Raw genomic sequence first — 110868 nt, 5'->3', positions numbered from 1 at the left:
GTCCAGCCCGCCGGGCCGCAGGGTCTGGACCGGGTGACGGGCCTGCCGCAGGGCCCCGCCGACAAGGTCGGGAAGATGGAGTCGGTACGGATCGTGGGGCGCCGCAGCGGCGCGATCAACCCGGCGTTCGTCTATCTGCCGCCGCAGTACTTCCAGCCGCAGTTCCGCCGTCAGCGGTTCCCCGTGATGGTCGTGATCAGCGGTTACCCCGGCGGCATCATGAACCTCGCGCAGCATCTCCAGATCCCGCAGAACGCCGGGCGGCTGATCGCCAAGGGCGCCATGCAGCCGACGGTGATGGTGATGGTGCGGCCGACGATCGCGCCGCCGCGGGACACCGAGTGCGTGGATGTGCCGGGTGGCCCGCAGGCCGAGACGTTCTTCACCAAGGACCTGCCGGACGCGATGCGGTCCGCGTACCGGGTGGGCCACGACGCGAGTGCGTGGGGCGCGTTCGGGTACTCGTCGGGCGGCACCTGCTCGCTCCAGCTGGCGATGCGGAACCCGAAGATCTACACGTCCGCCGTCTCGCTCTCCGGCGACTACGCGATCAAGGACGATCTGACGACCGGCAGCCTCTTCGGCACCGGTCCTGAGGGTGCGAAGCGCGAGCGGGAGCACGATCTGCTGTGGCGGATGGAGCATCTGCCGGTGCCGCAGATCTCCGCGCTGGTGGCCAGCAGCCGCAAGGGTGAGCCGGACTACGGCGCGACGATGGACTTCCTGCACGCGGCGAAGGCACCGATGACGGTCGACTCGATCATCCTGCCCCGCGGCAGCCACCAGTTCGGCACCTGGCGGCGTGAGGTGGTTCCGGCGCTGGAGTGGCAGAGCAGGCAGCTGACGTTCCCGCAGGACGTCGTGGCGGCGCCGCACAAGCCCGCCGCCCCGCACGGCGCCCAGGCACCGCACGACGGCAAACCGACCGAGCACCCCACGGGTCAGCAGTCCGGTGCCCCGGCCACCCAGGCGGAGCGCCGCCGGGACCCGGTGGAGTCCGCCGCGCAGGACTGACGGCGTACGGGAGCGGGCCGGGCACGGGGTGAGGAGTCACCCGGTGCCCGGCCCGTCGTATGTCCGGGAACGGGCGCGGCCCCACGCGCCGCCGCGCTCAGGGCCGGTACACCATCCCCGGCTCCGGCTTCGCGGGCGACAGCAGCTGGGAGACGGTGACGATCGTGAAGCCGCGGTGCTTCAGCTCCTTGAGGATGCCGGGGACGGCCGGGACGGTGCCCGGGTAGATGTCGTGGAGCAGGATGATGCCGTCCTGCTCGGTCTGGTCGAGGACCCGCTTGGTGATCAGCTTCGAGTCGTTGGTCAGGTAGTCCTTCGCCGTCACGCTCCACAGGACCTCGGCGAGCCCCAGCTCCTTGCTGACCTTGGCGACCTTCTCGTCGGTACGGCCCTGGGGCGGGCGCATCAGCGTCGGCGTCTTGCCGGTGAGGTCGTGGACCGCCTTCTGGACGCGGGAGAGCTGGCTCGTGATCTCCGCCGGGGTGGCGCCGGTGAGGATCTGGTGCGACCAGGTGTGGTTGGCGAGTTCGTGGCCCTCGCGGTCGATGCGCTTCACCTCGGCGGGGCGCTCGGCGATGTGGTTCTTGCCGAGCATGAAGAAGGTCGCGTGGACCTGCTCCTTCTTGAGGATGTCCAGCAGGTGGTCGGTGTTCTCGCTGGGGCCCGCGTCGAAGGTGAGCGCCACGCATTTGACCTCGCGGCAGTCGACGTCCGAGCCGTCCGCCGCGTCCTTGCCGTTCTTGGCGTCCTTGCTGTCCTTGGTGCCCTTGCCGTCCGCCGCTAGCTGGGCGTCGCGGGCCTTGACGTCGGCCGCCGGGGCGTCGTCCCGGGCGTCGGCCGGGGCGATCTCGTTGGCGGGGGTGCAGCCGCTGAGCGCCAGGGCCAGGGAGGCGGCGGTCAGCAGCCCGGCTATGACGGGGCGGCGGGCGGTCTTCGGCATGGAACTCTCCGGGCGGCGCGGGGGTACGGCGACAGCCGGCCGGACGGCTGCCCGGCAGCTCCGGGGAACTATACATAGCGTGTAGACATGCAGTGTCTACGCCCTGCGTAGAGGTGCGGTGCATAGAGGAGGGCGGGGCGTCCGCCCATGAGGAGTGGTCCGGGGTGGGGCGCCGGCCCGTTCGGACGCGCCCCGCGCGACAGCCCGCCCCGCCCCGGGGTGGACTCGTACCGTGACCGCACCGCCGGACGACTGCCTGGCCCGCAACGACTGGATCTGCGGCGACTACCTCAGCAGCCGCCGGCACATCCTGCTCGGTGCGGTGGCCGAGCACGTCCAGCTGACGGTGGTCTCCGTCGCCCTCGGGCTGGTCGTCGCGGTGCCGTTGGCGCTGCTGGCCCGGCGGCACCGGTGGACGGCGGGGCCCGTGCTGGCGCTGACGACGGTGCTCTACACGATCCCGTCGCTGGCGATGTTCTCCCTGCTGCTGCCGGTCTACGGCCTCTCGTCCGCCCTGGTCGTGGCGGGTCTCGCGCTGTACTCGCTGACCCTGCTGGTACGGAATCTGCTGGCCGGTCTTGACGGCGTACCGGCCGAGGCGAAGGACGCCGCCCGGGGCATGGGGTACGGGCCGACGCGTCAACTGCTGACCGTGGAGCTGCCGTTGGCGCTGCCCGCGGCGATGGCGGGACTGCGGATCGCCACCGTCTCCGCCGTCGCGCTCACCACCGTCGGCGCGATCGTCGGCCACGGCGGGCTCGGCAACCTCATCTACGCCGGGATGAACTCCTACTTCAAGGCGCAGGTGCTGACCGCGTCGGTGCTCTGCGTGCTGCTCGCCGTCGCCTTCGACCTGCTGCTCCTGGGCGCGGAGCGGCTGCTGATGCCCTGGCGGCGGCGGGCGCGCACCGCACGGCGGGGGCGCGCGCGGATGGCCGTGCGCCGTCCCGTCGCGGCCGGGCGGCAGCCGTGAACGCGGTCTCCGGCGCCGTCGCCTGGCTCACCACCGCGGCCCACTGGTCCGGCGAGAACGGCATCGGGCACCGGCTCGCCCAGCACGCCGCGCTCACCGTCGGCTGCCTGCTGCTGAGCTGTCTGATCGCGCTGCCGGTCGCCGTCGTCCTCGGGCATCTGGGGCGCGGCGGGGCGCTCGCCGTCAACCTCGCCAACGTCGGCCGCGCGGTCCCCACCTTCGCCGTCCTGGTCCTGCTGCTGCTCACGCCCCTCGGGCGGCACGGGGAGTGGCCGACCGTCATCGCCCTGGTGCTGTTCGCCGTGCCGCCGCTGCTGACCAACGCGTACGTGGGGATGCGTGAGGTCGACCGGGACGTGGTCCGGGCCGCGCGCGGCATGGGGATGACCGGCGGTCAGCTGGTGTGGCGGGTCGAACTGCCGCTGGCGCTGCCGCTGGTGCTGACCGGGGTGCGCATCGCCGCCGTCCAGCTCGTCGCGACCGCCACCCTCGCCGCACTGGTGGGCGGCGGCGGCCTCGGCCGGATCATCACCGCCGGGTTCAGCCTCGCCTCCACCCCGCAGGTCGTCGCCGGTGCGGTCGTCGTCGCGGTGTTCGCGCTGGTCATGGAGGGGGCGTTCGAGCTCGGGCTGCGGTGCGGGCCCTGCCGGTTGCGGGGACGGGGGGCGCGGTGAGGGGGCGCGGGCGGGTGTCCGGCCCGGCGCGTGGCCTGGCCCCGCGCGCTCCCTGCCCCCGCGCCGTACGCGGCCCCCGCCGCACCGGCCGCGCGGTCACCCTCGCCCTCACCGCCGCTCTCCTGACGTCCTGCGCGGGCGGCCCCGCCCTGGAGGACCGGGGGGCCGTCACCGCCGCGCCCGGGGACCGGCACCATCTGACCGTCGGGTCGGCCGGTTTCACCGAGAGCGAGCTGCTGGCGCAGATGTACGCGGCGCTGCTCCGGCACGCCGGATACCGGGCCGATCTCGTCACCGTCGGCAACCGCGAACTGTACGAACCGGCCCTGGAGAGCGGCCAGGTCGACGTCGTCCCCGAGTACGCCGCGACCTTCGCCGACTGGCTCCAGGCCAAGGCGCACGGGGCGGGCGCCCGGCCCGTCGCCTCCCCCGACCTCGGCGCCACCATGACCGCGCTGCGTGCCCTCGCCGCCCCGCGCGGGCTGGCGGTGCTCGCCCCGGGGCGCGCCGTCGACCGCAACGCCTTCGCCGTCAGCGCCTCCTACGCCGCCCGCCACCATCTGCGCACCCTCGGCGACCTGGGCCGCGCGAAGCTGCCGGTGCGTCTCGCCGCGGGCGATGAGTGCGTACGCCGTCCGTTCTGCGCGCCGGGGCTGAGGAAGGCGTACGGGATCGACATCACGGCCGTCGACCCCAAGGGCGTCGGCACCACCCCGGCCAAACAGGCGGTGCAGAACGGGCAGGACCAGATGGTGCTGACCACGACCACCGACGCGACCCTGGACCAGTTCGGGCTGGTGGTCCTCGCCGACGACCGCACGCTCCAGAACGCCGACCACGTCGTGCCCGTCGTCAACCGCTCCCGGGCCGGGGGCGCCCGCGCCGCCGCCGCGCTCGGCCGCCTCAACACCGTCCTGACCACCGCCGACCTGGCCCGCCTCAACGAACGCGTCGACAGCTGGCGCCGCCTCCCGGAGGATGTCGCACACGGCTATCTGAGAGAGAAGGGGCTGCTGCCGAGGTAGCCCACGCGGCTCCCGCGGCCCATGTGGCTGAAGGGGCGAAGGACGCGGGCGGCCCGGCCGTACCGACCCGTTCACCGCGTCGGTACGGAGGCCACCTCCCCAGCGGCGCGGGGGCCGCCGCGCTCCCCGGGGACGATCGTGCGGCGCAGCGCCTCATGGAGCCGGGCCGGGGTCAGGACGCCGAGGAAGCGTGCGCCGTCCAGGACCGCGACCCAGCCCGCGTCGTGTTGCAGCATCTCGCCGAACGCCCGCTTGAGGGTGGCGCCGACCGGGACCCACGCCTCCATCCGGCGGGCGTGCCCGGACACCGGCCCCGCCGCGTCCGCCAGCTCCGTGGCGCCGACCCAGCCGTGCAGCACGCCGGAGTCGTCCAGCACCACCGCCCACCGGGCGCCGTGGGCCCGCAGCCGGGCCGCCGCCTCCGTGGCCGGTTCGCCGAGCCGGGCGAGCGGCGGGCGCTCCAGGTCGGCCCGGTCGATCCCGGTGACCGACAGCTGTTTGAGCGCCCGGTCGCTGCCGACGAACTCGGCGACGTACGGGGTCGCGGGCGCGCCGAGCACCCGGGCGGGCGTGTCGAACTGCTCGATGCGGCCCTGCCCGTAGACGGCGATGCGGTCGCCGAGGCGGACGGCCTCCTCGATGTCGTGCGTCACGAACAGCACCGTCTTGTGGAGCTGCTGCTGGAGGTGGCGGAACTCGTTCTGGAGGTGTTCGCGGATGACGGGGTCGACGGCGCCGAAGGGTTCGTCCATGAGGAGGACGGGCGGGTCGGCGGCGAGCGCGCGGGCGACGCCGACGCGCTGCCGCTGGCCTCCGGAGAGCTGGTCTGGGTAGCGGTGTCCGTAGACGGTGGGGTCGAGGCCGACGAGGTCGAGGAGTTCCGCCGCCCGCGCCCGCGCCTTCGGCCGTTTCCAGCCGGTGAGCACCGGCACCGTCGCGGTGTTGTCGAGGACCGTACGGTGCGGGAAGAGGCCGGTCTGCTGGATGACGTAGCCGATCCGGCGGCGCAGCCGGACCGGGTCGACGCGGGAGATGTCCTCGCCGTCGACGTGGATCGTGCCCGCGGTCGGGTCGATGAGCCGGTTGACCATCATCATCGTGGTGGTCTTGCCGCAGCCCGACGGGCCGACGAGGGTGACGAGTTCCCCCTCCGCGACCTCGAAGGAGAGACCGTCGACGGCGGTCGTCCCGTCCGGGTAGCGCTTGGTCACGGAGTCGAAGCGGATCATGCGCCCATTCCATCCCGCCCGGCCGCGCCGGTCCCCTCATCCGGGCAATCGGGTGGGACGGCCGTCGGGGCACCCGGGAGGGGCGGCCTTCCGGGCCGTCAGGAGGGCCGCCCGCCCCGGCAATCGGGTGCGGCGGCCGGATGGGGCGCGGCGCGGGGGCCGTACGAGTTGCTTCGGCGGCGCCGCCTTTCCTCCTGCCGCGCCGGGCCCGTCCGGCGTGCTTACGATCGCGCCCGGCCTCCGGTCGGACGGGTGGAAGGGAACGCCACGATGAGAGCCGTAGCAGTCAGCGCATTCGGTGCCGAGCCACAGCTCATGGAGCTGCCGCAGCCCGAGCCAGGGCCGGGGGAGGTCCTGGTGCGGCTGTCCGCCGCCGGGGTCAACCCCATCGACTGGAAGATCGCGGACGGGATGTTCGGGGACCCCGACACCACGTCGTTCCCGCTCGTCATGGGCGCGGACGGGGCGGGCGAGGTGCTGGCCGTCGGGACCGGCGTGCGGCGCTTCACGGCCGGGGACGCGGTGTTCGGCACGTTCCAGCGGCTGCGGCACGGCGGCGGTTCGTACGCGGAACTGGCCCTCGCCGACGAGCAGTCCCTCGCCCACGCGGCCCGCAGCGTCACCTACGCGACGTCGGCGGCGGTGCCGACGGCCGGGATGACGGCGTACAACCTGGTGGAGGAGACCCGCATCGGGGAGGGCAGCCGGGTGCTGATCGTCGGGGCGACCGGCGGCGTCGGCACCTTCGTGACGCAGCTGGCGCACGGGCGCGGCGCCGAGGTCATCGCCACCGCGCGGCCGGTCATGGCGGATCTGATGCTGACGCTGGGCGCCGCCGAGACCGTGGATCACGGGGCGGGCCCCGTCGCCGACCAGGTGCTGGCCGTCCACCCGGACGGCGTCGACGTCCTGATCGACCTGGCCAGCGACGCGGAGGCGTTCACCACGATGATGCGGACGGTGCGGGACGGCGGGACGGCGGTGTCGACGATCGGCGCGGCCGATGCGGATGTCCTCACCGACCACAACCTCCGCGGCTTCAACTTCGTCAACCGGCCGTCCCCGCAGCTGCTGGAGATCCTCGCCGGACACGTCGACGGGGGCCGCCTGACGGTCCTGGTCGGCAGGGAGGTCCCGCTGGAGGAGGCCCCGGCAGCGGTGGCGGAACAGCGCGCGGGGCGGGCGCAGGGGAAGACGGTGCTGGTGATGTAGCGGCCTGTTGTCCGGGCTCGGCCCGGTGCGGACGGTCCGGTGCGGACGGTCCGGCGCGGCCCCGTGGGAGCTTCCTGCGGGGCCGCGTGGCGTGGGGGTGAGGGCGGGGAGGGGTGGCTTCCGCTTCGGCCGCCCTGGGGCCGTGCGGCCTGCGGGGCCGCCCGGTGCCGCCCGCCGCTCAGCCCCCGTGCCGCTTCCGCAGGACGCCCCGTACCGCCCGCACCACCGGCCCGCTCCCCGCGGCCAGCGCGGCGGTCACCAAGGCCCCGCAGACCAGCCCCGTGGTGCCCGTGTGCAGCGATGCCGTGAGCGCGTCCGTATACGCGGCCGCCGCCGGGCGCGGGACCGCGTGCGGGAGCGCGTCCAGGGCCTGGGAGCGGACCGGTACGAGGGCCACGGCGAGCAGCGCGGTGGCGGCGGCGCAGAGCAGGGCCGCGGCGGTCAGGGCACGGCGTCGGCGGCGGGCGAACAGGAGTCCGGCGGCGAGGCAGAGCGCCGCGGCCGGGGGCGCCAGCCGGGCCGTGGCCCGTACGGCCTGGTAGGCGGCGCGGGCCCGGGGCACGTCGGCGGCGGGCAGCAGCACGATCTCGGTGCCGGTGTGCGGCACCCGGCGGGCGATGTCGATGCCCAGTCCGTTGGCGGACAGCTGGTGTTTGACGCGCTCGATGATCGGGGCGACGTCGAGGCGGACGGGGGCGTCGCCCGAGGCGCCGAGGGTGGCGTCGAGGGTGCGGTGGGCGGTGCGGTGCACCTGCCGCCACACGGCGGGGAACGACGGCCCGGTGACGACCTGCCGGACCTGTTTGTCGACGAATTCGCGGATGCCGCGGGTGAACCGCTCGCGCAGCGCGGGGCGTTGCGGCCGGGGGATCGCCGACAGCAGCCCGTCGAGGCGGACGTGGTCCATCACGCCGTCGGTGACATCGTCGACGATGGCGTTCTGGATGGTGTGGTCGCGGGCGAGCGGTGCGACGGCGGTGACGTACCGCCCGGTGTCGGTGAGCTGGTCGCGGGCCCAGACGCCGGCCAGGGAGACCGGTGCCAGCAGCGCGGCGACGAGCAGCAGCACGATGGTGGCGCCCGCCCGGCCGGGCCGCCGAGGGGCGCGGGGCGTTCCCTCGCGCGCCGTGCGGCGGTCGCTCGCGCGCGGGGGTGCGCTCGCGGTCACGTTCGTGCGCTCCTTCCGTACGGCGGCGGGCGGGGCCGTCTCTCAGGCAAGCGGGGGTCGCGGGTGGCCGCGACCGGGGCCGGGGCAAGCGGGTGAGGCGGTGCGCCCCCGGCGGCGCGTCGACCGGGCGTCGGCGGCGCCTCGGGTACGGGCGGGCGCGAGGCACCGCACCCGGCCGCACCCGAGGCACCGGGCCCCGGCCGTGCCTCACCCGCCCGTCAGGTGCGGGCCGTGGTGGGCCCGGCCGCAGGCGCGGCGGACGTGGTCGCCGCCGCGGCGGTACGGCGTCGCCCCCGTAGCAACAGCCCGGCGCCCGCGAGCAGCCCCGTGCCGAGCAGCCACGGCGTCCAGGAGGTCGAGGACGTCCAGGAGTGGCCGGCGGCGTCGCCGTGGGTTTCGGGGAGGTCGTCGATGTCGCCGGTGCAGGCGGCGGGGGCGGCGACGCCGGGGGCGTGGACGCAGACGGTGGTGGCGGCGCGGAGCGTGCCGGGCGCGGCGGTGGGGCCGTCGGCGCGGTCGCCGAGGGTGGCGCTGGCGGTCAGCACGCGGAGGGCGCCCGGGGCGAGGTCGGTGTGCCAGACGGCGGTGTGGTCGGCGGTGACGCGGCCCTCGGGCGCGTCGGCGGACTCGGTGGTGGCGGGCAGCCGGGCCTCGACGCGGGCGCCGCGCAGCGGGACGTCGCCGAGGTTGCGCATCGTGACGCGGTAGTCGAGCCGGTCGCCCGCCTCCGCCGTGTCGGTGTCGTCGCTCACCTCGATCGCCACCTGCGGCGGTGCGGGTTCCGCCGGGGGCCCGGCGGCCACGGCGCGTCCGGGGAGGGCGGCGGTGGTGCACAGCAGGGCGCTCAGGAGGAGGGTACGCATCCGCCCATCCGAGCACCGCCCACCGCGCCCGGTGCCCCGCCTCCACCGGGGCACGACCGCGGTTCACCCGCGCGGTGGGCGGTGACGGGGCCGGATGCGGGCCCCGCCTCCCCGGTGGCGGGCACCGCGCCACGCGCCCCGGGCACGGCCGGACCCCGCCCCGGGCACGGCCGGACCCCGCCCCGGGTGCGACCGGACTCCCGTACGGGCAGGGGCGCGCCCGCCCCACGGACGGGCCCCTATACTAGGTAGACCTACCTACCTACGCACGTATCTGATTCGGGAGTTGTGGTGAGCCAAGTGGATGCGGCTTCGGCCGACGGCAGGCGGCGGCCTGCGCGGGCACGCCTGCTGGCTGCGGCGGCGCGCCGCTTCTACGCCGACGGTGTGGCGGCGACCGGGATCGACACGATCACCGCCGAGGCCGGGGTGGCGAAGATGAGCCTTTACAACAACTTCGCGTCCAAGGCCGACCTGGTCCGGGCCTACCTCGACGCCCGGCACGAGGAGTGGCTCGGCCTCTACCGGGCGCGCCTGGAGAAGGCCGAGGGGCCGCGCGAAGGGGTGCTCGCGGTCTTCGACGCGTACGCCGACCATGCGGCCTTCGCGTACGAGCACGGGTTCCGCGGCTGCGGACTGCTCAACGCCGCCGCCGAGCTGCCGTCCGGGCACGAGGGCCGGTCCGTGGTGCGCGCCCACAAGGAGGAGGTCGAGCAGCTGATCGCCGGGCACCTGGCGGAGCTGCTGCCCGACCGCCCCGGCGAGGTGCGCGCGATGGCCGAGCACCTGGCGTTCCTCCTGGAGGGCGCGGTGGCCCGCGCCGGTCTGGAGGGCGACGGCGACCGCCTCCGGCACGCCCGCACCCTGGCCGCCGGTCTGCTGGACCGGCTGTGAGGCGGCCCGCCGACGCCGCCCGGTCCGTGGCGACGGGCGCGCTGTGCGTGCTGACCGCCTCCGTGCTGTGGGGGACGACGGGCACGGCCGCCACCTTCGCCCCGACCGTGGGGCCGCTCGCGATCGGCGCCGTCGCCATGGGCCTCGGGGGACTGCTCCAGGCCTTTGTCGCCGCCCCGCAGATCCGCCGTCACGCGTCCCGGCTGCGCGAGCACCGTGGCACGGTGCTGCTCGGGGCCGTCTCCGTGGCGGCCTACCCGCTCGCGTTCTACACCTCCATGCACCTGGCCGGGGTCGCCGTGGGCACCGTGGTGTCGATCGGCACCGCTCCGCTCGCCTCGGCCCTGATCGAACGGGTCGTGGACGGCCGCCGCCTCACGCGCCGCTGGATGCTCGCGGCCGCCCTCGGCCTGCTCGGCACCGTCCTGCTGTGCCTCGCCGAAGCTGCCCACGCCTCCCGCGGCGCGGGGCAGGCGTCCGTGGCCGCCACCCTGCTCGGGGTGGGCCTCGGGCTCGTCGCCGCCGCGGCCTACGCCCTGTACGCCTGGGCCGCCCACCGGCTCATCATCCGTGAGATCCCCTCCCGCGCGGCGATGGGCACGGTCTTCGGGCTCGGCGGCGTGCTCCTGCTGCCCGTCCTCGTGCTCACCGGCGCCCCGCTCGTCGGCTCCTGGACCAATGCGGGCATCGGCATCTACATGGCGCTGGTGCCCATGTTCACCGGCTACGTCCTCTTCGGCCGGGGGCTCACCCATGTGCCCGCCAGCACCGCGACCACGCTGTCCCTGCTCGAACCGGCCGTCGCGGCCGTCCTCGCCGTCGTGGTCGTCGGGGAACGCCTCCCCGCCCTCGGCTGGATCGGCATCGCGTTCATCCTCGCCTGTCTCGCCGCCGTCACCGCCCCGTCCCCCGCGCCCTCCCGCCCACGGCGGCGACCCGGCGGACCCGCCCCGGGCGACGGGCCCGCCGCGGCGGAGCAGGACGACCCGGCGCGCCCCGCACCCGTGTAGCGCGTCGGCCACCCCACCGGCCCGCCCCCGATTGATGGGCACCTGGCCGCCGCTTACGGTGCATACCGTCGGGGCACGGCCGTGGGCGGTGTCGCGGTGCCGGGCGGGCCACCCGGCGGCGCATCCTCGACGGCTCAGGTCCCGGAACCGGAGGGCACTCCATGAGAATCCACCTGACCAGCGTCTTCGTCGATGATCAGGCGAAGGCCCGGCACTTCTACACCGAGATGCTGGGGTTCGAGACGAAGCATGACGTCCCGCTGGGCGAGGGCGCGGACGCGGTCCGCTGGCTGACCGTGGTCTCCCCGGAGGACCCCGACGGCACCGAACTGCTCCTGGAACCCTCGGGCCACTCCGCCGTGCCGCCGTACAAGGCGGCGCTGTTCCTGGACGGCATCCCCGCCGTCTCGTTCGCCGTGGACGACGTGCCCGCCGAACACGACCGGCTGCGCGCCCTCGGCGTCCACTTCACCCAGGAGCCGGTGACGACGGGATCGATCACCACCGCGGTCCTGGACGACACCTGCGGCAATCTGATCCAGCTCGTGCACAGCGCGTAGGACGCGCCCCGGGCCGACCGGGCGGCGCCTCCAGGATCAGGCTCGTCCGGGAGAAGAACTGGAGAAAGAGGCGGGGCAGCAGCAGGGACAGTTCGCGGGCCTGGTCCGGGGTGCGGGAGTCGCCCCACCAGTGCCGTACGCGGTGGACGAGCGCGGGGTGGTCGGTGACGCGGGCCGGACGCAGTGCGAGCATGGCGTTCCCCTCCGCGAGCTGGCTGTCAGCGCTGGTCTGCTCAGTGGTGGTGCGGCCCCCGGCGGTGGACCGGGCCGTGGGCGTCCTCGCAGTGGCCGGGGGCGGGCTCGGGCGCGGGCCCGGAGCCGACGTGCAGCACGGTGTCGGCGTCCTGCTCCCCGACGTGGTCGACCTGGAGCGTGGCGTGGGTGATCCCGTACTCGGTGCTCAGCAGCGTCTGGAGGCGGCGGCGGACCTTGTGGCAGTCGCCGGACGGCGCCACCAGGATGTGCGCGGAGAGCGCGGGTTCCCCGGAGGTGATCTGCCACAGGTGCAGATCGTGGACCTCCGCGACCTCGTCCGCCGCGACGAGATGATCGCCGAGCGCGTCCGGGTCGACCCCGGCGGGCGCCGCCTCCAGGAAGATCCGCCCGGACTCGCGCACCAGCCCGTACCCGGCGCGCAGCATCAGCGCGACGACGACGAGCGTGGCCAGCGCGTCGGCCCGCGCGAAGCCGGTGGTCCACACGATCAGCCCGGCGACGGCGGTGGCCACGAACCCGAACAGGTCGGTGAGGAGGTGCTGGTACGCGCCCTCGACGTTGAGGCTGGAGCGGTTGGCGCGGGAGAGGAACCACGTCGCGATCAGGTTCACCACCACGCCCGCCAGCGCCGTGACCAGCACCAGCCTGCCGGTGACCTCGGGCGGTTCGATCAGCCGCCGCACCGCCTCGTACGCCAGCCAGACCGACAGCACCAGCAGCGTGATGCCGTTGGCCTGCGCGGAGAGGATTTCGGCGCGCTTGAGGCCGTAGGTGTAGCCGCCGCGCGCGGGCCGGGCGGCGAGCCGCATGGCGACCAGCGCGAGCACGATCGACGCCGCGTCGGTGAGCATGTGCGCCGCGTCGGAGAGCAGCGCCAGGGAGTGGGCGAAGAGGCCGATGACCACCTCGACCGCCATGAACGCGCAGATCAGCGCGAGCGCGGCGCGCAGCCAGCGGCGGTCGGCGTCCGGCGAGACGGTGTGCGCGTGGCTGTGCCCGCCCTGGCCGTGGCCGTGGGCGTGGGAGTGATCCGGACGGTGGCCGTGCGACCGACCCTCTCCGGGGTGGTGCCCGTGGGCGTGCTCGCTCAAGGCGCGTTCCCTCCTGGGTCGTCCTCCTGGGGCCTTCATGCGCAGCAAAGCGCACTTTTTCCGGTCTTTCAAAGGCTGCATCGGTGACCGTTGTCATTCCCATCGAACGGCGCAAAGGTGCAGGTCAGAGCGGTGGTTCCACTGACCTCCGGCCGGAGTGAAGCACTCCGTTTCCGCCCGCGCCGCCGCCCCGCTCCGCGCGCCCCCGCACGGTCGTTCCGGTACGCCTGCGCGGCCCCGGACCGCCAACTACATTGCGTCGCACTGTTGTTACGCCACGAGACGAGGAGGGGTGCGGATGCCGCCGAGGAGAGCTATCAGTGGGCTCAGTCAGGACCCGGGGCAGCGGTTCGCCGAGGAGTGCCGCCGACTGCGGCTGAAGAAGGGGCTCAGCTTCCGCGAGCTGGGGGAGGTGATGGGCTGGGACGCCTCGCTGTTCGGGAAGATCGAATCCGGTGCCACGATCGGCAGCCCGGACGTCGTGCAGGCGCTGGACCAGTACTACGAAACCGGCGTCCTGCTGCTGACGCTCTGGGAGCTGGCGGCGGGCGACCCCCGGAAGTTCCGCGAGCGCTACCGCCGCTACATGAAGTTCGAGGAGGAGGCGATCAGTCTCTGGCACCACGCGGTGAGCGTCCTGCCGGGTCTGTTGCAGACGGAGGGCTACGCGCGGGAACTGCTGGCGGCGGGCGGCCTCACGGGCGATGAGCTGGAGAGCCAGGTCGGTGCGCGGATAGGGCGACGGGAACGGCTGGAGGGGGAGATGGCGCCGCGCTTCCGCACGATCCTCTCCGAAGCCGTGCTGCGGACACCGCTCCGGGACACCGCCGCCTGGCGGGAGCAGCTGGAGTACCTGCTGGAGCTGGCCGACCGCCCGAACGTGATGATCCAGGTGCTGCCGTTCAGCGTCGGACTGCACGGGCTGAACAGCACCAGCATGATGTTTCTGCGGATGCAGGACGGGAGCACGGTGGCGTACACGGAGAACGCCTACCGAGGTGAACTCATCGAGGAATCCAGCCCTGTTGAGCGTCTTCAGCTCGCGTACGATGCGGTGCGTGACCTGGCGCTCACACCGCCCGAGTCGCGGAAGTTCATCATGCGGATGTTGGAGGAGTTGCCGTGCGATCCATCGACCTGAGCGCCGCGACCTGGCGCAAGAGCAGCTACAGCAATTCTGACGGCGGCGAGTGCATCGAGGTCTCCGACGACTTCCTGGCGTCGGCCTCCTGGCGGAAGTCCAGCTACAGCAATCCGGACGGCGGCCAGTGCATCGAGATCGCCGACGGCCACCCGTGCCTCGTCCCCGTCCGGGACAGCAAGGACCCGCAGGGTCCGGCGCTGGTCTTCGAGGCGCCGGCGTGGGCGGCGTTCGTCGGTGCGGTGCGCGGCGGAGCGCTCGGCGCCTGAGGCGGGCGGACCACCGCTGAACGGGACGGCGGGGCGGCGACGGGAGAACCGTCGCCGCCCCGCCGCCGTCGTCTACGCGGGCCCGCCAAGGTGGCCGCAGGCCAGGCAGATCTTCTGGCCCGCCTGTATCGAGTAGGTCGCACCACACTTAGGACAGTTCATGCGCTGTCTCCCGTTGTTTCGGCCGCTTGCACGGCGCGGTGGTATTCGTTGTTCAGCGCGTCCGCCTTGGCTTCCGCCTCGGCTTCCGTGGCGATGTTGATGGCCGCGCGCGCCCTGCCGTCCGCGCCGGAGAGGTGGGCGAGATGCCCATCAGGGGTGTGCACGATGTACCACGTGCCGTCCTTGCTGCTGCGCGCCTCGAACATGCCCATCACCACTCCTCGTACGCGGACCGGCTACCTACCGTAGTGGCGCCCGGGGGCAGGCCCGCAACCCCGCCGCGAGCGTCGTCGAGGGGGTGGCCCAGAGTTCGGCGGAAGATCCAAAAGCGGGGGGCGAGGAGCTTCCGCTTCCTTCAGGGATCGGTAAAATTGCAGGTCAGGTGCGTAATGGGGCGGTGTGGCCACGTCGCGTGAGGGGAGTGGGGCGGTCCGTTTCCGGGCAGGGCGGGGCCGTGAACCTCTTGATAAGTGGCCGGTCCGAGACGATCTTTGGTGTGCCTGTGGCCCCGTGCGGGGGTACGGGGGTGACCGCGGGACGCGCGGGAACCCCCGCATCCCATTACGTGTCGTATACATCTACCGAGGAGTGTGCCGTGCCCGTGAGCCGAGCAGTGCCGCCGGACATCCTGTCGCCCGAATTCCACGCGGACCCGCACCGCGCCTACCGCGTGCTGCGCGACGACTTCCCGCTGATCCACCACGAGGCCACCGACAGTTACGTCCTCTCCCGCTACGAGGACGTCGAACGCGCCTTCAAGGACCCGGTGTTCACCACCGACAACTACGACTGGCAGCTGGAGCCGGTGCACGGCCGCACCATCCTCCAGATGAGCGGCCGTGAGCACGCCGTCCGCCGCGCGCTGGTCGCCCCCGCGTTCCGCGGCCGGACCCTGGAGACCGCGTTCCTGCCGGTCATCGAGCGCAACGCCCGCGAACTGATCGACGCGTTCCGCGACACCGGCAGTGCCGACCTCGTCGCGCAGTTCGCGACCCGCTTCCCGATCAACGTCATCGTCGACATGCTCGGCCTCGACCGCGCCGACCACGACCGCTTCCACCGCTGGTACACCGCGATCGTGGGCTTCCTCGGCAACCTCGCCCAGGACCCGGACGTCGCCGCCGCCGGACTGCGCACCCGCGACGAGTTCGCCGCGTACCTGCTCCCGGTCATCCGCGACCGCCGCGAGAACCCGGGCGACGACCTGCTCTCCACGCTCTGCGCCGCGGAGATCGACGGGGCGCGGATGAGCGACGAGGACATCAAGGCGTTCTGCAGTCTGCTGCTCACCGCCGGGGGCGAGACCACCGACAAGGCGCTCTCCGCCCTGATGTACAACCTGCTGTGCCACCCCGAGCAGCTGGCCGCGGTGCGCGCCGACCGGTCGCTGATCGCGCCCGCCTTCGCGGAGACCCTGCGGTACACCCCGCCGGTCCACATGATCATGCGGCAGCCGTCCGAGGACGTCGACATCGCCGGGGGCACGATCCCCGCGGGCGCCACCGTGACCTGCCTGATCGGCGCCGCCGGACGCGACGAACGCCGCTACGCGCACCCCGGCACGTTCGACATCCACCGCGCCGACCTGGCGGCCACCACCGCGTTCTCCGCCGCCGCCGACCATCTGTCGTTCGCGCTCGGGCGGCACTTCTGCGTCGGCGCGCTGCTGGCCAAGGCGGAGGTCGAGACCGGCGTCAACCTGCTCCTCGACGCGCTGCCCGGCCTCGCCCTCGCCCGCGGCGCGGCCCCGCGCGAAGAAGGCATCTTCACCCGGGGCCTGGACACCCTCCCGGTGCGCTTCACCTCGGCGCGTACGCGGGGGTGAACTCCACCGGCAGCGCCGTCAGCCCGCGCATCCACAGCGACGGATGCCACACCAGCGCCTCCGGGGGAACCGACAGCATCACGTCCGGCAGCCGGTCGAGCAGCACCTCGACCGCCGCCTGCGCGATGACCTCGGCGATCTCGGGCGCCGGGTAGGGGCAGGAGTGCTCGCCGTGGCTGAACGACATATGGGCCTGGTTGCTGTCCGTACCGGCCGTGGTGAAGTCCGGGCTGACCTGCGGATCGTTGTTGGCGGCGGCCAGGCCCATGACCACCAGGTCACCGGCGCGGATCCGCCGCCCGCCGAGCTGGGTGTCGCGGGACGCCCAACGGCCGATGTAGTTCTGCGTCGGGGTGTCCTGCCACAGCACCTCGTTGAGCGCCTGGCCGACGCTGCGCCGCCCGCCGGAGAGCGACACCGCGAAGCGGTCGTCGGTCAGCATCAGCCGCAGGGTGTTGCCGATCCAGTTGGCGGTCGGCTGCTGGGCTGCGGCCATCACCACCAGCAGGTCGATGACCACCTCCTCCTCGGCCAGCTTCGCGTGGTGCGTCAGCAGCCGGGACGGCACGTCGGCGGCGGGCCGCTCCTTCCGCTCGTGCACCAGCCGGGCCATCCGCGCGGCGACCCGCTGATGCGCGTCGATCGCGCCGGGACCCTCGTCCAGCGATCCGGAGATGTCCCGGACCAGCTGCGGCACCTCCGTCGCGGCGATGCCGAACAGCTCGGTGACGACGAGCAGCGGCAGCCGCAGCGCGTAGTCCGCCATCAGGTCCGCCTCGCCGCTCCCGGCGAACGCGTCGATCAGCCCGTCCGCCAGCCGCTCGCAGATGCCCCGCAGCTCGAACTGGTCGATGGCGAGCAGCGCGTCACTGATCGCCCCGGAGCGGCGGCGGTGCTCGGCGCCCTCCGCGAACATCACCGACGGCTGGTAGCCGACGAACGGCATCAGCGACCAGTCGGCGGGGATCGACTCCCAGGCGTGCCAGCGCCGCGAATCGCGGGCGAACAGGTCGGGGTGGGACGTCACCTGGTGCACCTCGCGGTAGCCGAGGACGAACCAGGCGGGGATGTCGCCGTCCAGCAGGACCGGCGCGACCGGCCCGTACTCGCGCCGCAGCTCACGGTAGAGCCGCGCCGGGTCGCCGCTGAGCCCCTCGCCGTAGAGCCGTACGGCGCCTGACGGGTGGACGGAGGGGGCGTGCGCGGGGCAGCCGGGCGGGGGGAACTGCTCGGTCACGGGGCGGCCTTCACGGTCTCGTGAGGGGCGGACAGGGAGTAGAGGTGGTGGGCCAGCGCGATCAGCACCGACTTGCTGGACTGCCGGTCGCGGGCGTCGCAGGCCACCAGCGGGATCTCGGGCGACAGGTCGAGTGCCTCGCGCACCTGCTCCAGGGTGTGCTGCGGCCCGCCGAAGTCGTTGCACGCCACGATGAACGGCATGCCGTGCGACTCCAGCCGGTCGATCGCGTACCAGGAGTCGTCCAGGCGGCGGGTGTCGACCAGCACCACGGCGCCCAGCGTCCCGGTGAACAGCCGGTCCCACAGGAACCAGAAACGTTCCTGGCCGGGGGCGCCGAACAGGTACAGCACGGAGTTGTCGTTGATGCTGATGCGGCCGAAGTCGAAGGCGACCGTCGTCGTGGACTTGGTCTCCACGCCGGACGGGTCGTCGACGCCGACGCCCGCCCGGGTCATGGTCTCCTCGGTGCTCAGCGGGCGGATCTCGCTGACCGACCGGACCATGGTGGTCTTGCCGACGCCGAAGCCGCCGACGATGACGATTTTCAGGCCGTTGTCCGCGGTGGCCCGCAGCGGGGCGTGGGACGGGGCGGCGAGGGCGTCGGGCGCCGGTGCGGCTCCGGAGCCCCCGTCAGAGGCGGTGGAGTGCATCGAGCACCTCCTTCAGCAGGTCGGTGTCGGGAAGGTGGGCCGCGGTGACGGGCCGGGGGTGGCGCGCCGTCACCCTGCCGGAGTCGAGCAGGTCCGACAGGAGGATCCGCACGACGCTCACCGGCATCCGCAGCTCCGCCGAGACCTCCACGACGGCCATCGGGTGGTGGCACATGGACAGGATCCGGACGTGCTCCGACTGCATGCCGGGGGCCGGATCGCATTCGCTGACGATCAGGGTGACCAGGTCGAGGGTGAGGTCGTCGGCGGCCCGGCTGCGGCCCCCGGTGACGATGTAGAGCCGGTCCGGATCGTCGTCGGGACCGAGCCGCATCATGCCTGCTGCCCCGGGCTGAGCGTACGGCCGCCACCCTCGGTGCGCGGCGCGGCCGCGAGGTACTCGCCGATCTGCTCGACCAGTTCGTTCATGTTGAAGCCGATCAGGCCGACATCGGCGTCCTCGACGGCCAGCAGGGCCAGGTGGGCGCCGTGTCCGGCCTCGACTATGAAGAGGATGCCGCCGTGGAACTCCGTCATCGCCTGGCGGACGCCGCCGGTGCCGTCGCCGAACTCGATGGACGCGCCGTGCGACAGGCTCTGGATGCCCGAGGCGATGGCGGCCAGCTGGTCGGCCTGATCGACGGTCAGCCCCGGGGAGTGGCACAGCTTCAGGCCGTCGCGGGAGAGCACCAGGGCGTGGCGGGCACCCGGCGTCTTCTGGAGCAGGTTCTCCAGCATCCAGTCGAGGCTGTGGTCGGTCGTGTTCGTCATCGGATCTCGTCCTCCGGGGAAGCGGGGGTGGGGGTCTGCGAAGGATCGGGGGCACCACCGGGCGCCTCGGGGCCGCGGCCGACGGCGCGGCGGAAGGTGCGGAACCGCTCCCCGGCCTCCTCATGGGAGCGGGCCGGGCGCGGCGCGGCGGGCCGGGGCGCGGGCGTCGGCGCCGCACCGCCGGCCGGCGACGAGGAGGCCAGCGTCTGGCCCCGGCGGCGCTTGGGCAGCCCGCTCTCGCCGAACTCCGGTGCGGGCGCGGCCGGTCGGCGGCTTTGCTGCGGCGGGATCGCGGGGCGCGACGCGGGCGCCTCGGGCGCGGCGGACGGCTGGTGCGGTCGCGATGTCTTGGGCGGCTCCGGGGGGAACGGCGCGAGCGGGGCGACCGGCTCGGCCGGGTCCCGGTGGGAGGCGTGGCGCGGTGCGGACTCCGACGGCGTACGGCGCGACGCGTGGCGCGGCCCGGCGGGGCGGGTCAGCGACTCGGGCACGGTGTCCGGGACGACCGGCCGCTCCGGCTCGCGTACCAGCGGACGGGACTCGGTGACCAGCTGCTGCGGGATGAGCACCACGACGCTGGTGCCGCCGCGCGCCGACGGGCGGAACGACACGTTCAGCCCGTGCTTGCGGGCCAGGCAGCCGACGACGGCGAGTCCGAGGCGGGTGCCGGACAGCGACATCAGGTCCAGGGAGTCGGCGGAGACTGCGGCCTCCGCGCGGCGCAGCGCCGTCTCACCCATCACCAGACCGCTGTCCTCGACGCTGACGACGACACCCGTCTGCGTCTCCTCGACGTAGACGTGGACCGCGGACGACGGCGGAGAGAAGGACGTCGCGTTGTCCATGATCTCGGCGAGCGCGTGCATGATGCCCTCGGCCGCGTGCCCGGCGACCGCGACGGTGCTGCTGTTGTGCAGCTGCACCCGGCGATAGGCGCTGATGCGGCCCATGGCGCCGCGCAGCACGCTCTCCATCGAGATCGGCTTGTTCCAGCGGCGGCCCGAACGGGCGCCGGTCAGCACCGCGATGGAGTCGGCGAGGCGTCCGGCCTGCGCCGTGGAGTGGTCCAGCTTCAGCAGGTCGCCCAGGACCTCCTCACCGTGCCGGTGCTCCATCTCGCGCAGGTCGGCGAGCATGCTCGTGGAGAGCGCCTGGACGCGTCCGGCGGCGTTCGCGCAGGCGGCCATCGCGGCGGCCCGCATCCGCTCCCCGCGGCCGACCTCCTCGGCCAGGCTCCGGACGATGCGCTGGTGGGCGGGGGCGGTGGGCAGCGGCACCCGGCTGAGCGCGGTGTCGGCGGACGAGCCCGCGCGCAGCTGTGCGACGACCGCGGGCAGCGTCTCGTCGGCGAGCCGCTCCGCCTCGGCGCGGACCGCCTCGACGCGGTCGCGGTGCGCGCGGGCCTGCCGCAGCCCGTACACGGCGGCGGACACCGATCCGCTCACCACCACGGCCGCCGCGAAGCCGCCCCAGGCCAGGGCGGTGCGGACGGTCTCCGGGGCGGCGAGGACGGCCCACAGGCACAGGCCGCCGGTGATCACGAGCGTGGCCACCAGGGCGAGCAGCGCGGCACCGAGCGGCGAAGACTCTGCCCGACGGCGGGAGGGTATCTGGGGTGACATCGGACAGGTCCTCGGAGCGATGGCGGCGGTACGGGGGAGGGGCCGGGCAGGAGCGCGGAAACGGTCCTGACGAGCCGTCCGGCCGACCGCACGGGCTCCGGGGCGCGGTGGGGCGCGGGCCGGTGCGCGGCGCGGGCGGAAGCGGAAGATCTTCTGCACTTTATCGGCTCGGATCGATCCGGCAAGCCTTGACCGGGGGTGGGGGGTTGGCCCGTGTCCGGTGCCTGAGACGTCACATTGGAGCGGGCATCGGAACAGTCGGGATATATCGGGTGATGGCCCGTCAGGACATCCCCTTCATCGGGGACATCTGGGGGATGGGGTGAGGGATGAGTCGGGGGTGGTGGGCCGGTGAGGGCGCGTCAGGCGGGGAGGGGTTGGAGTGGGGCCTTCTGCCGGGGGCGTGTGGCGGCAAGCGGCAGCTCCCGGCTCGCCGCCACACGCCCCCGGTCCGCCGGGTCCGCCGGGTCCGCCCCCCCCGCGTCCAGCCCGTCCTGGTTCTGCCTCGGCCCGGCCCGGTCCCGGGCGGTTGCGGGCCGACACCGGGTGGTCCCGGTCCGGCCCCGGGGGGTCGCGGCCTGACCCCGGCGGGTCGTGGGTCGGGCCCGGCGGGTCGTGGGTCGGGCCCCGCCCCACCGCCACCACCGCCCCCGGACCTCAGTAGAGTGCGGAAACGTCCCCGGCCCCCCGGCCGTCCCCTTCCCACCGGCCGCCCGGCGGCTTCCGAGGTTCGAGGTACTCGGCAGTGACCCCCCTGGCATCCCCTTCACCGCTCCCCTCACCCGTCCCGCCCGTGCTCACCGTCGTCGGGATCGGCGCCGATGGCTGGGACGGGCTGGCGCTCGCCTCCCGGGACGCGCTGCGCTCCGCGGGCGTGCTGCTCGGCGGCGCCCGCCAGCTCGACCTGCTGCCCCCGGAGTGCGCCGGTGAACGGCTCACCTGGCCGTCGCCGCTGCGCCCCGCCGTCCCGGGCCTGATCGCCGCCCATGCCGGACGCGGCCTGACCGTGCTGGCCAGCGGCGACCCGATGTTCCACGGCATCGGCCGGACGCTCACCGAGGTGCTGGCCGCCTTCCCGGACGACCCGGCGGCGCCCCGCCCCCGGCTGCGGGTCCTGCCGCACCCCTCGTCCGTCGCGTACGCCTGCGCCCGGCTCGGCTGGCCGGTGGCCGACACCGAGGTTGTCTCGCTGGTCGGGCGGCCGGTCGCGGGCCTGGCGCGGGCGCTGCACGACGGGCGCCGGGTGCTGGTCCTGTCGTCCGGCGCGGACACGCCCGCGCGGATCGCCGGGGCGCTGCGGGAGCGCGGCTTCGGCCCGTCCCGGATGCGCGTCCTGGAGCAGTTGGGCGGCCCTGCCGAGGCGCAGGCCGACGGCACCGCCGCCACCTGGGCGCGCCCGCCCGGCGACCCGCTGAACGTCGTCGCCGTGGAGTGCGTCCGCGAACCGGGCGCGCTACGGCTGCCGGTCGTCCCCGGGCTGCCCGACGACGCGTACGACCACGACGGCCAGCTCACCAAGCGCCACGTACGGGCCGCGACCCTCGCCGCGCTCGCCCCGGAACCCGGCGAACTCCTCTGGGACGTCGGCGGCGGCTCCGGTTCCCTCGCGATCGAGTGGCTGCGTGCCCACCCCGCCTGCCGCGCCGTCACCGTCGAACGGAACGCCGTCCGCGCCGCCCGCATCGCGCGGAACGCGGACACCCTCGGCGTACCGGCGCTGCGGGTGGTGCGGGGCGCCGCCCCCGACGCGCTGGCCGGACTCCCGGTCCCCGACGCGGTCTTCATCGGCGGCGGCCTCACCGCCCCCGGCCTGCTCGACGCCTGCTGGGCGGCGCTGCCCCCGGGCGGCCGCCTCGTCGCCAACACGGTGACCCTGGAGTCCGAGGCCCTCCTGACGGAGTGGTACCGGCGCCACGGCGGTGACCTGGTACGTCTCGCCGTCGCCCATGCGACGCCGGTCGGCGGCTTCACGGGGTGGCGGCAGGCCATGCCGGTGACCCAGTGGGTGGGGGTGAAACCGGTGCCTACCGGGGGCGGTGTCTCCGCGCCCGAGTCCGCTGGGGAGGCCGCCGGGCCTGCCGTCCCTGGGGAGACCGCGTTCGTGCCTGCGTCTGCCGGGGAGGCCACCTCCGGGGCCGTCGCCTCCGGGGAGGCCACCGGGTTCGCCGTCCCCAGGGAGGCCGCCTCCGCGCCCGCCGTCCCCGGGGAGGCCACCTCCGTACCCACTCCCCCCAGCCCCGCTGCCCCCACCCCCACCTCCCCGACGAACGAGGAACGATGACCGTCCACTTCATCGGCGCGGGCCCCGGCGCCGCCGACCTGATCACCGTGCGCGGTGCCCGTACCCTCGCCGCCTGCGGGGTGTGCCTGTACGCGGGCAGCCTGGTGCCGCGTGAACTGCTCGCCGAGTGCCCGCCCGGCGCCCGGCTGATCGACACCGCCCAGCTCGACCTGGACACCATCACCGCGGAGCTGGTCCGCGCCCACGAGGAGGGCCACGACGTGGCCCGGCTGCACTCCGGCGACCCGTCCGTCTTCAGCGCCGTCGCCGAACAGATGCGCCGCCTCGACGCGGCGGGCGTGCCGTACGAAGTGGTGCCCGGGGTCCCGGCGTTCGCCGCCGCGGCCGCCGCCCTCAAGCGCGAGCTGACGGTCCCGACGGTCGGCCAGACCGTGATCCTCACCCGTATCGCCCAGCGCGCCACCGCCATGCCCGAGGGCGAGGACCTCGCCACCCTGGGGCGCAGCGGCGCGCTCCTCGTCCTGCACCTCGCCGCCCGGTACGCCGACCGCGTCGTCGCCGAGCTCCTGCCGCACTACGGCGCCGACTGCCCCGCCGCCGTCGTGGCCCTCGCCTCCCGCCCCGACGAACTCGTCCTGCGCGGCACCCTCGCCGACATCGCCGGCCAGGTGAAGGCCGCGGGCGTGGTCCGCACGGCCGTCATCATCGTCGGCCGCACCCTGGCCGCGGAACAGTTCGGGGACAGCTACCTGTACTCGTCGGATCGCGAACGGCCGCAGGGCGGGGCGGATCTCGCCGGTTGCGATCACCCGCCGACGGGGAACACGCTGGAAAGCGAGACGTGAGGAGTGCGCCACGCGGGCGGGTCGGTGGTTCGACCACGCTCACCAAGCGCTCCGGCGCCCGCTTCACTGCCCCATGGTGCGACGTTCCCTAGTACTCCAGCTGTAGATCGTGATCTTCACGTCTGATTCACGGCTTGTCGGCGGTAATGGCTCGTCCTGGCTCGGGCCTGATGGCGGTGTCGCCAGGTGGACCAGCCGAGCCGGTGGGCCGCGTCATGCATGGGCCGGACGAGCGCCGTGAACAGCCGCTGGATCTCGTTGCAGGTGAGCGGGCCACGATCCGCCGGTGCAGATGTCCGGGCGCAGCGCGCTGGCCGACAGTGACATCGCGGGGACCATCATCCCCCAAGGCGCCGGGGTCCGGCTGATGCTCGCCGCGGGCAACCGCGACCCGCGCCGCTTCCCGGAGCGCCGGGACAACACCCATCTCGGTTTCGGCGGCGGTCTGCGCTACTGCATCGGCGCCACCCTCGCCCGCGCGGAGGCGCAGATCGCGCTCGCCGTGCTGGCCCGCCGGCTGGAGTCGCCGCGCCTGACCGCCGATCCGCCGTTGTGCCGGGAGAACGCCGTCCTGCGCGGCCCGGAGCAACTCACCGGCCTCCTTCGAGCGGCTGTGCCCCGACCCGCGGACCGCCTGAGTGCCGTCAGCGGCCGGATCCCCTGCGACATCCACCTTCTTTCTCGCAAGGAAAGAAGGTGGTACTTTCTCCATGAGCAAGTACCTCGGATGACCAGCATGACCAGGGGGACCCATGACCTCGTACGACGCGCGGACCGCGCTCGACGCGATACACCACCACCAGGAGCAGACCCGTGACGCGTATGTGCGCCACGGCTCCTCGCTCCCCTACATGCTCGTCACCGCGCTGGCCGTGTTCGGCTTCAATGCAGCCTTCGATCTGCCGAACCCCTGGCGCACCCTCATCCTCCTGGCGGCGGGCGGCCTGATGGCGGGCATGCTGTTCGTGCATCACCGGCGAGCCCCGGTCCGCCGGAAGCCATCCGGCGCGGAGTGGGCGTTCTCGCTGTGGTTGGCGGGCGCTGTCATTGTGATCCTCGTGGCGGCGGGGATCGGCGCCCGGCTGCTCAAGCTCCCGGAGCCCGGCATGATCGCCGGGGCGGTCGCGGCCGTGGCGACGCTGGTGGCCGGGTATGCGACCCGCCCGATCATCAAGGCCATCACACGCCGGGACGGCCACGGCTGATGGACCCGGACTTCGACGAGTTCCTGCACGTACCGGCGCGGCTCTCGGTCGTCGCGCTGCTGGCTCCGGCCGACTGGGTGGAGTTCGGCTTCGTACGGGACAAGGTGGGGACCAGCGACTCGGCCCTGTCCAAGCAGGTCGCCTCGCTGGCGGAGGCCGGGTACGTCGAGGTACGCAAGACCCGGAACCGTACGGGGCGGCACACCCACGTCCGGCTCACCGCGCACGGCCTGTGGGCCTTCCAGCAGCACGCCGCGGCGCTGCAGAGGATCGTGGCGGCCGCGCGCGAACCGCAGGAGTGAGGCGCGTGGGGCGGATGGCCAAAGGACTCCCCTGCCAGGCCAGTTGACGGGGCGTCCTCCCCGGGGCGATTCGGGTGCGGGGCGGTGGTGCGCCGTGACCGCGGCCCCCGTCCGGGACTGACAAGGAGACGCTGCAGGGGTGCGGCCACCGTTGATCATCGTGAATTGTGTGGACTTACGAAGAGACGGTGGCCGCAGGTCACAGCATAAATCCCGCCCGTTGGCGGGAGGCGTTCGAAGTAGCACTGGGCCGGATTGCGGGCCGGTTCGCCCGGGTCGAACCCCGGCTGCGGGCGGGGCGGTTGGTGCTGGGGCTGCTGTCAGACCTGCCGCGCAAGAACTGCTGGACGATCGCCGAGTGGGCCGGAGAGGCCACCCCGCACGGCATGCAGCACCTGCTGTGCCGGGCCTCCTGGAACGCCGATGCCGTCCGCGACGACGTCCGCGAGTACGTCGTCGAGCACCTCCACGACGAGGCCGCGGTGCTGGTCGTGGACGAAACCGGGGACGTGAAGAAGGGCATCCACACCGTCGGGGTCCAACGCCAGTACACCGGTACCGCCGGCAGGATCGAGAACTCCCAGGTCGCCGTCTACCTCGTCTACGCCGGCGAGCGCGGGCACGCCGCGGTGGACCGGGAGCTGTACATCCCTCGCTCCTGGACGTGCGACCCAGACCGCTGCCGGGCCGCGGGACTCAGCGAGGACACCGTCTTCTCGACCAAGCCCGAACTGGCCCGGGTGATGATCGAACGGTTCCTGGACGCCGGACACCGCATCGGCTGGGTCACGGGTGACGAGGTCTACGGCGGCAACCCGAAACTGCGGACGGCCCTGGAGGAACGCGGCATCGGCTACGTTCTCGCGGTGGCCTGCTCAGCCGAAGTACCCACCGGCGCAGGCACGTTCCGCGCCGATGCCCTGGTGAAGAAGGCGCCGAAGCGAGCCTGGCAGAAGCTCTCGGCCGGACGCGGTGCGAAGGGACAGCGGTTCTACGACTGGGCTGTCATCGACCTCGCCGAAGCGGCACCGGGCCGCCACCAGCTGCTGATCCGCCGCAACCGCACCACCGGTGAACTCGCCTACTACCGCTGCCACTCCACCACACCGGCATCCCTGGCCACCCTGGTCAAGGTCGCAGGTTCCAGATGGCGGGTGGAGGAGACCTTCCAGAGCGAGAAGGGGCTGGCCGGGCTGGACGAGCACCAGGTCCGCCGCTACCCCTCCTGGGCCCGCTGGGTCACTCTCGCGATGCTGGCCCATGCCTTCCTCGCCGTCGTCCGCGCCGACGAACACGCGCACCACCCCACACCGGACGACCTGATCCCGCTGACCTGCAACGAGATCCAGCGCCTGTTCATCACCGTCGCTGTCCAACCCGATCACGGCCCGGCCCACCGATTCCGTTGGTCCGCCTGGCGACGCCGCCATCAGGCCCGAGCCAGGACAAGCCATTACCGCCGGCAAGCCGCGAATCAGACATGAAGATCACGATCTACAGCTGGAGTACTAGGGGGCGGGGATTGTCCGGGCGCGCGGGATATCCCTCGATCCGGGAAGCAGTGCGCTGAATTGTGAGGCAAAAACCATGAATCCTTCGTGGCAGGCGCGACACAATCTGACTCTTGGTCAGTACCAGCCAGAATTCGATGCGCTCGTCGGTCAGGGGTTCCGCCTCCTCGATCTCAATGGGTACAGCATCAACGGCGTTGACCATTACGCCACTGTATGGGAGCAGTCGCAGGGACCGCCGTGGGTGGCCCGGCACGGGTTGACCAGCCAGGACCACAACAGTCTCTTCCAGACGCTTCCTGCCCAGGGATTCCGTCCCGTATCCGTGAGTGGCTACGACAGAGCCGGTCAGCCCCGCTTCGCCTCTTTGTGGCAGAAGATCCCGGGCCCGGCCTTCGAGGCCCGGCACGGTATGACTCCGGAGCAATACCAAACCGCGATCGACGAGTTCACGGCACGGGGATTTCGTCCTGTCGACCTCTCCTGCTATCTCGACGGCGGTCAAGTGCGGTTCGCCGCGGTCTGGGACCAGTCACTTGTCCCCGGCTGGGTCGCACGCCATGGCCTGACCTCCGCCGATTTCCAGACGGAATTCACGCGTCTGACAGGGCAGGGGTACATGCTGTGGCGCGTCAATGGATACGAGGTGTCGGGCGGCACGCGCTATGCGGCGATCTGGGTCAAAGGGCCCGCGGTGACCTGGCAGGCCCGCCACGGCCTGTCCTCGGCCGACTATCAATCCGCTTTTGACGCTCTCGTGGCGCGCGGATATCGGCTGCAGAAGATCAACGGTCATACCGCAGGCGGTCAGACCTCATACGCCAGCATCTGGAACAAACCGTATCTCTCCGACGACGACGAGAAATTCATCCGGCAGACCGTGACCACGTTTATGGCTGTGCACCGCTTGCCAGGGGTTTCCCTCGCCCTGACCGACTCCGAACGGCTGATCTTCGCCCGGGCGTACGGGGTGGCCGACCCGGCCACCAACGCCCCCGTGACCACCGGCCAGCTGTTCCGCATCGCCAGTGTCTCCAAGCCCCTCACCGCCGTGGCGATCTTCCGGCTGATCGAACAGGGCCGCCTCACCCTGAACGACCGTGTTTTCGGTACGGGCGCCATTCTCGGCACCACCTACGGCACACAGCCCTACGGCACCAATATCGGCCAGATCCGCATCCAGGACCTTCTGGAGCACACCAGCGGCTGGGCGCATGCGCAGGACCCCATGTTCGATCACCTCGAACTGACTCAGCGCCAGTTGATCGACTGGATGCTCGGCCGCGACGCGTCGGGCGCCCTCAACGCGCCGCTGAGCCACACCCCGGGCACCACCTTCGAATACCTCAACTTCGGATACCTCAACTTCGGATACTGCCTGCTCGGACGTGTGATCGAGACCATCACCGGGCTGCTCTACGAGAACGCCGTACGCCAACTCGTCCTGGCGCCCTGCGGTATCACCGACATGCACATCGCCGGTGACACCCTCGCCGACCGGCGGAGCAACGAGGTCGTCTACACCCAGCAAGGGTCGGTGGGCCCGTACGGCATCCGCGTCTCGCGTATGGACGCGCACGGTGGCTGGCTGGCCACGCCGACAGAACTGCTGCGCTTCCTCGTACGGGTGGATGGATTCACTGGCAAGCCGGACATTCTGTCGGCCGGATCCGTCACGACGATGTCCACACCGACCACCGCCCGTACCCCCTCCGGCGACCCGACCGGATACGCCAAGGGATGGATCACCAACACCGCGGGAAACCGCTGGCATGACGGAGACCTTCCCGGAACCGCCGCGATCCTCGTCCGCACGAACGGCCATCAGTGTTGGGCAGTCCTTGTCAATTCCCGGGACGACGCACAGTTGGATGCGATGCGTACCGAAATCGACAACCTCATGTGGACGGTGGTGCGTCACATCACCGACTGGCCCGCGAACGACCTGTTCTAGCCGCACCGCACTTCCATGGAGCATCAATCAGGACCCCTTCAGTGACCAGATTGGCCCGCTGTACGCGGATAGTGAGGCCGTCATCTGGAACAACAGCGCGGGCATACCGCAGCGGTACGGCATCTTCCTCCGTGCGGAGCGCAACTCCGAATTCATCATGAGCATGATCACCCGCCGCTGTCTGGCCGGCCACGCGCCCTTACGCCCCCGGCCCCCGGGGCGCCGACCGCCCCACCACCAGCCCGGCCCGGTCGATACACACCACATCGACGGTGACGGGGGCGCCCCGCAGCACCGCCAGGGCCTCGTCCCGGGCGGCGGCGGCCACCAGATCGCCCAGGGGCACCCCGGCTGCGGCGCACAACTGGAGCGCCGCGAGCCCCGTGTTGGCGCCCGCGACCTCGGCGGCCAGCGCCTCGTCCGCGCCCCCGCGCCGGGCCAGCTCCGCGAGGAACCCCTTGTCCACCTGCGACCGCGCCGAATGCAGATCGAGATGCCCGGCCGCCAGCTTCGACAGCTTCGCGAACCCGCCGCAGACCGTCAGCCGCTCCACCGGATGACGCCGTACGTACTTCAGCACCGCGCCCGCGAAGTCCCCCATGTCCAGCAGCGCGTCCTCGGGCAGCCCGTACAGCGCCACCGCGACCTTCTCCGACGTGGACCCCGTACAGCCCGCCACATGGCGCCGCCCCGCCGCCCGCGCCACGTCCACCCCGCGCCGGATCGAGTCGATCCACGCCGAGCAGGAGTACGGCACGACGACGCCGGTCGTCCCCAGGATCGACAGCCCGCCGAGAATGCCCAGCCGCGGGTTCCAGGTACTGCGCGCGATCTCCTCGCCGTGGTCGACGGAGACCTCGACCTCGACATCGCCGCGCCCGCCGTACCGCGCCGCCACCTCGGCCAGGTGCCCGGAGATCAGCTGCCGCGGCACCGGGTTGATCGCCGGTTCGCCGACCTCCAGGGGTAGCCCCGGGCGGGTCACGGTCCCGACGCCGGGCCCCGCGCGGAACACCACCCCCGAACCGGCCGTCAGCTCCCGCACCGTCACTCGGATCAACGCACCGTGCGTCACATCCGGATCGTCCCCCGCGTCCTTCACCACCGCCGCCCTCGCCCACGACCGGTCCGCGGCCAACTCCTCCTTGGCCAGCGCGAACGACGGCGTGTGCCCCTTGGGCAACGTGATCCGCACCGGATCCGGAAACTCCCCGGTCAGCAGCGCGGTGTACGCCGCGGCACTCGCCGCCGTCGCACATGCCCCGGTCGTCCAGCCGGAACGCAGACCGGTATGCGCCAGCTGGGCGCTACGGCCACCTGTGGGGGGCGGCTGGCCCCCGGGGCCCTGTGGCCCCGCCGGACCCGCGCCGGACGCACCCACCGTCGCCACCTGCCCTTTCGCCACCCGATCCATCGGTACGCGGCACCGTGAGCCGCCCGCCCATGTTCCCTGCCACGTGGTACGGCGCCGTGGCCGGGTCGGGTACGGGACGGCCGCGGCGCCGAACGCCCGGAGTGCCCGGCACCGGGCGGATCCATCGCTCCCTTTCGGCCTGCCATCGGCCGAATCGCATCCTATAAGCGTGCCACCTGCACGCATCACCTAGGGTGAACGGCTGTCTCATACTGCGTGGAAAAACGGGGAAACGGGGGGCTGTTGTGCCGGATACCGATGTGCAGCCGAAGACGCTGCGCACCGCGGCGGGCCAGGGCGAGGAAATGCAGTCCGGGGTGGCCTCCGCCATCAGCGCACTGAATGCGCATCACCAAGGTCTGCCGGGGCAGACCGCGGGATTCTCCTTCGCCCAGCAACTCATGCGGACGCAGCACTCCTGGCAGGCCAGGCTCGGCGACGTCCGGAAGGAATGCGGGGACGTCGCACAATCCCTCCGGAAATCCGCGGACAACTACGAGACGAACGACGACAACACCGCGCGGTCGTTCATTCAGCGCTCCGAAAGCCCGGCCATGGTCCTCCCCGCGGCACAGTCGCGCCACAACAGCCCGTTCGGATGATGCCCGGTGCCCACTCTGCAGGAAATCCAAGACCTCCGCTTTTCCGCCCTGGAAGAGGCCAAGGAGGAATGGGCGGGATCATCGCATCGGTTCGGCGGCTACCAGGACCGTGTGGAAAGCCATATGCGCCGCCCGCTGAAGAGCGATTGGTCCGGTGAGGCGGCCGATGCCGCACAGAAGCGTCTGGACCGCCTCGGACAGAACTTCCAGTTCGGCTCCCAGGAATGCGCACTCATCGAAACCACCATCGACGGCTTCGTCACCGAGATGAAGGAGCAGCAGAAGCGGCTCCGCAAGCTGCTCGACGAGGCGCCCGCGCGGGGCTTCAAGGTCCTCCCCAGCGGAGAAGTGCTCTACAAGGACGAGGGCTCCATTCCGACGGGCGACCCGGATGCGGGGACCCCGGACAAAGAGGTCGAGCGGCGCGATCTTGAGGGGGAAATCCTCGGGATCCGTCGCACCGTCGAGGAGATCGACGGCCGGTACTCCATCGCCATCGCGCGCCTACAGGCCGACCGTGGGCTGAAGGTCGACGGTCTGGAATCCCAGCGGGACGCATCCGACATCTCTCAGATCGCGGGCACGGCGGTCGGTCTCCACACCGCCCCGCCGAAGGGTACGGACCCGAAAAAGGTCAACGACTGGTGGAAGGGCCTGAGCCAGGAGGAGCGGGACGAGCAGCTGGCGCTGAATCCCGACGTGATCGGGAACCTCGACGGAATTCCCTCCGAAACCCGCGACGAGGCGAACCGCGTCAACCTTGACCGGCTGATCGACGCTCACCCGCCCGGTACGCCCATGACCGAAGAGCAGGCAGAGCAGCAGAAGGGCTTCCGTGCCATCAGGGACCGTCTGGACCGGGATGACGGGAAAACGCCCGAGCCGTTGCTTCTGGGTATCGGGACCGAGGGGCAGGGGCGGGCCATCCTGTCGTATGGAAATCCCGACGCTGCAGACAATGTCTCCGCCTATGTTCCGGGCCTCAGTACCACCATGTCGGATGTTGGCGGCGAAGACGGAGATCGGGCCAAGAGTGTCTGGGATTCTGCGAGTCATGCTGACGCAAACCACAAGACCGCCTCGATCGTCTGGCTTGGCTACGACGCGCCTCAGGATGTTGACGCAGTCTCCCATGAGGAGAAAGGTGCGCGCGGAGGTACGGATTTTGGTGCCTTCATGGACGGGGTCCAGGCGACTCACGAAGGGAGCCGACCGCACGTCACGGCAATTGGGCACAGTTATGGCTCATTTACGGTGGGGCAGGCGGCACAGCGTCCGGGGGGAATTCCCGTTGACGACATCGTTCTTGTAGGGAGCCCTGGTACGGGAGCCGAGAAGGCAGAGGATCTCGGGGTCGGAAAGGGACACGTTTGGGTCGGGGCAGCAGAGAATGATCCGGTCACCCATGCATCCTCCAAGAGCGAAGTTGCAGGCACGATCGTCGGTGGCCCCATTGGCGGTGCCATCGCGCACTGGGCGGATCCGCACCGACTCTGGTTCGGGATGGATCCCGCCAGCGAAGAATTTGGCGGAAATCGATTCGGTGTCGCGGATGGCGAACAAGTTCACTCGCATTCGAACTACTTCAAGGATCCGGACGGTGGTGCATCATTGGGGAATATCGGGGTTATCGTTGCCGGCCAGCCGGAGAAGGTTTCTCTTCAGGAGAGGAGGTGAGGTTCATGTTCTCTCGTAGGGTCTGGCGTGGTGCTCTGGCATCTATTTTTTCTTTCACCGTCCTTTCTGGTTGCTCGCTTATCCCGGGCAGCGGAGATGCTGCTTATCCCACGGTGGACAAGGCGCTTCGGCGTGTTGATTCCGTGCTGGACGATACATTGACAGGGATTCGTCCTCGCGTTCGATGGCGTGACGGTCCCGCGCACATGTCGGAGCGTAGAAACTCATTCACCAACGATGCGAATGGTGAAATGGATGTGAGCCGGCAGCGTCATCTGCGCACACAGGTATCGCAGGGGAAGAAAAAGGAGCTCCTCAAGATCGTTTCGCGTCGCTGGGAGGAGAAAGGTTTTGAGGCCAAGGAGCAAAACAATGGCAGGCCATCACTTCTGAGTGAAGCATCGGACGGCTGTATCGCGAAAATTGACGTCGGAGGTTCCGGCGATGTGTATATCAGTGTCGGGGTGAGCGCGGTATCGTCCGGCCCCAGTGGTGATATCGCCGGCGAAGAGGGGGATTCGTTCCCCAAGGCTCCCAGTGGGGCTTCGGACTACACGCCGGACCTCCGCGACCCCTACTGGTCGAATTAGCTGCCCAAGGGGCCCGGCCCGGTACCAGGCACCCGCCCGGGAAACACTGCCCCTCCCGTACCCTTCCAAGACGTTTTCCGGTGCCGAAGAACCCGATGAACCCGACGAACCCGAAGGACCCCGGACCGATGACTGATCCTGCCGTTCTGGGGCCCCGTCACGTCCTGATCCTCGGCGGCACCGCCGAGGCGCGGGAGCTGGCTGACGGGCTGGTCGGGGCGGACGTGGGTGGCGGGGTGCGGGTCACGTCGTCGTTGGCCGGGCGGGTGGCGGCGCCGCGGTTGCCTGTGGGGGAGGTGCGAGTCGGGGGGTTCGGCGGGTCCGAGGGGCTGGTGTGCTGGATGCGGGAGCATGCGGTGGATGTGCTGGTCGATGCCACGCATCCGTTCGCCGAGGCGATGAGCGCGAACGCGGCGCGGGCCGCCGCTGCCGCCGGGGTGCCGCTGCTGGCCCTGCGGCGTCCTGGGTGGGCCCCGCAGACCGGTGACGTTTGGCATCGGGTGGCGTCGTTGGACGAGGCGGCGGATGCGCTGCCCGCGCTCGGCCGCCGGGTGTTCCTCACCACCGGACGCATGGGCCTCGCCCGTTTCGCGCACCTCACCGACCTCTGGTTCCTCGTACGGTCCGTGGACGCGCCCGAGGGGCCCCGTCCGCCGCGGATGGAGACGCTGCTCGACCGCGGCCCGTTCACCCTCGACGGCGAACGGGCTCTGCTGGCGGCGCACCGTATCGACGTCCTCGTCACCAAGGACAGCGGGGCCGCAGCCACCGCCCCCAAGCTCACCGCCGCGCGGGAGGCCGGTGTGCCCGTCGTGCTGGTCACCCGCCCCCCGGCGCCCGTCGGGGTGGAGACGGTGCCGGGGCCGGCGGAGGCCGTGGCGTGGCTGCGGGAGCGGCTGGGCTGACGGGCGGTCCGTTCGCCCGCCCTCGGCCGGTCAGCGTTTGCGGGCGGGGCGGCGCCGTCGCGTACCGCGGCAGGCGCAGGTGAACGCCTCGTCGCGGACCTGACGGTATGTCGGGGTGGCCTCCCGGCCGCACTGCGTACAGCGGCACGGCCAGGGCTCGTACGCGCCGGGGCAGGGCACGAGGGGGAGGAACCCGGCCGCGTGCATGGTGCGTTCGGCGACGGTCGCCGGTTGGCCGACCGGTTGCTGCCCCGCCGCCGGTGGCGCGGCGGGCGGCTGACCGGCCGGCGGCTGCGGCCCGGCGGGTGCCTCGGCGGCCTGCGGTGGTGCGAGGTCGGCCGACGGGGAGCCGAACGACGGGCCACCGACCGGTAGGGGCGCCCCGCCGCCGCCCTCTGCGAGGGGCGCGAGCGGCGGCAGCGGAAGCGAGGTGCTGCCGTTCGCGGAGGGGGCGGGGAGCGGGACGGGGGGCCCGTACGGGGAGTGGGAAAGGGCGGGGAAGGTGGCCCGTTCGGTGGCGGTGGAGGCCCGTTCTGCGCCTGCGGGCCGGTCAGTGCCGACGGGCTGGTCGGCGCCTGCGAGGTGGTCGCCCCCGGTGGGCTGATCGGGCTCCTCGGTGTGGCCGGTCTGCCCGGTGCGGTCGGCCGGTTCGGCGGGGTGGGGCTGCTCCGGCAGCGCGGGGCCCGGTGCCGGTACCGGGGGGTTGGCCATGAAGAGGCGCGCGGACGGGTCCGGCGGGGCGAGGTACGGGCCTGCCGTGGGACGCGGGCCGGCCGGAGACTCCGGGGACGCCGTCGGCCCGGGGAGCGCCGGGGCTCCGGGTGACGCCACGGCTTCCGGTGCCGTGGCGTCCATGAACGCCATGAACGCCATGGGCGCCGTGGACTCCGTGGCCACCGTGGGCTCCGGGGGCGCCATCGGCTCCGGCGAGGCCGGAGGAAGGGCCGGGCGTGCCGCCGGAGCGGGCCTGGAAGCCGCTTCGGAAGCAGGCGGCGCAGCCGAGACGGCCGGTTTCGTAGTGGGCAACTCCCGCGCGGGGCCCGGCAGCGGGACATGAGGAGCGGCCTGGGCCGGAGCGGCCTGGGCCGGAGCGGCCTGGGCCGGAACGAGGTCCGGCGCCGCGACCCGTACGGGGCCAGAGCCCGAACCCTGATCCGGACCCACACCCGGCCCCGGCACCGAAGCCGTACCAAGGGCCGCACGTGGCCCGTCCGCGTACCGGTTCGGGTTCGGGTTCGGCGCCGCCGTGCCCTCCGCATACGGATGGACGCCCGGCGCACCCGGAACCGGCGCCTGGGCCGGGACAGTTGCCCTGCCCGCGTACGGCTCCGGGTGAGCCCCCGCCGCGGCCTCCGCGTACGGGTTGCCCCCCGCCGCATCCTCCCTGTACGGGCTTGCACCGGGCGCCGGCCCCGGAACCCCCGCACCCGGGAGCGTCCCTGGAGCAGGCGCCCCGAGCACCGGCGCCTCTCCGTACGAGCCGGGTACCGATGTCTCGGGCCCCGACACCGGCATGCCAGGACCGGCCCCCGGCCCCTGGCCAGGGGGCATCGGCGCCCCCGCCTGCGCGTAATCGCTTGCATGCCACTGATGGAGGCAGTCGGCGCACCACCACAGGAGTTCGCCGCCGCCGTAGACGCCCTCGTCCTCCCACAGGAGGTCGGTGCCGCCGCAGGAGGGGCAGGGGGTGGCCGGGGTGCGGCGGCGCCGTGTGCGACGGCTCATGAGTGAGACCTGGTCATGGTTCTCCGACTTCATCTGTTCTGCGCCGTGATGGCAAGGGCACACCCCGCCGTCGCCCATGGCGGGCGCGCGGTTTCCCGGGGCGGGGGCGGTGGGCCTCCGCCCCGGGGCGGGAGGCGCACAGCAACAATGTGCCACCCGTCCGTGGACAACAGCCGACAGTTCGGTCAATTTGGCGGACCGGCCTCGCGGGGAGCGTCCCGAGGGGAGCGGGCCCGTACGGATGTCCGGGAGCCGCCCCGCGATGCCGTTCGTCCGTAACGTCCCCCGTATCCACCGGCGTTCACCCCTCACCCGACCCCGAATCCTCCCGGATACGGACCCGGGCTCACCCCTCCGGGTACCGACGTGGCGTCCACACGGTCGCGGCGCCGTCCGTGCGCCGTACCGTACGGGTCTGCGACGAGCCGATCAGCAGGATCGTGCGCATGTCGACCTCGGCGGGGTCGAGATCGGCGAGGCGGACGGTGCGGACGGACTCCTCGGGGCCGCCGACATCGCGGCCCAGGACAACCGGGGTGTCCGGCGAACGGTGCTCCAGCAGCAGGTCACGGGCCTTGCCGACCTGCCAGGTGCGGCTGCGGGAGCCGGGGTTGTAGAGCGCCAGGACGAGGTCGGCGGCGGCCGCGGCGCGCAGCCGTTCGGCGATCACCTCCCACGGCTTGAGGCGGTCGGAGAGGGAGAGCACCGCGTAGTCGTGGCCGAGCGGGGCGCCCGCCTTGGCCGCCGCGGCGTTGGCGGCGGTGACGCCGGGCAGCACGCGGACGGGCACGGCGCGGTACCGCTCCTCGGCGGCGACCTCCAGAACGGCCGTGGCCATCGCGAAGACGCCCGGGTCGCCACCGGAGACGACCGCGACCCGGCGGCCGCGGCGGGCCAGGTCGAGGGCGAGTTCGGCACGTTCGGACTCGACCTTGTTGTCGGAGCCGTGCCGCAGCTGCCCGGGGCGGACCGGGACCCGGTCCAGGTAGGTGGTGTAGCCGACGAGGTCGTCGGCGGCGGCCAGTGCCCCCCGCGACTCCGGCGTCAGCCACAGTGGTCCGGCCGGTCCGGTACCGACGACGACCACGTCGCCGGTGACGGTGCCGGGCGCGTCGCCGGGCGCGTCGCCGGGGGCGTGGGCCGCCTCCCCGGGCGCCCCCGACACGTCCTCCGGGGCGCCCCCGGACACGTCCTCGGGGGCGTGCGCCACCTCCCCGCGCGCCCTGGACACGTCCCCGGACACGTCCCGTTCCGCAACCCGGCTCGGCACCACCGCCACCGAGAAGTACGGCACGGACGCGGGGTCGACGTCCTCCAGCGCCCCGGTCCGTTCGCCCGCCATCGTGGCGCGTTCGACGTAACGGGCCTCCGGCAGCCGGCCCGAGCGTTCCATCGCGCGCCGGACGGCGGGGAAGGTGCGGCCCAGCTTCATGACGACGGCGGAGTCGGTGGCGGCCAGCCGCGCCGTCAGCTCCTCCTCGGGGAGCGTGCCGGGCAGCACCGTCAGCACCTCGTCGGCCTCCACCAGCGGCCTGCCCAGCCGGGCGGCGGCCGCGTTGATCGAGGTCACGCCGGGGACGACCTCGGTCGGGTAACGGTGCGCCAGGCGTTTGTGCATGTGCTGGTACGAGCCGTAGAACAGCGGGTCGCCCTCGGAGAGCACGGCGACGGTGCGGCCCGCGTCGAGGTGCGCGGCGAGCCGGGCCGCGGCCTCCTCGTAGAAGTCGTCGAGCGCACCCCGGTAGCCACCGGGATGGTCGGTCGACTCGGTGGTCACCGGGTAGACCAGCGCCTCCTCGATGTGGTCGGCGCGCAGATGCCCGGCGGCGATGGCGCGCGCGATGGACCGGCCGTGGCGGGCGCTGTGGTACGCCACCACGTCGGCCTCCGCGATGACCTGCACGGCCCGTACGGTCATCAGGGACGGGTCGCCGGGGCCGAGCCCCACGCCGTAGAGGCGGCCCGGGGTCCGGGCGCCGGACTGCTGCTCGGACACGCTCACTCCTCCTCGCTCGCCAGGGCGTTGACGGCGGCCGCGGCCATGGCGCTGCCGCCGCGCCGCCCGCGCACCACCAGGTGCTCAAGACCCGACGGGTGGGCGGCCAGCGCCTCCTTGGACTCGGCGGCGCCGATGAAGCCGACGGGTATGCCGAGCACCGCGGCGGGCCGCGGCGCGCCCTCCTCGATCATCTCCAGAAGGCGGAAGAGCGCGGTCGGGGCGTTGCCGACGGCGACCACCGCGCCGTCCAGCCTGTCCCGCCACAGCTCCAGCGCGGCGGCGCTGCGGGTGGTGCCCATCTCGGCGGCGAGCGCGGGCACCGACGGGTCGGCGAGGGTGCACACCACCTCGTTGTCGGCGGGCAGCCGCTTACGGGTGACGCCGCTGGCGACCATGTTCGCGTCGCACAGGATCGGCGCACCGGCGCGCAGCGCGGCGCGGGCGCTCGCCACCACGCCGGGGGAGTAGGCGAGGTCGCGGACGAGGTCGACCATGCCGCAGGCGTGGATCATCCGGACCGCGACCCGGCTGACGTCGGCGGGCAGCCCCGCGAGGTCCGCCTCGGCGCGGATGGTGGCAAAGGACTGGCGGTAGATCGCCGCCCCGTCCTTCTCGTAGTCGAACACGGTGCCCTCGGTGTGGTGGGTTGGTGATGGGTCGTCGCTGGTGGGGTGCTGCATAGGGGTGGGGTACGCGCTAACGGGGCCGGGGCCCGGGGCGCGGCCCGGTGGCGGTCACGGCGTGGTGCCGGGAGCCGCCGGGGGCATCCCGGGCGCGAGGGCGTCCGCGGCCTGCCGCACGGTGGCGCCCGCCGCGAGCGGCTCGGGTGGCGCCCCCGGCCGGACCACGGTCACGTCGTAGCCGCCGTCGGTCGCCAGGACGTCGATCCAGGTGCCGTGCGGGTGGCCGCAGCGGCGGGCGCAGCCGGACCACTGCACCGGCAGCGCGGTGGCGCGCCCCAGGGCCGCCGCCACGGCGGACGCGTCGGCCCGTACGTCGGTCAGGGACTTGGCGCACCCGGGGCGTCCGGTGCAGGCGCCGAGCCGGTGCCAGGGCGAGTCCGGGTCGGTGACCAGGCCCGCGTCCGCGCACTCCCGCAGCCGGGCGGCGGCCACCGGCGCGGACAGTCCGGGGACGAGAACGCCGCGCCACGGGGTCAGGCGGAGCGTGCCGTCCCCCTCGGTGGCGGTACGGGCCAGGAGGCGCCACTGCGCGCCGGTCAGCCGCCCCAGCGGCGCCGGGACGCTCAGCGCGCGGTGCCCGTCGGGGCCTTCGACGAGGCCGGGTGCCGGGGCGGGCGCGCCGCGCTCCGGCCGGGCCGGGACATCGCCGGGCGGCAGGTACACGGCGGGAATCCCGTCGGCGCGCAGCCGCTCGCCGACGGCGCGCACGGTCGGCGCCGCGCCCCCTGGCAGATCCCGGAACCGCCAGGCGCCGCTGCCGCTCGCGTCGACGGCGTCGAGGAAGACCCGGGCGGCGGCGAGCGCGGCCCGGGGGGCGTGGGCGGCGGGGATCCGCAGGGCCGGCCCGACACCGTCGTTGGGGCTGTCGGGGCTGTCGGGGCTGTCGGGGCTGTTGGAGTTGTCGGGGCCGCCGAGGAAGAGGAGAGCGGGCGCCCCCTGTTCTGCGACTTCTGCGACTTCTCCGTCTGCTGCGTCCACTGCGGCTTCTGCGACCAAGGTCACATCCCCGCCGAGGCCCGCCACATCGCCCCGGCCGTCGTCCAGGACGAAGAGGAAACGGCCCGAAAGCCGCGCCGTCCACTCCTGCCCGCAGAGCAGTTCGTCCAGCTCACGGGCCCACCGCCGCACGTCGGCGGGGGCGCGGCCGTCGATTCCGGCGAGCGGTGAGGCGATGAGGTTGCGGACGCGCTCATGGCGTACGGAGGGCAGTAGTCCGGCGTCGGCCAGCAGGGCGGCCAGGTCGCCGCCGCAGTCGTCGCCGAGGCCGCGCAACTCCACGTTCCCGCGCGAGGTGAGGGAGAGTCCCCCGTCCCCGAACCGCTCCGCCGCGTCCGCCAACGCCATTGCCTGACGTGCCGTCAACTCCCCGGCGGGCACCCGTACGCGGGCCAGCGCACCGTCCGCCGCCGCGTGCAGCCGCAGCGCTCCCGGGCAGGCGTCACCGTGCTCGCGCAGCGGTGGCTGGGCCCCGGGGGGCCGGTTCGAGGGGGAGGGCGGCATGGCCGCGAGCATACCGACGTCGTCCCGGGCGGCGACGGTGAGCCGGACCACGTACGGACTACGTACGGGCCACGTACGGGCCACCGGGCGGGGCGCCCGCGATCCCGTACGGGCACCCCGGAGGGGGCCGCGCGGCAACCCGTACGGCCACCCCGTAGGGACCCTGCGCGAAGCGCCGGCGGGACCCGGTGCGCACCCTGGACGGACCCCGTGAGGGAAACCCGGACGGCCCGTACAAGCCAGATATCGGACCCGTGAGGGAAACCCGGACGGCCCGTACAAGCCAGGTGCCGGACCCCGTACGGGCCTTGCACGCACCCCCGTACGGGCACCCCGTAGGGGGCCAGGGCCCCGGCCCCGCCCGCCACCGCTCCCCGGCCTCCGCCCGCCACCCGCTCTCCCCGACCCCAAGCCCCCCTCCCCCACCAGCGCATCAGCCCTTACCATTCACTCCGGTGGGTCGTCCGGCCCGCCGACGCCGGAGACGGCGACATGGGAGGAAGCCCGGTGAGAGTCCGGCGCGGTCCCGCCACTGTGAGCCCGGCAGCTGCCGGGTGAGTCAGGAACTCCCGCCGTCCAACGAACCACCCGGGGCGCGGATACCCCGAGGAAGGCTCTGCGCTCGCATGCTTCTGCTGCTGTCGACCTCCGACACCGATCTCCTCAGCGCCCGCGCCGCCGGCGGCCCCGTGCCGTTCCGGCTCGCCAACCCAGCCCGGCTCGACCTCGCCGAACTCCCCGCGCTGCTCGACGGCGTCGACCTCGTCGTGGTCCGCCTCCTCGGCGGCATCCGCGCCTGGGAGGAGGGCCTGAACCTCCTCCTCGCCGAGGGCCAGCACCGCCCCGTCGTCGTCCTCACCGGCGAACAGGCCCCCGACGCCCAGCTGATGGAGGCGTCCACCGTCCCGGTCGGCACCGCCGCCGAGGCGCACGCCTACCTCGCGCACGGCGGGCCCGAGAACCTCGGCCGCCTCGCCCGTTTCCTCTCCGACACCGTCCTGCTGACCGGTCACGGCTTCGCACCGCCGCAGCCCGCGCCGACCTGGGGCGAGCTGGAGCGGCCCACGGCCCGTAAGGACATCGACGGCCCGCTCATCCCGGTGCTCTACTACCGCGCCCACCACATGAGCGGCAACACCGGCTTCGTCGACGCGCTGTGCACCAAGATCGAGGAGGCCGGGGGCCGCCCGCTGCCGCTCTTCGTCGCCTCGCTGCGGGCGCCCGAGCCGGAGCTGATCGACGCGCTGCGCCCGGCCGACGCCCTCGTCACCACCGTCCTCGCGGCGGGCGGCACCAAGCCCGCCGAGGCGTCCGCCGGCGGCGACGACGAGTCCTGGGACGCGGGCGCGCTCGCCGCCCTGGACGTGCCGATCCTTCAGGCACTCTGCCTGACAGGTAACCGCGCCGCCTGGGAGGAGAGCGACGAGGGCCTCTCCCCGCTGGACGCCGCCACCCAGATCGCGGTCCCCGAGTTCGACGGCCGCCTGATCACCGTCCCGTTCTCCTTCAAGGAGATCGACGAGGACGGCCTGCCGACGTACGCCGCCGACCCCGAGCGCGCCGCCCGCGTCGCCGGGATCGCCGTCCGCCACGCCCGCCTGCGCCACATCCCGGCCCAGGACAAGAAGCTGGCGCTGGTCCTCTCCGCGTACCCCACCAAGCACTCCCGCATCGGCAACGCCGTCGGCCTCGACACCCCCGCCTCCGCCGTCGCCCTCCTGCGCCGCCTGCGCGAAGAGGGCTACGACTTCGGCGACGAGGACGTACCCGGCCTGGCATCGGGCGACGGCGACGAGCTGATCTACGCCCTCATCGAGGCGGGCGGCCACGACCAGGAGTGGCTGACGGAGGAACAGCTCGCCCGTAACCCCGTCCGCATCCCCGCCGCCGACTACAAGCGCTGGTACGCCACGCTCCCGCAGGTGCTGCGCGACGCCGTCGAGGAGCACTGGGGCCCGCCGCCCGGCGAGATGTTCCTCGACCGCAGCCACGCGGACAAGCTGGGCCGCGACCCGGAGGGCGACATCGTCCTCGCCGCCCTGCGCCGCGGCAATCTGCTGATCCTCATCCAGCCGCCGCGCGGCTTCGGCGAGAACCCGATCGCGATCTACCACGACCCCGATCTGCCGCCGTCCCACCACTACCTGGCCGCCTACCGCTGGATCGCGGCCTCCGCCGACGACGGCGGCTTCGGCGCCGACGCGATGATCCACCTCGGCAAGCACGGCAACCTGGAGTGGCTGCCCGGCAAGAACGCGGGCCTCTCCGCCGCCTGCGGCCCGGACGCCGCCCTCGGCGATCTCCCCCTCATCTACCCGTTCCTCGTCAACGACCCCGGCGAGGGCACCCAGGCCAAGCGCCGCGTCCACGCCACCCTCGTCGACCACCTCGTCCCGCCGATGGCGCGCGCCGACTCGTACGGCGACATCGCCCGCCTGGAACAACTCCTCGACGAGTACGCGCAGATCAGCGCCATGGACCCGGCGAAGCTCCCGGCGATCCGCGCCCAGATCTGGACCCTCATCCAGGCCGCCAGGCTCGACCACGACCTCGGCCTTGCGGACCGCCCCGACGACGACGGCTTCGACGACTTCCTGCTGCACGTCGACGGCTGGCTCTGCGAGGTCAAGGACGCCCAGATCCGCGACGGTCTGCACGTCCTGGGCGCCGCCCCGGCCGGCGAGGCCCGCGTCAACCTCGTCCTCGCGATCCTCCGCGCCCGGCAGATCTGGGGCGGTACGTCCGCGCTGCCCGGTCTGCGGGAGGCGCTGGGCCTGGACGAATCCGCCGCGACCCGCACCGCCGCCGACGATGCGGAGGAGCGCGCCCGCGCCCTCGTCCAGGCGATGGAGGACGCCGACTGGGCGCCGTCCGCCGTGGCCGAGGTGGCCGCCGGGCAGCCGGAGCAGGTTGCCGCGATCCTCGACTTCGCCGCCCGCGAGGTCGTCCCGCGGCTGACCGCCACCACCGCCGAGATCGACCACGCCGTCCACGCCCTGAACGGCGGCTTCGTCCCCGCGGGCCCGTCCGGCTCCCCGCTCCGCGGCCTGGTGAACGTCCTGCCGACCGGCCGCAACTTCTACTCCGTCGACCCGAAGGCCGTCCCGTCCCGCCTCGCCTGGGAGACCGGCCAGGCGCTCGCCGACTCCCTCCTGGAGCGCTACCGCTCCGACAACGGCGAATGGCCCACCTCCGTCGGCCTCTCCCTCTGGGGCACCAGCGCCATGCGCACCTCCGGGGACGATGTCGCCGAGGCCCTCGCGCTGCTCGGCGTCCGCCCCGTCTGGGACGACGCCTCCCGCCGCGTCACCGGCCTGGAGCCGATCGCCCTGGAGGAGCTGGGCCGCCCCCGCATCGACGTCACCCTCCGCATCTCCGGCTTCTTCCGCGACGCGTTCCCGCACGTCATCGGCCTGCTGGACGACGCGGTACGGCTCGCGGCGGGCCTCGACGAGCCCGCGTCCGACAACCACATCCGCGCCCACGCCCAGGCCGACCTCGCCGCCCACGGCGACGAACGCCGCGCCACCACCCGTATCTTCGGCTCCCGCCCCGGTACGTACGGCGCGGGCCTGCTCCAGCTCATCGACTCCCGCGACTGGCGCACCGACGCCGACCTCGCCGAGGTCTACACCGTCTGGGGCGGCTACGCGTACGGCCGCGGCCTGGAGGGCCGCCCGGCCCGCGACGAGATGGAGACCGCGTACAAGCGCATCGCCGTCGCCGCGAAGAACACCGACACCCGCGAACACGACATCGCCGACTCCGACGACTACTTCCAGTACCACGGCGGCATGGTCGCCACCGTCAAGGCACTCAAGGGCACGGCCCCCGAGGCGTACATCGGCGACTCCACCCGCCCCGAGACGGTCCGCACCCGCTCCCTCGTCGAGGAGACGTCCCGCGTCTTCCGCGCCCGCGTCGTCAACCCCCGCTGGATCGAGGCGATGCGCCGCCACGGCTACAAGGGCGCCTTCGAACTGGCCGCGACCGTCGACTACCTCTTCGGCTACGACGCGACCACCGGCGTCGTCGCCGACTGGATGTACGACAAGCTCGCCCAGACCTACGTCCTCGACCCCGAAAACCGCGCCTTCCTCCAGGAAGCCAACCCCTGGGCCCTCCACGGCATCGCCGAACGCCTCCTGGAGGCCGAGTCCCGCGGCATGTGGGAGAAGCCTGATGCGGAGACGCTGGCTGCGCTGCGGGAGGCGTTTTTGGAGACGGAGGGGGAGCTGGAGGGGGAGGAGTGAGGCTCCGCTCCGTTCGGTGAGGGGGAGCGGTCAGGAAGGCTCCCTGTTAGTTTGCTGGCTACGGGGTGGCCTTCAGGAATGCTCCCCGCTGGTTTCGCCGCCACGGCCCGTTCCACCTGCGAGGGGTGGCGCGGGCCGCGGGCTGGCCGAGCGGCTGTTGGTTGAAGTCGCTGCCGTTGGCCACGAGCGATCGTCGGGTCAGCTCTCAGATACTGCTTTGCCCGCGTCGATATTCATCCAAGAGTTCCTGAGCCTCAAGTGTCCAGGGATGCTCTGGCCCCAGAACTCTGGTGCGGCCTTCAACGAGTTTCTCTGCATGGACGATTGCCTTCGCGTGCTGGCCGAGTTCAGCCAAGATCTTGCTCAGGCTGTGTCGTGCACTCAATGTGACCGGATAGTCATGGCCAAAGCGCTGTGCGTATCCCGTGAAGGCCGCTTGGGCGTGAGGAAGCGCATCCATTGCTCTTCCCGCTTTCCGGAGGATGAATGCGTAGTTGAGCACTGTTCCCAGCGTCATCGAGTTATCCCCTCCGAATTTTCGATAATGGTCTGCAACCAGGTTTGAGCCGGCTGCGACATCTTCTGGCCCTGTGAAAATGTGCAGGAGGAATGTTCGTGCGCGGAGTGTGAGGGTGTGGTCGGGCCCGAATACGCGGGCGCGCCCTTCGATCGCCCGGCGGGCAAGTGCGACGGCTTCTCTCTCTTGATTGAGATTGAAAAGCGAATTGGCTAGATGCAAGCAGGCCGCCAGGGTGTCCGGAGCCTCTGGACCCAGGGCATGTTCACAATCGTTGAGCAACTGACGGTGGAGAGCCTCGGAATCCTCGAGCTGTCCAAGTCGGAAAAGGGCACGCCCCACTCGTTGGCGCAGCCTGATGGTGAGGACATTGTCCTTTCCGAGTCTGGGAGTGATGAGTTCCACGGCCTCGGTGCTCAGGGCGAGTGCTGAGTCGTAGTCGGCAGAGCGGTGGATGGCCGTGGCGAGCCGCTGCGGCTTCTATTGTCGATTGGCTGGCTGCCCAGTTGACCGCTCTGTGCAGGAGGGCGATCACGTGCGGCGCGAGCAGGTTCACATGCGGTTCCTGCGCTCCACGGTCGGGTACCTCCGGCAGGGCCGCGAGGAGGAGGCGGGCCGCTATGGCGCTGAGTTGTTCTCGTTTGTCGGCGGGGATGGTGCGGGCGACGCTGTCGAGGAGGACTCCATGGGTGCGCAGGCAGCGAACTTCGCGGTAGACGATCTCGGTGAGGGAGTGGTCGAGGAGCCCGCGCAGCGCTGTTTCCACTCGGGATGCGGGCAGTTCTGGGAGTAGTTCAGCGCCGGAGAGGATCGACAGGGGCAGCGGATCGTTGGCCCAACATGCGAGAAGGCGCAGAAGCTGGCCGACTTCAGGCAGTCCTTGGGCGGTGAGGGCGTCGAGGGAGAGTTGCCAGGTGCTGCTGAGCAGGTGGCGGGCGTCGCCGCCGACGGCGGTGGCACCTTGGTCGATGAGTTCGATGGGGTCGAGACCGGTACCGCTGTCGAGCCGGCGCCGGTAGTCGGCGAGGCTCCAGGGATCGATGACCTGGTGGGCGAGGAATCCGCCGGCGAGGGTGAGCGCAAGAGGCAGACGACCGAGGCGGTCGGCGACCTCTACGGCGTCCTCGATCGAACCCGCATGAGGCGCCAGGTCTCGGAGAACAAGAGCGGCCTCTTCACGCGGGAGTACGCCGAACTGGAGAAGGTCGGCGCCAGGCCACCAATGAGCTGCGGCTTGTCGCGTGGTAACGACGACGGTGCCGTTCGGGCTGGTGCGGAGCCAGCCGCCATCGCGGAGGATGGCGGGGGTGTCGGCGTTGTCGAGGACCAGGAGCCAGGGTTGGTCGGAGCGGTCCAGGTAGTGCCAGACGAGATCCGCGGCTGGACGTAATCCGCTGCGTGCTCCGATCAGTTCGCCGTCGGAGGCTCCTCGATCGGCAGCGACGGCGAGCATGCCGGCGCGTAGCGAGGCGGCATCTGATGCGTTGACCCACAGGCCGATGCGGCCTGCCTGGCTGGTGGCGTGTTGGAAGAGGGTGTAGGCGACGGCGGTCTTGCCGCAGCCGCCCAGACCGTGGAGGACGTAGACGCGGTTGCCGACACCAGGTTCAACGGCGGCGCGCAGGCGGTCCATCTCCCCGGTGCGGTCGCGCAGGACCATCGGCGCGCGGCCGACCGCGGGCCTGCGTACAGAGTCGGGCCCCGCCCAGTCGGGGCCGTGATGGTGGTGCTCGGTGATGTGCTGGTCGCCAGAGGCTTGGTAGATACGACCCTGCCCCTCGGCCCAGCCGTCGTTGCGGTTGCTCATCCCTGCCCCTTCCCCCACCAGCTACAAGTCGGCGAATCCACACTAGCCAGCCAACCTGGTGGTTACGCCAGAACGCGAGGGAGCCCTGGCCCGCTGGCCAGGGCTCCCTCGTGCGGCAGGGCTCAGCCGACCGCGTCGTCGCCCTTGAGGATCCGTACGAACGAGCCCCAGGCGGCTCCGTTGAAGGTGAGCCGGGGCCCGGCGGGTCGCTTGCTGTCGCGTATCGCGTGGCCGCCGGTGGAGGTGCGGGCAACCTCGACGCAGTTGCCCTCCTGGTTGGAGTACGACGACTTCCGAAACGCACTGATGATTTCAGGCTTCACTTGTCACTCCTCTGCGCTGCGCTCTCCGCCCCGAGAAGCTGCTGTATCCGTGAGGCTGACTCATCGGGAGACATCGCGGCCGAGCGTAGCTGATCAAAAACGTTGACGTACTGGGCCAGTTCCTCCGGCCCTTCCACGACATTGACATGCGCTGGGTTGTCCAACGTCACCGCTTCCACGTTGGCCTCCACGCCGAACGAGAAAGCCGTGAAGCTTCCGGACATTCCAGCGGTGAGGGCTGCGGACGTAGGGAGCAGCTGGACGGTGACGTTCTGCCGCTTGCCTACGTCAAGAAGGTGCGTCAGCTGGTTTTCCCGTATGTCGCCCTCATCGGGCAGCCCCATCAGTGCGGGCTCCCAGATGACGGCCGCGAAGCGCACGCCGCCTGCTTCGATCCTGTGCTGCCGTTCCAGCCTGAGCTTCACCAGCTCGGCTACCTGATCGGGCGGGATGACCCTGGGGCCTGTCGTGATCACGGCCTCGATGTACTCGGGAGTCTGCAGAAGGCCAGGGACGAGGACGGGTTCCCAGATGCGGATGTAGGTGGCGTCACTCTCCAGAGTGATGTGGTCCGCATACCCGGACCGAAGGGTCGGCTGATAGTCGATCCACCACCCGCGCTCGTTGCTCCTTCGGGACCACTCCATAAGTCGGTTGCGCTCTTCTGCGTCCTCCACGCCGTAGCGATCCAGCAGGGTGCGGATTTCCAGCGCCGAGGCAGATGTCTGCCCGCTCTCCAATCGGCTGACCTTGGTGACCGACTTCATGATGGCTTCGGCACCGTCGGACTGATCGAGTCCGGCTGCCTCCCGGTGCCGGCGCAAGGCGTATCCGAGTCTGCGGCTTCTGACGGTCGGCTTCCCACCTGCTGGCATGCCTTCTCCTTCCAACTGGTAGGTCAGTCTGCCGGTTTGAGGCATGACGGAGCCAGTTTGCTCGGACGCGGAGGGTAAGCGCAAATTGGCGAACCTGGGCAGTTGCGTCGACAAGGTGTGGCGCCCTACCGTCAGTTGCGTCACGCACCGCGTTGGTCATGTTGCGGTGTGTCGTCAATGGATTGTCGTGCGCTCTCAAGGGACCCCCATGCCCGCATCCGTCAGCCCCGTAGTCGTGCAACTCCCGTTTCTCTCCTGCCAGTTGCCACTGGAACCGCGCAGCGTCAGCCGCGCCAGGCTCGCCCTGCGGCAGCACCTGCGGGCATGGGAGACCGACCGGGACGCAGCCGACGTCGCCGAACTCCTGCTCTCCGAGCTGGTGACCAACGCGGTCAAGGCGCGGGCGCCGGTGATGTCCGTGGTGGGCGTCCGGTGCGGCGTGCAGGGGGACGGCCGGTTGCGGGTGGAGGTGCAGGACGGGAGCGGGGAGCGGCCCGTGATCGAGGAATGTCCAGGGGAGGACGCGGAATGTGGACGTGGCTTGATGCTGGTGGACGCGTTGGCCGATGGCTGGGGCGTCGAGCGGCACGTCATCGGGAAGACGGTGTGGGCGGAGATGGCCGTCCCGATTGCGGAAGGGCCGTCGCTGCGGGCCCTGTGATGCGGCCGGAACGCGTCGCGTACTGGGTGCGGGCCACGGCCCGGCGGCCGGACGGCGAGGAGATTCCGCTCGGCGGGTGGGTGTCGTACTCCCCGGGCGGCGCGGTGGCCTGGATGCGACGGCGGGCCGTGCAGGTCGCGCAGCAGGTGGGCGCGCCGTACGACGGGACGGTGCGGGCGTGGCTGGCGGACCTCGTCGAGCAGGACGGGGCGCGGGAGGCCCTGACGGCAGGGGTCGGCATCACGGTACGGGCCGTGGACGCGTACGGATGTCTCTACACGGTCGCCGCCCGCCCGGAGCGGCCCGCCGCCGGGGACCGGCTCCGCGCGCGGCGGAGGCAGGGGGCGGTGGCGTGGAGCGGCGTGTGACGGAGCGGGGGCTCGTCTCGTCCGGGTACTGGTGTGAGCGGTACGTGTACCGATCGCGGGAGTGCGAGGCCGTCACCTCGTGGACGTTCGCCGCCGTGCACAGCGCCGCCGCGGCGGTCTGCCATATCGCCGACGACGCGCGGCGGTTGAGTGAGGGGTGCGTGCCGTGGGAACGGGACCGCGTACGGCGGGTGCTGGACGGGCCGGAGGCGACCGAGGCGGCGCTCGCGCTGCGCCTGGGGGCGGCGTGCGGGCTGACGCTCGACTGCGGGGCGACGTGGGTGGAGTGGATGGTGCAGCCGGTGCGGTTCCTGCGGCTGGTGAGCCGGACGGGGGCGACGGGCGCGGGGCCCGTTGGTTCGCGGGGGCTTTCAGGAACCCTCCCTGAAAGATCCCCGGCCCCGCCCCGAATCGCACCTTCAGGAACCCTCCCTGTAAGAGGCCACGCAGATAGGCGTGGTGGTGGTACCCCGACGGCAATGCAGGCACAGGTCTTGGCGAACGCGGAGTTGCTACGTTCTGTGATCACCAAGGAGACCCGTGCCTGTCTTGCCATGAGGGATCAGCCGATGACGTTCAGGCCGAGGGCGGTGCAGATTTGGGCGGCTTGGCTGGGCGAGATGACGGCGCCGCTGAACTGTGCGGCGGTTGCGATGGTGAGTTCGCCGAGGTCGGCGCCGCGCAGGTCGGCGCCGGTGAAGTTGGCGGCCCGTAGGTTGGCTTCGGCGAGTCGGCAGTCTTCGAGGGTGGCGTCGCGGAAGTCGGCGCCGCCAAGATCGGCTTCGGTGAAGCGGTTGCCGACGAGGTGGGTGCCGCGCAGGCTCAGGCCGTTGAGGTTGGCGACGGCCAGGTTGCAGCGGGTGAGGTGGAGGCCCAGGCCGCGGTGGCCGGTGAGGCGGGCTCCGATCATGCGGCAGCCGGTGAAGGTGGCGTCGGCGAGCAGGGCGCCGCCCCACTTGGTGTTGGCCAGGTCGGCGCCGTCGCAGGTGAGGTCTCCGCAGTCGGCGTCGGTGAAGTTGGCGTCGGCGGCGCTGCCGCCTTGCCAGTGGGCTTGGTCGAGCAGAGCGCCGGTGAAGTCGGCTGCCGTGGCGGTGCACTCGGTGAAGACGGCTTCGGCCAGGTGGGCGCCGCGCAGGTTGGCCTCGGTGAAGGTGCAGCGCGTAAAGGTCCAGGGGCGCGGATCACGGCGCAGTGCCGGGCGCAGGTCCAGGCCGGTGAAGTCGACTCCGTTCAGGTCGGTTTGGGTTGCGAGCAGCGCCAGGCGGTCTTCGGGCGGGGCGGTCGGGTCGGTGTCGCGGCCGTGGTGGTGGAACGGCAGTGGTACTTCGGTCATGGGTGCGGCCTCGCTCTGGAGTGTCGGGTGAGTGCGCGCCGGGCGCGATCAGGAGGAAGGGGAGGGGACGGGTTCGGCGGTCTGTCGGGGCTGGGCGGCTGTGTCGTTGCGGTGGCTGGCGCGGCTGGCGCGGCTGGTGCGGCGGGCCCTGAGGGAGTCGTAGGCGAGGGTCAGGGCGAGGCCGGCGATCACCCACAGGCCGAGGGCGAGCCAGTAGCGGCCGATGCCGTCGCTGTCGAAGTACATGATCTGGCGCAGGCTGCCGGCGGTGGAGGTCATCGGCAGCAGGTCGTGCAGGGCCCGGATAGGGGCGGGCATGGCCGCGATGGGCAGGGCCGCTCCGGAGGCGGGCATGGCGAGGAACATGAAGATGCCGACGGCGGCCAGTGGGGTCATGCGCCCGCAGAAGCGGGACAGGAACACGGTGGCCAGGCCGACGGCCATCACGGTGAGCCAGCCGGTGACGAGGATGGCGGGGGCGAAGCCGTGCACGGCGCCCAGGATCGGACCGGTGATGAGCCAGACGGTGATCGCGGCGACGGTACCGAAGGCGGCGAGCGCGGCCACCGTGCGCCGGCGGGTGAGGGCGGTGCCGAACACGGTTGAGAGCATGACCGCCGACAGGTAGCCGGCGAGGGTCAGGCCGATCGCCGCGTACATGGTGCTGGTGTCGCTGGCGTCGTCGCCGCTGAGCGGGACCAGGTCGCGGACCTGGAGGAACTGGTGCTGCTGGACGGCCACGTTCTCGAACGGCAGGGCAGCCAGGTTGACCTGGGCGGCACCGGCGCCCGAGGCGACATACAGCAGCGGACCGCTGGGATGCGGCGGTTGAGCGAACGCCGCGCCGGGCGTACCCGCGTCGCGGTCACCGGGCGTCGGCGCGGGGACGTAGGCGGCCGCCACAGCCCGGTGCGCCACCAGCTGCCGTGCCTGTTCGGTGGAGGCCACGGTGCTGACGTCGTACGCGTCGCCCACAGCCTTGCGCAGGGAAGCGGCCGGCGGGCCGGTCTGCGCCGGTGAACCGGCAACCGCGACTTTCAGGTGGTGCGGGGTCGGGGCGTGCATCGCGGCGGTGTAGATACCGACCAGCAGGACGGCCATCGCGAACGGGAACACCAGCACTCGGGCTATCGGCCGGACCATGTCTCCTCCTCGGAATGTCTGGGCGCTGTCATGGGTGCGCCTCCCGGGAATCCATCTCCAAAGATGCATCTCTTATGATGCATTACTGTAGATGTATCATCGGAGATGTTCCAAAGGAGGGTGTGCGCGGTGCCGCCGACAAGTCCCATGAACCTCGCTGAGCTGCATCAACTTGGCAGGCGCCTCACTGCTGCCGCGACCTCGGTGATGAAGGACGCCTCCGACCTGGGGCCGACAGAGCTGCTGGTGCTGGAGTGCCTCTACACCGCTGGTCCGCAGCCGGTGGGGGCCATCGCCCAGCACACAGGCTTCGCCCAAAGCCGGGTATCCACGGTGGTGGCGACACTGCACAAGCGGGGCCTGGTCGAGCTGGGAGCCGACCCGGCCGACCGACGCCGGACCGTCGCCAAGATCGCCGAGCATGCCCGCGCACAAGCCCGGGAAGCCAGGAGCCGGGATGCCGAACCGACTCTGCGGCAGATGCTCCCCGAGCTGTCCGCCGCGCAGGTCGAGGCGGTGATCGCCGCACTAAGAGCACTCAACGGCGCCTTGGTCGAGGCGGCGCCAGGCGCCTTTGGCGGTACCGACCTCCAGTCGAACGGTCAACCTGGGTAATGTCCGCGCGGGCAGGTGCGTGCTCATGGGCGACGGCTCGGCCGTTCGTCCCAGCGGTGGGTCGTCCATGCCCTACGGATCAGGCTGCGCACGGTGATCATGGTGTCGGCGAGGTCGAAGAAGGCGTTGATGACGGCGGCCCGGCGCTCGTAGCACCAGGCGAGGCGGTGGAAGGCGTTCTGCCAGGCGTGGGTCCGTTCGACGTGCCACCTCTGACTTGCCTGGATAGGTGCCGTCTCTCCCTTGTGCGCAATGCGGCCGTGCAGGCCGCGTTCGTCGAGGAGGGCACGGGTCTTGACCGAGTCGTAGCCGGCGTCCAGGTGCACGGTGATGTCGTCGGGCAGCGGTCCGAGGTCCTCCAAGTGGTCCAGGGTTGGGGCGAGCAGCGGAGAGTCGTGACGGTTCGCTCCGGCCAGTACGCGGCCCAGCGGGATTCCATAGCCGTCCGTCATGCCCGAGCGTTTCAAGCCCTGTTTGCCGCGATCGACTGGTGAACGCCCTGCGACCTCACCACCGCCGGGGGCTTTGGTGATGGAGCCGTCGACGGCGATATGGTCGAGTGCGAGGCCGACGATCCGATCGTAGGCATCCAGCGCGATCTGCTTGAGCTTGGCGAAGACGCCGAGCCGGATCCACTCGTCGCGACGGTTGCGGATCGTAGTGGCTGAGCACGTCGTGTCGGCGATCGCCTGGTAGGAGCAGCCGAATCGCAGCAGCTGCAGCATCTTGTCGAAGACGATTCGGTCGCTGATGCGGGGGCGGTGGCAGCCCAGTGGGTGGGTTGGCGCGTAGGTCGATCGTTGAGGTAGTAGGGCGGCGAAATGGCCCCAGAGCGGTTCAGCCAGCCATGCTGGCAGTACAGGCACAGGTCTCCCGGTGATCACAGAGCGTCGCAACTCCATGATCGCCAAGACCTGTGTCTGTCTTACCGTCGGAATACCACAATCGTGCCTATCCGCGCGCCCTCTAAGTTCTCTCAGCTCTCTCCCCGCAGAGCCGCCCACGTCGCCGCCCCGTCCCGCAGGCTCTGCGTGATCGGGTTCGGGTACTCCGTCGCCATGGTGTCCCAGTAGCCGGCGAGGGCGGTGGCGAAGAGGTCGAGGGAGCGCCGGGGGGCGGTGGACCAGGAGGGGACCTTGGCGGCCCACTGTTCGGCCTGGTGGGCGGGGTGGCCGTGGTGGATGAGCCAGACGATCCAGCAGGCCGGGTCGATCCAGGCGGCGCCGCGGGTGGCGTAGGCCCAGTCGACGAGGCGGGCCGGGGCGGCGCCGTCGATCAGGACGTTGGCGGGGTTGAGGTCGGTGTGCAGCAGCGCCGGGCCGGCGAAGGCGGTGCCATCGGCGGGGTCGTCGAGGTGGCGGGCCCAGCGGTCCACCGCGTCCTCGGTCCGTACGTCCGGGCAGCGGATGTCGGCCAGGGTGGCGAGGGCGTCGACGACGAGTGGCAGGTCGGCGGAGTCCGGGGCGTAGTCGGCGCCGCGTCCGGTGAGGTGCTCGAAGCCGAGGAGGTCCCAGCCGTCCGCGTCGATCCGCCAGCGCACGGCGGGGGCGAGCGGTGCGGCATGGGGCGCGATGTCCGCCTCGCGCTGCTGATTCCAGGCGAAGGTGTAGTCGTGGCGCAGGCCTTTGACGAAGACGCGACCGCTTTCGGTGTGCAGGGTGGTGGCGAGTTGGCTGACGTATCCGGCGGCGATGTCGTCGGCGCGGTGGACGGCGCCGGTCTGCGCGAGGACCGCCGCGTGGACGTCGGCGGGGAGGGAGTTCCAGGTCTGTTGGACGGGCATGGTGGGAGAGTGTAGGCCCCGACACCTCTCCCTTACGGGAAGCCAGGTCCCGTAAGGGAGAGGGGAGTTGGGTCTCAGGGGCGCGCGGCATGGCGCGATGCGCCGGAGGGTGTGCGGCGGGTCAGGGGGCGTGCGGCGTCACGCGGTGCGCCGGAGGGCGTGCGGTGTGGCGGGGGCGCGCCGGGCGGTCACCGCACCTCGTGCACCGTGCGCCGGTACGTCGAGCGGCGGTCGTCGATGGCCTCCCAGCCCTCGCCGTAGACGTTCGTGGTGACGACCGGATCGCGCAGGAAGGCGTGCGGGAAGCCGAGCGGGACGGCGCTGACCGCGTCGAGGCGGGCGAGGGCGTCGGCGTCGAGGGTGACGTCGAGGCTGCCGAGGTTGTCGGCGAGCTGGGACTCCTTGGTGGCGGCGATGATCGGGACGATGTTGCCGGGGCGGGAGCGCAGCCAGGCGAGTGCCACCTGGGCGGGGCTCCAGCCGCCCTGCGCGGCGATGTCCAGGACGGCGTCGAGCACGGCGTCCTCGTGGGCGTCGGCCCGGCCCTCCCCGCCGGACAGCCGGCCGCTCTCCCCGCGGCGGTACTTGCCCGTCAGCTTCCCGGCGGCCAGCGGCGCCCACGCCAGCACCGCCTGGTCGAATGCACGGGCCTGCGGCAGGAGTTCGCGCTCCGGGGTGCGCTCCAGGAGGTTGTAGCGCAGCTGCGATCCGGCGAACGACGTCCAGCCGCGCAGTTCCGCGAGGGTGTTGGCCTGCGCGATCTCCCAGGCCGGCCAGTCGGACACCCCGAGGTAGAGGACCTTCCCGGAGCGTACGACGTCGTCCAGTGCCCGCATCACCTCCTCGACGGGGGTGAAGTTGTCGCGGGCGTGCACCCACAGGACGTCGACGTGGTCGGTGCGCAGCCGGGTGAGGCTGTCCTCCAGGGAGCGGACGAGGTTCTTGCGGTGGTTGCCCGCCGCGTTCGGGTCGCCGGGCCGGGTGCCGCAGGTGTACTTCGTGGCGAGGACGAAGCGGTCCCGGCGGCCCTCCAGCAGCTCGCCGAGGAGGGTCTCCGAGCCGCTGCCGGAGTAGTTGTTGGCCGTGTCGATGAAGTTCCCGCCGGCGTCCGCGTACGCGTCGACGAGGCGGGCGGCGGTCTCCCGGGGCGCGCCCCCACTCGCGTCGCCGCCGATGGTCATGGTGCCGAGGCTCAGCTCGCTCACCCGAAGACCGGTCCTGCCGAAAAGCGTGTACCGCACGGTGTTCCTTTCGGTGAGGGCGGCGCCCGTGGCGGCCCGCCGGTGATCAGGGGGCGAGGCTAGGCGCTGGAGCGCACTCCAGGGCAAGGGCACGGGTCGCCGTCCCGGTGCAGGCCGGGCAGGACCCGCCGATGCACCCTAGGGGAGCAAGCCCCGGAAGCGGCGCGCGACCATGGCGAGTCAACCCCCTTACGGGTACGGCGTGTTGGCGGCCCCCTAGGGGCTGGTCTTGATCGTCTTCATCGTCAGGTGCGATTCGAGGCGGCGGACGGCGGGCAGGCCGCTGAGGCGGCCGGTGAGGAAGGCTTCGTAGGCGGCATGGTCGGCGACGGCGACGCGGATGAAGTAGTCGGGGCGGCCGTACATCCGCCGGAACTCCACGACCTCCTCGAAGGCGGCCACGATGGACTCGAACTCCTCGAAGCTCTTGCGGTCCTGCGCGTAGATCTCGACGTCGATCAGGACCTCCAGCCCGCGCCCCACGGCCTCCGGGTCGATGACGGCGCGGTACCCGGCGATGACGCCGGACTCCTCCAGACGCTTGACCCGGCGCAGGCAGGGCGGCGCGGTCAGGCCGACCCGCTTGGCCAGCTCGACGTTGGTCAGCCGCCCGTCCTGGCGCAGGTGAAAGATAATTTCTCGGTCGATCGCATCGAGTGGCGTTTCGTTGCTCATATCGCGAGATTACCGGGGTAATCTCGCAATCATATGAGGGGGAAGTTTTTCTAAAATTGCGCCATGGAAATACGTCCCGCCGTTGCCGAGGGGCCACCTCGGCCCGCGTCCGTCCCGCCGACCCCGATGCCGTCCCCCATACCGTCCCCGGCGCGCGCGGCGTTCAAGGACTCGGCGGGCGCGGGCCTGGGCTTCGTCCCGCTCGGCCTCGCCTTCGGGGCGCTCGTGACGCAGTCGGGGCTGGACTGGTGGTGGGCGGGGCTGTCCGCGGTGCTCGCCTTCGGCGGCTCGTTCGAGTTCCTGCTCATCGGCCTGGTCACCGCCGGCACCCCGCTGGCGGCCATCGCGGTCTCCGCGTTCATGGTGAACGTCCGGCACGTCTTCTACGCGCTGTCCTTCCCCCTGCACCGCGTGACCGGCCGCCTCGGCAAGACCTACAGCACCTTCGCCCTGTGCGACGAGGCGTACGCGCTGACCACCGGGGAACAGGCCCGCTCCTGGCCCGGCCGGCGCATCCTGTGGCTCCAGCTCTACCTGCACCTCTACTGGGCGGGCAGCGCGGTGGCCGGGGCCCTGCTCGGCTCCCTCATCCCGGAGGGCGTCACCGGCCTGGACTTCGCCCTCACCGCGATGTTCACCGTCCTCGCCCTGGACGCGGTCCGGGACCTGCGCGGCGACCTGCCCACGCCCGTCCTCGCCCTGCTCAGCGCGGTGGCCGCCCGGCTCCTCTTCCCGGACGGGATGCTGCCGGCCGCCTTCGCCCTGTTCACCGCCGCCCTCCTGGCCCGCCACGTCACCACCGGCAGGAAGCCGAGCCATGCCTGATACGCGCTACGCCGTCGCCGCCGTCCTCGTCGCCGCGGCCGTCACCTGGGGCCTGCGGGCCCTGCCCTTCGCCGCCCTCACCCCGCTGCGCGCCAGCGGCACCGTCCGGTACCTCAGCACCCGTATGCCCGCCGGGGTCATGGTGATCCTCCTCGCCTACTGCCTGCGCGACGTGCCCGTCACCCATGCGCGCGCCCTCGCCCCGCTGGCCGCGCTGGCCGTCACCGTCGGCCTGCACCTGTGGCGCCGCAACGCGCTGTTGAGCATCCTCGGCGGCACCGCCGTCCATACGCTCCTGGCCAGCTTGGTCTTCGCCCCCTGAGGCCGGCCGGGCGGCCCGCCCCGTACGGTCAGTCCCTTACGGGAACCCGGGAGTCCCGCCCCGTACGGGTTCCGGGCGCCCCGACCCCCGTACGGGTTCCGAGGGGTCCCGGCCCATACGAGTGCAGGCGCCGCCCCGTCCCGTACGGGTTCCGCCTCACCCGTCCCAGTCGGCCGGGAAGTCCGGGCCGACCGTCAACGTGACCTCGCCCGGCACCGCCTCCGCCGCTTCCCGGGGTGTGAGGTCACCGGGAAGCCGCGCGGCCAGGACCTCGGCCTGGTCGCGCAGGCCCGACGGGTGGTCGATGGACGTGGGGTCCGTCGTGGGGGCGTTGCCGGTGGTGGTGACGGTGAAGCCGAGGGTGCGCAGGGCGGCGGCGGCGGTGGCGGCGCGGCCGGGGGTGCCGGTGCCGTTGAGGACGCGGATGCGGACGGAGGCGGCGGTGACGGGGTGGGCGGCGGACGCGGTCAGTTTCCGCTTGGCGGCGGTGTCGATCTCCCGGTCGTGTGCGAGGTCGCGGAAGACGTCACCGGCCTGCGGGTACTGCCAGACGACGTTGGCGCGGTCGGTGGGGACGTCCGCCTCGCGCGGATAGTTCGGCACGGTGAGGAACGTGAGCCGGTCGGCGGGGATGTCCTTGAGGGTGGCGGCGAGGTCGTAGAGCGGTGTGATCCCGGCCAGGTCGCGGTCGGTGGTGAGGGACTTGGTGGCGGAGTCGAGGAAGCCGTAGAGGGCGCCTGGGCTGGTCAGCTGGGAGCGGGCCTTGGTGCCGAGCGCCTTCAGGAACTCCTGCTGGCGGCCGATGCGGCCGAGGTCGGAGCCGTCACCGACGCTGTAACGGGTGCGGACGTAGCCGAGCGCCTGCTCGTCGCGAACGTTCTGGCAGCCTGCCTGAAGGTTGAGGTGGGCCTTGACGTCGTGGAGGGCGTGCTCGGGGCAGACCTCTATGCCGCCCAGGGCGTTGACCATGCCCTTGAAGCCCTGGAAGTCGAGGGACGCGAAGTGGTCGATGTGCAGCCCGGTGGCGGCCTCGACCGTCTTGATCGTGCAGCTGGCGGCCTTGCCGATGTCGCCGGTGTCCCCGCCGAGTGAGAACGCCTCGTTGATCTTGAAGTGGTGCGGTGTGGACCGGCTGCCGTCGCCGCGTACGCAGGAGGGGATGCGCACCCAGGAGTCGCGCGGGAAGGACAGCGCGTTCGCCCAGTGCCGGTCGGCGGAGAGGTGCAGCACCATCAGGGTGTCCGACTGCATGCTGGTCAGGCCCTTGCCGTACCGGGCGTTCGCGCCCGCGCGGCTGTCCGAACCGACGACGAGGATGTTCTTGGAGCCGGGGCTGAGGTTGGCGGGCCGGTCGCCGAGCCCGTGGTCGATGTCGGCGCCGCGGATGTTGGCGTCGAGGTGCTGGTAGACCCAGGCGCCCGCGCCGGTGGTGCCCAGCAGCACCGCGGCGAGGACGGCACCGGCCCAGGCGACGACGCGGCCGCGGCGGGTCATCCGGAGCTTCCCGGTCGGCGCGGCCGGGCGGCGTGGCACCCGGCCCGGGGCGCCCGCGGTGACGGCCGCCGCACGGGGGCGGGCGCCGGGAGCGGCACGGCGCGCGGACGTGGGCGCGCGCCGGGGGCCGGGGGCGCCGGGGGCGTCGCGGCCGGGCGGGGCGTCGCGGCGCGCGGAACCTGGCCGCAGGGGCGCACCGCCCCGGGAACTCTGCCTGTCGTGCACGCCGTTGGCCCCTCTCGCTTTGCGGATGCTACGTCGGGGAACGCGGTGCCGGGGGCCGTCGCGGACGGCGGGGACGGTGGTGGGAGGGCCGGATGCGGCGGGCGCGGCGCCGTGCTCGGCGCGGTGGGAGCGGGCGTGACGGCGCGAACGGGGGCGGGCGCGCGGCCGGACCGCACCCCTGTGGCCATCGGGAGCAGCGGCGCGCGGGGGGCGTGCGGGGAACGGTGCGCACGCCCCGGGGGCAGGGCCGCTCCCCGGTGCCGGTGGGTCAGATTCCGGAGCTGGGGAGGAGGTGGATGGTGTCCGGGTCGTACCGGAACCATCGGGGCGGCTGACCGCCGGGCGTCATGCGCATCCGGCACCACTGGGCGCCGTCCTCGTCCGTCCACCACGCGGTGATCCGGCCCACCGCCCAGCGGCCGTCCGGGTAGTGGACCTCGACGGGCTGGTAAACCCATCGCACCTCTGCTTCCGGTGGCAGGCAGTCCCAGCTCGGGAGTGAGCACCTCGTCGCCATCTCCCCCTCCGAAAACGCCTGTTACCGCCGTGTGGACATTCAGCGTACCGGCAATATCTACAGCTTTGTAGAACTTCCTGGGGTGGGATTGCGGGACCTGACGAGAGTCCTTCGGGCCCGGCTCCGGCCGCCGTCCCTGGGGCGCGCCCCGTACGCGTACCTGTGGGGGCCCGCCCCCGTACGCGCACTGTTAGGGCCCCGCCCCTGACGCGCGCTACTGGGGAGAGACCGAGGCGCGCCCCCCTTAGGGGCCCAAGGCTCAGAGAGGCGTCGCGGCTTTGAGGATGAGGAAGAGGGCGATCGTGGAGTTCAGGGAGGCGAGGGCCGATGTGGCGGTGCCCGCGGCGGCGACGAGGGCGGCGAGACCGGTCGGGGTCAGCGCGTGCGGCCAGCCGCGGGCGGGCGGTACGGGCGCGAGCAGCGCCGCCACCCGGCGCGGCACCGGACCGGTCTCGGCCGCGGCGAAGTGCGCCAGCTCCGGATGGGGGGCGCCCGCCCGGCCCACGAGCGCCGCCTTGCCGACCGCGTGCGCCGTCACCCGGCGGTCGCCGACGGCGCGTGCGGCCTCCTCGTCGGCCCAGCGCTCGGTGGCGTACGCCAGTGCCGAACGGAGCGGCAACAGCAGCGGGTTGAGGCATCCGGCCAGCCGTACGGCGAGCAGATAGCGGTGGTGGTGGCAGTCCAGATGGGCGCGTTCGTGCGCGAAGAGGGCCCGCCGCTCGGCGCCGTCCAGGCTGTCCAGCATCCCCAGCGACACCACGACCCGTCCGGGCCGGGCGGCCCGCCCCGGGCGGCCCGGTGTGCCCGGTACGGCGTACGCGTACGGCGTCGCGTCCGGGAGGACGGCGGGGTCGTGGCCCGGTGGCAGCGCGGCCAGCGCGTCGTGGGCGCGCGCCCGGATGCGGCGGTGGCGGCGCAGCGTTCCCGCGCCCGCCACGGTCGCCGCGGCCAGCGCGGCGATGGCGGCGATCCCGGCGATCTCCGCGCCCGGCACCGCCGCGCGGACCTCCGGGTCGGACCAGCCGTCCGGCAGCGGGTTGCCGGGCAGCTGCGCGGTCCCGACGACCATCAGCAGCCCCAGGCAGAGCGTGCTGCACACCGCGAGGACGGCGGACAGCAGGGTCAGCAGGCGGGTCGAGGCGCGGGGGTGGAGGTGCTGGCCGGCGAGCTTGGCGATCGGCAGCGCGGTGAGCGGCAGGACCAGCGGGAGGAAGACGAAGAAGCCCACCGGTCAGTCCCTGCCGGGCGCCGGGCCACCGGGGTCGGCGCCGTCCAGCAGCGCGCGCAGCACCTGCTCGTCGTGGGCGGACAGCGCCGAGACGAAGCTGGTCAGGACGGCGTCCCGGTCCGGTTCGCCGTCCAGGACCCGGCGCATGCGCAGCGCCGCGAGCCCGGCTTCGTCGGCGGCGGGCGTCCAGAGGTAGGCGCGGCCGGACCGTTCCCGGGTGACGGCCTTCTTGGCGTGCAACCGGGACAGGATGGTCATCACCGTCGTGTAGGCGAGGTCGCCGCCGAGTCGTTCCTGCACCCAGGCGGCGGAAACCGGCTCGGGTGCGTGGTGCAGCGCGGTCAGGACCTGCGCCTCCAACTCGCCCTGGCCACGGCGCCGGGCGCGCTCCGGGCCGCCCGCGCCGTAACCGCTGGAGGCGCCCGCGGAACCGCCGGATCCGCCGCGTCCGGAGGGCGCGCCGAGCGCTCTTCCGAAGGGTTTCCCGCCCATGCCGTCGCCTCCCGCCGTGCCGGGCGTCCCGGGGCCGGGACGCCCGGGCATCTTACGACCGCGACCGCGGTCCGTACCGAGCGGCCGGATTCCGGCGACGGCCCCGGGGCCAGGCCGTAGGGGACTCCCCGCACCGCCCCGTACGGGATGAGCCGTAGGGAAGGATCAGTACGGGATGGGCTGTAGGGAACGCCCCGTACGGGACCGGTGCCGGTTCGCCGCACCAACTTCTACAGTCCTGTAGATTTTAGCTCGGTGCGCCGCATGTGTCCCGCCCGTTCGCCCGGGCGCCGGCGGTGCGGCGCCGTGCCCACCTCATAGCCCTCATAGCTCTGAACCCGATACGCCGGTCCGTGCGCGGCGCGCGTCCGCCCAGGTGCGCGGACCGGCACATCACCTGGAGGTAAACCATGGGAGTCTCGCTGGCCAAGGGCGGCAACGTCTCGCTGTCGAAGGAGGCGCCGGGCCTGAGCGCGGTCACCGTCGGACTCGGCTGGGACGTGCGGACGACGACGGGCGCCGACTACGACCTGGACGCGAGTGCCCTGCTCTGCACCGAGGCGGGCAAGGTCGTCTCGGACCGCCACTTCGTCTTCTACAACAACCTGACCAGCCCGGACGGTTCGGTCCAGCACACCGGCGACAACCTGACCGGTGAGGGCGAGGGCGACGACGAGTCGATCAACGTCGGCCTCGCCGAGGTCCCCGCCGAGGTCGCGAAGATCGTCTTCCCGGTCTCCATCCACGAGGCGGAGAGCCGCGGCCAGAGCTTCGGCCAGGTCCGTAACGCGTTCATCCGCGTGGTCAACCGCCTCGACGGCGCCGAGCTGGCCCGCTACGACCTGAGCGAGGACGCCTCCACCGAGACCGCCATGGTCTTCGGTGAGCTGTACCGGCACGGCGGCGAGTGGAAGTTCCGCGCCGTGGGCCAGGGCTACGCCTCCGGCCTCGCGGGCATCGCCGCCGACTTCGGCGTGAATGTGTGAGGCACCGCCGAGCCGTGTGACCGGGGAGCCGGTCGCCGCACCGCCCGGTCCCGTACGGGGAGTCCGTACGGGACCGGGCGGTGGTGTGTGCGGGGGCAGTCGATCCCTTACGGGTCCGACGCCGAGCCGTTTCCGGAGCGGCCGGTCCCGTACGGGCCTGCCCCTACGCCGTTTCCGGGTCGGACGGACCCTTACGGGCCCGGCCCCGAGCCGTCAGAGGTCGAACTCGGCCGGGTTGATGTCCAGTGCGAAGCATGCCTCGCGCACCACGGCCTGCTCGGTCTTGTCGAAGTCGCCGTCCGCGCCGCCGATGACGATGCCGATCTGGATCACCGCACGCGCCTCGACCGGCTTCTTCTTCACCTTGCCGATCTCCTGCATCACGGCGACCTTGCCGAAGTCGAAGTCGGCGGTCAGCTTGTCCAGGTAGCCGTCGAAACGGCGCTGGAGGTCGTCCGCCGCGAAGTTCTGCAGCACCTCGTTGGAGGCGATCAGCTGCGCCACCCGGCGCCGTTCGGACGGGTCGATCGTGCCGTCGGCCGCCGCCACCAGCGCGCACATCGCCATGCCGGCGTCCCGGAAGGCGCCGCTCTTGAGGTCGTTCTTCTTGGCGACGAGCTGGTTCTGCATCGTCTGGGCGGAATCCTTGATCCGGTCCCACAGGGCCATCGGGATCTCCTTGTCGTCGTCGTCCGTTGTTCCGTGTACCGGACGGGCGGACGGGTGCGGTCCGCCGACGCGGGCACCGTCATGCCCGGCCGGCCGACGGCCGGTTTGGTCATGCGTAGGTAAAATCTACAGGTATGTAGAAGTTTGTGAACAGGGAGGGTCCGGGGAGATCGTTTCCGGTCGACCGAGGTGCCCGTGGCGTCCGCCTCGTGCCGTCGCCCGCCCGCCGTCGTCTCGCGGGTACCGGCCCTCGCTCCGGACATTTCGCCCGATGTTGGGCAAGTTGGGGTTACGGTGGAGTGACCGGGGACGGGCCGCGCGGGCCGAGGTCCACGCGGCTCCGCCGAGGCCCACGGGCCCTGAGCCGCGACCCGGTCCATGAGGCCCGAGTGAGGTGAGCACGATGCAGATCGCGTTGACCGTGGTCGTTCTGCTGGCACTGGTCGCCCTGGGCGTACTGTTCCTCGCCCGGGTCAACGCCCAGCGGGCGGGCCGGATGGCGACGCACAAGTACGCGACGCTGCAGCCGTCCTTCCGCCTCCGGATGCGCAAGTGGCCGCACGGCGGCGGCAGCCGCCCCGGCCCGCACGCCGCCGGGCCCCCGCCGCCCACCCTCGGCAGGCGAGGCGGCGGCCGACCCGCCGGATCCTGACCACGGCGCCCCTCGCACCGCCCCGGACCTCGCCCCGTGCCGTCGCACCCGCCCTGCCGGGCTTCGCCCCGCGGATGCCGCCCGCGGCCGACCGGCCCCGGCGGGGAATCCCGTACGGGCACGTCCCCTACGGGGTCTTCGTGTACGGGCACGTCCCCTACGGGCTCTTCCCGTACGGGCGCATCCCCTATGGCTCTTCCCGTACGGGCACGTCCCCTACGGACCCTTCCCGTACGGGCATGCCCCCTACGGGCGTTCCCCTGTGGGCGTACCCCGCCCACCCGCACCGGGCCACCCGCGCCCTGGAGCACACCATGAACCCCACCGCCACTGGAGCCACCACCGGAATCACCGGCACCGCCCGTCGGCAGCCGCACCTCGCACCGCCGCCCGTCGCCCGGCTCGCCATCGCGCCCGCCACCGGCGTCGCCCGCCGCACCGACGGCGTCTGGTGGCCTCGCTCGGCCGACCTGGAGGCCGAACTCCCCGAACTTCTCCCGGCGTTGCCCTTCGACTGGCCCCGTATCACCCACGCCACCGCGAACGGCGCGCTCTGGGCGCCGCTGCCCACGCTCACCCTCGTCGCCGATCACGTCATCCGCCTGCGCCGCATCCCCGACCGCCCCGGCCCGCCCACCCTCTGTCTGGTCGCCGCGGGTCTCGGCCGCTGGGACCTGCGCGTGCTGCCGCCCCGTACCGCCGAGGCCGACGCCGTACGCGTCCTGGCGGGCGTCGCCACCGGGGCGATCCCGGCCGATGCGCCCGTATCCGATGAGGATCCCGCGCCCGCCGTGCCCCGCCGCCCGGAGCATCCACAGGCCGCCCGGCTACGCGATACCCGCGGGCCCCGCAACCGCTGACGGGCGCCGTGGCCCGGTCCACCGCGGGACACCGGGCGCCGCGGCTACTGCGGTCGAGTGGCGTTCCTCCGAAGAACGGCGCCGCGCGTGCGTCGCTCCTCCGATCCTCCCATTGCGTATTCATCATGAGAAAGCACCACAGAACCGGCGGAACGAAAAGCGGTGGCCCGCCACCGCGTTCCCGGTCCGGTGGCTGTGGCGCATCCCGTACCAACCGAGGTTTCCGGCGGCCGACCGCCGGTACGCGAACGAAAGCGAGGGACCATGGCTGCGACCAAGGTCGTGAAGTTCTGGGCGGTGTGCCTTGCCGTGCTCGGCAAGCTGCTGGCGACGTTCCGCTACGCCGCCCCGGGTGCGGCCGCCTGCCGCCGCGCCGCACGCTACGGCGACTCCCTGTACGGCGCCACCCCGTACACCCCGGCGCTGCGCACCACCGCGTACGTCCCGGTCGCCCCGTACGCACCGGCCCCACGTGCCGCCCTCGGCGCACCGCGCACCGCGGCCACCGCGCCACCGGTAGCGGTGACGGGCGACCCCGGCCCCGCACCCGGCGCCCCCACGACGACCCCCGCAGCGCATACGGCGTCCACCCCGCGGACGGCTCCCGCGTCGACCTCCGCACCGGCCCCCGCACCCACCGCCGTCACCCCCGCAGCCCGCCGCGCACCCGAGGACCACTTCCTCCCGGAGCAGCCGCCGGAGCCGCGTAACCGCCTGCTGCCCGCGGCTCCGTTCCTCCCCTCCCCCCGCATCGCGAGCCCCTACGTACCGGAGATGCGCACGTACGGCGGCCCGCAGTTGCCGCCCACCATCAAGCAGCGGATCCGCGCCGAGGCCCACGGTTCCTCTCCCACCACCCGCAGCCGACTCGCCACCGGTACCGAACCCTCGCGCACCGCCCCGGTGGACGATCCGCACGGCGCCCCGGAGGACGACCGGTCCGCGGCCATCGTCCCGGCGGCCCGCAGCCGCGAACACACCGCCTGTACGACCTGACGGGGGCCCGACGCCACCGGGGCGACCGCCCCGGACCCACGCCACATGCGCGGCGCTCCCGAGCGCCGCGCGGCAGCGTGCCCGGACGGTTCGGTACCGGGTACGGCAGTGATACGCACGGCGGCAGCGCTACGCGGCGACGGACGCGGGGGACGCGTCGGCGCTGCACATAGGCCGTTGCCGACGAGACCGGCGCGTGAACCCGTCCGGGCTGGTCCGGGGAGAAGTAGGGGATGTCCGGCGCGTGAGGTGACCGCGCCGAGGGGATGAGGGGCGGGGGCCCGTGCGTGAGTCGTACGTGCCGAGGGGGCGGAGGGGGAATCAGGGCGAGGGGCCTGGCCGCGCCGGAGCGTGAGCGCGCCGCCTGCCCGCCCGTTGTGGACTCGGGGCCCAGGACGGTGCCCGGCCTCGGGCCCGTGGCCGTACGGCGCCCGGCCTTGTGCTCGCGCCCGTACGAGACCCGTCCTTGTGCCTGTCGCCCGTACGAGACCCGTCCTTGTGCCTGTCGCCCGTACGACACCCGTCCCTGTGCCTGTCGCCCGTACGACACGCGGCTTCGTGCCCGCGCCCGTACGCGCCTCTCTCTGGCCCGCCGCCTTCCTGCCGGGTCCCTGCCACTTTCTGGCGCGCAGACTCCCGTACGCGCCCGTGTCACACCCGCGTCGCGCCCGCCTCTACACCCGGCCCCGGGGCATCGCCACCCGGCCTTCGCCCCCACACCCCGCAACGGCCTCCCGTCGGGACGGGCAGACGAGGCAATTGGGCCCCAACAAGCCGTGAAAACAAACAAGTTGAGGATTTTCGTCAGTCGTTACTCCGATGCGGGCCGCGCGCTCCCAGGAGCACCCGGCGGAGCGCCTCCCGCGCTTCCGCAACAGCGACCACCCGGGTGAAACACGCGCATTTCAGGCTCAGCAGACGTGCCGAAAAGCATATTGCCCGGTTTCTTGGGTCGTGCCCACGGCCGTGGCGGACATCGCGTCACGGCGTCGCCGGAGCATGGAGGAAACCCGTCATGTCGTCAGCTCTTGCCAAACGGTCCGTCGGAACCATCCTGTACATGCTGGTCGTTGTCCTGAGCACGCTCGGCCTCGGCGGCCAGAGCGCCACCGCAGCCGCGGCCCCCGCCGCCCCCGCCGGACCGGTCGTCCCGGCGGGCACCGACTGGAACCGCATCGCCCACTGCGAGAGCAGCGGCAACTGGCACATCAACACCGGCAACGGCTTCCACGGCGGGCTCCAGATCGCCCCCTCCACCTGGCGGGCCTACGGCGGCAAGAGGTACGCCCCGCGCCCCGACCTCGCCACGAAGTCCCAGCAGATCGCCGTCGGCGAACGCATCCGCCGGGACCGCGGTCTCCAGCCCTGGCCCAACTGCGGCCGGCTCGGCGCGAACGGCCCGTCCGACGGCGTCAGCAAGGCCACCCCGGAACGCCCGGTCACCAAGCCCGCCCCCGCCCCGCAGGCCCAGCGGCACTCGCACCACCAGGTACACCGCCAGCACGGCACCACCGTCGACCGCCAGAACGGCACCACCATCCACCGCCAGCAGAGCGCCCTCACCGGCGGCAGCTACGTCGTCCAGCCCGGCGACTGCCTCTCCGTCATCGCGGAACGCGCCCACACCCACGGCGGCACCCAGAAGCTGTACGAACTCAACCGCCACACGCTCGACGAAGGCCCCGACCACATCTACCCGGGCCAGCGTCTGAAGCTGCGCGCATGAGCCGGGGAGAGGTGACCGGGGCCGTGGAGTCGACCGTCCTGGAGCCGGGGGCCGCCGAGGGGATCGGCGTCCAGGGAGCGGATGGCGCCGACCGGATCGGCACCCTGGGGTCAGTGACCGCCGACCGGGTTGACGAAGGTACCGGGGTGCGTGGCGGCGGACTGGTCGAGGAGCGAACCGCCGAAGGGCCACTTCAGCTGGAAGTGCTTGGTCTCGTTCGGGGGCGTGATCATCACCAGGCCGGGGGTGACCTGACGGTCGCTCGCGTCGGTGCTCGGCAGCAGCGAGATGGTGAAGCTGGTGTGCGCACCGGGCTTGAGGGTGACCGTCGGGGCCGACTGGTTGGAGCGGGTCAGGTCCCAGGGGCCGTCCTCGCCACCGCTGATGCTGACGCCCGCGAAGCCCTTGATCGTGCAGGTCGAGCTGCCGATGTTCTTCAGCCAGACCGCCGCGGTCTGCTGGTCGGTGCTCTTCATGTCGGGGACACCGCCACCGTCGGAGCCCCAGCCGGCCTCCAGGCCGTCGGTGTGGCAGCGCTCCGTACCGCGCGAGGCGGCCGCACCGGACTTCGCGGGCTGGCCCGCGGCGGCGGGGGCACCCTCATCGGCGGACTTACCGGCGCCCGCACCGTTCGCCTGGGCCGAGGAGTCCGCACCGGAACCCTGCCCTGCGGGGGACGAGTCCGCCACGGTGGACGCCGACGACGCCTTGTCCGACCCGCCCTCCTGGCAGGCGGTCAGGCTGAGCGCGGCGGCGGCGACCAGGGTGGCGGCGGCGGTCCTGCGGACCAGGCGGAGCGTGGTGTGACGCGACATGGGGTTCCCCTCGTGGTGAGTGCTGGTGCTGCGGCCCGTTCCTTCGTTCCGCATCCACCACATTGCCGACGCCCACTGGTGATCCACTAACAGCGCGCTAACGCCCCGCCACGGCCGGTACCCCCTGTCCACCAGGGTCCGCCACGGCCGGTACCCCCTGTCCACCAGGGTCCGCCACGGCCGGTACCCCCTGTCCACCAGGGTCCGCCACGGCCGGTACCCCCTGTCCACCAGGAAGGATGCGGTATCGCCGCTGAGCGTTCCCATCTGCCGCGATGGATCTGACGAGTGGTCTGACCCACGAGGTGACGAGTGATCTGACGAGCGAGGTGACGAGCGCCCCGCCCCATGGCCTGAGACCCGCCACCCCGCCCCGCCCCGTCCTCCGCTACCGTCCCGCGACCGCCTCCGCCAGGGCCAGGATGCGACGGGCGTCCTCCACATGGAGGTTCTCGATCATGCGGCCGTCCACGGTGACGACGCCGCGGCCCTCCCGCGTCGCCTCGTCGAACGCCTCGATGATCCGCCGCGACCGCTCGATCTGCGCCTCCGACGGCGCGAACACCTCGTTGCACGGCGCGACCTGCGCGGGATGGATCAACGTCTTGCCGTCGAAGCCGAGTTGACGCCCCTGGACGCACTCCGCCTCGAACCCGGCGAGATCCTTCACGTCGTTGAAGACGCCGTCCAGGATGACCTTGCCGCTCTCGCGGGCCGCCAGCAGCGCCAGCGACAGACCGGTCAACAGCGGTGCCCGGCCCGGGACATGCTCGGCGTGCAGCTCCTTCGCCAGGTCGTTGGTGCCCATGACCAGCACCGACAGCCGCTCCCCGGCCGCCGCCACCTCGCGCGCGTCCAGCATCGCCCGCGGCGTTTCGAGCATCGCCCAGACCGCCGTGTGATCCGGCGCCCCGGCCGCCTCCAGCGCCCGCTCCACCTCCCGCACGGTCGCCGCCGATTCGACCTTCGGCACCACGACGGCGTCCGGACCGGCCGCCGCGGCGGCCCGCAGATCGTCGGCGTGCCAGGCCGTACCGGGGCCGTTGACCCGGATCGTCACCTCGCGGTGGCCGTACGCGCCGGAGGCGGCGGCCGCGGCCACCCGCTCACGGGCGTCGGCCTTCGCGTCCGGCGCGACCGCGTCCTCCAGATCGAGGATGAGCGCGTCGGCGGGGATCGACGCGGCCTTCTCCAGGGCGCGGGCGTTGGCGCCCGGCATGTACAGCACGGAGCGGCGGGGCCGCAGCGTCGGACCGGTCACCGTACTCACTCCTCTCCGGCCGCGTCGTACGCGGCGCGCAGCTCGGGATCGCGGGCGGCGAGCGCTTCCGCCAGCTCGACCACCACCTGGCACTGCTTGAAGGTCGCGTCGTCCTGCATCTTGCCGTCGAGCATCACCGCACCGGTGCCGTCGCCCATCGCCTCGATGACCCGGCGGGCCCAGCGGACCTCGTCCGGCGACGGCGAGAAGACCTTCTTCGCGATGCCGATCTGCACCGGGTGCAGGCTCCACGCCCCGACGCAGCCCAGCAGGAACGCGTTACGGAACTGGTCCTCGCAGGCGGTGGTGTCCTTGATGTCGCCGAACGGCCCGTAGTACGGCAGGATCCCGTGCGCCGCGCACGCGTCGACCATCCGCGCGAGGGTGTAATGCCACAGATCCTGCTGGTACGTGGCCCGGGGCGCGTCGGCGTCCTGCGTGTCGGGGTCCTGGCGGACGAGGTAGCCGGGGTGGCCGCCGCCGACGCGGGTGGTCTTCATCCGGCGGCTGGCGGCGAGGTCGGCCGGGCCGAGGGAGATGCCCTGCATCCGGGGGCTGGCCCCGGCGATCTCCTCGACGCCTGCGACGCCGGTGGCGGTCTCCAGGATGGCGTGCACCAGGATCGGCCGCCGCACACCGGCCTTCGCCTCCAACTGCGCCAGCAGCCGGTCGATGTAGTGGATGTCGGCGGCGCCTTCGACCTTCGGCACCATGATGATGTCGAGCTTGTCGCCGATCTCGGTGACCAGCGTCAGCAGATCGTCGAGGACCCACGGCGAATCGAGACTGTTGATCCGTGTCCACAGCTGGGTGTCGCCGAAGTCGGTGGCGCGGGCGATCTTCACCAGCCCGTCCCGCGCCGCCTCCTTGCGGTCGGCCGCGACCGCGTCCTCCAGATTGCCGAGCAGGACGTCGACGGTGGGGGCGATGGCGGGGATCTTCGCGGCCATCTTCTCGTTGCCCGGATCGAAGAAGTGGATCATTCGGGACGGGCGGAACGGCACCTCCCGCACCGGTGTCGGCGCCCCGACAGCCAGCGGGCGGAAGAAGTCCTTCGGAGCGCGCATGCAGTCTCCCTGGTCGGATCGAGGGTTCCGGGGGGCCGCCCGCGCGCACGAACGCCGACGGCGTGCGGCTCACTCTAGAGGCGCGGCCCACGGACGCTACTGATCAGTATGTGTGCCGTTGGTCACCGCCTGCGCATGCCTCGACGGGCGGTATGCGCCGTTGCGGAGCGGGCTCCGGGGGTGGCTTCGGCGTCACGTACGGGTGCCGGCGGTGGGGGCCGGGCGGCCCGGGACCGGTATGAGGCGGTAGGTGTCCCCCTGTGCCCGGACCAGCCCGGCGGTGGGCGGCGGGAAGTGGGTGCCGAGGAGCAGGGTGTCGGTCCCGGCGAGGGAGGCGAGGAGTGTGCGCCGGGTGGCCACGGCCTGCTCCGGGTCGGTGTCCACGCAGCTGCCCAGCGCCGGGTGGCCCAGCTGGACGGGGTGGTGGACGCAGTCGCCGGTGATCACCGCCGTACCCGTACGGCCGCGCAGCTCCACGGCGAGGTGGCCCGGGGTGTGTCCGGGGGTGGGAAGGAGGCGTATGCCCGGTGCGATCTCGGCACCCGCGGAGGGGACGTCGACGAGGTCGAGCTGTCCGGCGTCGCGGACCGGGTGGACGGAGTCGCGGAACATCTGCCGCCGGGCGTCGTCCATCTCCGCGGCGGCCCAGTGGTCCCACTCCCGGCGGGAGGCCACATAGCGGGCGCGGGGGAAGGCGGGCCGCCAATCGCCGCCGTCGGCACGGGTGTTCCAGCCGACGTGGTCGGTGTGGAGATGGGTGAGGAGTACCAGGTCGACGGCGTCCGGCGGGAATCCGGCGGCCTCCAGGCGGGCGAGGTAGTCGGTCCGCAGGCCGTGCCAGGCGGGGTTGGCGCGGGTCTTGCCGTTGCCGATGCCGGTGTCGATCAGTACGCGCAGACCACCGATGGTGCAGGCGAAGGTGTGGCTGCTCAGGCGCAGCACGCCGGACTCGTCGGCGAAGTCGGGCCGCAGCCAAGGGGTTTGGTCGACCACCTCGGGTGTGGCGGACGGCAGCAGCCAGGGGCCCGTCCGTGGCGGCAGTGCCACCTCGTCGATGCGGTGCACGGTGACGCCGCCCAACTCCCACGCGGGCGCGGGGGGAAGGGGCGGACGGCCTGGCGGCCTGGGCTCGGCCGTCACGTCCCTCGCTTCTCTCGTCTTCCTCTCCTCCGGTGCGCGGCGGCCGGGCTCCGGTGGGGTCCGGCGGTACGGCGACGGCTGCTGGTGGGGCGAGATCTGCCGGGGTGTCGGGCTTGCGGGAACCATCTTTCGTGCCTCTCCCGTTCTCCGTAAAAGCTATCTGTTTGCGTTAGTCGACGCTAACGCCTACTCTCGACTAACGCAATCTTTTAGCTTTAGCTCGATCGGGTGGCGGGTGCGGGCCGGTCGAGCGGCTCCAACCGCGCTTGTACGGAGGGATGTTCATGGATCTCGCGGAGAACGCCGCGGCCGCCGCGACGGCCGCGGCCGACCGGGGCGACGGCCCCGGCTTCACCGCCGCGGAGGCCGCGCGGGCGGCGCTCCGGGCCGGGGTGCGGCTGCCGACGGAGCGGCACGCCGCGGTGGCGGCCGTTGCGCACCACCTCCACACCGTGCTCGGTCCGCTGCGGGAGCTCTCCGACGCCTGTGTACGCCTCTGCGCACCCGCCAACATCACCGGAATACCCGCCCTGACCTGCCGGTCGGCCAGGACTCCGCCGGGCTGCCCGTAGGGATGCAGCTGATGGGGCCTCCCCTGGGCGAGCCGGTCGTGCTGCGGGCCGGGCACGCCTACGCCGCTCGGTACGGGGACGGGGTCCCGGCCGTCGCGGCGGCGTGATGCCGGTCTGTGCGGGGCAGGCGGAACGCAATGACGTTGCTTTAAGGTGGCGGCATGAGTCCCAAGGCCAAGGCGCGCCCCGGTGGGCGCAGCGCGCGCGTCCAGGAGGCGGTGCACGCCGCCGTGCGGGAACTCGAAGCCGAGCAGGGCCGCGCCAAGCTGACCGTTCCAGCGGTCGCGGCCCGCGCGGGCGTCACCCCGTCGACGATCTACCGCCGCTGGGGCGACCTCCACGAGCTGCTGTCGGACGTCGCGGTCGAGCGGCTGCGCCCCGAGGAGCCGCCGTCCGACCACGGTGCGCTCCGCGCCGATCTGACCGCCTGGGCGCGGCAGTTCCTCGACGAGATGGCCTCGCCGCCCGGCCGCGCCTACATCCGTGACGCGCTGCTGGGCGACCCCGACGGCTCCAACGCCGGCCAGTGCTCGGCGTATGCCGCCGGGCAGGTCGAGACGATCCTCGCCCGTGCGCTGGACCGCGGCGAGACGGCCCCGCCCGCGGATACGGTCATGGACCTCGTGGTTGCCCCGATGATGTACCGCATCCTCTTCCGTCCGGACCCGCTGACCGCCGAATACGCCGACCACCTCGTCGATACGGCCCTCGCCGCACCGGACGAATCCGCCTGACGGCGACGCGAGTACGCGGTCGGACCTCGGGGGCTGTAGACCCGGAATTACTCCGGAAATACTCGCGCGCCGCACGGGCTGAGGAGCCAGGGGCCCGGGCGTTTCCCGTGCCGCTCGTGCACGGTAAATGTGGACGCGAATCATGAACGGCACATTACCCGCAGTAACGTCGAATCCACTTTGCGTGGCGAAGGGCTTCCTTCCTTACTGGTGAGTATGTGTGAGGTGTAGTCACCTCGCCCGCCGCTGCGCGCCCTCACTTCCGGACGCTCGTCATTCGCGGAAGTTTCGCGAGACGTGAATGCGGCGCCGAAGCCGCGGGATTTGTCAATGTCCACCCTCGGGCCGCCCCGGCCTGGGCGGACCCTGCCCCCGCCCGAACTGGGCTTTCCTCGGGTGGCGCCCCGCGGGTGCCGCCGGAAGTGGGGACGGGTGAACGTCCCTGAAAGAGGGCATGCGGGTTCCGTCATGTCCCTGGAGGGTGGCCGGGCGGGCGTACCAGGAAAGCGGTGGATTAATTCCGCGCAGGGGGGTGGGAAGTCCCTCCGATTCCGTTCCGTGAGTAATTTACGAATCAAATTCGACCGGGCCGCGGCGTCCGGTATTCGCCGCTTTGGACTCCGGGCTCGATAGCGAGACATGACCGGATGCGCGCGGCTGCACCAAGTAAGCAAGGCGTTAACTCTCAGAGAACTGTTGACAGTGCAGATTGGCCGGTCCTACGGTTACGGCGCCCGGTCACCTGGCTGGCAGCGCAGCTCCCGATAAAGGAAATGGGGATTTCCTCCCGCCCCGTGCATTTCCTTATCCGCCGCGCGCACCACTCAATTCCCACGACAGGAGAACTGATATGCCCGCCGCTCTGCTGGAAGACTTCGACCTCGACATCCAGGACCTCTTCGAGGGCGAGGCCGACGACGCGACCGCCGCCAAGGCCGAGAGCTCCGGTTCGACCCTCTGCTGCACCCACTGGGGCTGCTGAACGAACGACAGCCCGGGGCCCGCGGCGTCATGCCGCCCGGCCCCGGGCTCTTCGTGCTGTTCCGGCAGCGGTCCGGCTCCGGGGTCCGCCGACCCCGTGCCCATCAAGTTTTTCCGGCAGCGGTTCCGGTGCCGGTGCCCGGTCCGCGCCCCAGGAGGCGTCTTCCCGGTCTTCGTGGGGCTGTGACGCCGACCGGAAAGACACCCCCTACGTGAGGAGCGCGTCGAGGTGCCCCAGCAGCCCCTGTTCCAGCCCGCCGGTATCGGCTTGCTGCGGGCACCGGTCCACCCGGTGGGAGCCGACCGCCGGGCCGGTTCCGGTCCCGGGGCCGACGAGCACGGTGACCCGGCCGCCGCCCTGCGTGGCCTCGCCGCCGACCCGCTGTTCCGCGAAGCCGTCGAGGTCGCCAGCCCCTCCCTGGCCGGACTGCTCGCCCGGGTCGTCGACGCCGGACAGGACGCCGACCCCGCCCGGATGCGCCGGGCCGTACGCGCCCTCGCCTCCTACCGCCTGCGCATGAGCAGCCGTGCCACCCCGTTCGGGCTGATGGCCGGCGTCGCCCCGGTCCGCTTCGACGCCCCTGCGGGCTCGCCCGCCCCCGCCGTGAGCTCTGTGGCCCGTCTCGGCGCCGCGCACCGCCGTGCCGTGCGGCCCGACCGCGCCTGGCTGACCGGCCTGGTTGCCGACTGGGAACGCCGCCCTGCCGTCCTGCGCCATCTCCATGTCGTGGCCAACGCCCTGTGCCAGGTCCGCGGCGACCGTCTGGTCCTGCCCTATCTGCCACAGACCGGGGAAGAGGAGAACACCGAGCGAGGCTCCCGGAACGTTCAGGGAGCCAGCCTGAAAAATTCGCGGGTGGTGGCCGCCGTACGGGAACTGGCGCATCGCCCGGTCCTCGGTTCCGCGCTGACCGGGCACCTGCTGGAGCGGTTCCCCGGCGCGACCGAGGAGGCCGTCGACGGTCTCCTCGCCCAGCTCGTCGCCAAAGAAGTCCTGGTGACGGACGCCCGGCCGTCGCTGGAGGAGACCGATCCGCTCGCCCATGTCCTCCGCGTCTGCGCGCGCGTGGATTCCGGCGCTCTGCCCGAGTACGGCGAACTCGCCGCCGTACGGAAGGAGATGGCGTACTACGCCGGACGCCCCTTCGGGGAGGGACGCGCCGAACTGCGGGCGGTCACCGACCGGATGCGGCGGCTGCGACCGGGCGTCCACCTGCTCCACGTCGACGTGGCGCTCGACGCCGAAGTGCGGCTGCCCGCCGCCGTCGCGGAGGAGGCCGCTCGTGCCGCCGCGCTGCTGTGGCGACTGTCCCCGGACGACGGCGGCCCCGCCCACCTGCGCGAATACCATCAGGCGTTCCGGACGCGCTACGGCATCGAGCGGGACGTCCCGCTCACCGAACTGCTCGATGAGGGCGCCGGCCTGGGCGCACCCGCCGGATACCGGCGCCCGGCGGGCACCCGTACCGCCCCGCACCGCGAACCGGACCAGGACCGCGACCGGGTGTTCGCGGCGCTCGCCCAGGAAGCGCTGCTGACCGGCGCATCCGAGGTGGTGCTGGACGATGACCACCCCGCCGTACGCCGCCTCGCCCGGGACGGCGGGCGGCCGCCGGAGTCACTGGAACTCCTCGCCGCGGTGATGGCGCCGGACCAGGAAGCCCTGGGGCAGGGGGAATTCCGGCTCGTCCCGGCCAACTTCTCCTCCCCCGCCGGACGCCTGCCCGGCCGGTTCGGCTATCTCTTTGACGGCCCGGACGCCGACGGCCTCGCCATGCCGGCGCGGACCGGTGGCGCGGCTGCGGACACCGGACCCCTGGCCGCGCAGGTCGCCTTCCGGCCCGGCCGCCCGCGGCTCGGCAACGTCGCCCAGTCCCCTCGATGGCTGGACCGCCTCCTGCCGGTCGGCTGCTTCGCCGACCCCGGCGACCCGGCCGTCCTCGACCCGCGCGACCTGGCCGTACGCGCCGACCTCACAGGGCTCCACCTGGTGGAGCGGGCCACCGGCCGACTCGTGCGGCCCACCGTCTTCCACGTCGTCAACCCGGAGTGGGACATGCCCAACATGGCCCGCTTCGTCTGCGAGATCGTCTACAGCGGACGCCGCCGCTGGCAGATGTGGGACTGGGGCGGCGCCGCCGTCCTGCCGCACCTGCCCAGGGTTCGCTACGGCCGCACCGTGCTGTCCCCGGCGCGCTGGCGGCCCGACGAGGCGCTGCGCGAGACGGACCTGCCGTTCGCGCAGTGGTGGGAGCGGTTCCATGCCTGGCGGACGCGGTGGCGGGTGCCCGACCGGGTCCAGGTCGGGCGGGCCGACCGTTTCGTCGGCCTCGACCTCGACCGGCCCGGCCACCGGCGGCTGCTGCGGCATGAACTGGTCCGCGACGAGCACTGCGTCCTGCGCGAGACGCCCGCCGACGCCGCCGGCCTCCCCGACGGCTGGCTGCGCGGCCCGGACGGTCCGCACCACGCGGAAGTCGTCATCCCGCTGCGCGCCGCGCCCGGAGCGGAGGCCCCGGACGGGAACCCCTGGGCCACGCGCCGCCCCACGCCCCGCCGCTCCCCGGGCGCCGTCCACCTCCCCGGCGGCGACTGGCTCCACCTCTCCCTCTACGCCCCGGCCGACCGCCACGAGGAACTGCTGGCCACCCATCTCGCCCCGTTCCTCGGGGAGTTGCCCGACGAGGTGGACCGCTGGTTCTTCCTCCGCTACACCGACGACGGCGGTCCCCACCTGCGGCTGCGCTTCCACGGCCCGGCCACCGCGCTCGCCCGCGATCTGCAACCGCGGCTCCACGAAGCCACCTCCGCACTGCACGCCGCCGCTCTGACCCGGCGGGCGGTCTGGGACACCTACGACCCGGAGCTGGAGCGTTACGGCGGCCCGGAGGTGATGGAAGCCGCCGAGCGGGTCTTCCACGCCGACAGCGTCGCCGCCCTGGAGCATCTGCGCCGCCGTCACGCCCGGCGCGAGCGGACCGAACCGCTGCTGGTCGCCGCCGCGGGCTTCGCCGACCTCGCCCGCGCCTTCCACCTCACGGAGGGAGAGGACCCGGCCGACGCGCAGCCTTCCGCGGGCGCCGACTGGCTGCTGCGGGCGATCCCCAAGGACGAGGGGCGGCAGCGCGGCTTCCGCGACCGGCGCCGCCAGGCCCTGCCGCTGATCGACCCCTACCGGCCGGGCCCGGCCGGTGACGCCGACGACGCACTGCGCACCCTGTGGCAGCGGCGTGCCGAGGCCGCCGCCCGCTACGGCGCCCTCCTCCGGGACCTGGGGGAGCGCAGGTGGTCGGACCCCGACCACGTCCTCCGTTCCCTGCTGCATATGCACCACAACCGCCTCATCGGTATCGACCGTCCCACCGAACTCCTCGCTCACGCCGTCGCCCGCGGCGCCGCCCAGGCCCACACCGACCGCAGGAGGCACGGCCGATGACCCCGCCCCCGCCCGGGACCGCCACCTCGGCGGTGCGTTCCCGCGCCGCCGAGGTGGCATACGAGATCGCCGGAAGGCTCGCCGACCCGGAGCGCACGGCCGAAGCCTTCCCGGACCTGGCCCCGCTGGGCCTGGACCACGGCTACCCGGCCCTCGCCCTGCTCCACTCCGAACTCGCGCACGGAAAACCGGAGTTGCGCGGCGCCGCCCACGCCCACCTCGGTGCGGCCGCCGCCCGCCTCTCCGGCCGGACGGCCCAGGGGCTCTACCACGGCGCACCGGCCCTCGCCCTCGCGGCGCACGCCGCCCGCCGCACCCCGCACGACTACGCCGCCCTGCTCACCCGCCTCGACGCCGCACTCGACCGCCTCGTCGACCGTGCCCTGGAACCGGAGCGCGCCCGCCTGGACGCGGGCCGCCCCGGGGTGTCGTTCCTGCGGTTCGACCTGATCAGCGGCGTCAGCGGGCTGGCCCGCCTGCTGCTGCTCCGGCGCGAGGCCCACGAGGACGCGCTCGCCGAAGCCCTCGGTCACCTCGTGCGCCTCGCCCGGCCTCTGGTGCTGGACGGCACGTCCGTACCGGGGTGGTGGTCGCCCGGCGGCCCGCGCACCCCCGGAGGCGTCGACCCGCAGTACCCCCGAGGCCATGTCAACTTCGGCCTCGCGCACGGCATCAGCGGCCCCCTCGCCGTGCTGTCCGCCGCGCTGCACGACGGCGTCCCCGTCCCCGGGCTGCACGAGGCCGTCACCGGCCTGACCGCCGAACTCCTCGCCCACCGCACCGAGGGCGGCGGCTGGCCGGCGCTGATCCCCCTGGAGCGGTACGGCGCCGAGCCGCCCGAGCCGGGCCGTACCGCCTGGTGCTACGGAACCCCCGGCACCGCCGCCGCCCTCCACCAGGCCGGACGCGCCCTCGGCGACGCGGGCCTGTGCACGCTCGCGGCGGACGCCCTCGCCGACGACCTCGACCGGCCGCGCGGGGTGGCCGACCACGCTTTCTGCCATGGCCACGCCGGTCTGCTGCACCTGTGCCACACGCTCACCGAGGACACCCCGCACCCCCGGCTCGCGGCCCATCGCGATGCACTCGCCGCCCGGCTCGTCGCGGCGTACGACCCTGAACTCCCCTACGGGTTCCCGGGGGCGGCTGCCACGGAGAGCCCCGACCTCCCCTACGGGTCCCGGGGCACGGCCGCCGAGGAGGGGCCGGACGACCCCGACCTCCCCTACGGGTCCCGGGGCACGGCCGACCCGGAGGAGCCGAACGCCCCCGACCTCCCCTACGGGTCCCGGGACGCGGCCACCCCGGACGGCCCGGCCACCCCCCGTCCCGTGGTGGCCCCCTCGGCAGCCCCCGCCGGTCCCGGCCTCCTCACCGGCGCCGCCGGGATCGCCCTGGCCCTCCACGCCTACGCCACCGACGCTCCGCCCCGCACGCCCTGGGACGCGGCCTTTCTGCTGCGCTGAGGTGGACGGGCCGATCGGGCTCACGAGGCCGGGGCCGCGTCCGACGGGTGCCCCGCAACGATCCCGGCGGGCCGGGGCCGGGCCGGGCGGATCGGGGCCTCATCCCTCCTCCGCCGCCCGCCCGAACCGCGCTCCCAACTCCCGTACAAGATCCCGCAGTTCCGGCGGCCCGACGACCTGGAACTCCGCCCCGAGCGTCCCCAGCACCATCGCCGGCCACTCCAGCGCGTCCGCCGCCAGCACCACCCGGCAGCGCCCGCCGTCCGCCTCCTCGACCGTGCCCCACCGGCCGACCCGCGCCCGCACCGTCTCCGCCGGAGCGTCGACCAGCGCCTCGGCGCGGTACGGGCCCGGCCGGTTGCTCAGCCCGGCGCGGACGAACGCGGCGGCGTCCTCGGCGGGCAGCTCACGTGGCCGGAACCGTTCCCCGGTGCTGCGCGGCCCGGCCATCCGGTCGACCCGGAAGCTGCGCCAGTCGTGCCGCATCAGGTCGTACGCGACGAGGTACCAGCGGCGCCCGGGGCAGACCAGCCGGTGCGGCTCGACATGGCGTTCGCTGTGGCGGCCGTCGGCGGCGGTGTACGAGAACCGCAGCGCCTCCGCGTCCCGGCAGGCCAGCGCCACCACGGTGAGGATTTCCGGGTCGACGCCCGCCGCGGCCGGGCCGCCCCAGTCCGCGGGCACCGTCATCGCACGCAACGCCTCCACCCGCCGCCGCAGCCGCCCCGGCATCACCTGCGCCACCTTGGCCAGCACCCGTACCGACGACTCGGCGAGCCCCTCCACCGCGCCCTGCGCCGCCGCCTGGAGCCCGACGGCGAGTGCCACCGCCTCCTCGTCGTCGATCAGCAGCGGCGGCAGCGCCGCCCCCGCCGCGAGCTGGTAGCCGCCGTCGACGCCGCGCCGCGCCTCGACCGGATAGCCGAGCTCCCGCAGCCGGTCGATGTCCCGCCGCAGTGTCCGGGCGGAGACCCCCAGCCGGTCGGCCAGCTCGGCGCCCGGCCAGTACCGGTGGGTCTGGAGGAGGGAGAGCAGCCGCAGGGTCCGGGAGCTGGTGTTCGCCATGCCTGCGATTCTTCCCGGTATTGCGGACGGAAAGTGGCCGCAATACCTCCTAACGTGGTCGACGACCGAGGGAACGAACCGCCCGGCCGCTTCGACCCGACGAACCGGCCGGACGAACGGACCGGACGAACCCACCGACGGAGGGCGCGATCATGACCGCGGAACACCAGGCCACCACCGAGCAGCACGCCACCGAGCCGACCGCCACCGGGGAGCACGCCGACCTCCTGGCCGCCCTCGCCAAGCAGCGTCACTTCCTGCGCTTCACCGCCCGCGACCTCACCGACGAGCAGGCCGGAGAGCGCCCGACCGCGAGCGAACTGTGCGTGGGCGGCCTGATCAAGCACGTCACCTCGGTCGAACGCGCCTGGGCGGGCTTCATCGTCGACGGCCCCTCCGCCATGCCCGACTTCACGAAGATGACCGAGGCCGACTGGGCCCGGCGTGCCGACGATTTCCGCATGCTGCCCGGCGAGACGCTGACCGGCGTCCTCGACGCGTACGCCGAGGTGGCCGACCGCACCGACGAACTGGTCGCCTCCCTGCCGGATCTGAGCGCCGACCAACCGCTCCCGAAGGCGCCGTGGTTCGAGGCCGACGCCCGCTGGTCGGCCCGCCGGGTGGTGCTCCACCTCATCGCCGAGATCGCCCAGCACGCCGGGCACGCGGACATCATCCGCGAGACGCTCGACGGCGCGAAGAGCATGGGCTGAGCGCGGGCCACCACGACAGCGCACCGGGCCCATGCCGTACGTGGCAGGGGCCCGGTGCGCTGTGGGCTCGGTGCGCTGTGTGGCGCGCGTCGTCAGGACGGGCGCCCCTGACCTGCTCCTCGGGGCGCCCCCGATCCGATCTCCGGGGCGCCCCGGAGATCACTTCCCCGCGGCCCGCTCCAGGCGGCCGCGCCACCAGTCGACCGTCGCCCCGATCTGCTCGTCGATGGGTGTGGGCCGGACCGTGAACTCCGCCTCGTAGGCGCTCGCGTCCATGACGAAACCACGGTCGAACTGGTGCCGGACCTCCTTCAGTTCGCGGAGCACCGGGGAGAACAGACCCCCGATGACCAGCGCGAACGGCGGCACCTTCCGCACCTCGACCGGCTCGGTCCCGGCGTGCCCGGTCAGCCGCTCCACCATCTCCCGGGCCGAGCGCGCGGTCGACGTCGGCACGTGCCAGGCCCGGCCCAGGGCCCGTTCCTCGCCCGCCACCTCGACCATCGCCCGCGCCACATCGGGGACGTAGCTCCAGCTGTGCTCCGCATCCGGATCGCCGAGCGCCGAGACCGCCTTGGCGGCCAGCAGCCGCGGCAGCACCCGCCCGGCCAGATGCCCGCCGTCGGTCACCCCCGGCCCGAAGAAGTCCGAGGCCCGCACCTCGACCGCCCGGATCCGCCCGGCGTCGTGCAGCTTCTTCGCCTGCTCCCAACCGGCGGCGCGCACCCGCCCCTTGACGCCGGTCGCCGCCAGCGGCAGATCCTCGGTCAGCGGCCCTTCGACCGGCCCGTACCCGTAGAGGTTCCCCAGCATGACGAGCACCGCGCCGCTGTCCTCGGCCGCCGCACAGACCGACGCGACGAGCCCCGGCCAGTCACGCCCCCAGCGCTGATAGGGCGGCGCGGCGCACTGATGGATCGCCTCGGCGCCCCGCACGGCCTCCTTCAGCCCCTCGGCGTCGGCCGCGTCACACGCGACGTGCTCGATACCGTCTTCCGGACTCCGGCCCGTCCTGGTGACGACCTTTACCGTGTGGCCCTTCTCGACGAGCAGCTGCGCAGTGGCCGCACCGGCGGGCCCGTACCCCATGACGACATGAATGCTCACGCGGGCACAGTAACGCGCGGGGGTACCGGTGGACTCCGATAAGGAAGAGGGAAATCCGCAACGGCCTTTACCGGCAGGCTTATTCGGCCACCTCAGCCGTACCGGCCACCTCATCCGCCCCGGAAGCCCCGTCGGACCATGGGCTCCCGGGCGCCCGCCCGTCGCCAGTAGGGGCGGCCTAGGGGTCATCTAGGGGTCTCCCGAAGGGCCTTGCAGGCGTGAGGAGTTACCTCAGCTGAGCCCGGTCGTGAGGAGCACGTCGTGGGCAGCGCATCATGAGGAGCCCCCATTGAAGAGTGTGCTGGTGACCGGTGCCGGGAGCGGCATCGGGAGCGGCATCGGGTGGGCGTCGTCGCTGCGGCTGGTCCGTGCCGGGTACGAGGTGTTCGCCGCTGTCCGTACGCCGCAGGAGGCCGCGCTTCTCATGCGTGAGGCGGGTGTGGACGGCGTGGCGCGGCTGCGTGCGTTCCCCCTCGATGTGACCGATGCCGAGGCGTGTGCGGTGGCGGTTGCGGAGGTCGGCGAGCGTACCGGCGGCGGGCCGTGGGGCCTGGTCAACGCCGATGCGGCGGTGGTGGCGCGGGCGGTGGAGGAGACGGGTTCGACCTGGTCTGCGTGCACCAGCCGTCCGTGCCCTTCGTCGGCACCTTCGGCGAGTGGATGGACGTCCCGGAGGACCTGATCGTCCCGACCTTCGCCCGCACGGGGAACGTCGCCGCCGCGACCCTCCCCCTGCAACTCGTCCGCGCCCGCGAACTGGGCCGGCTGCACCCGGGGTCGCAGGTGGCGCTCTTCGGCCTGGCCAGCGGCGCGATTACGGGGATCGTGCTCGTCAACTGGTGAGCCACGCCTGCCGGTTCACCCCTGCGGCGCCGCCCGTGCCCGATGGCGCCCCCGGTGGATGCGTGGGCGGGCCGGGACCGGACGAACCCGTCCCGCCCACGTCGCCAAGGTGGCAACTCTCTTTCAGGAAGGGTTACTTCAGGAAGGGTTACTTCATGTAACCCACCACCGTCATCATCCCCGACTCCGCGTGGTACACGTTGTGGCAGTGGAGCATCCACAGGCCGGGGTTGTCGGCGTCGAAGTCGGCGTGGACGGTGCGGCCGGGCAGCACGATCGCGGTGTCCTTACGGGGCCCTCCGGAGCCGAGGGTGAAGGTGTGGCCGTGCAGGTGCATCGGGTGCCACATCGTGGTGTTGTTGACGAAGGACAGCCGGACACGTTCGCCCGCGCGGACGGGGTGGCGCTGCGCCGGGTCGTAGCGCTTGCCGTTGATGGCCCAGTCGTACCTGTCCATCGAACCGGTCAGCATCAGCTGGATCGTCCGGTCCGGCTTGCCGGGCTCGATGCGGACCGCCGCGTCGGCCGTCAGCTGGTCCGCCCGGAGCAGCTTGCCGTCCAGCTCCTTCGGGCGCGCCGACGCCTTCGGCGCCGCGCCCCCACCGGACCGCAGCAGCGCCCGCGCCGTCTGCTTCTTGCCCTCGGCGAGCGCGGTGAGCGGGAAGACGCCGTCCTTGACGGTGACGAGCACGTCGTACCGCTCGCCCATGCCCAGCAGCAGCGCGTCCGTCTCGGCGTGGGTGACGGGGAAGCCGTCGGTGTGGGTGACGGTCATCCGGTGGCCGCCGAGGGCGACGCGGAAGGCGGTGTCGCCCCCGGCGTTGAGGAAACGGATGCGGACCCGGTCGCCGGGCTCGGCGCGGAACGTCTGCGGATTGTCCGCGGTACGCCCGTTGACCAGGTAGTACGGGTAGGCGACGTCACCGGCGTCGCCGCCGAGCAGGTCGCTCGTCGCGCCCATCAGCATCCGGGACGGGCCGGACGAACCGCCGGGGCCCTTCCGCCCGGCGGTGCCGGTGGCCAGCGACGCGGTGGTCACGCGGCCCGCGCCGCCGGAGCGGCCCAGGCCCATGTCCATGCCCTCGTGCTCCATGTCCATACCGCCGTGGTCCATACCGCTGTGGTCCATCCCACCGTGGTCCATGTCCATGTCGCCCATGCCCTTGCGCAGTTCCGCGAGGACCGCGTCGGGCGTGCTGCCGTCCACGCCGTCGACCCAGTCGTCGAGGACGACGACCCACTCCTTGTCGTACTGCAGCGGCTCCTTGGGGTCCTCGACGATCAGCGGGGCGTACAGCCCGCGGTCCTGCTGGGCGCCCGAGTGGGGGTGGAACCAGTACGTACCGGGGTGCACGACGGCGAAGCGGTACGTGAACGACGCGCCCGCCTTGACCGGCGCCTGGGAGAGGCCGGGGGTGCCGTCCATGTCGTTGCGGAGGGCCAGGCCGTGCCAGTGGACGGAGGTGGACTGCGGGAGGTGGTTGGCGAGGGCGACATCGAGGGTGTCGCCCGCCGTCACCCGGACCTCCTTGCCGGGCAGTTCCTCGCCGTACGACCAGCTGCGGACCGTACGGCCGCCCAGGTCCAGGGTGGACGGGGTGGCGGTGAGCTTCACCTCGCGGACGGCGCCGGGCCTGCGCGCGGCCTCGGCGGCGGCGACCTCCTTGCCGTCCGGGGAGACGTAGTCGCGGGCCCCGGCGCCGGAGCCGCCATGGCCCGAGTGGCCCGAACCGGAGCCGGAACAGGCGGCGAGCAGGCCGCCTCCGGCAAGGGCGATGCCGGTGCCGAGGGCGGTACGGCGGGTGGGTGTACGCATGCGGGAATGCACCTCGTATCGGTGTGCTGAGGAAGGGGAGCGGGCACGCGCGCCGACCCCTGGGGCCCGTCGTGACGACAGAGCCCGGGGCGGCGGGGCGCGCTCCTACAGGCGCAGCACCGAGGTACGGGCGAGGAGTCTGCCGTGCGGGGGCGGCGGGATCGGCCGCAGGGCGTGCGGCAGCCGGGCGAGCGCCCCCACCGGCCCGTCGGCCCGGCGCACGAGGGCCGCGCCGAGCGCCAGCAGCGAGACCGCGCCGAGCACCGCCAGACAGACGGCCGCCGGGTCCGTCCCGCTGAGGGGCAGGGGCGCGTGGGCGCGGGGCGCGGGGTCGTCGTCCTGCACCGTGGCCCCGGAGGCCGTACCCGTGCCCATGGTCACGCCGATGGCCATGTCCATGGGCTCGTGGGCGAGGGGCATGCCCCCCGGCTCCCCGCCGTGGTGCGCCGAGGCGGCTCCGGCGGAGGCACCGGCGGCGGGGGACGCGGGGTGCTCGGCGCAGTGGCCGAGGCTGTGCATGGCGACGATGCCGAACAGCAGCGCGGCGAAGAGCAGCAGCCGGCCCCACAGGGCGGTGTCTCTCCGCTGCCCGGCCACTTCGCACCCTCCCGTACGTCCGCCGACCCGTCGCCCCCGGATCGTACCGGGAGGGGGTATCCGCGCGGCGTAACGGGGCGCAGCGTGGGGCAGGCCCCCCGGCCCGCCCCGCCGCAGGACACCGCCAGGGTCAGACCGTCACCGCCCGCCGCTCCGTCGCCTCGAGCCGCCCCGTGCGGGCCAGGGCCGCGACGGCGGCGGCGCAGCCGAGGCCCGTCGCGGTCGGAGCGGCCCAGGTCAGCCACAGGGCGTGGTGGCGGGCCGCCCGGTCCCAGAGGGTGCCGGTGGCGAGGTTCCCCAGGGTGATGCCCGGTCCGGACACCGTGTTGTAGAGGCCGTAGTGGGTGGCGACGTGCGCGGCCACGGTCGCCAAGGCGTACCGCCTGCTTTCCGCGGAGCGGTTCAGCCGTAGGAGAGGCCGGAGCAGAGATCGCGGTTGGCGGGGCGTGCCTGGGCGGTGACGGTGGTGGGGAGCCCGGGTTCGGCGGCGGGCGGCGAGGCCGCGGGTGGTGGTGCCGTTGTAGACGGCGACGGTGATGCCCGCGCCGCTGACCGCGCGGGCGGTGGAGGCCGGATCGGTCTTCTTCTGCTGGGCGCGCTGCCCCGTGGCTTTGCCTTCGAGGGTGCGGTCTTCCTTGAGGGTGCTCCAGAGGTTGTCGGCGTCGGGATGGACGAGGGCTGTGCGGGGCCCGCTGTACTTCCAGGGGACGGTGAGGAACTGGATGTCGGCGAGGTCGACGTTCTTCAGCGACATGGCGAAGGACAGAAGCTTGCTCGCCGAGCCCAACCCGGGGTCAACGGTGAGGGACTTGGTCGCCGCGTTGGCGAGCGGGAGCAACGTGGTGGGGCCGAAACCCTCCTTCTTCACCTGGCTGATGAGGCTGGACACGAATGCCTGCTGGCGTTTGGTGCGTCCGATGTCGGAGCCGTCGCCGAGGCCGTGGCGCAGCCGGACGTAGTCGAGGGCGGCCTTTCCGGAGACCTTCTGTTCGCCCTTGCGGTAGACGGTGCGGCCCTGGGTGAGGCGGTTGGGGTCGAGGTCCTTTTGATGGATGTCCTTGGGCAGGCAGACGGGTACGCCGCCGACCGCTTCGGTCATGGCGGCGAAGCCGGCGAAGTTGACGACGACGGTGTGGTTGATGCGCAGGCCGGTCAGTGCTTCGACGGTGTTCTGGGTGCAGGCGGGGTTGCCGGACGCGGTGCTGCCCAGGGTGAAAGCGGACAGCCGTAGGTACACGGCGCCTCCTGCCACGACGGCCAGCGCGGCGACCGCCGCGGTGGAGACCAGGAGCACCTTCTTACGGCTACGTGGCCTGCGTCGGCGGGATCCGGACGGCTCGTCTGGGCGCTTGCGGCGGCGGCCCCGGCCCTTGGGTGAGGCGTGGCCGGGTGCGGCCGGCCGCTGGGCGGTGTCGTGCATCGGGTGCTCGGCGGGCATGATCACGTATTCGTCCGGGCGCCCGGAGTGGGTGCGAGGGAAGCCCCCGGCGCGGGCAGGGGCGCGGAGGACACAGGGGACGCGAGGTCCAGGAACTCCGCAGCGGCCCTACCGGGCCGCCACGGCACGGAGCGGGTGCGGCCGTCAGGCCAGGAGCGGGATGAGTCCCAGGCCGAAGACGACATAGAAGAGGGCTGCCAGGGCCAGGCGCCCGGGGGTGAGCCTGCGGGCGCGCATCGATGCCAGGAGGTAGACGATCGCGGCCATGGTGATCAGCCCGGACCAGAGCAGGGCGCCGTCGAACTTCCAGCTGGTGAACAGCAGCCCCAGACCGCTGGGGACGGTCGCCTGGATCATCATGGCGCCGGAGATGTTCGCCAGCGCGAGCTTGGTCTTGCCCTGGCGGACCCAGATGACCGCGTTCATGATCTCGGGCAGCTCCGTCGCGATCGGCGAAAGGAGCAGCGCGGTGACGGAGGCCGACAGGCCGAGCATCGGGCCGATCGCGTCGAGCTGCTTCACGAACAGCTGGGACGCGAAGAAGATCACGACCAGCGTGGCCAGGGTCTGGACCACCACCGCCCAGGCGGCCGGGGCGGCGGCCTTGGGCTGAAGCTTCAGCGGCTCCAGCTCCTCGTCCTCCTCGTCGTCATCGCCGCCGCGGATCTCCCGCCAGAAGTAGACGGCGTAGGCGCCGAAGAACAGCAGGCCGAGGACGGGCTTGAAGGCGAAGGCGACCAGGCCGAGGGCGACCTTGACGACGAAGATCGGCAGGAACCACTTCTGGTCCTTCGCCAGCCGCCGTATGTCCTTCTCGTTCCCGACCGCCGCGGCCCCTCCGGAGACCGCGGACGGCGCGCCGGGGGCGACCGCGGCCACGGCGCGCTCCTTGCGGTGCTTGAGGAGCAGCATCGCGCCGGTCACGCCGTAGGCGACCGTGGCCAGCGCCAGCGGACCGCCCATGGCCGCGCCGACGCCGATGTTCTTGGCCTCCTGGGTGGCGCCCGTGGTGACCGCGACCAGCGTCACCACCGATTCGGGCAGTGCCGTGCCGAACGCGGCCAGGATCGTGCCGACCGCCATCTTCCCGACATTGAGGCGTTGGCCCAGCCACTCGACCGCGTTGACGAACCACTCGCACGAGAGGTAGATCGCCACTGCACACACGAGGAGCAAAACGAAATGGATCACACGAACCGCCCGGCTTTCCCGCACCACGGGACCCCGGGCGACACGCGGGAGGAGTTCCGGCGTACGACCTCGGCCCCGCGACGCGTGTACATCGTCGACAAGGAGCCGAAGGTCTCGCCCACCCGACAGATTCTGTACGGGCCCGGCCACCGGGAGCCGCAAGGCTCCAGTATGTCGACGACCGGTTTGCGGGGCTACTCCCCTTCGCAGCCGTTCACTGTACACAGCCGCGACACGCTCCGGAAAGGCCGAGCGCCGAGAATCCGAGGGGCGAAATCTTCCGCCGGCCACTGCCATCGCGGCTGGTCATGACCCACTTGTTGTCCTCGTCACCGCCGATCCCGCCGTGCCGGACGCGGGCGCGGAGGCTCAGAGCGCCAAGGAGACCGCGGCGGCGATTCCGCCCACTCCGAGGGCGAACGCAGCCTCCGGCCAACCGCCCCTGCCCCAGCGGAAGAACCGGTCCACGGCCAGCTTCCCCGGTCCGATGGCGGCGACGGCCAGGGCGACCACCGCGATGCAGATGTTGTACTCCACTCCGCCGTCCGTCTCCCAGAAGCCGTTGGCCGCGGTGACGCTCGCCATGGCGCTGATCATTACGCCGATGAGGGCGGCGGCCGCGAGCGGTGTGAACAGCCCGAGGGCCAGGCCGAGGCCGCCGAGGAATTCGGAAAGACCTCCGATCAGGGCGAAGAGTTTTCCGGGCTGGTAGCCGAGTGAGGCGAAACCCTTTCCGGTTTCCGTCAGGCCATGGCCACCGAGAATCCCGAACAGTTTCTGAGAGCCGTGCCCGGCCATCAGCAGTCCGAAGGTCAGCCTGATCAGCAGAAGTCCACAGTCGGCGGCGGGCATTCGCGCCGTAAAGGCGTTCCGCGTCGCCGGTGCTGCCGTAGCCGAAGGTCGGTGCACGGTGCGGTTGATAGGCATGTCAGTGCTCCGGTCAAGAACGCCGGGCCGGTCCCCGTGGGCGTCGCCCACGCCCACCCCGGCGCCGTGCCGCTGTTCCTGTCAGCCGTGCTCGGTGGTGGCGCCCGGGCGGCGTCGGTGACGTCCTCGGTCGGTAGCTCGACGACGTCGCTGTGGTGAAGGGGGTCGCGCATCACTCCTTGGTGGGGCCCAGCTGAACGCAGCATTCTCCGGGGCGCGGGGCGAGGACCGCCTCGACGCCGCCGACCTCCAGGCCCTGGAGGTATCCGGTGATGAAGGCGTGGTTCATGCCGCACACCAGCTCGGGGGCCTTGGCCGCCAGGGGCTGGAACGGGCAGTTGAGCAGTCGGAGTTGGGTGGGTGTTTCACGGACCGGCTCGAAGCCGTGCCGGCCGAGCATCCGCTCGCAGACGCTCAGTCCACGTTCCGCACCGAGCCGGCCGGGGCGCGTCTGGTCCCGCTCCCGCTCGCCCCATTCCCGGCCGCGCCGACCGGCTGTGCGCACGGCGGCGTGGGTCGCGGATTCGCCGTCGGCCTCGGTCAGGACGGCCTCCAGCAGGAGGTCGGCCAGCAGTTCGTGACGGCGGTCCGGGATGCTGACGTGGAGGTGGCCGTCGGTCGGTTCGTAGACCTTGGGCTGGCGGCCCACCCTCCGGATCCCGCCGGGTGATCCGTAGCGGGCACGCAGCAGACCGGCGTCCACGAGCTTGTCGAGGTGGAAGGCGGCGAGCTTGCGCGAGATGCCCACGCTGGCGGCGGCCTCGTCCCGGGTCACGGGGCGGTGCTGCCGCCGGATGAACGCGAACATCTGCCGCCGGGAGTCCTCGCCGAGGACGCTGAGGGAATCGATCGCGGCGTCACCTGCGGGACTCTGCGGCGTTGTGCCGGAGGTCACCTCTTCACGCTAACGCGTACGTCGGTGGGCGCAACTGGTGAGCGTTTCCCGTAGATGCGCCGCGGTACTGCCTATCTTGACGCCGCCCGCGAATAAGACCAAGATTTATTGGTGGAACTGAAGGTGGTCGGCGCCCACCTTCACCGGCGTGACCACGCCAGATGCGATCGCGACGGGTACGCACTTCACGACGTGGCGCCTCATGAACATCGCCGCACCGATCACTCGGGCAATCACCGCTCTCGGCGTGAGGGGAAGCTGACATGACCCGGCAACCCCACACCGCCCCGCACCTGGCACCCGCCGGCTCCAGCACGCTCACCTCCACTCTCCTGGGCACCCTGCGCAACGACGCGCGCTCCCGCAGCGAATTCCTGGCCCTGGCCGGCCTCACCTGACACCACTGCCCGGGCGCCGCCTCGCCCGGACGGACCCGGTGGAACGGCTCACGGACGCCAACTCGGCCCGGACAGCGGCCCGTTACGGCACGTGAGCTGCAGACGACCCGGAAGCGGATTGGACAACAAACAAGCCCCAGGTCTCTGACCTGGGGCTTCGCTGTGGAGCGGGTGACGGGAATCGAACCCGCGCTCTGAGCTTGGGAATCCCTGATCACTGCGGGGCATAGCCGCGATCACCTGCGCAAATGCTCTGTATGGAGCCCCTGGCGAAGCGCTTCATTTACCGCTATTGACCGCAGGTATCCGTGAGAGGTGGTGCGGAGGTGGTGCGACGTGGTGCGTCCTCTTGATCTTGGTGCTTGCTGCCGCCATCGGAAGGACTGGCTGCCCGTGCGAGGCTTGAAGGAGGTCGATACGAGAGGAGATCAGATGCCCGGAGCAAGTCCGCGCGGCACGTACCTGGTGATCGCCGACGCTTTGCGTAAGGAGATCGCTGAAGGCCGCTTCGAGGAGGGGTTCCCCTCCGAAGCCGAGCTGATGCGCACACATGGGGTCGCGCGCACTACGGTCCGGCGTGCCCTGGACGTACTGGAGTCGGAGGGACTGATTCACTCGGCGCCTGGCGTGGGCCGGGCTGTCGGCAAGGCCAGTGCCCGACGGCCCCTCGTCCAGCGCATTACGGATCTGATCAAGGAGCGTGGATTCGAAGTAGGGGACGCGGTCCCTTCCGAAGCGACGCTCTGTGCCGACCTGGCTGTCTCGCGTACGGCCCTGCGCTCCGCGCTCTCATCGCTGGAGGGGCAGGGCGTTCTTCAGGCTGTTCACGGCAAGGGGAGGTTCATCCGCGCCGTGCCGTCCGCACACGACTCGTAGGACAGGAGATATGGGACTCACGACCGACGCGTTTGCCCTTGCGGAATCCATGCTGGCTGAACCGCTCCCGCGTCGCTGGTCACACTCGCTGGGTGTGGCCAGGCGCGCCGCCGGACTCCGCCCCATCCTCGGTGACGATGCCGACGTACTGGAGGCCGCTGCGGTGCTCCACGACATTGGTTACGCACCGCAGATCGCCCAGACGGGGTTTCACCCTCTTGATGGCGCGAGATTCCTTCGAGGCCGGGAATTCAACGAGCGAGTCACCTCCCTGGTGGCCCACCACTCTTGCGCCCTGCTGGAGGCAGAGGAGCGCGGGCTACGTGACGAGCTGGAGGGTGAGTTCAGCATCGAGGATTCCTCACTCACCGATGCGCTGATCTTCTGCGACATGACCACGACGCCGCACGGCACCCGAACGACTCAGACGGAACGCCTGGACGAGATCGTGTCCAGGTACGGCGCGGACACGATTGTTGGTCGGTTCATTCAGCGTGCTGCGCCTGACATCCATGCCGCCGTAGGCAGAGTCGAGGGTCGCCTGGTGGCTGTTGGCGCGCCTCAGCCGATGTAGGGCGCCGGCCGCGAGTCGTCCAGCCCGTGTGAGATGCGGAGCCGCATTGACGGGTGAATGGTGAGCGAATCGAGGTCCGCTGGGGAGACCCAGCGGACCTCCTTGGACTCTTCGCTCGTACGGAGCGACCCGCCCGTGGGGTGTGCGTGAAAGCAGATCGAGAACTGCTGCCGGACCTCGCCGTCGCTGTACGCCATCACATGGCGAGGGTCTGTGTAGAGGCCGATGACCCCGTCGACTCTGACGTCGATACCGGTTTCCTCGGCAACCTCACGAACCACCGTCTCGGCGATCGATTCGCCGACATCGTGCCCGCCACCAGGGAGCGCCCACAGGTCGTTGTCCACCTTGTGGATTAGGAGCAGCCGCCCCTCAGGGTCGCGCACGACCGCTGTCACCGACGGAACGACGGAATTGGCCGTGGGTGCGGCAGGGTCATTGAAGTAGTCGATGCGGCTCATGCCGTTGCCTCTCATCCCGTGGGTGTGGAGATCGGCCGCGCCTCTTGCCAGACGCGTTCCACGCTCTCCACGTAGGTGTCGAAGAGTTCCCCGCCCGGGACTTTCTGCAAGTGGAGCACGGGCGCAAGATAGGCGCCTACGCCGTAGACGTGGCCGTTCGCCAAAAGCTCATCGTCCGACCGGTAGATCGAGTTGTAGAGCGTCGTGCTGTGAAGCCGAAACTCGATGTTGGGTCGCCCAAACAGAGATCCGTAGTTGAGCAGGGCGTTACGGATTTTGCCGGCCATGGCTGGGCCTATGCCCTCGTCGACCCCTCGCATCGCCACTTCGGTGCTGTCCGGGTCACCAAGCATGAGGCGTACGGGTACACCGTCCGCCGCCTTCTCCTTGATCAGCCTCAGGAATGCGGGGTCCTCGGTCAGCCAGAACCCGGAGTACACCAGCACGTCGAAGTGGCGCCGCGCCTTCTCGTAGATCTGTGGCCACAGTGCGCGCGGTGCCGCTGAACGGTGCGGGTACAACCTCACCAACTCGGCGTTTCCTGCGGCGGCAACATCCGCCATCGTGCGCTCGTCCTGCCAGAGGTAGGACACCTCGTAGCGCAGGAGTGAAGCCATCGCGTACTGGAAACGCCGGTACGGCGTACGGCCCGTGGTGACCCACCGCTCTACCGTCTTGGCTGCCACGCCGAGCTGGTCGGCGCAGTCTTCGAAGGTAAAGCCTCGCTCCGCAATCGCGCCGCGCAGTCGCTCGTTCGCCATCGTCGCCCTCCCCCGGACGTCTTGGGACGCCTTGGACTCTAGTCAGCCGTCCCGGAGCCGTCCATCAGAGCAGTCGTCCGTCTGACCTGCGGTCGGCACTCTGGAGGCAGATCAAGAGAGCACGCCTCAGGGCGGATCGCTTGACAGAGGAAGCGATACAGGTATTACATGTACCTCAAGCCCGGAGGGTCCAGTGAAACGGACCCAAAGGAAGCGCTGTTGCTTGAGAACTCAACAGAGTGCCGTCTCAGCCGCCTGCACACGGGTGGTCGATGGGACTACCTCCGGTCCATTGGTCCAGCACCACTGGGCGTGGGAGGGCGCCTCCACCCCTGGTACGGGTCGGGAGGCCGCCTGGAGCGATCCGGGCCGACAGAAAGGAGGCCCTGATGGGCCGACATCGACATACCTAGGTGGCTGCCGGGAGCTCGACCAGTCCGGCAGTGCAGCACCCTTCGTGTCCCCGCCCGGGGCCGCCTCCGGATACGTCCGTGAGGCGGCTTCGCGCGTTCACCGGACCGCAGATACGAGACAGGAGATCAACCATGGAGCTGGAAGAGCAGCTGCGCCGCGCGGTCGAAGAGCAGGAGCGGGCCTCCAAGCAGCAGGCCGAGGAGCTGGAGCGCCTCGCTCGCGAAGGCCAGTAACAACAGCGGGGCGGCCGTCCACCTTCGCCGCCCTGCTCATCGCCACCATCTGATCCGCCCCATTCCGAAAGGGCTTGAGCATGTCCGAGCGCATCAGCAAGGCCGAAGCGAAGAAGGAATACGACGCCGCCCGGCAAAACCACGTCAAGAACCTTGGGGAGGCCGAGGCGGTCAAGCGCCTGAACCGGGCCGAGGACGTCTACTGCGCCGCGCTGCGCGGAGACAACGACGTACGCGCCAGCCGCCCCGGCGGCGGCTGGTTGCGGTAGAGGGCCACTGCCCTGCTCATCATCACCATTTGATCTACAACGCGGCGCGGCCCGGTGCTAATGACACCGGGCCGCAGTGAGCCGTTCCAGAGAGGACCAACTCATGACCCACATCGTCAAACGCCTCACGCTCGTTACGCCGTCCGCTCCGGACGGCGGTCCGTCGGCCTTCGAGCTGGCGGAGATCGAGGCGGAGATGCCCGTCATCACCGCCGAACTCGCCCTCCTCGACGCCCAGATCATCGCCCTCGGCCACACGCCCAACGAGCTGGACGAGCGCCGTATCCGCCGGGCCCGCCGGCGGGCGCTGGAGGCTCGCCGGGCCCTGACCAACCGCACCGCCGCCAGCGCCGTGCTGTCGGAGGTGGGGGCATGAGCTACACGACCGATACCGCTCTGACCGCCGCGCACGCGGAGGTGAAGGCGGAGATCTCCCGCACCGACACCAAGATCAGCCTGCTGCTGGCCTTCGACGGTGCGATCCTCGCCGGCGCCTGGTCGGTGGCCAGCGGTACCCACCTGTCGACCGCGGCCCAGGTCATCGGGGCGATGGGCGTGGCGGTGCTGATCGGCGCCGCGGTGGTACTGCTGCGAGCGGCCCGCCCGAACCTCAGCGGCGGCCCCCGCAATCCGCGCCCGGTCGGCGGGTTCCCGCTGTGGGCGCAGATGACCCCCGGTGAACTCACCGACTTCATGGAGACCGACGGCCGGGCCCGGGACATCGTGGCCCTGTCGGGGATCGCCGTCGCCAAGTACAAGCATCTGCGGCGCTCGATCGACTGGACCCTGGCCGGTGGCGCGCTGCTGCTCGTGGCCGGGGTGCTGGCGTGGGTGGGGGCGGCATGACCATCACCTCCCTGAACACGCAGGCTGCGGCGCTGGCGAGCGCGGAGCGGATGGCTGTGGCCTATCCGGGTCTGCCGGGCGCCTACCTCACCTCCCACAGCATCGCGCCGAACGAGGTGCATGCGCTGGTCGACTGCCCCAGCCACTTCGAGGCATGGCGCGAGGCGTTGGACATCCCCACCGATGCGGTCACCGTGGATCACGTCGATGACCGGGTGACGCTGGAGTTCTCCATGCTGCGCGACGGGGTGGAGTGGCGCGTGTTCTGCGTCAGCTACCTCGGTGCGGGGGGTGCGGTGTGAACGTGATCGATTACCGGCAGGCGGCGCGGGACGACCGGGCCGCCAACGCCGAACAGGCCCGCTTGAACGCTGCTGCCGAGGACGAGCGCCGGGCCCAGCGGGAACAGGCGCGGGACGAGCGGGCTGCACGTCGGCGGGATCAGGCCCGCGCCGACAAGGTCGCCGACCGCGCTGCCTGCGCCGGACGTCGGGCGGAGTGGGCGGAGCGGCGGGCGGAGGCGTTGACGCCGGAGCGGATCTACCGCACCGGCACCCTCGCCCTCGTCGTCGCGTCCGGCCTCGCCTCCCTGCCCGCGCAGATCGCGCACTTCGTTGACATCTCGCCGATGCTGCTGCCCGTCCCGCTGGGTGTGGAGGGCTCGGCGTGGGTGATGGCGGCGGGTGTCGCCTACGCCGACGCGCGGTCTGTTGCGGTGTGGGTCCGGTGGCTGCTGCGGGCCCTCGTCGCCGCGGCGGCGGGGTTCGCAGCGTCCATCAACTACGGCTACGGACGTCACCTCGACGGCCTGTCGCCCGCCGACGCGACCGCCGCCGGAGTCGGTCTGGCCGCCGTCACGCTCCTGGGTCCGCTGGTCTTCGAGATCCGGCAGTGGGTCTCCACCCTCGCCGCCCACGACGAGGGCGCCCGCGATGCCCGTCGGCACGCGAGTCGGCGCCGTCGGCATCATCGTCGGGTGGGTCGGGTCGCTGCCCGACTCCTGTCCGCCGCCCCGCACGAGCACTTGACCGAGTCGGATGCGTGGGAGCGGGCGTGGGAGATCGTCCACGGCTGCGACGAGCCGGGTATGACCCCCCGACTCCACCGCAAGGAAGCCAAGGCCGCCGACCGCCTCGCCAAGGCCCTCACAGACACCTCTACAAATGCGGAGGAAGTACCGCAAGAGGGGGTGGAAGGGTCGGGGTCTGACCTGCAAGAGTCGGGTGTCCCGCGTCGGCGGTGGCTGCGTGTCCGCACCCGACTCACCCGCCGCCCCCGGACCCGAGTCGGGTCCGCCGCTCAGCCGACCGACTCCCACCCGACTACCGGCCTGAAGGCGGTTGCGGAGGAGGGGGCGCGTCCGCGTCGGGTGACGGGTCGGGTGCCCGTCGGCGCCCGCGACACCCGACCCAAGCGCACCTACGACCAGCTTCTGGCGGAGGCGCGTCGGGTGACGGCCGACTGGTCGACCGACGACCTGACCGCCGATCGACTCCGCACCAAGCTGCGCACCTCCGCGAAGAACGCCCGCGGACTGCGCGACACCCTCCGCGCCGACCGCGCCGACCGCTCGGTCGTCGGTGAGGGGGTGGCGGCGTGAGTGAGCCGATCGCCTACGCCGGTCTGTGGCGGCCGGTGATGGAGGCGGTGGGGTGGCGGTGCTGGTGCACCGGCCAGTGCGGCACCCCGCACCGCAAGACGGAGGGCCGCTGCCCCCCGCACCCACGACGGCTACACCAGCAAGCAGGGCGGCTGGGTGCGCCTCATTGCCGCCCCCGCCGACCCCAGCCTCCCGCCGCTGGCCGCCGCCCAGCTCGGCCCCGGCGACCTGCGGGCCTGGTGCCCCGCCTGCCACACCGGCGCCACCCGCGCCCACCGCAAGACCATCCACACCGCTCCGCCGCAGGCCGACGGCCTGTTCGACCTCTAGGTGTGTCATCTCATGAGGTTGGTGCCACGGCTGTCGGCTGTGGCACCAACCGTGGAGGAGTCAATGAGGTTCTTCCTTGGTACTCACCAGCCGAACTGGCTGGCCCTCACTACCGCACCCCTCTTCGTCAGCGATCGCCGCCTACGGGGACGCCGCTCACTGCCCGACGCACGCGGCAGTTGGGCGCTGGACTCCGGAGGATTCACTGAGCTACAGCAGTACGGCTCGTGGGATCACGGCCCCTCGCCGCGCCAGTACGGCGACCGGGTCCGCCGCTACCGCGACGAGATCGGTGGTCTGGTGTGGGCGGCGCCGCAGGACTGGATGTGCGAGCCGATCGTCATCAGCGGCGGCACCGCAGGCCCCGTCACGTTCGCTGGCACTGGGCTCAGCGTGGCCGAGCACCAGCGCCGCACCGTCGTCAACTTCCTCGAACTGCGGCACATCGCACCGGACCTGCCGTTCGTGCCGGTCCTGCAGGGCTACACGCTGCCCGAGTATCTGACCTGCATCGACCGCTACCACGACGCAGGCGTGGACCTGGCCGCGGAGCCGACGGTGGGCATCGGCAGCGTCTGCCGCCGCGAGGCCACTACCGAGGCCGCCGAGATCATCCACGCCGTCTGCGACCGACTCCCCGGCATCAGGCTGCACGGGTTCGGCATCAAAACCTCCGGGCTAGGGGCCTACGGCAGCCTGCTCGCCTCCTCGGACTCCATGGCCTGGTCCGCCGCAGCCCGCCGCAGCCCCCGCCTTCCCGGCTGCACCCACACCACATGCGCCAACTGCCCCAAATGGGCCTTCCGCTGGCGGGAGCGCGTCCTCGCCTCCCTCGGCGGCCACGCCACCCGAACCCACCCCAAAAAGAGGGCTCAGGTGTCCAGAAAACTAGACACCCCTCACGACATCCGGCTGCGCCTGTCGGCCTTCCGCGACGAAGCCGCGCGCATCGAACGGGACACCACCATCCGCTGGGCCCACCGAGACGGGGACCTCTCCGTGCGCGCCATAGCCGCCCGCACCGGCCTCAGCCCCGCACGCATCGGCCAGATCCTCGCCGACACCCCCACCCAGCCCCTGCGCGAGCAGGTGCACGCCCTCCGCACGCGCTGGGAAGTGGACGTGGACCCTGCCAGCCGAGCAGCCGCCGACCACATCGTCGCGCACCTCACCACCGACGACCTCATGACACCAACGTCCTGAGACACCACATCTAGGAGGAAGCTATGGACGCCCGCGACCGCGCATTCCTGGACTTCAGCCACCGGCTGGCGCAGGTCCCTTTCGATGCCGAGGCGTACGAGAGGAAGCGTGCCGAGGAGGCGGCGGCCAAGGCGGCCCGTAGGCCCCGGGTCATCGCCCGCTACCTCACCGACGCCGGCAAGGCCCTCTCCGACCCCGACCTGAACGTCACCGTCACCGAGATCAACCACGACGAGCGCGGCGGCGGCGTCTACGCCACCTTCGCCCAGTGCACCGGGTGCCCGGACGGCGAAAAGTTCCACTGGGACGACGGCCTCTATGGCTACGGGATGACCCACGAGGAGTCCGTGGAGCGCGCTGCCGACAGGGCTCGGGACTGGGCTCAGGGTCACGCCGAGACGTGCCGCGCCATGACCTGCCCGGACGCCGCCTGACGGCTCTCAGTCGCGTCACAGCCCCGGCATTCCGCCGTGAGGGCGTCGGATCGAATCCGGCCCGGGGCACTCCGCCAATTCACTCAGCCGACGCCTCTTCCGATCGTCGGCCATCCGCCCCTTGCTCCGATCTGAGGAGACCTGTGTCCCGCGACGACGAGTTCATTGCCTACATGCGCGCGTTCGAGGCGTCCACGACGCATCTCGGCTCCTGCGCCGCCTGCCAGAACGGCCAGCCCTGCACGACCGGGGCCCCGATCCACGCCGAGTTCACCACCCGCCAGGACACCTGGAACGCGCGTGTCCGGGCCGAAAGGGAGTAGCCATGACCAATCTTCCCGAGCCCGTCCGGGTGGTGCAGCTCCCGGACGGCACCTACACCTACGCCGACGCGGCCCACCTGCCCGCACCGCAGGCGCCGCATCAGATCGTCCAGCACATCCACCAGGCCCCGCCCGACCGCACCACCCAGCGCATCGCACTCGGTACCGGCATCGGCGCCGGAACCGTCGCGGCCGGCGTCTACTTCGGCCCGCTGCTCGTCGCCGCCCTCTCCTCCATGGCCATCTCCCTCGCCGTCGTCGCGCTCGTCGCAGTCGCCGCGGCCTGGGGCGTGGTGACCGTCGTGCGCTCGATCGGCGGGGACGACGCCAAGCAGGCCGCCGAGAACGTCGCCAAGATCACCCGCCGCCGTCGCTGACGGCTGCCCAGACGCACCCCGCCCCGCCAGGGCCGGGGTGCGGTGGGGAGCCGGACAGTCCCGCTCCGGAAGGGAACCGACATGGAGAAGTACGACGACCCCAAGTTGACCGCCGGTGAGAAGGCCAAGGTCGGCTGGTACATCGGCCGGATGGCCAAGCGCGCCCTGGCCGGAGACGAGGTCTACCAGGGCGACCTGGAACGCAAGCTCGACCGCGTCCTCGACGGCGCCCGCGAACGCGAAGAGCGCACCCAGAAGTGAATTCGCCCCGGGGCGGCCGCATCCCGCCTGGCAGCAGTCCGGCCGCCCCGGGCCCATCCCGCCCCTTTCGGGCAGACAGGAGACTCCATCATGACTGAACTCGCGACGGAGGAACCCGCCGTGGGCACCGTCCATCACCTCGACGACCACCGCCCCACCCCCGTCAACCTCACCAAGGAACCCGCCCCTGCCCCGGCCGCCGAGCCGGACGCGGAGCCGGTGGTGGAGGCGGTTGACCGGGCGGACAATCCGCTGGCCGACTGGCTGACCGTCCCCGACACCCCCGTCCTGCCCGTATGGGCCCGCTCGTGCGCCTCCATCCAGGCCCACGTCCAGGCCCTGGGGCGCCTGGTGTGGTGGCACACCCGCTACCACTCCATCAGGACCCCGAAGTACCTGATGAAGACGGTGCTGCTGGCCTGCCGTGGCTTCTTCCGCGCCTGCGTCGGACTCTGGCCGACCCTGACCGCCAAGGAGCACACCGCGACCGTCCGCGCCCTGCGCGCCCAGGTCAAACTACGCCCCGAAGACGTCGAGTTGGCAGCAAGGCATCAGGCCGCGCACGCTGCCCGTACGCAGTCGCGGCGGTGGCGGTTCGGGATCGCCGCCGTCGCCGTGGCCGCCGCCGCGACCGGCATGGCCCTGGCCGACCCGGCCCTACAGGTCGGCATGAGCGCCGCCGTCGTCGCCCCGCTCGCCTACCTCGGCCGCGGCAAGGAGACACGGCTCCTCGACCAGGCTGCGCCCCCGCTGAAAGTGGACATGTCCGCCAAGCAGCTCAACGACGCGCTGCGCGCGGCCGGGCTGCTCAAGGCAGGCAAGGGGGACGACGAGGGGCCCAAGATTCACTGCGTGATGGGCCCGGTCCGTGACGGTCGTGGCTGGGCGGTGGTCTTTGACCTGCCGCGTGGTGGCGGCAAAACCGCCTCCGACGTGCTGTCCAAGCGCGAGGTCATCGCGCAGGAGCTGGGCGTGGACGAGATCCAGGTCATCATGTCCCGGGTTCGGGCGGCCAAGGGCGGCAACGCCGGCCGGGTCTCGATGTGGGTCGCCGACGACGACCCCTACCTGTCGGAGCCCACCTCGTCGCCGCTGGCGAAGCTGGAGCGGTTCTCGATCTGGGATCCGATCCCCTTTGGGCAGGATGCCCGCGGCAACCGCATCACCGTCCCGGTCGTCTGGCAGTCGATGTTCTTCGGCGGGCTGCCCCGCCGCGGCAAGACGTTCACGCAGCGCATCATGACCGCGGCCGGGCTGCTCGATCCCTGGGTGCGGCACTACGTGGCCGACTTCAAGGGCGGTCAGGACTGGATGGGCATGAAGCACGTCGCCCACCGCCTCGTGCTCGGTGCCGAGGAGGACGCCATCACGGCGTTCATCGCGATGCTCAAGGAACTGCTTGCCGAGATGGAACGGCGCTTCGCCCTGTTCCGTGGGCTGCCCACCTCGATCTGCCCTGAGGGCAAGCTCACCCCGCAGATCACCGAGAAGTACAAGATGCCGTTCATCTTCCTGACCGTCGATGAGCTGCAAGAAGCCTTCCTGGCCATGGACGACAAGACCCGCGAGGAAGTGGTGGACGACCTGGGCCGGATCGCCCGCCGTGGACCGGCCGCCGGATTCATCTCCAACTACGCCAGCCAGCGCCCCGATGCGAAGTCCGTGCCGACGAAGCTGCGGGAGATCATCACCATCCGCTGCTGCACCCAGGTCACCGACAAGACCAGCTCGGACATGGTCCTCGGTTCCGGCAAGGCCGCCATGGGCGCGGACGCGTCGCTGCTGTCGGAGGACCACATGGGCGTCACCGTGCTGGTGACCGGCCCCGCCTCCCACGCCACGGTGAAGAACGACCTGCTCACCACCACGGAGTTCAACTCCATGTGCCTGAGGGGCCGAGCCCTGCGCGAGAAGATCGGGCAGCTCTCCGGCGCCGCCGCCGGGGACGTGACGGCCGCCGCGGGGGCGGCAGGCGTCGTCATCGCCCCGGTGCTGTCGGACTGCCTGGACGCCATGCGGCACTCCGACCGCCTGCACACCGTCGACCTGCTCACCCGCCTGGTCAACGCCGACGAAGACCGCTACGGCGACTGGGACCCCGACCGGCTCGCCGCCGAGCTGGAGACCGCCGGCGTCGAACGCACCAGCAAGCAGGTCAAGATCAACGGCAGCAACCGCGCGGGCTACCGCCGCTCCGATCTGGAAGCCGCGGTCCCCGAAGAACTGCTCCTGGCGGCCCGCTCCACCGGCCCGGTAGAGGGGGTCCCCTCTACCGCCCCCGCTACCTGACCCCCACTACCCCGGGCGCTACCCGACCCCCTCAAGTAGCGGGGGCCCGCTACCCAGGTAGAGCCCCCGGTAGAGGGGCCCTGACCTGCAAGGTAGCGCCCGGTAGAGGGGCTTACAGCCACCCCCACCCACACCCCTCTCAGGCCCCGAAAACACGCCTTCAGCAAGGAGAGTCAACCCGTGATCGACAATCACGCCGAACGGCACACCCGCCCTGTCGCCTGCTACGTCCCTGTGTGCTCCCTGTGCGGCGGCTCCAGCGACGAGGAGGGATTCGTCCATCACTTCGACAGCCCGGCCGAGGCCCTCGACTACGTCACCGCCGACGCGGACGGCGGCTGGACGCTCACCCCCGGCGGTCTGCTGGTCTGCGACACGGTCCACGACACCGCGCACGAGGACATCCACGCCGCCGCCGGCAAGCGCATGAGCCCCTGCGCCATGACCGTCACCTGGGACAACGCCCCCGTCGGCGCCTTCCACGCCTAGTCATGGCTAGGGCGGCCCGCGTCTCGCCAAAGCCTCGGGCCGCCCTGGTCTCCCAGTCCAACCAGACCATGGAGGTCTCCAGCATGACCCAACCCACCGACATTCGGCGAGTAGCCCTCGCCCTGGCCGCCACCGGCGCGCCTGTTCTCCCTCTGAGTCGGGGTAAGCGGCCCGTCGCCAACTGCGGCGACTGCGCAGGAAGCGCCTGCGGGGACCGGCCGCACATGCTCGCCGCCGGGGAGTGCCAGTGCCCGCGGCCGTGTCACGGCTGGGCCGCTGCCACCACCGACCCCGGCGTCATCACCTCTGCCTCCTGGCTCCCGTCCTGGCGTTCCGCTGCCGCCCTGGCCTACCACCCCGGCGGCGCCGGGCTCACGGTCGTGGACCTCGACGACGACGCGGCGGTCGCCTGGGCCCGCGCCACCCTGCCGCCGACCCGGACCGTGGTCACCACCCGCGGGGAACACTGGATCTACCGCGGAGCCATGCGTTCGACGAACGCTGTGCGGCCGGGCGTGGACATCAAGAGCCTCATGTCCTACGCCCGTTGGTGCGGGCACGGCACCGGTACCACCGCCCCCCTGCCGGACGCCGTCCGGGCCCTGGTGGAGAGCGACGAGCCCACCAGGGCCCGGGCCGCGCACTCCACCGCCCGGCCCTCCCTCGCCGTGCTGACCCCGCTGGGCGGCGGGGCGTGCCCGCACCGCAGTCCCGCCTACCTGGAACGCGGCATCACCATGGCGGTACAGCGCATCACCGACGCCCGCACCGCCATCCACAACGCCACCTACTCCGCCTTCCTCGCCGTGCTCTCCACACACGGTCGGTGCGGCTGCCTCACGGACGCCCACGTCCAGCGGCTGTTCACCGCCGCCCACGCCCGGGGCGAATCGCCCCGGCACTGCACTGTCGCCTGGGCAAACGCCCAGACGGCTCTGGGGATGTGAGCCGTGCCTGAGGACGAGAAGACCCCGGCACGCGAGATCATCACCGACTACGCGCAGGCCCACTTCCGCTACTTCCGCACGGTCGACGGCATGGTCTACGCCCAGCGAAACGGCCACCCCGTCGCCCGCCCCATCCGCTCCCAGGGCACCACCGGCAGCCACCGCCAGGAACTCATGGTCGGCCTGTTCCGCGACGGGATCGGCGTGTTCAACGGCACCGCACTCAAGGAGGCACTGGACTTGATCGAAGCCCTCGCACTCTCCCAGGATGTACAGGCCACCCACATCCGCGTCGCCCCCGGTTTCGACGGAGCCACCTGGCTCGACCTGGGCCGCGACGACGGTCAGTCCGTCCGCATCCACCCCACCGGCTGGACGATCGCCGTCCCCGACCCCGCCGAGGTCTGCTGGCGCCGCACCCAGCTCACCGGCGAACTCCCCCTCCCCGCCAAGGACACGGACGGCAAGGGCATCGACGCCCTGTTGGGACTGACCAACTTCGCCACCCCGGACACCGAATGCCTCGCGCTGGCCTGGCTCGTCGGCTGCCTCGAACCCTCCATGCCCGTCCCCGCACCGTTCCTCACCGGCCCCCAGGGCGCAGGCAAGTCCACCGCAGGCCGCATGCTCGTACGCATCATCGAAGGCATGAGCGGCGACCTGCGCCGAGCCCCCAAAGACGAAGAAAGCCTCATCACCGCCGTCGCGGCAGGGTGGATCACCGCCCTGGACAACCTCAGCCATCTGGCCCCGGACCTGTCCGACCTCATGTGCTGCATCGTCACCGGTGCCGAGTCCATCAAGCGCGCCCTGTTCAGCGACGGTGACGTCTACCGCTCCCGCTACCGTCGCCCCCTGCTCCTCACCGGCATCGACGTCGGCGTCATCCGCCCCGACCTCGCCGAACGCCTCCTGCCCCTGCGCTTGGAGCGCCCCCGCGTCCGGCGCACCGAAGCTGAACTGTGGGCCGACTTCGCCGAGGCGCTGCCAGCCATCCTCGGATCCCTCCTCGACCTCACCGTCAAGGTCCGCGCGGCCCAGGCCGAGACCCCCACCGACCTACGCATGGCCGACTTCGCCCACCTGTGTGCCCAGTTCGACACGGCCACCGGCCTTTCCGCGCTGCCCGCCTACCGGGCCAGTCTGGACGACCTCAACGACGACGTGATCGAAGGCGACCTACTCGCGCAGACCGTCCTGCAGTACGCCGCGAGCCTCGAACCCGGGACGGAGGAACGGATGACCTCCTCCGAGTGGCTGGACTGCCTTAGCCGCCTCCACAGTGGCGACGACTGCCGCCCCCTGCCTAAAGGGTGGCCGACCACCGGAAAAGTCCTCTCAGATCGCCTCAAGCGCCTCCAGCCCACCTTCGCCGCCCGGGGTGTCGTGGTCGACTGGGGCCGCACTCGCACCGCCCGCTACATCGCCATGGCCCGGCCCGTACCCGAACCCCTTCACCAACAGGGCTCGCTGTACTGACCTGATGCCGGATAAAAAGCAAGAAGAGCACCCGGCGGCGGGGTGCTCTTCTTGCTGTTCGGCGCTAGGCGCCGCCCCAAGGACGCGCCGCGAAGCGGCTCCTTCTTTCCAACCTGTGCGCGTACAAGACCACCCCATTCTCTTTTCCTAAGAGAGAAGGTCTTGCGTCACCACGTCATTCGTCACCGGCAAGACGGCCTCTGACCTGCTTCAACGGCCGTGACACAGACGCCCGAAATTCGCGTCACACCACGTCACCCGCGTCACAGGCCAGTGACACAGCCCCCAAGCCGTGACAGACACCTAACAGCGCCCTGTCACGCAAACTCGCTGGTCAAGCGCCTGCATGACGTGCCTGACGCTGTGACGCAGAAATCCACGCCTCGGACAGGCGCCCGCTCATTGGAGGTGCAGCAATGCCTCGTCTATCTGTTGTGAACCCGCCCCGCGATACGCCGGCAGTTCTCGAACCACACCTGACTGTGCGCGAAGCTGGCGCCTTTCTCGGTGGGGAGCGGTTCGTACGCCGCCTCATCACCGAACGGCGCATCACGTACGTGAAGGATCAGCGCCGCATCCTCATCCCCGAAAGCGTCATCGCGGAGTTCTTGGCTTCTCGAACCGTTCCGGCCCTTAGCCGATCCACCCGCAGGAGGGCTGCCTGATGGCGAAGAGGGGCCCGGAGTCAGGCGCGAACATGCGGCGGTTCGGCGCGGTGCGGCAGTACCGCTCCGGTCGCTGGACCGCTTCGTACCTGGACCGCTCCGGCGAGCGGCACCGCTCGCCGGAGACGTTCGACAGCAAGACGGATGCGGAGATCTGGCTGTCACAGGTCGAGGCGGACCTCACCAGGGGCGACTGGCGGGCGCCCGACGTGGGCGCGGTCAACTTCCAGGAGTACGCGCTGGAGTGGGTGGAAGACCGCGACCTCTCCGCCACCACCGAGGAGCTGTATCGGCGGCTCCTGCGGCTCCACCTCCTGCCCCAGCTCGGTGAACTCGACCTGGACGAGATCACCGCGCCGGGCGTCCGGAAGTGGCGGACGGAGCGGTTGAAGGCGACCGGCGCGACCACGGTCGCCAAGACCTACCGCCTGCTGAAGGCCATCCTGGAGACGGCGGTTGACGATGAGCTGATCCGCCGGAACCCGTGCCGCATCCGTGGCGCGGGCAAGGAGTCGGCGGCCGAGCGGCCGACGGCGACCGTCGAGCAGGTGGACGCGCTGGCCGACGCCGTGGGCCCGCGCTGGCGGCTGATGGTCTTCCTCGGCGCCTACGGCCCGCTGCGGCCGGAGGAACAGGCAGAGCTGCGCCGGAAGGACGTGAACCTGGACGCGATGACGATCCGGGTCCGGGCGGCGGCTCCGGAACTGACGACCGGGAAGCGCGCCGTTGGGGACACCAAGTCGGACGCCGGCCGACGGCACATCGTGCTCCCCGGGTTCCTCCACAAGGATCTGCGGCGGCACCTGGACTGGTACGCCGAGAAGCCCCAGGACGGCCTGTTGTTCATCGGGCCGAAGAAGGGCCCCTTCCGGCGGTCCACCTTCGGCCGGACGTGGCGACGTGCACGCAAGACGGTCGGGATGCCGGAGGGCTTCCGGTTCTACGACCTTCGTCACACCGGGCACACGCTGGCCACCCGGTCCGGGGCGACCTTGAAGGACACGATGGTGCGGGCCGGTCAGTCGACCGAGCGGGCCGCTCTCATCTACCAGCACTCCGATCTCGACCGTCAGCGGGAGGTGGCCGGTGGCCTTGACCGGATGGTCCGTGAGGCGCGGCGGAAGGCGTCTGAGAAGCCGAAAGACGGGGGAGGTGGTGCGGAGGTGGTGCGCGGCGCCTGAATCGGTCTAGACAACACGACGGCCCAGCCGGGGACTTGTGTCCCTGAGCTGGGCCGGAGTCGTTGGAGCGGGTGACGGGAATCGAACCCGCGCTCTGAGCTTGGGAAGCTCATGTTCTACCATTAAACTACACCCGCGAAATCGCCGGAATGTGCGGCGAGATAACTGCGGACACTGTACCCCATGGCATGACCGGCGCGTGTGGAGCTCTCGGTCGGTTGGTGTCGGGCAGGCGGTCCCGGTGGTGCGAAGCGGCTGTGGGGTGCGGGAGTTGGGGCGTACGGTGGGGTGGTTCCCCGGTCGGTGCGCGGGGTGGGTGTGTGGTCCTCGGTGGGGGCTTTCGGGTGGCGGAGAGCCGCTGGAGAAGGTGCCCAGTTGATCCCCTAATGTGGCTTTCGTTGTCCACGCAGTTGGGAGAGGACTTGATGGAGCGCACCGTCGTCCGTTGTGCCGAGGGGCACGTGTTCAGCACCGCTTCGTTCCCGATGCAGACCACCGACCGGCTCGGTCCCGGACGGCTGCTGCGGTGCCCGCGCTGTGCGCGGCTGCGCAGCGCGGTACCGGTGGAGTACGCGAAGCGATAGCCCGGCGGCCCGCCCCGGCAGGTGCCGGGGCGGGCCGGAACCGACGGAAGCAGGAGTGACGGGTGACGGCCCGGTCCCGGTGGGGCCGGGCCGTCATCGTTCCGGGGCCGCACCGGGCCCGGCCCTCGCCGGACCGTGGCCACAGAGCGCAGCCGACCGCAGCGCACCGCTCCCGAAGTTGCGCAGGTCACCCCCGCCCCGTTGCAGGTGGGGTCCGCACGGGTGGGCGCGTATCCTCGTCCCCGTGCTTCTCTCAGACAAGGACATCCGGGCCGAGATCGACGCCGGCCGGGTGCGCATCGACCCCTACGACGAGTCGATGGTGCAGCCGTCCAGCATTGACGTCCGTCTCGACCGCTACTTCCGGGTGTTCGAGAATCACCGCTACCCGCACATCGACCCCGCCATGGAGCAGGCCGACCTGACGCGTGAGGTCGTGCCGGAAGGGGATGAGGCGTTCATCCTGCACCCCGGCGAGTTCGTGCTGGCCTCGACGTACGAGGTCATCACGCTGCCGGCCGATGTGGCCTCCCGGCTCGAAGGCAAGAGCTCGCTGGGACGGCTGGGGCTGCTGACGCACTCGACGGCCGGGTTCATCGACCCGGGGTTCAGCGGGCACGTGACCCTGGAGCTCAGCAATGTGGCGACGCTGCCGATCAAGCTGTGGCCGGGGATGAAGATCGGGCAGCTGTGCATGTTCCGCCTGACGTCGGCGGCCGAGCACCCCTACGGGTCGGAGCGGTACGGCTCCCGGTACCAGGGCCAGCGGGGGCCGACCCCGTCGCGGTCCTTCAAGAATTTCCACCGTACTCAGGTGTGAAGGCACGCCCGCCGGAGCGAGCGTGCGCCGTCGGGGGTGGGGTACGGCGTGCGGAAGGCGGGGCTTGCGCCCCGGGACGTGGCGCGCACAGGGCGTAAGACAGAGAAGGTCTGAGAGAGATTCGTGAGTGACGTACGGGAAAACCTGACGTACGAGCGGTTCGGCGGGGCGATCCGCGAGCTGGCGCAGACGATCGCCGACGACGGCTTCGAGCCCGACATCGTGCTGTCGATCGCCCGTGGCGGGGTCTTCGTCGCCGGTGGTCTCGCGTACGCACTGGACTGCAAGAACATCCACCTGGTGAACGTGGAGTTCTACACCGGCGTGGGCACCACCCTGGAGATGCCGGTGATGCTGGCGCCGGTGCCGAACGCCATCGACTTCAGCGACAAGAAGGTGCTGATCGCCGACGACGTCGCCGACACCGGCAAGACGCTCAAGCTGGTGCACGACTTCTGCAAGGACACCGTCGCGGAGGTCCGCAGCGCAGTGATCTACGAGAAGCCGCACTCGCTGGTGAAGTGCGAGTACGTGTGGAAGCGCACCGACGACTGGATCAACTTCCCGTGGTCCGTGTTGCCTCCATGTCGTAAGTCTGGCACGCCGATCACACCGTCGCGCGACGCTTTGTAAAACTATCGTGAGGTAACCCGTCACCGTGGGTTCAAATCCCACCGCTACCGCCAGTAACACCACTCTGGCCTGCGAAAACGCAGTCAGGGGTGTGTTTTGCGTGCTGCACAGCGCCCCCGACGAGACCACAACTGCCGCCAACTCCCCTGCGGACAAGGGCGGCAACTGCACCCCTGAGCCCCTGCGAGCAGACCGCAACACAGCCGGAGGCCCGCACGGTGATGATCGAGCTGGACGGCATCCTCCGCGCGGGCTCGGTGGGCGAGGGCGAGCGGCCGGAACAAGCCCGGCTGCATGGTGAGCCGAACCGAGAGCGCCTCGCGGGCCGCCTGATGCTGTCCGGCCTGCGCGGCCGGGGTGTCCACATCGCCGAGGGCGACGGCGATCACACCGAGCAGCATGTGCAGCCCGGTCGGCGCGTGCACGGCAGCCGGCGGGATCGGCCCGGTCGCCGGGTTCTGCGCCATCAGCCGGAGCGGGGTGCCGGCCCTCAGTACCTGCCAGCGGATGAACCCCACCCGCGCGAGAGAGGCATCGAGGAGCCCGGCACCGGTGGCCGTGAGCTGTTCTTCCCACGCGGTGTGCCGCGCGTCGTCGTCCAGCTCCACCGCGTCTGGCAGCCCCCTCCGTGTGCTCCTCCGGGGTGTTCTCCCCGTGTACAACCCCAGCGCGGACGTCGCCTCGGCGACCTGCTCCACCGTGGCGCCGCGATGGTGAAGGCTGCCTTCGTCCTTCACCAAACCTCAACGTGGGTGGGAACGCCTCAGCGGCCGCTGAAATGCCTACGACGGGGACGGCGTGCCGTCAACGCGACTCGTGGGACAACAAATTGCCCAGCGGGCCGAGGTCCAGGTTGAGGTCCTCGCGGTGCAGCCCGTGCTGCTCGCAGAGTTCCGTCATGCGCTCGTCGAGGAGCATCAGTGTGGTGCCCACCCGTTCCTCCTGGTCCTCTGTCAGCTCCCCGCTGTCGAACCGGCGGATGGCCTGGCGTTCCATCAGTTGTCTGAGTAGTTCTACGACGGTGAGGACCAGCGAAGCCAGGTCACGGCCTGCGCTGTGTGGGTCGATGTCCATGCGGGTGTCGCTCACAGGGGCCCTCCGTCGGCCCAAGGCGCGGGGACGCGCTCGCTGACCGATGCCAGCAGGGCGTGCAGGGAGAGGCGGATCAGCGGAACGTCTGCGATGGCAATCACCAGGTCTCCGCTGATGACGACGCCCGTACCGAGTACCCGGTCGAGCAGGTCGACCAACGGGACGCCGATGGGTGCCGTGGCTTCCGGTCCTTGCCAGGGGACGGGGTTACTGATGCCCTGCAAGTTCTCCTCCGTCCGTGAACGAGTACGGGGCCCAGGGCCCGGAGACCTCGATCTCGATGTTGTCGAAACCCGGGGAGTCGCGGAGCCGCCGGATCGTGGTCGCCAACTCGTCGCCCCTCTCCTCTGCGATCAGGTAGGCCGCGTTCATGACCTGGGTGCGGTCCCTGCCGGTCGCCTCGGGGCCGTGCAGACGGTGCCGGACCGAGCCGACGGCCATCTCCCTGACCGCCCTGTCGACCTGCTCGGCTGCGGCCAGTGCGCTCTCCCGGTTCAGCTCGCGCGAGTGCTGACGGTGGCGCAGACGGCTGAGGTAGGCCCGGCCGGAAACTCGCTGGGATCCCGGCTGAGGCGTTTCGGGCGGTGCGGATGGGGCGGGCCGGGCCGTCGTGTCGGACTCCACGACGTAGACCTTGACCCCCCATTCGACCCGTCCCGCGACGCGGCCCAATGCTGCTCGAAAGCGTTCCAGGTTCGCACCGAGGGCGGCCGTGGCCCGCTCGTGGGAGAGATAGAGCGTGGCCAGCGGGAGCGGCACCGTGGGGCCGCCCGCGGCAGCAGCAGTGACGACGTCGTGGTGGGCTCGTGCGCAGCGTTCGAGTTCGGCGGCATCGGTGAGCCGCCGATGCAGGGCCGTCTCGGAGAAGGTGACTGCCGGTACGTCCTGGACCACGGCCCACAGCGGCCCGACGGCCAGGAGACGCAGCGGCCCGCCCCCGGTGTGCCCACAGGTGGCGGCGAATGGCCCGGGACGGCCCGGACCGCAGACAGCGAAGACGTACGTGACCGAGGAGCCGACGTTGCCGGCTGGACCGACCGGGCAATGCTGGGTCACACTCATGGGCGGCGCAGCTCCCTTTCCCTGTGGGCTTCGTGGGCGTCATCGCCCGCCAGGGCCTCGATCCGCTCGCGCAGCCGCTGATTCTCTTCGGACAGCGCATTGTGCGCGGCGCGCGACGAAAGGGCGGGGTCGGTCTCCCACCAGTCGATGCCGGCTTTCTTCGCTGTTTCGACGGACGAGATGAACAGCCGTAGGCGAATCGTCAGCAGTTCGATGTCCAGCAGGTCGATCTTGATGTCGCCCGCGATCACAATTCCTTTGTCCAGCACACGTTCCAGGATTTCGGCCAGGTTGGTTGTGGAGGGGGGCGGCGTACCCCGTGTGTCCAGTTCCGTCACGCTGTACCTCCAGCCGTCCGCTTCGCCTCCGCGGCCCCTTCGGTGCGGTTCATACGGGAGTTACCGGAGGGCCCGTATGTGTCACCGAAGGATCTCAGCGGCTTCCTTTCGAGTAGGTCCAGCAGCCGTTCTTCCTCGCGTTCGAACTGCGGCAGGTCGATTTCTCCTCTGTCCAGTGCGAGGTTCAGCGCAGCGAGCTGCACGCGAATCACGCCGGGGTCGTACAGTTCCGCCTCCGCCGCGTCGATGAGCCGGTCGGCGATCCAGACCACGCCGCGCACCGGAGCCAGCGGAAGGAGCAGCACACCGGAGAGCAGACCCATGTCAGACCTTGGCCGGGGCAGATTCCGGGCCTACGAAGCTGTAGCAGGGCAGAGGCCCGCTCAGTCGCAGTTCCAGCCGGTCCAGGTGGTCCGCGGCGAATTGCTCCGCGACGGCACGGAAGCGCGCTTCGTTGCGTCGGGGGACAAGGAAGGACACATTCAGCACACAGCCTTCTACTTCTGGCCCCGGGCGCATTTCGTCGGCGACCTCCGTGAATTCGGCCGGCAGCCGGGCCGCGACCACTGCGGCCCGGCGCCGTAGACCGGCCGCCACCGCTTCACCGAGCCGGACATTGGCTTCGTAGCCGGGGTTACGGCGAGTTTCCTCGCGGACCCTGCGGACCACCGGATCCTCGCGGATCAGCGCTGCCAGGTTGTCCTGCACCGGCATGATCTTCACGTTCATCTCGACCCGGGCGTCGAGTCGCTCCAGAACACCGGTGTGCTCGCTCTGGCGTGCCGCAACATCGCGCAGCACGGTAGCTTCGTCCGGTGCGACCACGCCGAAGCGCATGGGCAGTACCGGTCCGGATTCCGCCAGCGCCAGGAGCAGCCCCTGGTGCGCCATGAGGTCGCGGCGCCGTGCCCTGAGTCCGGGGTGCGTCGCGCTCACCACGACCGCCAGTTCACCGGCCGGCAGCAACCGGATCTCGGCGGGCGGCTCGCCGACGCCCCTGGCCGCCGGGGGAAGCGGGTGGGAACTGCTCACAATGCCGTACACATAGATGCCCGATGCAGCCATCGGTCAGCGCTCCTCTTTGTGGCTGCGAGTGCGGCCGCTTTCGGTGCTTCGCGAACGTGGCTTGGCCTTACGCGGCCGTTCTTCCGGCTGTTCTTCTTCCTGCGTTTCGTCGTCGCCGTCGCCCATGCCGACGGCTTTCTTGACCGTGTCGCCCACGGAATGTACTGCTTTCTTCGCCCCGGCTTTCCCCACGCTCTTGGCCACGCCGCCGCCGAAGAGCTCGGGCACCGTTCTACTGCTTGAGTCGTATTCCAGATCGAGCCGATTGCAGGCTTCGGCAAACCGCAAGTAGGTGTCGACACTGGCGACGACGATGCGTGCATCGATCTTGAGGATTTCGATGCCGACCAGCGATATGCGCACAAAGATGTCGATGACCATGCCGCGGTCGAGGATGAGTTCCAGGACGTCGTAGAGGCTGCCGGCGCGCGGAACGCGGACAACCTCCTCACTGTATGTACTCAAGGGGTGACCGTCTCTCCGGATTTACTCTGGTGTCGGGCGCTCACGT

General features: G+C 71.8%; 119 protein-coding genes, 1 tRNA gene, 2 pseudogenes and 1 riboswitch (2 of these 123 only partly in view). Of the genes and pseudogenes, 66 read left to right on the top strand and 56 right to left on the bottom strand.

Going from position 1 to position 110868, the window contains the following annotated elements; all coding sequences use genetic code 11:
* Window positions 1–1014 carry the 3' portion of an alpha/beta hydrolase gene (locus OG422_RS14910; RefSeq protein WP_405743289.1) on the top strand. Its footprint begins 303 nt before the window's first position, so the window shows 1014 of its 1317 coding nt (coding positions 304–1317); its start codon lies beyond the left edge, outside the window; its stop codon occupies window positions 1012–1014.
* A 97-nt stretch (window positions 1015–1111) separates the two neighbouring features.
* Here OG422_RS14910 and OG422_RS14905 read toward each other — a convergent pair whose 3' ends face one another.
* Window positions 1112–1954: a polysaccharide deacetylase family protein gene (locus OG422_RS14905; protein ID WP_405743288.1), complete on the bottom strand. Its 843-nt coding sequence runs from the start codon at window positions 1952–1954 to the stop codon at window positions 1112–1114.
* Window positions 1955–2186: 232 nt separating this feature from the next.
* Here OG422_RS14905 and OG422_RS14900 point away from each other — a divergent pair, with 232 nt between their 5' ends.
* The 3 genes from OG422_RS14900 to OG422_RS14890 are packed head-to-tail and all read left to right on the top strand — an operon-like array spanning window position 2187 to window position 4626.
* Window positions 2187–2927, top strand: coding sequence for an ABC transporter permease (locus OG422_RS14900; RefSeq protein ID WP_405743287.1), 741 nt, complete (start codon window positions 2187–2189; stop codon window positions 2925–2927).
* Window positions 2924–3601 (top strand): ABC transporter permease, encoded by a 678-nt coding sequence (locus tag OG422_RS14895; RefSeq protein ID WP_405743285.1) that lies wholly within the window; start codon window positions 2924–2926, stop codon window positions 3599–3601. Before OG422_RS14900 ends, OG422_RS14895 begins: the two co-directional genes overlap by 4 nt.
* 14 nt (window positions 3602–3615) lie before the next feature.
* Window positions 3616–4626 carry an ABC transporter substrate-binding protein gene (locus OG422_RS14890; protein WP_405743284.1) on the top strand — a complete coding sequence of 337 codons (1011 nt, stop codon included), beginning with the start codon at window positions 3616–3618 and terminating at the stop codon, window positions 4624–4626.
* 71 nt (window positions 4627–4697) lie between these two features.
* On the opposite strand, the gene OG422_RS14885 is transcribed toward OG422_RS14890, so the two are convergent.
* Window positions 4698–5855 (bottom strand): betaine/proline/choline family ABC transporter ATP-binding protein, encoded by a 1158-nt coding sequence (locus OG422_RS14885; protein WP_405743283.1) that lies wholly within the window; start codon window positions 5853–5855, stop codon window positions 4698–4700.
* A 270-nt stretch (window positions 5856–6125) separates the two neighbouring features.
* Between OG422_RS14885 and OG422_RS14880 the strand changes: the two genes are divergently transcribed.
* Window positions 6126–7067 (top strand): NADP-dependent oxidoreductase, encoded by a 942-nt coding sequence (locus OG422_RS14880; RefSeq protein WP_405743281.1) that lies wholly within the window; start codon window positions 6126–6128, stop codon window positions 7065–7067.
* Window positions 7068–7245: 178 nt separating this feature from the next.
* Here the strand turns inward: OG422_RS14880 and OG422_RS14875 are convergent, their stop codons facing one another.
* Together OG422_RS14875 and OG422_RS14870 are read right to left on the bottom strand one after the other, a co-directional pair.
* Complete coding sequence (locus OG422_RS14875; RefSeq protein WP_405743280.1) at window positions 7246–8235, bottom strand: hypothetical protein; 990 nt, start codon at window positions 8233–8235, stop codon at window positions 7246–7248.
* 218 nt (window positions 8236–8453) lie between these two features.
* Window positions 8454–9098 (bottom strand): hypothetical protein, encoded by a 645-nt coding sequence (locus OG422_RS14870; RefSeq protein WP_405743279.1) that lies wholly within the window; start codon window positions 9096–9098, stop codon window positions 8454–8456.
* 300 nt (window positions 9099–9398) lie between these two features.
* On the opposite strand from OG422_RS14870, the gene OG422_RS14865 reads away from it, so the two are divergent.
* The 3 genes from OG422_RS14865 (at window position 9399) to OG422_RS14855 (ending at window position 11562) form a co-directional block, all read left to right on the top strand.
* Window positions 9399–9992, top strand: a complete 594-nt coding sequence (locus tag OG422_RS14865; protein WP_405743277.1) for a TetR/AcrR family transcriptional regulator — start codon at window positions 9399–9401, stop codon at window positions 9990–9992.
* Window positions 9989–11002, top strand: a complete 1014-nt coding sequence (locus OG422_RS14860; RefSeq protein WP_405743276.1) for a DMT family transporter — start codon at window positions 9989–9991, stop codon at window positions 11000–11002. The genes OG422_RS14865 and OG422_RS14860 overlap by 4 nt, the downstream gene beginning before the upstream one ends.
* A gap of 161 nt (window positions 11003–11163) precedes the next feature.
* Window positions 11164–11562 (top strand): VOC family protein, encoded by a 399-nt coding sequence (locus OG422_RS14855; RefSeq protein ID WP_405743274.1) that lies wholly within the window; start codon window positions 11164–11166, stop codon window positions 11560–11562.
* Between the two features lie 233 nt (window positions 11563–11795).
* Here OG422_RS14855 and OG422_RS14850 read toward each other — a convergent pair whose 3' ends face one another.
* Complete coding sequence (locus tag OG422_RS14850) at window positions 11796–12908, bottom strand: cation diffusion facilitator family transporter (protein WP_405747798.1); 1113 nt, start codon at window positions 12906–12908, stop codon at window positions 11796–11798.
* A 259-nt stretch (window positions 12909–13167) separates the two neighbouring features.
* Between OG422_RS14850 and OG422_RS14845 the strand changes: the two genes are divergently transcribed.
* Together OG422_RS14845 and OG422_RS14840 are read left to right on the top strand one after the other, a co-directional pair.
* The gene (locus OG422_RS14845; protein ID WP_143943197.1) at window positions 13168–14010 is read left to right on the top strand and encodes a helix-turn-helix transcriptional regulator; all 843 of its coding nucleotides are present in this window, start codon (window positions 13168–13170) and stop codon (window positions 14008–14010) included.
* Entirely contained in the window at window positions 13992–14279 is a 288-nt protein-coding gene (locus OG422_RS14840; RefSeq protein WP_405743273.1) for a DUF397 domain-containing protein, read from the top strand. The genes OG422_RS14845 and OG422_RS14840 overlap by 19 nt, the downstream gene beginning before the upstream one ends.
* Window positions 14280–14437: 158 nt before the next feature.
* Here OG422_RS14840 and OG422_RS14835 read toward each other — a convergent pair whose 3' ends face one another.
* On the bottom strand, window positions 14438–14653 hold the full coding sequence (locus OG422_RS14835; protein ID WP_143943195.1) for a hypothetical protein: 216 nt from the start codon (window positions 14651–14653) through the stop codon (window positions 14438–14440).
* Window positions 14654–15042: 389 nt separating this feature from the next.
* Here OG422_RS14835 and OG422_RS14830 point away from each other — a divergent pair, with 389 nt between their 5' ends.
* On the top strand, window positions 15043–16266 hold the full coding sequence (locus tag OG422_RS14830; RefSeq protein WP_405743271.1) for a cytochrome P450: 1224 nt from the start codon (window positions 15043–15045) through the stop codon (window positions 16264–16266).
* On the opposite strand, the gene OG422_RS14825 is transcribed toward OG422_RS14830, so the two are convergent.
* From OG422_RS14825 to OG422_RS14805, 5 genes are read right to left on the bottom strand one after another with little or no spacing between them, the layout of a single operon-like run.
* Window positions 16241–17503, bottom strand: coding sequence for a cytochrome P450 (locus tag OG422_RS14825; protein ID WP_405743270.1), 1263 nt, complete (start codon window positions 17501–17503; stop codon window positions 16241–16243). The genes OG422_RS14830 and OG422_RS14825 overlap by 26 nt on opposite strands.
* On the bottom strand, window positions 17500–18156 hold the full coding sequence (locus tag OG422_RS14820) for an ATP/GTP-binding protein (protein WP_143944637.1): 657 nt from the start codon (window positions 18154–18156) through the stop codon (window positions 17500–17502). The genes OG422_RS14825 and OG422_RS14820 overlap by 4 nt, the downstream gene beginning before the upstream one ends.
* Window positions 18137–18493: a DUF742 domain-containing protein gene (locus tag OG422_RS14815; protein ID WP_405743269.1), complete on the bottom strand. Its 357-nt coding sequence runs from the start codon at window positions 18491–18493 to the stop codon at window positions 18137–18139. The genes OG422_RS14820 and OG422_RS14815 overlap by 20 nt, the downstream gene beginning before the upstream one ends.
* Complete coding sequence (locus OG422_RS14810) at window positions 18490–18927, bottom strand: roadblock/LC7 domain-containing protein (protein ID WP_405743268.1); 438 nt, start codon at window positions 18925–18927, stop codon at window positions 18490–18492. Before OG422_RS14810 ends, OG422_RS14815 begins: the two co-directional genes overlap by 4 nt.
* Entirely contained in the window at window positions 18924–20549 is a 1626-nt protein-coding gene (locus tag OG422_RS14805) for an ATP-binding protein (protein WP_405743267.1), read from the bottom strand. Before OG422_RS14805 ends, OG422_RS14810 begins: the two co-directional genes overlap by 4 nt.
* 745 nt (window positions 20550–21294) lie before the next feature.
* On the opposite strand from OG422_RS14805, the gene cbiE reads away from it, so the two are divergent.
* Together cbiE and cobM are read left to right on the top strand one after the other, a co-directional pair.
* Window positions 21295–22830, top strand: a complete 1536-nt coding sequence (gene cbiE / locus OG422_RS14800; protein WP_405743266.1) for a precorrin-6y C5,15-methyltransferase (decarboxylating) subunit CbiE — start codon at window positions 21295–21297, stop codon at window positions 22828–22830.
* The gene (gene cobM / locus OG422_RS14795; RefSeq protein WP_251076805.1) at window positions 22827–23636 is read left to right on the top strand and encodes a precorrin-4 C(11)-methyltransferase; all 810 of its coding nucleotides are present in this window, start codon (window positions 22827–22829) and stop codon (window positions 23634–23636) included. The genes cbiE and cobM overlap by 4 nt, the downstream gene beginning before the upstream one ends.
* Before the next feature lie 116 nt (window positions 23637–23752).
* Here cobM and OG422_RS14790 read toward each other — a convergent pair.
* Window positions 23753–23914: pseudogene (locus tag OG422_RS14790) on the bottom strand (IS701 family transposase); the annotation flags it as partial.
* A 14-nt stretch (window positions 23915–23928) separates the two neighbouring features.
* Between OG422_RS14790 and OG422_RS14785 the strand changes: the two are divergent.
* From OG422_RS14785 to OG422_RS14765, 5 genes are all read left to right on the top strand, one after another.
* A complete protein-coding gene (locus tag OG422_RS14785) occupies window positions 23929–24453 on the top strand; it encodes a cytochrome P450 (protein WP_405747796.1) in 525 nt (174 codons plus the stop codon).
* Complete coding sequence (locus tag OG422_RS14780) at window positions 24389–24841, top strand: hypothetical protein (RefSeq protein ID WP_405743264.1); 453 nt, start codon at window positions 24389–24391, stop codon at window positions 24839–24841. The genes OG422_RS14785 and OG422_RS14780 overlap by 65 nt, the downstream gene beginning before the upstream one ends.
* Window positions 24841–25143, top strand: coding sequence for a transcriptional regulator (locus tag OG422_RS14775; protein WP_405743262.1), 303 nt, complete (start codon window positions 24841–24843; stop codon window positions 25141–25143). The genes OG422_RS14780 and OG422_RS14775 overlap by 1 nt, the downstream gene beginning before the upstream one ends.
* Window positions 25144–25388: 245 nt before the next feature.
* Complete coding sequence (locus OG422_RS14770; RefSeq protein ID WP_405747794.1) at window positions 25389–26627, top strand: IS701 family transposase; 1239 nt, start codon at window positions 25389–25391, stop codon at window positions 26625–26627.
* Window positions 26628–26730: 103 nt separating this feature from the next.
* Window positions 26731–28608, top strand: a complete 1878-nt coding sequence (locus OG422_RS14765; RefSeq protein WP_405743261.1) for a serine hydrolase — start codon at window positions 26731–26733, stop codon at window positions 28606–28608.
* 199 nt (window positions 28609–28807) lie between these two features.
* On the opposite strand, the gene OG422_RS14760 is transcribed toward OG422_RS14765, so the two are convergent.
* Window positions 28808–30022, bottom strand: a complete 1215-nt coding sequence (locus tag OG422_RS14760) for a cobalt-precorrin-5B (C(1))-methyltransferase (RefSeq protein ID WP_143943509.1) — start codon at window positions 30020–30022, stop codon at window positions 28808–28810.
* A gap of 245 nt (window positions 30023–30267) precedes the next feature.
* On the opposite strand from OG422_RS14760, the gene OG422_RS14755 reads away from it, so the two are divergent.
* From OG422_RS14755 to OG422_RS14740, 4 genes are all read left to right on the top strand, one after another.
* Window positions 30268–30624, top strand: a complete 357-nt coding sequence (locus OG422_RS14755) for a type VII secretion target (RefSeq protein WP_405743259.1) — start codon at window positions 30268–30270, stop codon at window positions 30622–30624.
* A gap of 6 nt (window positions 30625–30630) precedes the next feature.
* Window positions 30631–32301 (top strand): alpha/beta hydrolase, encoded by a 1671-nt coding sequence (locus tag OG422_RS14750; RefSeq protein WP_405743257.1) that lies wholly within the window; start codon window positions 30631–30633, stop codon window positions 32299–32301.
* Window positions 32302–32306: 5 nt separating this feature from the next.
* Window positions 32307–32891, top strand: coding sequence for a hypothetical protein (locus OG422_RS14745; protein WP_405743256.1), 585 nt, complete (start codon window positions 32307–32309; stop codon window positions 32889–32891).
* A gap of 128 nt (window positions 32892–33019) precedes the next feature.
* Window positions 33020–33796: a cobalt-precorrin-6A reductase gene (locus OG422_RS14740; protein WP_405743254.1), complete on the top strand. Its 777-nt coding sequence runs from the start codon at window positions 33020–33022 to the stop codon at window positions 33794–33796.
* Window positions 33797–33826: 30 nt separating this feature from the next.
* On the opposite strand, the gene OG422_RS14735 is transcribed toward OG422_RS14740, so the two are convergent.
* Window positions 33827–34507, bottom strand: a complete 681-nt coding sequence (locus tag OG422_RS14735; RefSeq protein WP_405743253.1) for a hypothetical protein — start codon at window positions 34505–34507, stop codon at window positions 33827–33829.
* 142 nt (window positions 34508–34649) lie between these two features.
* Here OG422_RS14735 and OG422_RS14730 point away from each other — a divergent pair, with 142 nt between their 5' ends.
* A complete protein-coding gene (locus OG422_RS14730) occupies window positions 34650–34853 on the top strand; it encodes a hypothetical protein (RefSeq protein ID WP_405743252.1) in 204 nt (67 codons plus the stop codon).
* A 1014-nt stretch (window positions 34854–35867) separates the two neighbouring features.
* On the opposite strand, the gene OG422_RS14725 is transcribed toward OG422_RS14730, so the two are convergent.
* From OG422_RS14725 to cobG, 3 genes are all read right to left on the bottom strand, one after another.
* Complete coding sequence (locus OG422_RS14725) at window positions 35868–37523, bottom strand: precorrin-2 C(20)-methyltransferase (protein WP_405743251.1); 1656 nt, start codon at window positions 37521–37523, stop codon at window positions 35868–35870.
* A complete protein-coding gene (locus OG422_RS14720; protein WP_185994216.1) occupies window positions 37520–38146 on the bottom strand; it encodes a precorrin-8X methylmutase in 627 nt (208 codons plus the stop codon). The genes OG422_RS14725 and OG422_RS14720 overlap by 4 nt, the downstream gene beginning before the upstream one ends.
* A gap of 108 nt (window positions 38147–38254) precedes the next feature.
* Window positions 38255–39703, bottom strand: coding sequence for a precorrin-3B synthase (gene cobG, locus OG422_RS14715; RefSeq protein WP_405743250.1), 1449 nt, complete (start codon window positions 39701–39703; stop codon window positions 38255–38257).
* Window positions 39704–40141: 438 nt separating this feature from the next.
* Window positions 40142–40293: riboswitch (cobalamin riboswitch) on the top strand.
* A gap of 36 nt (window positions 40294–40329) precedes the next feature.
* Here cobG and cobN point away from each other — a divergent pair.
* On the top strand, window positions 40330–43956 hold the full coding sequence (gene cobN / locus OG422_RS14710) for a cobaltochelatase subunit CobN (protein WP_405743248.1): 3627 nt from the start codon (window positions 40330–40332) through the stop codon (window positions 43954–43956).
* Between the two features lie 205 nt (window positions 43957–44161).
* Here cobN and OG422_RS14705 read toward each other — a convergent pair whose 3' ends face one another.
* The 4 genes and pseudogenes from OG422_RS14705 to OG422_RS14690 all read right to left on the bottom strand — a co-directional run bounded on the left by OG422_RS14705 (window position 44162) and on the right by OG422_RS14690 (window position 47622).
* Window positions 44162–44695: a tetratricopeptide repeat protein gene (locus OG422_RS14705; RefSeq protein WP_405743247.1), complete on the bottom strand. Its 534-nt coding sequence runs from the start codon at window positions 44693–44695 to the stop codon at window positions 44162–44164.
* A gap of 66 nt (window positions 44696–44761) precedes the next feature.
* A pseudogene (locus tag OG422_RS14700) lies at window positions 44762–44893 on the bottom strand (hypothetical protein); the annotation flags it as partial.
* A gap of 1509 nt (window positions 44894–46402) precedes the next feature.
* Window positions 46403–46603 (bottom strand): DUF397 domain-containing protein, encoded by a 201-nt coding sequence (locus OG422_RS14695; protein WP_405743246.1) that lies wholly within the window; start codon window positions 46601–46603, stop codon window positions 46403–46405.
* Entirely contained in the window at window positions 46600–47622 is a 1023-nt protein-coding gene (locus OG422_RS14690; protein WP_405743245.1) for a helix-turn-helix transcriptional regulator, read from the bottom strand. The genes OG422_RS14695 and OG422_RS14690 overlap by 4 nt, the downstream gene beginning before the upstream one ends.
* 64 nt (window positions 47623–47686) lie before the next feature.
* Between OG422_RS14690 and OG422_RS14685 the strand changes: the two genes are divergently transcribed.
* Window positions 47687–48139 (top strand): ATP-binding protein, encoded by a 453-nt coding sequence (locus tag OG422_RS14685; RefSeq protein WP_405743244.1) that lies wholly within the window; start codon window positions 47687–47689, stop codon window positions 48137–48139.
* Window positions 48139–48507 carry a hypothetical protein gene (locus OG422_RS14680; RefSeq protein WP_405743243.1) on the top strand — a complete coding sequence of 123 codons (369 nt, stop codon included), beginning with the start codon at window positions 48139–48141 and terminating at the stop codon, window positions 48505–48507. The genes OG422_RS14685 and OG422_RS14680 overlap by 1 nt, the downstream gene beginning before the upstream one ends.
* Window positions 48508–49069: 562 nt before the next feature.
* On the opposite strand, the gene OG422_RS14675 is transcribed toward OG422_RS14680, so the two are convergent.
* Together OG422_RS14675 and OG422_RS14670 are read right to left on the bottom strand one after the other, a co-directional pair.
* Window positions 49070–49840, bottom strand: coding sequence for a pentapeptide repeat-containing protein (locus OG422_RS14675; protein WP_405743242.1), 771 nt, complete (start codon window positions 49838–49840; stop codon window positions 49070–49072).
* Between the two features lie 48 nt (window positions 49841–49888).
* Window positions 49889–50983 (bottom strand): ABC transporter permease, encoded by a 1095-nt coding sequence (locus tag OG422_RS14670; RefSeq protein ID WP_405743241.1) that lies wholly within the window; start codon window positions 50981–50983, stop codon window positions 49889–49891.
* 129 nt (window positions 50984–51112) lie between these two features.
* On the opposite strand from OG422_RS14670, the gene OG422_RS14665 reads away from it, so the two are divergent.
* A complete protein-coding gene (locus OG422_RS14665; protein ID WP_405743240.1) occupies window positions 51113–51598 on the top strand; it encodes a MarR family winged helix-turn-helix transcriptional regulator in 486 nt (161 codons plus the stop codon).
* Between the two features lie 23 nt (window positions 51599–51621).
* Here OG422_RS14665 and OG422_RS14660 read toward each other — a convergent pair whose 3' ends face one another.
* The 4 genes from OG422_RS14660 to OG422_RS14645 form a co-directional block, all read right to left on the bottom strand.
* Window positions 51622–52464, bottom strand: coding sequence for an IS5 family transposase (locus OG422_RS14660; protein WP_405747791.1), 843 nt, complete (start codon window positions 52462–52464; stop codon window positions 51622–51624).
* A 110-nt stretch (window positions 52465–52574) separates the two neighbouring features.
* Window positions 52575–53381 carry a phosphotransferase family protein gene (locus OG422_RS14655; RefSeq protein WP_405743239.1) on the bottom strand — a complete coding sequence of 269 codons (807 nt, stop codon included), beginning with the start codon at window positions 53379–53381 and terminating at the stop codon, window positions 52575–52577.
* 188 nt (window positions 53382–53569) lie between these two features.
* A complete protein-coding gene (locus OG422_RS14650) occupies window positions 53570–54622 on the bottom strand; it encodes an aldo/keto reductase (RefSeq protein ID WP_143942422.1) in 1053 nt (350 codons plus the stop codon).
* Between the two features lie 216 nt (window positions 54623–54838).
* Complete coding sequence (locus OG422_RS14645) at window positions 54839–55297, bottom strand: Lrp/AsnC family transcriptional regulator (RefSeq protein ID WP_143944596.1); 459 nt, start codon at window positions 55295–55297, stop codon at window positions 54839–54841.
* Window positions 55298–55423: 126 nt separating this feature from the next.
* Between OG422_RS14645 and OG422_RS14640 the strand changes: the two genes are divergently transcribed.
* Entirely contained in the window at window positions 55424–56122 is a 699-nt protein-coding gene (locus tag OG422_RS14640; RefSeq protein ID WP_405747789.1) for an AzlC family ABC transporter permease, read from the top strand.
* Window positions 56115–56444 (top strand): branched-chain amino acid transporter permease, encoded by a 330-nt coding sequence (locus OG422_RS14635; protein ID WP_143944598.1) that lies wholly within the window; start codon window positions 56115–56117, stop codon window positions 56442–56444. Before OG422_RS14640 ends, OG422_RS14635 begins: the two co-directional genes overlap by 8 nt.
* A 156-nt stretch (window positions 56445–56600) precedes the next feature.
* On the opposite strand, the gene OG422_RS14630 is transcribed toward OG422_RS14635, so the two are convergent.
* From OG422_RS14630 to OG422_RS14615, 4 genes are all read right to left on the bottom strand, one after another.
* Complete coding sequence (locus OG422_RS14630; protein WP_405743238.1) at window positions 56601–57938, bottom strand: LCP family protein; 1338 nt, start codon at window positions 57936–57938, stop codon at window positions 56601–56603.
* Window positions 57939–58431: 493 nt separating this feature from the next.
* Window positions 58432–58626, bottom strand: a complete 195-nt coding sequence (locus tag OG422_RS14625; RefSeq protein ID WP_143944412.1) for a hypothetical protein — start codon at window positions 58624–58626, stop codon at window positions 58432–58434.
* Between the two features lie 313 nt (window positions 58627–58939).
* The gene (locus OG422_RS14620) at window positions 58940–59908 is read right to left on the bottom strand and encodes a M56 family metallopeptidase (RefSeq protein WP_405743237.1); all 969 of its coding nucleotides are present in this window, start codon (window positions 59906–59908) and stop codon (window positions 58940–58942) included.
* Window positions 59909–59911: 3 nt separating this feature from the next.
* The gene (locus OG422_RS14615) at window positions 59912–60400 is read right to left on the bottom strand and encodes a BlaI/MecI/CopY family transcriptional regulator (protein ID WP_405743236.1); all 489 of its coding nucleotides are present in this window, start codon (window positions 60398–60400) and stop codon (window positions 59912–59914) included.
* A gap of 410 nt (window positions 60401–60810) precedes the next feature.
* Here OG422_RS14615 and OG422_RS14610 point away from each other — a divergent pair, with 410 nt between their 5' ends.
* Window positions 60811–61386: a TerD family protein gene (locus tag OG422_RS14610; protein WP_143944410.1), complete on the top strand. Its 576-nt coding sequence runs from the start codon at window positions 60811–60813 to the stop codon at window positions 61384–61386.
* A 213-nt stretch (window positions 61387–61599) separates the two neighbouring features.
* Here OG422_RS14610 and OG422_RS14605 read toward each other — a convergent pair whose 3' ends face one another.
* Window positions 61600–62055: a tellurite resistance TerB family protein gene (locus tag OG422_RS14605; RefSeq protein ID WP_143944409.1), complete on the bottom strand. Its 456-nt coding sequence runs from the start codon at window positions 62053–62055 to the stop codon at window positions 61600–61602.
* 403 nt (window positions 62056–62458) lie between these two features.
* Between OG422_RS14605 and OG422_RS14600 the strand changes: the two genes are divergently transcribed.
* The 4 genes from OG422_RS14600 (at window position 62459) to OG422_RS14585 (ending at window position 66289) form a co-directional block, all read left to right on the top strand.
* A complete protein-coding gene (locus OG422_RS14600; RefSeq protein ID WP_405743235.1) occupies window positions 62459–62707 on the top strand; it encodes a hypothetical protein in 249 nt (82 codons plus the stop codon).
* Window positions 62708–62946: 239 nt separating this feature from the next.
* On the top strand, window positions 62947–63567 hold the full coding sequence (locus OG422_RS14595) for a DUF5994 family protein (RefSeq protein ID WP_405743234.1): 621 nt from the start codon (window positions 62947–62949) through the stop codon (window positions 63565–63567).
* A gap of 264 nt (window positions 63568–63831) precedes the next feature.
* Window positions 63832–64563, top strand: a complete 732-nt coding sequence (locus tag OG422_RS14590; RefSeq protein ID WP_405743233.1) for a DUF6344 domain-containing protein — start codon at window positions 63832–63834, stop codon at window positions 64561–64563.
* A gap of 1015 nt (window positions 64564–65578) precedes the next feature.
* Complete coding sequence (locus OG422_RS14585) at window positions 65579–66289, top strand: transglycosylase family protein (protein WP_405743232.1); 711 nt, start codon at window positions 65579–65581, stop codon at window positions 66287–66289.
* Window positions 66290–66399: 110 nt separating this feature from the next.
* Here the strand turns inward: OG422_RS14585 and OG422_RS14580 are convergent, their stop codons facing one another.
* The 4 genes from OG422_RS14580 to OG422_RS14565 form a co-directional block, all read right to left on the bottom strand.
* Window positions 66400–67104, bottom strand: coding sequence for a DUF4232 domain-containing protein (locus tag OG422_RS14580; protein ID WP_405743231.1), 705 nt, complete (start codon window positions 67102–67104; stop codon window positions 66400–66402).
* Window positions 67105–67492: 388 nt separating this feature from the next.
* Window positions 67493–68365 carry an HpcH/HpaI aldolase/citrate lyase family protein gene (locus OG422_RS14575; protein WP_405743230.1) on the bottom strand — a complete coding sequence of 291 codons (873 nt, stop codon included), beginning with the start codon at window positions 68363–68365 and terminating at the stop codon, window positions 67493–67495.
* A gap of 5 nt (window positions 68366–68370) precedes the next feature.
* Window positions 68371–69432, bottom strand: coding sequence for an HpcH/HpaI aldolase/citrate lyase family protein (locus OG422_RS14570; protein ID WP_405743229.1), 1062 nt, complete (start codon window positions 69430–69432; stop codon window positions 68371–68373).
* A 192-nt stretch (window positions 69433–69624) separates the two neighbouring features.
* Complete coding sequence (locus OG422_RS14565; RefSeq protein ID WP_405743228.1) at window positions 69625–70572, bottom strand: MBL fold metallo-hydrolase; 948 nt, start codon at window positions 70570–70572, stop codon at window positions 69625–69627.
* Between the two features lie 284 nt (window positions 70573–70856).
* Between OG422_RS14565 and OG422_RS14560 the strand changes: the two genes are divergently transcribed.
* The 5 genes from OG422_RS14560 (at window position 70857) to OG422_RS14540 (ending at window position 77761) form a co-directional block, all read left to right on the top strand.
* Window positions 70857–71144 carry a hypothetical protein gene (locus tag OG422_RS14560; protein WP_405743227.1) on the top strand — a complete coding sequence of 96 codons (288 nt, stop codon included), beginning with the start codon at window positions 70857–70859 and terminating at the stop codon, window positions 71142–71144.
* 161 nt (window positions 71145–71305) lie between these two features.
* Window positions 71306–71878 carry a TetR/AcrR family transcriptional regulator gene (locus OG422_RS14555; RefSeq protein WP_143943023.1) on the top strand — a complete coding sequence of 191 codons (573 nt, stop codon included), beginning with the start codon at window positions 71306–71308 and terminating at the stop codon, window positions 71876–71878.
* 850 nt (window positions 71879–72728) lie between these two features.
* On the top strand, window positions 72729–72860 hold the full coding sequence (locus tag OG422_RS14550; protein WP_285229414.1) for a hypothetical protein: 132 nt from the start codon (window positions 72729–72731) through the stop codon (window positions 72858–72860).
* A gap of 228 nt (window positions 72861–73088) precedes the next feature.
* The gene (locus OG422_RS14545) at window positions 73089–76295 is read left to right on the top strand and encodes a lantibiotic dehydratase (RefSeq protein ID WP_405743226.1); all 3207 of its coding nucleotides are present in this window, start codon (window positions 73089–73091) and stop codon (window positions 76293–76295) included.
* Window positions 76292–77761, top strand: coding sequence for a lanthionine synthetase C family protein (locus OG422_RS14540; RefSeq protein WP_405743225.1), 1470 nt, complete (start codon window positions 76292–76294; stop codon window positions 77759–77761). The genes OG422_RS14545 and OG422_RS14540 overlap by 4 nt, the downstream gene beginning before the upstream one ends.
* A gap of 99 nt (window positions 77762–77860) precedes the next feature.
* On the opposite strand, the gene OG422_RS14535 is transcribed toward OG422_RS14540, so the two are convergent.
* Window positions 77861–78826, bottom strand: a complete 966-nt coding sequence (locus OG422_RS14535; RefSeq protein WP_405743224.1) for a helix-turn-helix transcriptional regulator — start codon at window positions 78824–78826, stop codon at window positions 77861–77863.
* A gap of 152 nt (window positions 78827–78978) precedes the next feature.
* On the opposite strand from OG422_RS14535, the gene OG422_RS14530 reads away from it, so the two are divergent.
* On the top strand, window positions 78979–79539 hold the full coding sequence (locus tag OG422_RS14530; RefSeq protein ID WP_143940836.1) for a DinB family protein: 561 nt from the start codon (window positions 78979–78981) through the stop codon (window positions 79537–79539).
* A 159-nt stretch (window positions 79540–79698) separates the two neighbouring features.
* On the opposite strand, the gene OG422_RS14525 is transcribed toward OG422_RS14530, so the two are convergent.
* Window positions 79699–80646: an NAD-dependent epimerase/dehydratase family protein gene (locus tag OG422_RS14525; RefSeq protein ID WP_405743223.1), complete on the bottom strand. Its 948-nt coding sequence runs from the start codon at window positions 80644–80646 to the stop codon at window positions 79699–79701.
* Window positions 80647–80944: 298 nt separating this feature from the next.
* Between OG422_RS14525 and OG422_RS14520 the strand changes: the two genes are divergently transcribed.
* Both OG422_RS14520 and OG422_RS14515 read left to right on the top strand, forming a co-directional pair.
* Window positions 80945–81328, top strand: coding sequence for an SDR family NAD(P)-dependent oxidoreductase (locus OG422_RS14520; protein WP_405747787.1), 384 nt, complete (start codon window positions 80945–80947; stop codon window positions 81326–81328).
* Window positions 81307–81489 (top strand): 3-oxoacyl-[acyl-carrier-protein] synthase III C-terminal domain-containing protein, encoded by a 183-nt coding sequence (locus OG422_RS14515; protein ID WP_405743222.1) that lies wholly within the window; start codon window positions 81307–81309, stop codon window positions 81487–81489. Before OG422_RS14520 ends, OG422_RS14515 begins: the two co-directional genes overlap by 22 nt.
* Before the next feature lie 148 nt (window positions 81490–81637).
* On the opposite strand, the gene OG422_RS14510 is transcribed toward OG422_RS14515, so the two are convergent.
* The 5 genes from OG422_RS14510 to OG422_RS14490 form a co-directional block, all read right to left on the bottom strand.
* Entirely contained in the window at window positions 81638–83305 is a 1668-nt protein-coding gene (locus tag OG422_RS14510) for a multicopper oxidase family protein (protein WP_405743221.1), read from the bottom strand.
* Between the two features lie 105 nt (window positions 83306–83410).
* A complete protein-coding gene (locus tag OG422_RS14505) occupies window positions 83411–83902 on the bottom strand; it encodes a hypothetical protein (protein ID WP_405743220.1) in 492 nt (163 codons plus the stop codon).
* A 130-nt stretch (window positions 83903–84032) separates the two neighbouring features.
* A complete protein-coding gene (locus tag OG422_RS14500) occupies window positions 84033–85340 on the bottom strand; it encodes an LCP family protein (RefSeq protein ID WP_405743219.1) in 1308 nt (435 codons plus the stop codon).
* A 144-nt stretch (window positions 85341–85484) separates the two neighbouring features.
* On the bottom strand, window positions 85485–86531 hold the full coding sequence (locus OG422_RS14495) for a sodium:calcium antiporter (RefSeq protein ID WP_405743218.1): 1047 nt from the start codon (window positions 86529–86531) through the stop codon (window positions 85485–85487).
* Window positions 86532–86900: 369 nt separating this feature from the next.
* Window positions 86901–87383, bottom strand: a complete 483-nt coding sequence (locus OG422_RS14490; RefSeq protein ID WP_405743217.1) for a DoxX family protein — start codon at window positions 87381–87383, stop codon at window positions 86901–86903.
* A gap of 51 nt (window positions 87384–87434) precedes the next feature.
* Between OG422_RS14490 and OG422_RS14485 the strand changes: the two genes are divergently transcribed.
* A complete protein-coding gene (locus OG422_RS14485; protein ID WP_405743216.1) occupies window positions 87435–87617 on the top strand; it encodes a hypothetical protein in 183 nt (60 codons plus the stop codon).
* Window positions 87618–87630: 13 nt separating this feature from the next.
* On the opposite strand, the gene OG422_RS14480 is transcribed toward OG422_RS14485, so the two are convergent.
* Window positions 87631–88353, bottom strand: coding sequence for a helix-turn-helix transcriptional regulator (locus tag OG422_RS14480; protein WP_405743215.1), 723 nt, complete (start codon window positions 88351–88353; stop codon window positions 87631–87633).
* A gap of 263 nt (window positions 88354–88616) precedes the next feature.
* Between OG422_RS14480 and OG422_RS14475 the strand changes: the two genes are divergently transcribed.
* The 3 genes from OG422_RS14475 to OG422_RS14465 all read left to right on the top strand — a co-directional run bounded on the left by OG422_RS14475 (window position 88617) and on the right by OG422_RS14465 (window position 90201).
* Complete coding sequence (locus OG422_RS14475; RefSeq protein ID WP_405743214.1) at window positions 88617–88751, top strand: hypothetical protein; 135 nt, start codon at window positions 88617–88619, stop codon at window positions 88749–88751.
* 432 nt (window positions 88752–89183) lie between these two features.
* On the top strand, window positions 89184–89627 hold the full coding sequence (locus OG422_RS14470; RefSeq protein WP_405743213.1) for a GntR family transcriptional regulator: 444 nt from the start codon (window positions 89184–89186) through the stop codon (window positions 89625–89627).
* 10 nt (window positions 89628–89637) lie between these two features.
* Entirely contained in the window at window positions 89638–90201 is a 564-nt protein-coding gene (locus OG422_RS14465; RefSeq protein WP_405743212.1) for an HD domain-containing protein, read from the top strand.
* Here the strand turns inward: OG422_RS14465 and OG422_RS14460 are convergent.
* Together OG422_RS14460 and OG422_RS14455 are read right to left on the bottom strand one after the other, a co-directional pair.
* On the bottom strand, window positions 90189–90662 hold the full coding sequence (locus OG422_RS14460) for an NUDIX hydrolase (RefSeq protein ID WP_405743211.1): 474 nt from the start codon (window positions 90660–90662) through the stop codon (window positions 90189–90191). The two genes, OG422_RS14465 and OG422_RS14460, sit on opposite strands and share 13 nt — an antisense overlap.
* 11 nt (window positions 90663–90673) lie before the next feature.
* On the bottom strand, window positions 90674–91423 hold the full coding sequence (locus tag OG422_RS14455; RefSeq protein WP_405743210.1) for an XRE family transcriptional regulator: 750 nt from the start codon (window positions 91421–91423) through the stop codon (window positions 90674–90676).
* Between the two features lie 727 nt (window positions 91424–92150).
* Between OG422_RS14455 and OG422_RS14450 the strand changes: the two genes are divergently transcribed.
* The 17 genes from OG422_RS14450 (at window position 92151) to OG422_RS14370 (ending at window position 104763) form a co-directional block, all read left to right on the top strand.
* The gene (locus OG422_RS14450) at window positions 92151–92339 is read left to right on the top strand and encodes a hypothetical protein (protein ID WP_405743209.1); all 189 of its coding nucleotides are present in this window, start codon (window positions 92151–92153) and stop codon (window positions 92337–92339) included.
* 103 nt (window positions 92340–92442) lie between these two features.
* Entirely contained in the window at window positions 92443–92715 is a 273-nt protein-coding gene (locus OG422_RS14445; protein ID WP_405743208.1) for a DUF6284 family protein, read from the top strand.
* Window positions 92712–93185 (top strand): Pycsar system effector family protein, encoded by a 474-nt coding sequence (locus OG422_RS14440; RefSeq protein WP_405743207.1) that lies wholly within the window; start codon window positions 92712–92714, stop codon window positions 93183–93185. Before OG422_RS14445 ends, OG422_RS14440 begins: the two co-directional genes overlap by 4 nt.
* Window positions 93182–93487: a hypothetical protein gene (locus OG422_RS14435; protein WP_405743205.1), complete on the top strand. Its 306-nt coding sequence runs from the start codon at window positions 93182–93184 to the stop codon at window positions 93485–93487. Before OG422_RS14440 ends, OG422_RS14435 begins: the two co-directional genes overlap by 4 nt.
* Window positions 93484–94785 carry a hypothetical protein gene (locus OG422_RS14430; protein ID WP_405743203.1) on the top strand — a complete coding sequence of 434 codons (1302 nt, stop codon included), beginning with the start codon at window positions 93484–93486 and terminating at the stop codon, window positions 94783–94785. The genes OG422_RS14435 and OG422_RS14430 overlap by 4 nt, the downstream gene beginning before the upstream one ends.
* A 156-nt stretch (window positions 94786–94941) precedes the next feature.
* The gene (locus OG422_RS14425; protein ID WP_405743201.1) at window positions 94942–95115 is read left to right on the top strand and encodes a hypothetical protein; all 174 of its coding nucleotides are present in this window, start codon (window positions 94942–94944) and stop codon (window positions 95113–95115) included.
* Window positions 95116–95178: 63 nt separating this feature from the next.
* Window positions 95179–96318: a hypothetical protein gene (locus tag OG422_RS14420; RefSeq protein ID WP_405743199.1), complete on the top strand. Its 1140-nt coding sequence runs from the start codon at window positions 95179–95181 to the stop codon at window positions 96316–96318.
* A gap of 23 nt (window positions 96319–96341) precedes the next feature.
* A complete protein-coding gene (locus OG422_RS14415; protein WP_405743198.1) occupies window positions 96342–96752 on the top strand; it encodes a hypothetical protein in 411 nt (136 codons plus the stop codon).
* Window positions 96753–96895: 143 nt separating this feature from the next.
* Window positions 96896–97075 carry a hypothetical protein gene (locus OG422_RS14410; protein WP_405743196.1) on the top strand — a complete coding sequence of 60 codons (180 nt, stop codon included), beginning with the start codon at window positions 96896–96898 and terminating at the stop codon, window positions 97073–97075.
* Between the two features lie 2 nt (window positions 97076–97077).
* Window positions 97078–97452, top strand: a complete 375-nt coding sequence (locus tag OG422_RS14405; protein ID WP_405743194.1) for a DUF6251 family protein — start codon at window positions 97078–97080, stop codon at window positions 97450–97452.
* Window positions 97453–97533: 81 nt separating this feature from the next.
* Window positions 97534–97713, top strand: a complete 180-nt coding sequence (locus tag OG422_RS14400) for a DUF6257 family protein (RefSeq protein ID WP_405743192.1) — start codon at window positions 97534–97536, stop codon at window positions 97711–97713.
* A gap of 90 nt (window positions 97714–97803) precedes the next feature.
* Window positions 97804–100002: a cell division protein FtsK gene (locus OG422_RS14395; RefSeq protein ID WP_405743190.1), complete on the top strand. Its 2199-nt coding sequence runs from the start codon at window positions 97804–97806 to the stop codon at window positions 100000–100002.
* A gap of 180 nt (window positions 100003–100182) precedes the next feature.
* Window positions 100183–100491, top strand: coding sequence for a hypothetical protein (locus OG422_RS14390; protein WP_405743188.1), 309 nt, complete (start codon window positions 100183–100185; stop codon window positions 100489–100491).
* Window positions 100492–100574: 83 nt separating this feature from the next.
* Window positions 100575–101438 (top strand): bifunctional DNA primase/polymerase, encoded by an 864-nt coding sequence (locus OG422_RS14385; protein WP_405743186.1) that lies wholly within the window; start codon window positions 100575–100577, stop codon window positions 101436–101438.
* Between the two features lie 3 nt (window positions 101439–101441).
* Window positions 101442–102917 (top strand): ATP-binding protein, encoded by a 1476-nt coding sequence (locus OG422_RS14380; RefSeq protein ID WP_405743184.1) that lies wholly within the window; start codon window positions 101442–101444, stop codon window positions 102915–102917.
* A 416-nt stretch (window positions 102918–103333) separates the two neighbouring features.
* Window positions 103334–103582: a helix-turn-helix domain-containing protein gene (locus OG422_RS14375; RefSeq protein WP_405743182.1), complete on the top strand. Its 249-nt coding sequence runs from the start codon at window positions 103334–103336 to the stop codon at window positions 103580–103582.
* Window positions 103582–104763 carry a tyrosine-type recombinase/integrase gene (locus OG422_RS14370; RefSeq protein ID WP_405743180.1) on the top strand — a complete coding sequence of 394 codons (1182 nt, stop codon included), beginning with the start codon at window positions 103582–103584 and terminating at the stop codon, window positions 104761–104763. Before OG422_RS14375 ends, OG422_RS14370 begins: the two co-directional genes overlap by 1 nt.
* 63 nt (window positions 104764–104826) lie before the next feature.
* On the opposite strand, the gene OG422_RS14365 is transcribed toward OG422_RS14370, so the two are convergent.
* A tRNA-Gly gene (locus OG422_RS14365) sits at window positions 104827–104900 on the bottom strand.
* A gap of 288 nt (window positions 104901–105188) precedes the next feature.
* Between OG422_RS14365 and OG422_RS14360 the strand changes: the two genes are divergently transcribed.
* The 3 genes from OG422_RS14360 to OG422_RS14350 all read left to right on the top strand — a co-directional run bounded on the left by OG422_RS14360 (window position 105189) and on the right by OG422_RS14350 (window position 106800).
* Window positions 105189–105347 carry a hypothetical protein gene (locus OG422_RS14360; RefSeq protein WP_405743178.1) on the top strand — a complete coding sequence of 53 codons (159 nt, stop codon included), beginning with the start codon at window positions 105189–105191 and terminating at the stop codon, window positions 105345–105347.
* A gap of 244 nt (window positions 105348–105591) precedes the next feature.
* A complete protein-coding gene (gene dcd / locus OG422_RS14355) occupies window positions 105592–106167 on the top strand; it encodes a dCTP deaminase (RefSeq protein WP_143940848.1) in 576 nt (191 codons plus the stop codon).
* A gap of 123 nt (window positions 106168–106290) precedes the next feature.
* Window positions 106291–106800, top strand: coding sequence for a phosphoribosyltransferase (locus tag OG422_RS14350; RefSeq protein ID WP_143940849.1), 510 nt, complete (start codon window positions 106291–106293; stop codon window positions 106798–106800).
* Between the two features lie 83 nt (window positions 106801–106883).
* Here OG422_RS14350 and OG422_RS14345 read toward each other — a convergent pair whose 3' ends face one another.
* The 9 genes from OG422_RS14345 to OG422_RS14305 all read right to left on the bottom strand — a co-directional run.
* Window positions 106884–107408 carry a DUF6245 family protein gene (locus OG422_RS14345; protein ID WP_405743175.1) on the bottom strand — a complete coding sequence of 175 codons (525 nt, stop codon included), beginning with the start codon at window positions 107406–107408 and terminating at the stop codon, window positions 106884–106886.
* Window positions 107409–107604: 196 nt separating this feature from the next.
* Window positions 107605–107874: a gas vesicle protein K gene (locus OG422_RS14340; RefSeq protein ID WP_143940865.1), complete on the bottom strand. Its 270-nt coding sequence runs from the start codon at window positions 107872–107874 to the stop codon at window positions 107605–107607.
* Between the two features lie 11 nt (window positions 107875–107885).
* Window positions 107886–108116 (bottom strand): gas vesicle protein, encoded by a 231-nt coding sequence (locus OG422_RS14335; RefSeq protein WP_405743173.1) that lies wholly within the window; start codon window positions 108114–108116, stop codon window positions 107886–107888.
* On the bottom strand, window positions 108100–108954 hold the full coding sequence (locus tag OG422_RS14330) for a GvpL/GvpF family gas vesicle protein (RefSeq protein WP_405743171.1): 855 nt from the start codon (window positions 108952–108954) through the stop codon (window positions 108100–108102). Before OG422_RS14330 ends, OG422_RS14335 begins: the two co-directional genes overlap by 17 nt.
* Entirely contained in the window at window positions 108951–109292 is a 342-nt protein-coding gene (locus tag OG422_RS14325) for a gas vesicle protein (protein ID WP_405743169.1), read from the bottom strand. Before OG422_RS14325 ends, OG422_RS14330 begins: the two co-directional genes overlap by 4 nt.
* Complete coding sequence (locus OG422_RS14320; RefSeq protein WP_405743167.1) at window positions 109289–109615, bottom strand: gas vesicle protein GvpG; 327 nt, start codon at window positions 109613–109615, stop codon at window positions 109289–109291. Before OG422_RS14320 ends, OG422_RS14325 begins: the two co-directional genes overlap by 4 nt.
* 1 nt (window position 109616) lies before the next feature.
* A complete protein-coding gene (locus OG422_RS14315) occupies window positions 109617–110357 on the bottom strand; it encodes a GvpL/GvpF family gas vesicle protein (RefSeq protein WP_143940854.1) in 741 nt (246 codons plus the stop codon).
* Window positions 110358–110360: 3 nt separating this feature from the next.
* On the bottom strand, window positions 110361–110822 hold the full coding sequence (locus OG422_RS14310) for a gas vesicle structural protein GvpA (protein WP_405743165.1): 462 nt from the start codon (window positions 110820–110822) through the stop codon (window positions 110361–110363).
* Window positions 110823–110862: 40 nt separating this feature from the next.
* Window positions 110863–110868 carry the end of a gas vesicle protein gene (locus OG422_RS14305; RefSeq protein ID WP_405743163.1) on the bottom strand. 318 nt of this gene lie beyond the right edge of the window, so the window shows 6 of its 324 coding nt (coding positions 319–324); the start codon falls outside the window, past its right edge — the gene reads right to left on this strand; its stop codon occupies window positions 110863–110865.

The sequence above is a fragment of the Streptomyces sp. NBC_01525 genome (assembly GCF_045040405.1).
Classification (GTDB): Bacteria; Actinomycetota; Actinomycetes; order Streptomycetales; family Streptomycetaceae; genus Streptomyces; species Streptomyces benahoarensis.
This window is presented reverse-complemented; position numbering and strand designations above follow the sequence as displayed.

Coding starts and splice junctions, on each gene's coding strand:
- OG422_RS14905 (WP_405743288.1), bottom strand. CDS start 1,954: ATGCCGAAGACCGCCCGCCGCCCCGTCATAGCCGGGCTGCTGACCGCC.
- OG422_RS14885 (WP_405743283.1), bottom strand. CDS start 5,855: ATGATCCGCTTCGACTCCGTGACCAAGCGCTACCCGGACGGGACGACC.
- OG422_RS14880 (WP_405743281.1), top strand. CDS start 6,126: ATGAGAGCCGTAGCAGTCAGCGCATTCGGTGCCGAGCCACAGCTCATG.
- OG422_RS14870 (WP_405743279.1), bottom strand. CDS start 9,098: ATGCGTACCCTCCTCCTGAGCGCCCTGCTGTGCACCACCGCCGCCCTC.
- OG422_RS14855 (WP_405743274.1), top strand. CDS start 11,164: ATGAGAATCCACCTGACCAGCGTCTTCGTCGATGATCAGGCGAAGGCC.
- OG422_RS14850 (WP_405747798.1), bottom strand. CDS start 12,908: ATGAAGGCCCCAGGAGGACGACCCAGGAGGGAACGCGCCTTGAGCGAG.
- OG422_RS14845 (WP_143943197.1), top strand. CDS start 13,168: ATGCCGCCGAGGAGAGCTATCAGTGGGCTCAGTCAGGACCCGGGGCAG.
- OG422_RS14835 (WP_143943195.1), bottom strand. CDS start 14,653: ATGGGCATGTTCGAGGCGCGCAGCAGCAAGGACGGCACGTGGTACATC.
- OG422_RS14820 (WP_143944637.1), bottom strand. CDS start 18,156: ATGCACTCCACCGCCTCTGACGGGGGCTCCGGAGCCGCACCGGCGCCC.
- OG422_RS14815 (WP_405743269.1), bottom strand. CDS start 18,493: ATGATGCGGCTCGGTCCCGACGACGATCCGGACCGGCTCTACATCGTC.
- OG422_RS14810 (WP_405743268.1), bottom strand. CDS start 18,927: ATGACGAACACGACCGACCACAGCCTCGACTGGATGCTGGAGAACCTG.
- OG422_RS14805 (WP_405743267.1), bottom strand. CDS start 20,549: ATGTCACCCCAGATACCCTCCCGCCGTCGGGCAGAGTCTTCGCCGCTC.
- cobM (WP_251076805.1), top strand. CDS start 22,827: ATGACCGTCCACTTCATCGGCGCGGGCCCCGGCGCCGCCGACCTGATC.
- OG422_RS14785 (WP_405747796.1), top strand. CDS start 23,929: ATGTCCGGGCGCAGCGCGCTGGCCGACAGTGACATCGCGGGGACCATC.
- OG422_RS14780 (WP_405743264.1), top strand. CDS start 24,389: ATGACCTCGTACGACGCGCGGACCGCGCTCGACGCGATACACCACCAC.
- OG422_RS14775 (WP_405743262.1), top strand. CDS start 24,841: ATGGACCCGGACTTCGACGAGTTCCTGCACGTACCGGCGCGGCTCTCG.
- OG422_RS14765 (WP_405743261.1), top strand. CDS start 26,731: ATGAATCCTTCGTGGCAGGCGCGACACAATCTGACTCTTGGTCAGTAC.
- OG422_RS14760 (WP_143943509.1), bottom strand. CDS start 30,022: ATGGATCGGGTGGCGAAAGGGCAGGTGGCGACGGTGGGTGCGTCCGGC.
- OG422_RS14745 (WP_405743256.1), top strand. CDS start 32,307: ATGTTCTCTCGTAGGGTCTGGCGTGGTGCTCTGGCATCTATTTTTTCT.
- OG422_RS14740 (WP_405743254.1), top strand. CDS start 33,020: ATGACTGATCCTGCCGTTCTGGGGCCCCGTCACGTCCTGATCCTCGGC.
- OG422_RS14735 (WP_405743253.1), bottom strand. CDS start 34,507: ATGGCCAACCCCCCGGTACCGGCACCGGGCCCCGCGCTGCCGGAGCAG.
- OG422_RS14730 (WP_405743252.1), top strand. CDS start 34,650: ATGAACGCCATGAACGCCATGGGCGCCGTGGACTCCGTGGCCACCGTG.
- cobG (WP_405743250.1), bottom strand. CDS start 39,703: ATGCCGCCCTCCCCCTCGAACCGGCCCCCCGGGGCCCAGCCACCGCTG.
- cobN (WP_405743248.1), top strand. CDS start 40,330: ATGCTTCTGCTGCTGTCGACCTCCGACACCGATCTCCTCAGCGCCCGC.
- OG422_RS14685 (WP_405743244.1), top strand. CDS start 47,687: ATGCCCGCATCCGTCAGCCCCGTAGTCGTGCAACTCCCGTTTCTCTCC.
- OG422_RS14680 (WP_405743243.1), top strand. CDS start 48,139: ATGCGGCCGGAACGCGTCGCGTACTGGGTGCGGGCCACGGCCCGGCGG.
- OG422_RS14675 (WP_405743242.1), bottom strand. CDS start 49,840: ATGACCGAAGTACCACTGCCGTTCCACCACCACGGCCGCGACACCGAC.
- OG422_RS14670 (WP_405743241.1), bottom strand. CDS start 50,983: ATGGTCCGGCCGATAGCCCGAGTGCTGGTGTTCCCGTTCGCGATGGCC.
- OG422_RS14655 (WP_405743239.1), bottom strand. CDS start 53,381: ATGCCCGTCCAACAGACCTGGAACTCCCTCCCCGCCGACGTCCACGCG.
- OG422_RS14645 (WP_143944596.1), bottom strand. CDS start 55,297: ATGAGCAACGAAACGCCACTCGATGCGATCGACCGAGAAATTATCTTT.
- OG422_RS14640 (WP_405747789.1), top strand. CDS start 55,424: ATGCCGTCCCCCATACCGTCCCCGGCGCGCGCGGCGTTCAAGGACTCG.
- OG422_RS14635 (WP_143944598.1), top strand. CDS start 56,115: ATGCCTGATACGCGCTACGCCGTCGCCGCCGTCCTCGTCGCCGCGGCC.
- OG422_RS14630 (WP_405743238.1), bottom strand. CDS start 57,938: ATGACCCGCCGCGGCCGCGTCGTCGCCTGGGCCGGTGCCGTCCTCGCC.
- OG422_RS14615 (WP_405743236.1), bottom strand. CDS start 60,400: ATGGGCGGGAAACCCTTCGGAAGAGCGCTCGGCGCGCCCTCCGGACGC.
- OG422_RS14610 (WP_143944410.1), top strand. CDS start 60,811: ATGGGAGTCTCGCTGGCCAAGGGCGGCAACGTCTCGCTGTCGAAGGAG.
- OG422_RS14605 (WP_143944409.1), bottom strand. CDS start 62,055: ATGGCCCTGTGGGACCGGATCAAGGATTCCGCCCAGACGATGCAGAAC.
- OG422_RS14600 (WP_405743235.1), top strand. CDS start 62,459: ATGCAGATCGCGTTGACCGTGGTCGTTCTGCTGGCACTGGTCGCCCTG.
- OG422_RS14595 (WP_405743234.1), top strand. CDS start 62,947: ATGCCCCCTACGGGCGTTCCCCTGTGGGCGTACCCCGCCCACCCGCAC.
- OG422_RS14590 (WP_405743233.1), top strand. CDS start 63,832: ATGGCTGCGACCAAGGTCGTGAAGTTCTGGGCGGTGTGCCTTGCCGTG.
- OG422_RS14585 (WP_405743232.1), top strand. CDS start 65,579: ATGTCGTCAGCTCTTGCCAAACGGTCCGTCGGAACCATCCTGTACATG.
- OG422_RS14580 (WP_405743231.1), bottom strand. CDS start 67,104: ATGTCGCGTCACACCACGCTCCGCCTGGTCCGCAGGACCGCCGCCGCC.
- OG422_RS14570 (WP_405743229.1), bottom strand. CDS start 69,432: ATGCGCGCTCCGAAGGACTTCTTCCGCCCGCTGGCTGTCGGGGCGCCG.
- OG422_RS14560 (WP_405743227.1), top strand. CDS start 70,857: ATGGATCTCGCGGAGAACGCCGCGGCCGCCGCGACGGCCGCGGCCGAC.
- OG422_RS14555 (WP_143943023.1), top strand. CDS start 71,306: ATGAGTCCCAAGGCCAAGGCGCGCCCCGGTGGGCGCAGCGCGCGCGTC.
- OG422_RS14550 (WP_285229414.1), top strand. CDS start 72,729: ATGCCCGCCGCTCTGCTGGAAGACTTCGACCTCGACATCCAGGACCTC.
- OG422_RS14540 (WP_405743225.1), top strand. CDS start 76,292: ATGACCCCGCCCCCGCCCGGGACCGCCACCTCGGCGGTGCGTTCCCGC.
- OG422_RS14535 (WP_405743224.1), bottom strand. CDS start 78,826: ATGGCGAACACCAGCTCCCGGACCCTGCGGCTGCTCTCCCTCCTCCAG.
- OG422_RS14530 (WP_143940836.1), top strand. CDS start 78,979: ATGACCGCGGAACACCAGGCCACCACCGAGCAGCACGCCACCGAGCCG.
- OG422_RS14515 (WP_405743222.1), top strand. CDS start 81,307: ATGGACGTCCCGGAGGACCTGATCGTCCCGACCTTCGCCCGCACGGGG.
- OG422_RS14510 (WP_405743221.1), bottom strand. CDS start 83,305: ATGCGTACACCCACCCGCCGTACCGCCCTCGGCACCGGCATCGCCCTT.
- OG422_RS14500 (WP_405743219.1), bottom strand. CDS start 85,340: ATGCCCGCCGAGCACCCGATGCACGACACCGCCCAGCGGCCGGCCGCA.
- OG422_RS14490 (WP_405743217.1), bottom strand. CDS start 87,383: ATGCCCGCCGCCGACTGTGGACTTCTGCTGATCAGGCTGACCTTCGGA.
- OG422_RS14475 (WP_405743214.1), top strand. CDS start 88,617: ATGACCCGGCAACCCCACACCGCCCCGCACCTGGCACCCGCCGGCTCC.
- OG422_RS14470 (WP_405743213.1), top strand. CDS start 89,184: ATGCCCGGAGCAAGTCCGCGCGGCACGTACCTGGTGATCGCCGACGCT.
- OG422_RS14465 (WP_405743212.1), top strand. CDS start 89,638: ATGGGACTCACGACCGACGCGTTTGCCCTTGCGGAATCCATGCTGGCT.
- OG422_RS14460 (WP_405743211.1), bottom strand. CDS start 90,662: ATGAGCCGCATCGACTACTTCAATGACCCTGCCGCACCCACGGCCAAT.
- OG422_RS14455 (WP_405743210.1), bottom strand. CDS start 91,423: ATGGCGAACGAGCGACTGCGCGGCGCGATTGCGGAGCGAGGCTTTACC.
- OG422_RS14450 (WP_405743209.1), top strand. CDS start 92,151: ATGTCCGAGCGCATCAGCAAGGCCGAAGCGAAGAAGGAATACGACGCC.
- OG422_RS14445 (WP_405743208.1), top strand. CDS start 92,443: ATGACCCACATCGTCAAACGCCTCACGCTCGTTACGCCGTCCGCTCCG.
- OG422_RS14440 (WP_405743207.1), top strand. CDS start 92,712: ATGAGCTACACGACCGATACCGCTCTGACCGCCGCGCACGCGGAGGTG.
- OG422_RS14435 (WP_405743205.1), top strand. CDS start 93,182: ATGACCATCACCTCCCTGAACACGCAGGCTGCGGCGCTGGCGAGCGCG.
- OG422_RS14420 (WP_405743199.1), top strand. CDS start 95,179: ATGAGGTTCTTCCTTGGTACTCACCAGCCGAACTGGCTGGCCCTCACT.
- OG422_RS14415 (WP_405743198.1), top strand. CDS start 96,342: ATGGACGCCCGCGACCGCGCATTCCTGGACTTCAGCCACCGGCTGGCG.
- OG422_RS14405 (WP_405743194.1), top strand. CDS start 97,078: ATGACCAATCTTCCCGAGCCCGTCCGGGTGGTGCAGCTCCCGGACGGC.
- OG422_RS14400 (WP_405743192.1), top strand. CDS start 97,534: ATGGAGAAGTACGACGACCCCAAGTTGACCGCCGGTGAGAAGGCCAAG.
- OG422_RS14395 (WP_405743190.1), top strand. CDS start 97,804: ATGACTGAACTCGCGACGGAGGAACCCGCCGTGGGCACCGTCCATCAC.
- OG422_RS14385 (WP_405743186.1), top strand. CDS start 100,575: ATGACCCAACCCACCGACATTCGGCGAGTAGCCCTCGCCCTGGCCGCC.
- OG422_RS14375 (WP_405743182.1), top strand. CDS start 103,334: ATGCCTCGTCTATCTGTTGTGAACCCGCCCCGCGATACGCCGGCAGTT.
- OG422_RS14370 (WP_405743180.1), top strand. CDS start 103,582: ATGGCGAAGAGGGGCCCGGAGTCAGGCGCGAACATGCGGCGGTTCGGC.
- OG422_RS14360 (WP_405743178.1), top strand. CDS start 105,189: ATGGAGCGCACCGTCGTCCGTTGTGCCGAGGGGCACGTGTTCAGCACC.
- OG422_RS14340 (WP_143940865.1), bottom strand. CDS start 107,874: ATGGACATCGACCCACACAGCGCAGGCCGTGACCTGGCTTCGCTGGTC.
- OG422_RS14330 (WP_405743171.1), bottom strand. CDS start 108,954: ATGAGTGTGACCCAGCATTGCCCGGTCGGTCCAGCCGGCAACGTCGGC.
- OG422_RS14320 (WP_405743167.1), bottom strand. CDS start 109,615: ATGGGTCTGCTCTCCGGTGTGCTGCTCCTTCCGCTGGCTCCGGTGCGC.
- OG422_RS14315 (WP_143940854.1), bottom strand. CDS start 110,357: ATGGCTGCATCGGGCATCTATGTGTACGGCATTGTGAGCAGTTCCCAC.